93 protein-coding genes and 1 tRNA gene (1 of these 94 running past the window's edge) are annotated in these 115,343 nt (G+C 47.5%); 10 read left to right on the top strand and 84 right to left on the bottom strand.

Annotated features, from left to right (window positions below; all coding sequences use genetic code 11):
* The 22 genes from ACO5GU_RS02425 to lepA form a co-directional block, all read right to left on the bottom strand.
* Positions 1-271, bottom strand: partial view of a regulatory protein RecX gene (locus ACO5GU_RS02425; protein ID WP_484800495.1) — the beginning only. 404 nt of this gene lie to the left of the window's left edge; 271 of the gene's 675 nt are visible here — the first part of the coding sequence; the start codon lies at positions 269-271; its stop codon lies off the left edge, out of view.
* On the bottom strand, positions 271-1,359 hold the full coding sequence (gene recA, locus ACO5GU_RS02420; RefSeq protein ID WP_012808865.1) for a recombinase RecA: 1,089 nt from the start codon (positions 1,357-1,359) through the stop codon (positions 271-273). Before recA ends, ACO5GU_RS02425 begins: the two co-directional genes overlap by 1 nt.
* A 231-nt stretch (positions 1,360-1,590) precedes the next feature.
* Positions 1,591-2,088, bottom strand: a complete 498-nt coding sequence (locus ACO5GU_RS02415) for a CinA family protein (protein ID WP_314019454.1) — start codon at positions 2,086-2,088, stop codon at positions 1,591-1,593.
* Between the two features lie 93 nt (positions 2,089-2,181).
* Positions 2,182-2,787 carry a CDP-diacylglycerol--glycerol-3-phosphate 3-phosphatidyltransferase gene (pgsA, locus tag ACO5GU_RS02410; RefSeq protein WP_484929934.1) on the bottom strand — a complete coding sequence of 202 codons (606 nt, stop codon included), beginning with the start codon at positions 2,785-2,787 and terminating at the stop codon, positions 2,182-2,184.
* A 13-nt stretch (positions 2,788-2,800) separates the two neighbouring features.
* Positions 2,801-4,207: a 30S ribosomal protein S12 methylthiotransferase RimO gene (rimO, locus tag ACO5GU_RS02405; RefSeq protein ID WP_484929932.1), complete on the bottom strand. Its 1,407-nt coding sequence runs from the start codon at positions 4,205-4,207 to the stop codon at positions 2,801-2,803.
* Positions 4,173-4,670: a YajQ family cyclic di-GMP-binding protein gene (locus ACO5GU_RS02400; protein WP_012808870.1), complete on the bottom strand. Its 498-nt coding sequence runs from the start codon at positions 4,668-4,670 to the stop codon at positions 4,173-4,175. The genes rimO and ACO5GU_RS02400 overlap by 35 nt, the downstream gene beginning before the upstream one ends.
* A 48-nt stretch (positions 4,671-4,718) precedes the next feature.
* Positions 4,719-6,224 carry a RodZ domain-containing protein gene (locus tag ACO5GU_RS02395; RefSeq protein WP_484929930.1) on the bottom strand — a complete coding sequence of 502 codons (1,506 nt, stop codon included), beginning with the start codon at positions 6,222-6,224 and terminating at the stop codon, positions 4,719-4,721.
* Between the two features lie 2 nt (positions 6,225-6,226).
* Positions 6,227-8,719: an FtsK/SpoIIIE family DNA translocase gene (locus ACO5GU_RS02390; protein WP_484929929.1), complete on the bottom strand. Its 2,493-nt coding sequence runs from the start codon at positions 8,717-8,719 to the stop codon at positions 6,227-6,229.
* A 5-nt stretch (positions 8,720-8,724) separates the two neighbouring features.
* Complete coding sequence (locus ACO5GU_RS02385; RefSeq protein ID WP_484859425.1) at positions 8,725-10,389, bottom strand: ribonuclease J; 1,665 nt, start codon at positions 10,387-10,389, stop codon at positions 8,725-8,727.
* Positions 10,390-10,639: 250 nt separating this feature from the next.
* The gene (locus ACO5GU_RS02380; protein ID WP_484859427.1) at positions 10,640-12,838 is read right to left on the bottom strand and encodes a polyribonucleotide nucleotidyltransferase; all 2,199 of its coding nucleotides are present in this window, start codon (positions 12,836-12,838) and stop codon (positions 10,640-10,642) included.
* 84 nt (positions 12,839-12,922) lie between these two features.
* Complete coding sequence (gene rpsO, locus ACO5GU_RS02375) at positions 12,923-13,201, bottom strand: 30S ribosomal protein S15 (RefSeq protein ID WP_035427641.1); 279 nt, start codon at positions 13,199-13,201, stop codon at positions 12,923-12,925.
* A 135-nt stretch (positions 13,202-13,336) separates the two neighbouring features.
* On the bottom strand, positions 13,337-14,086 hold the full coding sequence (gene recO, locus ACO5GU_RS02370) for a DNA repair protein RecO (protein WP_484810395.1): 750 nt from the start codon (positions 14,084-14,086) through the stop codon (positions 13,337-13,339).
* 2 nt (positions 14,087-14,088) lie between these two features.
* Positions 14,089-15,027 carry a GTPase Era gene (era, locus tag ACO5GU_RS02365; protein WP_484929926.1) on the bottom strand — a complete coding sequence of 313 codons (939 nt, stop codon included), beginning with the start codon at positions 15,025-15,027 and terminating at the stop codon, positions 14,089-14,091.
* A 12-nt stretch (positions 15,028-15,039) separates the two neighbouring features.
* Entirely contained in the window at positions 15,040-15,417 is a 378-nt protein-coding gene (locus ACO5GU_RS02360) for a diacylglycerol kinase family protein (RefSeq protein ID WP_035437217.1), read from the bottom strand.
* Positions 15,417-15,926 carry an rRNA maturation RNase YbeY gene (ybeY, locus tag ACO5GU_RS02355; protein WP_484929924.1) on the bottom strand — a complete coding sequence of 170 codons (510 nt, stop codon included), beginning with the start codon at positions 15,924-15,926 and terminating at the stop codon, positions 15,417-15,419. Before ybeY ends, ACO5GU_RS02360 begins: the two co-directional genes overlap by 1 nt.
* Before the next feature lies 1 nt (position 15,927).
* Complete coding sequence (locus ACO5GU_RS02350) at positions 15,928-16,887, bottom strand: PhoH family protein (RefSeq protein WP_484848503.1); 960 nt, start codon at positions 16,885-16,887, stop codon at positions 15,928-15,930.
* A gap of 11 nt (positions 16,888-16,898) precedes the next feature.
* A complete protein-coding gene (locus ACO5GU_RS02345) occupies positions 16,899-18,170 on the bottom strand; it encodes a MiaB/RimO family radical SAM methylthiotransferase (protein ID WP_484913700.1) in 1,272 nt (423 codons plus the stop codon).
* Complete coding sequence (dnaJ, locus tag ACO5GU_RS02340) at positions 18,170-19,363, bottom strand: molecular chaperone DnaJ (RefSeq protein WP_484929922.1); 1,194 nt, start codon at positions 19,361-19,363, stop codon at positions 18,170-18,172. Before dnaJ ends, ACO5GU_RS02345 begins: the two co-directional genes overlap by 1 nt.
* A gap of 33 nt (positions 19,364-19,396) precedes the next feature.
* Positions 19,397-20,503 carry a DnaJ domain-containing protein gene (locus tag ACO5GU_RS02335; RefSeq protein ID WP_484929920.1) on the bottom strand — a complete coding sequence of 369 codons (1,107 nt, stop codon included), beginning with the start codon at positions 20,501-20,503 and terminating at the stop codon, positions 19,397-19,399.
* Positions 20,504-20,597: 94 nt separating this feature from the next.
* Entirely contained in the window at positions 20,598-21,848 is a 1,251-nt protein-coding gene (gene hemW / locus ACO5GU_RS02330) for a radical SAM family heme chaperone HemW (RefSeq protein ID WP_484929918.1), read from the bottom strand.
* Between the two features lie 9 nt (positions 21,849-21,857).
* Entirely contained in the window at positions 21,858-22,949 is a 1,092-nt protein-coding gene (gene dusB, locus ACO5GU_RS02325) for a tRNA dihydrouridine synthase DusB (protein ID WP_484929917.1), read from the bottom strand.
* 9 nt (positions 22,950-22,958) lie between these two features.
* Complete coding sequence (lepA, locus tag ACO5GU_RS02320) at positions 22,959-24,770, bottom strand: translation elongation factor 4 (protein WP_484929915.1); 1,812 nt, start codon at positions 24,768-24,770, stop codon at positions 22,959-22,961.
* Positions 24,771-24,878: 108 nt separating this feature from the next.
* On the opposite strand from lepA, the gene rpsT reads away from it, so the two are divergent.
* A complete protein-coding gene (rpsT, locus tag ACO5GU_RS02315) occupies positions 24,879-25,142 on the top strand; it encodes a 30S ribosomal protein S20 (RefSeq protein ID WP_012808888.1) in 264 nt (87 codons plus the stop codon).
* A gap of 72 nt (positions 25,143-25,214) precedes the next feature.
* On the opposite strand, the gene holA is transcribed toward rpsT, so the two are convergent.
* The 15 genes from holA to ACO5GU_RS02240 form a co-directional block, all read right to left on the bottom strand.
* Complete coding sequence (gene holA / locus ACO5GU_RS02310) at positions 25,215-26,186, bottom strand: DNA polymerase III subunit delta (RefSeq protein ID WP_484929914.1); 972 nt, start codon at positions 26,184-26,186, stop codon at positions 25,215-25,217.
* Entirely contained in the window at positions 26,170-28,413 is a 2,244-nt protein-coding gene (locus ACO5GU_RS02305; protein ID WP_484929912.1) for a ComEC/Rec2 family competence protein, read from the bottom strand. Before ACO5GU_RS02305 ends, holA begins: the two co-directional genes overlap by 17 nt.
* A 136-nt stretch (positions 28,414-28,549) precedes the next feature.
* Positions 28,550-29,302 (bottom strand): ComEA family DNA-binding protein, encoded by a 753-nt coding sequence (locus ACO5GU_RS02300; protein ID WP_484929910.1) that lies wholly within the window; start codon positions 29,300-29,302, stop codon positions 28,550-28,552.
* A gap of 264 nt (positions 29,303-29,566) precedes the next feature.
* A complete protein-coding gene (gene thiI / locus ACO5GU_RS02295; protein ID WP_314018671.1) occupies positions 29,567-30,811 on the bottom strand; it encodes a tRNA uracil 4-sulfurtransferase ThiI in 1,245 nt (414 codons plus the stop codon).
* 5 nt (positions 30,812-30,816) lie between these two features.
* Complete coding sequence (locus ACO5GU_RS02290) at positions 30,817-31,101, bottom strand: DNA-directed RNA polymerase subunit omega (RefSeq protein ID WP_012808893.1); 285 nt, start codon at positions 31,099-31,101, stop codon at positions 30,817-30,819.
* On the bottom strand, positions 31,101-31,679 hold the full coding sequence (gene gmk / locus ACO5GU_RS02285) for a guanylate kinase (protein ID WP_035427669.1): 579 nt from the start codon (positions 31,677-31,679) through the stop codon (positions 31,101-31,103). Before gmk ends, ACO5GU_RS02290 begins: the two co-directional genes overlap by 1 nt.
* Positions 31,679-31,987: an integration host factor, actinobacterial type gene (gene mihF / locus ACO5GU_RS02280; protein ID WP_012808895.1), complete on the bottom strand. Its 309-nt coding sequence runs from the start codon at positions 31,985-31,987 to the stop codon at positions 31,679-31,681. Before mihF ends, gmk begins: the two co-directional genes overlap by 1 nt.
* Positions 31,988-32,150: 163 nt before the next feature.
* Positions 32,151-32,882, bottom strand: coding sequence for an orotidine-5'-phosphate decarboxylase (gene pyrF / locus ACO5GU_RS02275; RefSeq protein ID WP_035427670.1), 732 nt, complete (start codon positions 32,880-32,882; stop codon positions 32,151-32,153).
* The gene (locus tag ACO5GU_RS02270) at positions 32,876-33,802 is read right to left on the bottom strand and encodes a dihydroorotate dehydrogenase (protein WP_484929908.1); all 927 of its coding nucleotides are present in this window, start codon (positions 33,800-33,802) and stop codon (positions 32,876-32,878) included. The genes pyrF and ACO5GU_RS02270 overlap by 7 nt, the downstream gene beginning before the upstream one ends.
* Positions 33,796-34,590, bottom strand: a complete 795-nt coding sequence (locus ACO5GU_RS02265; RefSeq protein WP_484929906.1) for a dihydroorotate dehydrogenase electron transfer subunit — start codon at positions 34,588-34,590, stop codon at positions 33,796-33,798. The genes ACO5GU_RS02270 and ACO5GU_RS02265 overlap by 7 nt, the downstream gene beginning before the upstream one ends.
* The gene (locus ACO5GU_RS02260) at positions 34,590-35,897 is read right to left on the bottom strand and encodes a dihydroorotase (RefSeq protein ID WP_484929904.1); all 1,308 of its coding nucleotides are present in this window, start codon (positions 35,895-35,897) and stop codon (positions 34,590-34,592) included. The genes ACO5GU_RS02265 and ACO5GU_RS02260 overlap by 1 nt, the downstream gene beginning before the upstream one ends.
* Positions 35,881-36,816 (bottom strand): aspartate carbamoyltransferase catalytic subunit, encoded by a 936-nt coding sequence (locus ACO5GU_RS02255; protein WP_484929902.1) that lies wholly within the window; start codon positions 36,814-36,816, stop codon positions 35,881-35,883. Before ACO5GU_RS02255 ends, ACO5GU_RS02260 begins: the two co-directional genes overlap by 17 nt.
* A complete protein-coding gene (pyrR, locus tag ACO5GU_RS02250) occupies positions 36,816-37,391 on the bottom strand; it encodes a bifunctional pyr operon transcriptional regulator/uracil phosphoribosyltransferase PyrR (protein WP_484812037.1) in 576 nt (191 codons plus the stop codon). Before pyrR ends, ACO5GU_RS02255 begins: the two co-directional genes overlap by 1 nt.
* Positions 37,392-37,544: 153 nt before the next feature.
* Complete coding sequence (locus ACO5GU_RS02245) at positions 37,545-38,648, bottom strand: ABC transporter ATP-binding protein (protein ID WP_353573412.1); 1,104 nt, start codon at positions 38,646-38,648, stop codon at positions 37,545-37,547.
* Positions 38,649-38,724: 76 nt separating this feature from the next.
* Complete coding sequence (locus ACO5GU_RS02240; RefSeq protein ID WP_484874558.1) at positions 38,725-39,753, bottom strand: LacI family DNA-binding transcriptional regulator; 1,029 nt, start codon at positions 39,751-39,753, stop codon at positions 38,725-38,727.
* 266 nt (positions 39,754-40,019) lie between these two features.
* Here ACO5GU_RS02240 and ACO5GU_RS02235 point away from each other — a divergent pair, with 266 nt between their 5' ends.
* From ACO5GU_RS02235 to ACO5GU_RS02225, 3 genes are read left to right on the top strand one after another with little or no spacing between them, the layout of a single operon-like run.
* Positions 40,020-41,078 (top strand): aldose epimerase family protein, encoded by a 1,059-nt coding sequence (locus ACO5GU_RS02235; protein ID WP_484929898.1) that lies wholly within the window; start codon positions 40,020-40,022, stop codon positions 41,076-41,078.
* A 38-nt stretch (positions 41,079-41,116) separates the two neighbouring features.
* Positions 41,117-42,328, top strand: a complete 1,212-nt coding sequence (locus ACO5GU_RS02230) for a galactokinase (protein ID WP_484929897.1) — start codon at positions 41,117-41,119, stop codon at positions 42,326-42,328.
* Positions 42,319-43,956, top strand: a complete 1,638-nt coding sequence (locus tag ACO5GU_RS02225; protein WP_484929896.1) for a UDP-glucose--hexose-1-phosphate uridylyltransferase — start codon at positions 42,319-42,321, stop codon at positions 43,954-43,956. Before ACO5GU_RS02230 ends, ACO5GU_RS02225 begins: the two co-directional genes overlap by 10 nt.
* Before the next feature lie 757 nt (positions 43,957-44,713).
* Here the strand turns inward: ACO5GU_RS02225 and ACO5GU_RS02220 are convergent.
* The 17 genes from ACO5GU_RS02220 to ACO5GU_RS02140 all read right to left on the bottom strand — a co-directional run bounded on the left by ACO5GU_RS02220 (position 44,714) and on the right by ACO5GU_RS02140 (position 68,567).
* Positions 44,714-46,369, bottom strand: a complete 1,656-nt coding sequence (locus tag ACO5GU_RS02220) for a galactose/methyl galactoside ABC transporter permease MglC (RefSeq protein WP_484845038.1) — start codon at positions 46,367-46,369, stop codon at positions 44,714-44,716.
* A 15-nt stretch (positions 46,370-46,384) separates the two neighbouring features.
* Positions 46,385-47,893: a sugar ABC transporter ATP-binding protein gene (locus tag ACO5GU_RS02215; RefSeq protein ID WP_313993211.1), complete on the bottom strand. Its 1,509-nt coding sequence runs from the start codon at positions 47,891-47,893 to the stop codon at positions 46,385-46,387.
* 104 nt (positions 47,894-47,997) lie between these two features.
* Positions 47,998-49,299: a substrate-binding domain-containing protein gene (locus tag ACO5GU_RS02210; RefSeq protein WP_484819888.1), complete on the bottom strand. Its 1,302-nt coding sequence runs from the start codon at positions 49,297-49,299 to the stop codon at positions 47,998-48,000.
* A gap of 295 nt (positions 49,300-49,594) precedes the next feature.
* Positions 49,595-49,669: transfer RNA gene (locus ACO5GU_RS02205), tRNA-Asn, on the bottom strand.
* A gap of 121 nt (positions 49,670-49,790) precedes the next feature.
* On the bottom strand, positions 49,791-51,158 hold the full coding sequence (gene rpoD, locus ACO5GU_RS02200; RefSeq protein ID WP_484800458.1) for an RNA polymerase sigma factor RpoD: 1,368 nt from the start codon (positions 51,156-51,158) through the stop codon (positions 49,791-49,793).
* A 120-nt stretch (positions 51,159-51,278) separates the two neighbouring features.
* Positions 51,279-53,261: a DNA primase gene (gene dnaG / locus ACO5GU_RS02195; protein ID WP_484929895.1), complete on the bottom strand. Its 1,983-nt coding sequence runs from the start codon at positions 53,259-53,261 to the stop codon at positions 51,279-51,281.
* On the bottom strand, positions 53,251-54,288 hold the full coding sequence (ribF, locus tag ACO5GU_RS02190; protein ID WP_484929893.1) for a riboflavin biosynthesis protein RibF: 1,038 nt from the start codon (positions 54,286-54,288) through the stop codon (positions 53,251-53,253). The genes dnaG and ribF overlap by 11 nt, the downstream gene beginning before the upstream one ends.
* A gap of 9 nt (positions 54,289-54,297) precedes the next feature.
* A complete protein-coding gene (gene truB, locus ACO5GU_RS02185; protein ID WP_484929891.1) occupies positions 54,298-55,239 on the bottom strand; it encodes a tRNA pseudouridine(55) synthase TruB in 942 nt (313 codons plus the stop codon).
* Positions 55,240-56,259: a DHH family phosphoesterase gene (locus tag ACO5GU_RS02180; RefSeq protein ID WP_484915849.1), complete on the bottom strand. Its 1,020-nt coding sequence runs from the start codon at positions 56,257-56,259 to the stop codon at positions 55,240-55,242.
* A 4-nt stretch (positions 56,260-56,263) separates the two neighbouring features.
* Complete coding sequence (gene rbfA / locus ACO5GU_RS02175; RefSeq protein WP_313993229.1) at positions 56,264-56,674, bottom strand: 30S ribosome-binding factor RbfA; 411 nt, start codon at positions 56,672-56,674, stop codon at positions 56,264-56,266.
* Positions 56,675-56,685: 11 nt separating this feature from the next.
* Complete coding sequence (gene infB / locus ACO5GU_RS02170) at positions 56,686-59,325, bottom strand: translation initiation factor IF-2 (protein ID WP_035437138.1); 2,640 nt, start codon at positions 59,323-59,325, stop codon at positions 56,686-56,688.
* Between the two features lie 43 nt (positions 59,326-59,368).
* Positions 59,369-60,610: a transcription termination factor NusA gene (gene nusA / locus ACO5GU_RS02165; protein WP_035427693.1), complete on the bottom strand. Its 1,242-nt coding sequence runs from the start codon at positions 60,608-60,610 to the stop codon at positions 59,369-59,371.
* A gap of 16 nt (positions 60,611-60,626) precedes the next feature.
* Positions 60,627-61,121, bottom strand: a complete 495-nt coding sequence (locus tag ACO5GU_RS02160) for a ribosome maturation factor RimP (RefSeq protein WP_035427694.1) — start codon at positions 61,119-61,121, stop codon at positions 60,627-60,629.
* Between the two features lie 124 nt (positions 61,122-61,245).
* Positions 61,246-63,819, bottom strand: coding sequence for a leucine--tRNA ligase (leuS, locus tag ACO5GU_RS02155; protein WP_484929888.1), 2,574 nt, complete (start codon positions 63,817-63,819; stop codon positions 61,246-61,248).
* A gap of 75 nt (positions 63,820-63,894) precedes the next feature.
* Positions 63,895-65,418, bottom strand: coding sequence for an IMP dehydrogenase (locus ACO5GU_RS02150; protein WP_484821285.1), 1,524 nt, complete (start codon positions 65,416-65,418; stop codon positions 63,895-63,897).
* A 75-nt stretch (positions 65,419-65,493) separates the two neighbouring features.
* Positions 65,494-66,801: a glycosyltransferase family 2 protein gene (locus tag ACO5GU_RS02145; protein WP_484858664.1), complete on the bottom strand. Its 1,308-nt coding sequence runs from the start codon at positions 66,799-66,801 to the stop codon at positions 65,494-65,496.
* A 116-nt stretch (positions 66,802-66,917) separates the two neighbouring features.
* Positions 66,918-68,567 (bottom strand): ABC transporter transmembrane domain-containing protein, encoded by a 1,650-nt coding sequence (locus ACO5GU_RS02140; protein ID WP_484929885.1) that lies wholly within the window; start codon positions 68,565-68,567, stop codon positions 66,918-66,920.
* Between the two features lie 96 nt (positions 68,568-68,663).
* Between ACO5GU_RS02140 and ACO5GU_RS02135 the strand changes: the two genes are divergently transcribed.
* On the top strand, positions 68,664-69,485 hold the full coding sequence (locus tag ACO5GU_RS02135) for an AraC family transcriptional regulator (protein ID WP_484800444.1): 822 nt from the start codon (positions 68,664-68,666) through the stop codon (positions 69,483-69,485).
* Positions 69,486-69,490: 5 nt separating this feature from the next.
* Here the strand turns inward: ACO5GU_RS02135 and ACO5GU_RS02130 are convergent, their stop codons facing one another.
* From ACO5GU_RS02130 to ileS, 3 genes are read right to left on the bottom strand one after another with little or no spacing between them, the layout of a single operon-like run.
* Entirely contained in the window at positions 69,491-70,501 is a 1,011-nt protein-coding gene (locus ACO5GU_RS02130; RefSeq protein ID WP_035428892.1) for an RluA family pseudouridine synthase, read from the bottom strand.
* Positions 70,494-71,012: a signal peptidase II gene (gene lspA, locus ACO5GU_RS02125; RefSeq protein WP_484853140.1), complete on the bottom strand. Its 519-nt coding sequence runs from the start codon at positions 71,010-71,012 to the stop codon at positions 70,494-70,496. Before lspA ends, ACO5GU_RS02130 begins: the two co-directional genes overlap by 8 nt.
* Positions 71,013-73,811 carry an isoleucine--tRNA ligase gene (gene ileS, locus ACO5GU_RS02120; RefSeq protein WP_484929883.1) on the bottom strand — a complete coding sequence of 933 codons (2,799 nt, stop codon included), beginning with the start codon at positions 73,809-73,811 and terminating at the stop codon, positions 71,013-71,015. It lies immediately after the preceding gene.
* 466 nt (positions 73,812-74,277) lie between these two features.
* Here ileS and ftsH point away from each other — a divergent pair, with 466 nt between their 5' ends.
* On the top strand, positions 74,278-76,209 hold the full coding sequence (gene ftsH, locus ACO5GU_RS02115; RefSeq protein WP_484929881.1) for an ATP-dependent zinc metalloprotease FtsH: 1,932 nt from the start codon (positions 74,278-74,280) through the stop codon (positions 76,207-76,209).
* 134 nt (positions 76,210-76,343) lie between these two features.
* Here the strand turns inward: ftsH and ACO5GU_RS02110 are convergent, their stop codons facing one another.
* Together ACO5GU_RS02110 and ACO5GU_RS02105 are read right to left on the bottom strand one after the other, a co-directional pair.
* Positions 76,344-77,177 carry a TrmH family RNA methyltransferase gene (locus ACO5GU_RS02110; RefSeq protein WP_484866916.1) on the bottom strand — a complete coding sequence of 278 codons (834 nt, stop codon included), beginning with the start codon at positions 77,175-77,177 and terminating at the stop codon, positions 76,344-76,346.
* A 77-nt stretch (positions 77,178-77,254) separates the two neighbouring features.
* Complete coding sequence (locus ACO5GU_RS02105) at positions 77,255-78,907, bottom strand: hypothetical protein (protein WP_484929879.1); 1,653 nt, start codon at positions 78,905-78,907, stop codon at positions 77,255-77,257.
* Between the two features lie 227 nt (positions 78,908-79,134).
* Here ACO5GU_RS02105 and ACO5GU_RS02100 point away from each other — a divergent pair, with 227 nt between their 5' ends.
* Positions 79,135-80,814 carry a L,D-transpeptidase gene (locus tag ACO5GU_RS02100; RefSeq protein ID WP_484929878.1) on the top strand — a complete coding sequence of 560 codons (1,680 nt, stop codon included), beginning with the start codon at positions 79,135-79,137 and terminating at the stop codon, positions 80,812-80,814.
* 63 nt (positions 80,815-80,877) lie between these two features.
* Here the strand turns inward: ACO5GU_RS02100 and ACO5GU_RS02095 are convergent, their stop codons facing one another.
* The 18 genes from ACO5GU_RS02095 to ACO5GU_RS02010 all read right to left on the bottom strand — a co-directional run bounded on the left by ACO5GU_RS02095 (position 80,878) and on the right by ACO5GU_RS02010 (position 100,076).
* Positions 80,878-81,531, bottom strand: coding sequence for a hypothetical protein (locus ACO5GU_RS02095; protein ID WP_484929876.1), 654 nt, complete (start codon positions 81,529-81,531; stop codon positions 80,878-80,880).
* 56 nt (positions 81,532-81,587) lie between these two features.
* The gene (locus ACO5GU_RS02090; protein ID WP_484929874.1) at positions 81,588-82,253 is read right to left on the bottom strand and encodes a hypothetical protein; all 666 of its coding nucleotides are present in this window, start codon (positions 82,251-82,253) and stop codon (positions 81,588-81,590) included.
* Positions 82,240-84,270 carry a hypothetical protein gene (locus ACO5GU_RS02085; RefSeq protein WP_484929873.1) on the bottom strand — a complete coding sequence of 677 codons (2,031 nt, stop codon included), beginning with the start codon at positions 84,268-84,270 and terminating at the stop codon, positions 82,240-82,242. Before ACO5GU_RS02085 ends, ACO5GU_RS02090 begins: the two co-directional genes overlap by 14 nt.
* A gap of 329 nt (positions 84,271-84,599) precedes the next feature.
* Complete coding sequence (locus ACO5GU_RS02080; RefSeq protein ID WP_484929871.1) at positions 84,600-84,980, bottom strand: YbaN family protein; 381 nt, start codon at positions 84,978-84,980, stop codon at positions 84,600-84,602.
* A 107-nt stretch (positions 84,981-85,087) separates the two neighbouring features.
* The gene (ffh, locus tag ACO5GU_RS02075; protein ID WP_484810229.1) at positions 85,088-86,467 is read right to left on the bottom strand and encodes a signal recognition particle protein; all 1,380 of its coding nucleotides are present in this window, start codon (positions 86,465-86,467) and stop codon (positions 85,088-85,090) included.
* Positions 86,467-87,372, bottom strand: coding sequence for a signal recognition particle-docking protein FtsY (gene ftsY / locus ACO5GU_RS02070; RefSeq protein ID WP_484929869.1), 906 nt, complete (start codon positions 87,370-87,372; stop codon positions 86,467-86,469). The genes ffh and ftsY overlap by 1 nt, the downstream gene beginning before the upstream one ends.
* A complete protein-coding gene (smc, locus tag ACO5GU_RS02065; RefSeq protein WP_484929867.1) occupies positions 87,372-90,914 on the bottom strand; it encodes a chromosome segregation protein SMC in 3,543 nt (1,180 codons plus the stop codon). Before smc ends, ftsY begins: the two co-directional genes overlap by 1 nt.
* Before the next feature lie 17 nt (positions 90,915-90,931).
* Positions 90,932-91,663, bottom strand: a complete 732-nt coding sequence (gene rnc, locus ACO5GU_RS02060) for a ribonuclease III (RefSeq protein WP_484905341.1) — start codon at positions 91,661-91,663, stop codon at positions 90,932-90,934.
* A gap of 13 nt (positions 91,664-91,676) precedes the next feature.
* On the bottom strand, positions 91,677-91,913 hold the full coding sequence (locus ACO5GU_RS02055) for a phosphopantetheine-binding protein (RefSeq protein WP_035427734.1): 237 nt from the start codon (positions 91,911-91,913) through the stop codon (positions 91,677-91,679).
* Positions 91,914-92,082: 169 nt separating this feature from the next.
* A complete protein-coding gene (gene plsX, locus ACO5GU_RS02050) occupies positions 92,083-93,066 on the bottom strand; it encodes a phosphate acyltransferase PlsX (RefSeq protein ID WP_484929865.1) in 984 nt (327 codons plus the stop codon).
* A 76-nt stretch (positions 93,067-93,142) separates the two neighbouring features.
* Complete coding sequence (gene rpmF, locus ACO5GU_RS02045) at positions 93,143-93,322, bottom strand: 50S ribosomal protein L32 (protein WP_012808941.1); 180 nt, start codon at positions 93,320-93,322, stop codon at positions 93,143-93,145.
* A gap of 147 nt (positions 93,323-93,469) precedes the next feature.
* Positions 93,470-94,039 carry a YceD family protein gene (locus ACO5GU_RS02040; RefSeq protein ID WP_484901544.1) on the bottom strand — a complete coding sequence of 190 codons (570 nt, stop codon included), beginning with the start codon at positions 94,037-94,039 and terminating at the stop codon, positions 93,470-93,472.
* Positions 94,040-94,044: 5 nt separating this feature from the next.
* Positions 94,045-94,542, bottom strand: a complete 498-nt coding sequence (locus ACO5GU_RS02035; RefSeq protein WP_035436359.1) for an SPFH domain-containing protein — start codon at positions 94,540-94,542, stop codon at positions 94,045-94,047.
* Positions 94,543-94,668: 126 nt separating this feature from the next.
* Positions 94,669-95,178: a pantetheine-phosphate adenylyltransferase gene (gene coaD / locus ACO5GU_RS02030; protein ID WP_484879763.1), complete on the bottom strand. Its 510-nt coding sequence runs from the start codon at positions 95,176-95,178 to the stop codon at positions 94,669-94,671.
* An 8-nt stretch (positions 95,179-95,186) separates the two neighbouring features.
* Positions 95,187-95,765 carry a 16S rRNA (guanine(966)-N(2))-methyltransferase RsmD gene (gene rsmD, locus ACO5GU_RS02025; RefSeq protein WP_484929863.1) on the bottom strand — a complete coding sequence of 193 codons (579 nt, stop codon included), beginning with the start codon at positions 95,763-95,765 and terminating at the stop codon, positions 95,187-95,189.
* A 50-nt stretch (positions 95,766-95,815) separates the two neighbouring features.
* A complete protein-coding gene (gene recG, locus ACO5GU_RS02020; protein ID WP_484929861.1) occupies positions 95,816-98,023 on the bottom strand; it encodes an ATP-dependent DNA helicase RecG in 2,208 nt (735 codons plus the stop codon).
* Between the two features lie 3 nt (positions 98,024-98,026).
* Positions 98,027-99,691 (bottom strand): DAK2 domain-containing protein, encoded by a 1,665-nt coding sequence (locus ACO5GU_RS02015; protein WP_484803181.1) that lies wholly within the window; start codon positions 99,689-99,691, stop codon positions 98,027-98,029.
* Between the two features lie 37 nt (positions 99,692-99,728).
* On the bottom strand, positions 99,729-100,076 hold the full coding sequence (locus ACO5GU_RS02010; protein WP_035427743.1) for an Asp23/Gls24 family envelope stress response protein: 348 nt from the start codon (positions 100,074-100,076) through the stop codon (positions 99,729-99,731).
* A gap of 294 nt (positions 100,077-100,370) precedes the next feature.
* Between ACO5GU_RS02010 and rpmB the strand changes: the two genes are divergently transcribed.
* Entirely contained in the window at positions 100,371-100,559 is a 189-nt protein-coding gene (rpmB, locus tag ACO5GU_RS02005; protein WP_012808949.1) for a 50S ribosomal protein L28, read from the top strand.
* Positions 100,560-100,724: 165 nt separating this feature from the next.
* On the opposite strand, the gene ACO5GU_RS02000 is transcribed toward rpmB, so the two are convergent.
* Positions 100,725-102,089, bottom strand: a complete 1,365-nt coding sequence (locus ACO5GU_RS02000; protein WP_484929859.1) for a thiamine diphosphokinase — start codon at positions 102,087-102,089, stop codon at positions 100,725-100,727.
* Between the two features lie 99 nt (positions 102,090-102,188).
* Between ACO5GU_RS02000 and ACO5GU_RS01995 the strand changes: the two genes are divergently transcribed.
* The gene (locus tag ACO5GU_RS01995) at positions 102,189-102,374 is read left to right on the top strand and encodes an FmdB family zinc ribbon protein (RefSeq protein ID WP_035427745.1); all 186 of its coding nucleotides are present in this window, start codon (positions 102,189-102,191) and stop codon (positions 102,372-102,374) included.
* 76 nt (positions 102,375-102,450) lie between these two features.
* On the opposite strand, the gene ACO5GU_RS01990 is transcribed toward ACO5GU_RS01995, so the two are convergent.
* Genes ACO5GU_RS01990 through ACO5GU_RS01965 form a run of 6 tightly spaced genes read right to left on the bottom strand, consistent with a single transcriptional unit; the run spans position 102,451 to position 114,309 of the window.
* Positions 102,451-103,842 carry an RsmB/NOP family class I SAM-dependent RNA methyltransferase gene (locus tag ACO5GU_RS01990; RefSeq protein WP_484929857.1) on the bottom strand — a complete coding sequence of 464 codons (1,392 nt, stop codon included), beginning with the start codon at positions 103,840-103,842 and terminating at the stop codon, positions 102,451-102,453.
* A complete protein-coding gene (fmt, locus tag ACO5GU_RS01985) occupies positions 103,842-104,765 on the bottom strand; it encodes a methionyl-tRNA formyltransferase (RefSeq protein ID WP_484929855.1) in 924 nt (307 codons plus the stop codon). The genes ACO5GU_RS01990 and fmt overlap by 1 nt, the downstream gene beginning before the upstream one ends.
* A gap of 8 nt (positions 104,766-104,773) precedes the next feature.
* A complete protein-coding gene (gene def, locus ACO5GU_RS01980; RefSeq protein WP_484803177.1) occupies positions 104,774-105,316 on the bottom strand; it encodes a peptide deformylase in 543 nt (180 codons plus the stop codon).
* Positions 105,317-105,324: 8 nt separating this feature from the next.
* Positions 105,325-107,637, bottom strand: coding sequence for a replication restart helicase PriA (priA, locus tag ACO5GU_RS01975; protein ID WP_484929853.1), 2,313 nt, complete (start codon positions 107,635-107,637; stop codon positions 105,325-105,327).
* 12 nt (positions 107,638-107,649) lie between these two features.
* On the bottom strand, positions 107,650-111,168 hold the full coding sequence (locus ACO5GU_RS01970) for a UvrD-helicase domain-containing protein (RefSeq protein ID WP_484929851.1): 3,519 nt from the start codon (positions 111,166-111,168) through the stop codon (positions 107,650-107,652).
* Positions 111,169-111,174: 6 nt separating this feature from the next.
* Entirely contained in the window at positions 111,175-114,309 is a 3,135-nt protein-coding gene (locus tag ACO5GU_RS01965) for a PD-(D/E)XK nuclease family protein (protein ID WP_484929849.1), read from the bottom strand.
* A gap of 107 nt (positions 114,310-114,416) precedes the next feature.
* Here ACO5GU_RS01965 and ACO5GU_RS01960 point away from each other — a divergent pair, with 107 nt between their 5' ends.
* Positions 114,417-115,259: a YaaA family protein gene (locus ACO5GU_RS01960; RefSeq protein WP_484929847.1), complete on the top strand. Its 843-nt coding sequence runs from the start codon at positions 114,417-114,419 to the stop codon at positions 115,257-115,259.
* Positions 115,260-115,343: the final 84 nt, after the last annotated feature.

Raw genomic sequence — 115,343 nt, 5'->3', positions numbered from 1 at the left:
AGTCCCTTTTTACGATCAAAGCCTCAATACGAGCTTTAATACACTGCGTTGAAATCTCTTTTAGCTCATATAAAAACTCATTACGAGAAGAAGGTGTAAAAACACCATCTTTCTCTTTGTTCTGAAGAGCACGAGCTACTGTTGGAGGGACAAAGAATTCCTCCGTCCCTCCAACTTCAGTTTCTAAAAGTATCTTCGCTTTAGGCTTTGCCTGACCTAGAACTGCCTGTTTCTTTTTTGGAAGTTCAATCGACCAAGAAATTTCTGACATTATTCAGCAGAATCTTCCGTTGCAACCGGAGTGCCAACTTCAGAATCTTCATCAAATACAAGGCCACAAGCAACTCGTACTTTGTGATCAATCTCTTCCATGAGATCTGGATTGGCAGTAAGGAAAGATTTAGCTGCTTCTCTACCCTGGCCAAGACGCTCGCCTTCATAGGTGAACCAAGCTCCAGACTTGTTGACAATCTCAAAATCAACAGCCATATCAAGAATGGAGCCTTCTTTGGAGATACCTTGACCGTACATAATGTCAAACTCAGCAACCTTAAAAGGCGGAGCAACCTTGTTCTTTACAACCTTAACGCGAACACGGTTGCCAACGTTTTCTCCGTTAACCTTAATGCTGTCAACGCGGCGAATATCCATACGGACAGTAGAGAAGAACTTAAGAGCCCTACCACCAGAAGTGGTCTCTGGGCTTCCAAACATAACGCCAATCTTCTCTCTTAGTTGGTTAATGAAAATACAGAGCGTATTAGATTTTGAAAGAGAGCCAGCTAACTTACGGAGAGCTTGACTCATGAGACGAGCCTGAAGACCAACGCTAGAATCGCCGATCTCTCCCTCAATCTCTGCACGAGGAACAAGAGCAGCAACAGAGTCAACAACTACAACATCAATGGCGCCTGAGCGAACAAGCATGTCACAAATTTCTAGAGCCTGCTCACCAGTATCTGGCTGAGAGATTAAAACATCGTCAATATCAACGCCAATACGAGCCGCATAGCCTGGGTCTAGTGCGTGCTCTGCGTCAATAAAGGCAACAACACCACCTAGCGCCTGAGCTTCTGCAAGAATTTCTAGTGAAAGTGTTGTCTTACCAGAGGACTCTGGGCCATAAATCTCTACGATACGACCGCGAGGAACGCCGCCAATACCCAATGCTGCATCAAGAGCAAGTGAGCCAGTTGGAATAGCCTGAATATCAAAGGCAGGACCACCCTCGCCTAAACGCATAATAGCGCCTGCACCAAATTTCTTCTCAATCTCTGCAGTGGTTGAAGAGATAACCTCATCTCTCTCATCACCAGTAGTACGAGCTTTAATCTCTTTTGAAACTGACTTTTTAGCCATGGATACTCCTTGCTCTTTTTGTTACTAGAATATTATAAGAACAGACGTTCTATGTCAACGTCAAACATATACTCTATAGAGGTAATTTGTCAGAATTCTTACCTCTCTTTTTCCGTTCTTGAGCAGCAAATTTCTTCTGAATTATCAATTTGTTTGTATAAGTCCTGCAAAGCCGCATAAAAAAGAAGTCCAAAACTGATTTGTTTTGGACTTCCCTATTAAAATCAGATTTTAAGCCTTCACAATTGCTTCATGAATTAGTTGTAAAGCTTGTAAAACTGCAGCTTCTCGCACCTGTTCTCTATTGCCAGAAAAATGTTTACAGACCGTATGGGTAAAGTTGTTACTGGTAATACCAAACCAAACCGTTCCAACTGGTTTACCAGGCTCTTCTCCTGTTGGACCAGCTATTCCTGTGACGGAAACCGCAATGTCTGAGCCAATAACTTCTCTAACACCCGAAGCCATCTGAGCAGCACAGGGTTCAGAAACAGCGCCAAGGGACGGCTCTTCAAAAATATCCTTTGAGACACCCAATACCTTCTGCTTAATCTCAATGGTGTAGCTCACAACAGAGCCTTTAAGCACGCTCGACGATCCAGAAATGGCAGTAAGAGCACCTGCAACAAGTCCTCCCGTACAAGACTCAGCAGATGCAACGGTAAGACCAGCCTCAAGAGCCTCTGAAACAACCTGTTGAGCTTCTGAAAGAACTTCAGATGAAAACATATGAATCACAACTTTTCGGTCCGCATGCAAACGTTTGGTATGAAAACATACCTATCGTATATACGTATGGCGCCTCAGAGAGACGCCATCTTGTTAAACTTCAGCAATGTATTGCCAAGACTTTACAAAGTAGTCAATTCCTGACCAGGCCGTAAGAACAACTGCAACCCACATAGATACGTTAAAGATAAAGAGCAAAACGTCCTGAATCATTCCGCCAGGGATGCTCGGCAAGAAAAGCAAGCCGCAAATAGCAACCATAGTTGTTGCAGTCTTCCATTTGCCCAAGTCAGATGCGGCAATAACAACACCCTTTGATGCGACAACCATTCTCAGACCCGACACCAAAAACTCTCGTGCAACAATCACTAAGAGTACCCAAGGTGAAACCATGTGCCACTCAAGGAGCACAAAAAGGGCCACAACAACAGCGAGTTTATCGGCAATTGGATCTAAGAACTTACCAAAGGTAGTAACTTCATTTCTACTGCGCGCAAGATAACCATCAAGCTTATCGGTCAAAGAAATGACAACATAGCCAACAAAGACAATAAAGGCTCCGAGGTTAAAACCAGGTGTTGCTAGAGAATCGGCCAGAGATACGCCTAAAAGCTGTGCAAGAAGAAGCCAAAAGGGTACCAGCACCACTCGAGCGCAGGTAACAATATTTGCAGGTGTCCAAATTGTCTTTGATGACATGACCTATCCCCAACTAAACGGTTTTCTCGCCAGACTGTGTGTCTGTAGCGTCTATAATCTCGCCAATCATTTCATAACAGAAAGAATCTACCAATTCACAAAGGACAATATCTCCAACCGCAGCCTCTCCCTCTGCAATGTGAACAGCGCCATCGCAGTCAGGAGCCTGGAACCACGTGTGGCCGATAAGCTCAGTACCCTCGTCGGATTCTTCAATTCCGTCAATAATGACCTCACAGCGCTCACCAACGTGACGGGCAGTTGCGGCAAAGCCAAGCTGCTCTACAAGGTCAAGCAGACGCTGCGTGCGCTCAATCTTTACCTCATCGGGGACCTGATCGGACATCTTTGCGCCTAGAGTTCCCTCTTCTGGTGAATAGGTAAAGACGGATGTGTAATCAAACTCCTGCTCCTGAATGAAGTCGTAGAGCTCATCTGATTCATCATCAGTCTCACCTGGGAAGCCGCACATTCCCGTAGTTCGAAGAACCATGCCAGGAATCTCTGTTCTGAGGCGATCAAAAAGCTCACGAAGCTCCTGCGTAGAGCCGGAGCGACCCATACGCTTAAGAATGCGCTCGTTGCAGTGCTGAATTGGAATATCAATGTAAGGCAGAACCTCAGGTGTATCGCGAATGGTGCTGATGAGCTCATCGGTCATACCTTCTGGCTGCAGATACAAAACGCGAATCCATCCCTTGTAAGGACGAACTACCTCAGCAACCTGCTGCATAAGCTTGGCAAGCGTTGGCGTCTGACCATCTGCTGTATCAGGCATATCCGAGCCCCAGATACCGGTGTCCTGGCCAATCAGAATGACCTCACGAACACCACCTTCCATCAGCTCATGTACCTCTTGAAGAATCTCTTCAGCAGGTCTTGAGTGATAGTGGCCACGAATGTATGGAATGGCGCAGAAAGCACAGAATCTATCACAGCCCTCGGAAATCTTTACAAATGCACTGGCGCCATCAATAGTACGCAGCATTCCATGGGCAGCAACAATAGACTGTGTAGGCTCAGGGATATTCAGAACGTCTGCAACAACGCTGACAATGCCATCTTCTTGATCTGCCGGAACAAACGCAGCAACTTCAGGAAGCTGCTCGTTAAGCTCTGCGCCGTACCTAGAAGGAACGCAGCCACACATAATAATGGGCAGCTTGCGCACTCCCTCGGAAGCGCCTTCGGCAATCTCAAGGGTAGTCTCAATAGACTCCTCTGTTGCTGAGGCCAAGAACGAGCAGGTGTTGATAATTGCAACGTCTGCTGACTCTGGATCTGCAACTTCGCCAAAACCAGAGGCCAAAAGACGCGCACGCATGCGGTCTGTATCAACCTCGTTTTTAGCGCATCCTAACGTGATGTATAGGACGTTGTAGCCCCTATCGATAGTTGTTGAACTGGAGGGGCTGGCCATAGTCTTTCTCCTTAAGGCTTGCAATCACAGACTGAAGAACATCGCGAGAAGCGCTAGAAACACGCAGCTTATCGCCCTCAACGGTTGCCTTAGCCTTAACTTTCATATCACGAATATCTTTAGCAATCTTCTTGGCGGTTTCCTGGTCAATACCAGAAACAATTGAGCCAATCTGACGCACGGTAGAGCCTGCCGCAGGAATGGGGTCTCCCCAACGAATAGCGGTAAGATCAATTCCACGCTTTACCAGCTTGGAGCCAAGAACATCCCTCACCTGAGATGCTACAAAGTCTGCAGGAGCCTCAATAGTGAACTTACCCTCTTTCTTTGAGAGCTCAAGTGTTGCACCAGAATCCTTAAGATCGTAGCGCTGAGTTAGCTCACGAGCTGCCTGCTGAAATGCATTATCAACTTCCATCATGTCTACTTCAGACACAACGTCAAAGCTTGATTCTTTAGCCATTTCCCCTCCGTATTACCTGGGCGAGAAGAACTTCTCGCCCTATGGCGTTTAGTTATTTGAATTGCTGTTGGAATTCTGGTTGTTAGTTGTACCAGTAGTTCCGCTAGTTGTACTTGTTGACGTGCTATTTGTTTGATTTCCTGAAGCGTTTGTACCGTTAGCGTCAGCAGGTTTAGTGCCCTGAATGGTCAAGGTGCCAATACCAGAAGCATTTGCGTCAAATGGCTTAGCAGTACCATTAACGGTTACCGCAACAGCACCAGGAGTACCTGCAAGAACAGTCATGGAGTCAGTGACGGTGTATGTCTGAGACCATGGGCCGGTAATAGCGTCAGCCTCAACACTCTTGCCATCAACCGTAATCTCAACCCAGCTGGTCTGACCATCTGCAACAGTAACCACTACGGTAGTCTGCTTAGGAGTCTCTTCCTTCTTTGGCTCAGTTGTAGTGGTGCTCTTAGAAGCATCAGCTGAATCCTTCTTAGAGGTGTCCGTGTTGCTGTTTGTAGTAGTGGAATTCTTAGAAGAATCAGTTGTTGAGTTGTTAACGCTTACCGTTTTAGTTGTAGTAGGCGTAGTGCGAGCTGTCATGCAGGAACGAACACTGAACAGCAAAACAGCGGTAATGATCACAACAACAAGAGCAAATACGGTAGCAATGGTGCGCCCTGTGTCAGAGAAATAATTCTGAAGTGCACCCATAACGCCTGGTCTTTGAGGAGCACGGCGCTGTTGGGCAGCGGCGCTAGATGGCTGGCGACGGCGAACATTAGGCCTATCTACCTGCGCAATATTTCTAGAGCCACGGCGACCGGAAATAGTAGATGCTCGCTCATAAGGATCAGTTACATTGTCATAGCGAAGGTCATCGGTGTAATCGCTTGGAGCAACAGTTCTTCTGGTTACATCGTCTTTATAAGCTGGCATGCTAACGCCCGCGATACCTACACGTCTGCGCTGAACGCCGCCACGTGTACGACTTGCCATGGTCTTCTGGCGAGAAGCCTCTTCAATACCGGCGTTATACGCATGACCTGTGGCGTAGCGAGAATATGAGTAGCCGCCAGCATCCTCCTCAGATGCCTGAGCGCCCAGAGGCACGCCAGTTTGTCTGGAGCGAACACCAGAGGTAGTTGCAAAAGCACCCATATCGCCAGCTGGTCCTCCCGATGTGGGGAGAAGACCGTGGTACTGTACGTATGCCTTTGGCCTGCTACCAGACTCGTTTACGACGTCATAACCAGCAATGCCACGGCCAGACTGGGTATCGCGCGTACGGCGGCGCAGCTCATGAGAATAGGTGCCGTTTTCAAACTCGTAGCTCTCTTCCTGGAAGAGGTCTACAATCTCGCGCGGATTAAGTCCTAGATAGCGAGCATACGAAGAAAGCATGCCCTGAGCATAACCACTCTGCGGCATGTTCTTAAAATCGCCTTCCTCAAAAGCAATAAGTGCCTGCTCTTTGAGGCGAAGAATCTTTGATGCTTGCGTGATAGAAAGTCCGAGTTGACGTCGACGTTCTACGAGCATCTCACTAAAACGAGGGCGTGGCATGCTTACTCTACCTCCCTATAGGCAGCGTCTTGAACTTTGAGCTCTTCAAGAGCTTCTTTATCAATAAGAACTTCTCGAGGCTTTGATCCGTTAGCAGGGCCAACAACACCTTTTGCCTCAAGCATATCCATAATTCTACCAGCACGAGCATACCCAACAGAGAGCGCTCTTTGCAAACTAGATGTAGAACCTAGCTGAGAATCCACAATAATGCGCGCAGCTTCCCAAATAAGTGGGTCATCTGCCTGCGCCATACCGCCAACTCCCCCAACGCCATCAGCCTGTGTTGGGGTTGCAACGGTCAAGATATTGTCGTGATATTCTGCGGTACGCTGAGTACGGATGTACTTAACGGTCTCCTCGATTTCCTCGTCAGAGACCCAGCAGCCCTGAGCACGATTTGGCTTCTTGCCACGAAGTTTAACCAGCATATCGCCTTTACCCAGCAGCTGCTCAGCGCCTTTTTGGTCCAGAATAATGCGGGAGTTCAAAGAGTTATCAACTGAGAGCGCAACACGGTTATCAATGTTTGCGCGGATCAAACCAGTTACGACGTCTGCAGAAGGACGCTGTGTAGCAACTATCAGGTGAATACCTGCAGCTCGGCCAAGCTGAGCAATACGGACAATGGAAGACTCAACGTCTTTGCCCGCAACCATCATAAGGTCAGCAAGCTCGTCGATGACAATAACAAAGTATGGCATGTGCTTTGGAGGGTTCTCCATGTCAGCGTACTTATCGCCATCAACATTTCTGTTGTACGTCTTAATGTCACGCACTTTGTAGTGCTCAAATACTTTAAGGCGACGCTCCATCTCGGTGACGCCCCACTGAAGCGCACTTGCCGCCTGTCTTGGCTCGGTAACAACTGGAACATACAGGTGAGGAAGACCAGCGTAACCCGTAAACTCAACGCGCTTTGGGTCAACCATAATAAGGCGGACCTGCTCAGGAGTTGCGCGCATGAGCATAGACATGACAATGGCGTTGAGCAGGACAGACTTACCAGAACCAGTGGTGCCTGCTACCAGCAAGTGAGGAAGGCTGGCAAGGTCAACAACAATTGGCTTACCCTCAGAATCGCGACCAAAGGCACACTCAAGAGGACCACCCTTTGCAAAAGGTAGAACGTCAGCCAAGTTGACTGCCTGGGCTTTCTCGTTAGGGATCTCAATACCAACCAGAGAAGTTCCAGGAATTGGTGCAAAAATACGAACAGACTTTGCCGCAAGTGAAAGCGCAATATCGTCCTCAAGATTGGTGATCTTGTTGACGCGCTCGCCCTCGCCCATCGAAATCTTAAACGTAGTAACAGAAGGACCGGCGGTCCAGCCTACTACCTGGCTGGAGAGGCCAAACTCTTCAAGCGTAGCCTGGAGTCTCTGAGCAGTAGCTTCAAGCTCATCATCGCTTACGGCAGAAGTGGCCGAGTTCTTGTTTGTCTTCAGAATGCTAAATGGTGGCAGCTCATACGACTCATCGTCGTCACCCGGCCTCTTGAGCTGGTCTGGTGTGGCGAGAAAATCGGGCGTCGTTTTAGCCTTGCTCTTAGGTTTAGCCTGTTTTGTAGTAGGAGCAACCTCGGCTACAGCACCATCGTTTTTCTCGACAACTGCATCATCTGTCTGGTCATTCTTCTTAGGACGGAGTTTGATCTTAGCCCTATCGATGAGCGTAGTAGGAGCATCTCCTGCGTCCTCTTGCGCCTCTTCTTCCTCATAAAGACGGGCGTCACGCTTAATGACAGAAGTCTTGCGATTGCCCAGATAGGTGGTCTCCCCTTCACCGGTCTCGTCAAAGAGAGAAGACTGGTTGTTTGCGCCACGTCTACCCTGCTTCTTTGCAGGCTGTGGAGCATTTGCAGCGTAGAGCGCCTCTTCTTTTGCAAGAGCACGCTCTTCTTTACGGTAGCGATGATTCTCGCGCGCTTCATCCAGGCGGAAGCTTACGCGCTCAACCATGTCAGAAATGGAGAAGCCGCAGATAACAACACCGGCAATAATAAAGCCAACCAAAAGGACATTGCCCACCACGCGGCCAACAAAGCGCAGCAAAACCCAAGCAATACCTCCACCCACATAACCACCAGCAGCCTCTAGGACTTTTGTGCCCAAAAGCATGTCAGGAGCAGCTTCAGCACCTGGGAAGTTAAGTGAAATAAGAGCAAGGGCAGCAAGAACGTCCAGCGTTAGACCAATAGCAATACGCGTAGAGATTCCCTGATCATCACGCATAAAGAAGGTCATAGCAAAGACAAATACTGCAATGGGAAAAAGTAGCGCTCCCGTACCAAAACAGAGCTTGAGCCCATGACCCATTGCGCTGGTAATAACAGCGTTAGAAGGGACAATAATGGACAAAAACAGAGCAATTGCAACCACTGCAAGAACAACACCAATGATGTCATTCTGCAGTGGGCTCAAGCCTACTGCCTGGGCAGAAGCGGCGTTTCTAGAATTTCTTTTTGCTGCGTTTGAGGTGCGTTTAGAGGGCATTGGGCTTATACCTCCATAATGACCGGAATAACCATTGGTCGAGTACGAGTTTTGCTCCAAAGGAAGTTAGAAAGGGCGTTACGAACGCTCTTTCTCATTGCTTCAATGTTTGCGCCTTCGGACTTAGAGGCCTTCTCGATTGAATTTCTCACAAGATTCTGCGCGTCATTCATAAGCTCGTCATCGTCGGCAAATGAAACACCACGGCCAGAAATCTCAACAACACCTGGCTTAAGGTTGCGACCAACAAGGGTTACTACAGCGGTAACAATGCCGTCCTGAGAAAGACGCTGACGGTCACGAAGAACAACAGGGTTAGCGTCGGTGACAGAGAGGCCATCAACGTACACTACGCCAGACTCAACCGTCTGACCACGGGTAACCTTGCCGTTTCTCATCTCAAGTGTGTCGCCGTTATCCAGAATGAAAATACGGTTAGCAGGAACACCCATCTGCTGAGCAAGCTCTGCATGAGCACGCAGGTGAACGGCCTCACCGTGGACTGGCATGAAGTTCTTTGGACGAGCCATACCAAGCATAAGCTTAAGCTCTTCCTGGCTACCATGGCCAGAAACATGGACAAGTGCCTTTGACTTGTCGTAAATCTCGCAACCAATCTTAGAAAGCGCGTTGATGATGGACTGAACGCTCTTCTCGTTACCTGGAACAGGAGTTGCAGAGATGATTACGGTGTCCTGAGGACGAATGGAAAGCGACTTGTGCTCTCCGTTTGCCATGCGTGCCAAAGCACTAAGAGGCTCTCCCTGGGAACCGGTGCAGAGAACAACAATGCGATCATCTGCGAGTTTATCAACATCGTACGCATCAATGATGTCTTTATCGGCAATGTTGAGGTAACCAAGCTCACGCGCAACCTTGGTGTTGGTAATCATAGAGCGACCAGTAACAACAACCTTACGCTTTACCGCAACAGAGGCATCGCACACCTGCTGTAGGCGGTGAATGTGGCTTGAGAATGACGCAACAAAGACGCGACCAGTTGCATTCTTGATGATGTGACGAAGCGCCGCACCAACAGAAGCCTCGGATGGAGTCATACCAGGACGATTAGCGTTGGTGGAGTCAGACAGCAGCAGGTCGAGGCCATCGGAGCCAAACTTGGTGATAGCCGCATAATTTGGACGCACACCATCAATTGGAGTCTGATCAAGCTTAAAGTCACCAGAGTGAATAAGCGTTCCTGCAGGAGTCTTCATGTGAATACCAAAAGCAGCAGGAATAGAGTGGGTCATCGAGAAGAACGTGATGTCAAAGGCGCCAAGCTGGACCTTTGAGCCATCAGTAACCTCACGAAGCTTGGTGCCCACAATCTTGTGCTCAGCAAGCTTGCCTTCAATAAAGCCAAGCGAAAGCTTACTGGAATAGATTGGCACCTTACGAGTAAGGTCCATAAGCAGGTACGGAAGAGCACCAATGTGATCCTCGTGACCGTGGGTAATCAAAATACCGCGAAGCTTATCTTCATTTTCAAGTACATAGGTGTAGTCTGGCAAAACTAGGTCAATACCAGGCTGTTCGTCATCTGGGAACATTAAACCAGCATCAACAAGCACCATATCATTACCGTATTCAAAAACGGTCATGTTCTTGCCAATGCCATCAAGTCCGCCCATAGGAATGACTTTAAGAGCTGGGTCTTTCTTAGGCATTAAAACGCTTTCCTTTCAAATAACTTTCTATAACAGACGCAACCCCAAAGGGCCGTCTCTAAGACTTTTTGCAAAATCTACATGTTGTTTAATTATATAAAAAATCTGCACGTATTACGCTATATATTCCCAAAGAATCAAAATCTCAACAGAATAACAAGAGAGCTCCGACATGCATCGAAGCTCTCTTCAATACCTCATGTTTTATAAGACCTCGCGTGGCGAGAAACCCATTGAGTTTGAGCGTGCCTTATGCGTCGTGGTGACGACGTGGCTGCCTGCGCTCAGAGTTGCCGTTGTCGTTCTGACGACGTGGACGGCGCTCCTCGCGGTCCTTCTTTGGAGCACCCTGTGGTGCCTCTGGCTTATCGAGACGGTCAAGAGAAATCTTGCCCTTCTCGTCTACCTCAAGGACCTGAACCTTAACCTCGTCACCAACAGCCAGGACATCCTCGATCTTCTCGACACGTCCCTGTGCAACGCGGGAAATATGAAGCAGACCGTCCTTGCCAGGAAGGAGCTCAACAAAAGCGCCGAATGGCTGAAGACCAACAACGCGACCAGTGTACTCCTCGCCTACCTCTGGAACCTTAACAATAGCCTTGATGCGCTCTGCAGCAGCCTCGGCAGCACCGTTAGTACCAGCGATAAAGACGGTGCCATCCTCCTGGATGTCAACGGTTGCGCCCGTATCCTCCTGGATACCGCGGATAACCTTGCCACCAGAGCCAATGACGTCGCGAATCTTATCGGTTGGAATGGAAAGCGAGATGATCTGTGGAGCGGTCTCTTTGGTCTCAGTACGAGGTGCAGGAATCTGCTCGAGCATCTTGTTCAGAATGAACATACGGCCCTCTTGAGCCTGGAGAAGTGCGCTGCGCAGAATCTCTGGAGTAAGACCAGTTGCCTTGTTGTCCATCTGCATTGCAGTAATACCCTTGGTGGTACCGCAGACCTTGAAGTCCATGTCACCAAGGAAGTCCTCTAGACCCTGGATATCGGTAAGAACAACAGTCTTGCCGTTCTCCTGGATAAGACCCATTGCGACACCAGAGACAGGACGCTTCAGAGGAACGCCTGCATCCATAAGGGAAAGCGTAGATCCGCAGGTAGAAGCCATGGAAGAAGAACCATTGGACTCCATTACCTCAGAAACAACGCGGATGGTGTAAGGGAACTCTTCCTCAGAAGGAATAACAGGCAGAAGTGCGCGCTCTGCAAGAGCTCCGTGACCAATCTCACGACGTTTAGGGCTACCCATACGGCCAGTCTCGCCGGTGCAGAATGGTGGGAAGTTGTAGTGGTGAATGTAGCGCTTGCCGTCCATTGGCTCAATGGTGTCAAGACGCTGCCACTCGTTGAGCATGCCAAGCGTACAAATGGAGAGAACCTGAGTCTGGCCACGCTGGAAAAGACCAGAACCGTGAACAAGTGGCAGGTAGTCAGGCTTAACCATGATTGGACGAATCTCGTTAGCTACACGGCCATCAACACGCTCACCGGTCTCAACAACCATGACGCGCATAGCGTGCTTCTCAAGACCCTTGAGCTCAACCGCAATAGCGCGGCTCCAAAGCTCCTGCTCCTCCTCGGTGAACTGAGCCTTAATCTCGTCCATCAGGTCAGCAACCTTCTGCATACGGGACTGCTTGTCAGCGTCCTTAAGAGCAGCACTCATCTGGTCATAGTAAGCAAAGATGCGGTCGTGGACCTCAGCAATTGGCTCGTCAAGGATGTACTCACGCTTAACGATAGGACCGTTAACCTCTTCCCACTTAGCAATAAACTTCTTCTGCTCCTCGCAAAATGCTGCAATTGCTTCCTGACCAAATGCCATAGCAGAGAGCATGTCCTCTTCGGAAATCTCATCTGCGCCAGCCTCAAGCATGGAAATAAAGGTGGAAGAACCGCCAAGCTCAAGGTCAAGGTCAGAATGATCGCGCTCTTCATAGGTTGGGTTAACCAGGAACTCGCCGGTATCGGCGTTGCGGCCAATACGAACGCACGCAAGTGGGCCCTCAAATGGAACGCCACCAACGGCCAGAGCAGCTGATGCACCCATGACAGAGATGGTATCAACAGCATTTACCTGATCGGCAACAAGAGAAGTTGCAACAATCTGAACCTCATTGCGGAAGCCATCTGGGAAGGATGGGCGCAGAGGACGGTCAATCATACGAGCAGTAAGGGTTGCCTTCTCGGATGGACGAGCCTCACGCTTGAGGTATCCACCAGGAACACGACCAACTGCGTACATTTTCTCAATAAAATCAACAGTCAGTGGGAAGAAGTCGTAATCTTTGCGCTCCTTGGAAACCACTGCAGTGAGAAGTACGGTGGAATCGCCGCACTTAACGATACAGGCACCTGTTGCCTGCTTTGCGAGCTCACCGGCCTCAAGGGTGTAGTGCTTACCATAGAGGTCAAATTCGTGAGTTACTTTAGTCATTTCTTTCCTCTTCTATCTCCGTTTGCCCCATTGCAAACGGGCCTCAAACATAAAGGGCGCCAGACGGCGCCCTAAAAAGCCAACTTACTGGATGTTGTCGCGGATACCCAGGGAAGCAATAAGAGTACGGTACTCTTCAATGTCGTTCGACTTGATGTAAGAAAGAAGACGACGACGCTTACCAACGAGCATCAGAAGACCACGACGAGTGTGGAAGTCCTTCTGGTGGGACTTCATGTGGTCGGTGAGCTGACGAATACGCTCAGTAAGAAGAGCAACCTGAACCTGTGCGGAACCGGAGTCCTTCTCGTCCTTGCCGTACTGCTTGATGAGCTCAGCCTTACGATCCTTAGTTACTGCCATAATAAACCGCCTTTCGCGTTGAATACTCCTTGTACTGAGAAGGTAGCCGGCAGTGACTAGCCCCTAAGAACAAGGAAATAACCTACAAGAGGATACCAGTTACTGGTGAACTTTGCTAGTAAAAATACACTTCAGCTAGATACTGAGCAAAAATTCAAATGCCTTCAGACGTGCTTCAAGGTGTGTAGCCGCCCAAATATGCGCACTGGTGAGCAAAAAGAGCGCAGTTTCTGGAGCAATTTCTGCAATAACAAGCTGGTCAAAGGTAAGTTTTAGAAGCGATGACAACCACGAGAGCTCAAGTGGAGTTACCTCAATGGCGCCCTCAATCTCATGCGCACAACTTCCACACAACGCACCACCAGCAGCTGGCGAGAAGTACGTCAGAGCTTCATCTCCACAGGCAATGCACGATTCCAGCTCTGGGCGCCAGCCTTCGTGTGCCAAGACCTTAAACACATAAGCAGCAACAACAAGATCTAAGTGTTTCTCGTCATCTACTTCTTCACAAGCTCTGAGAGCGCGAGAAAGCAGCGGATAGAGAAACGCGTCCTCAATGCCATCAATGCACGAAAGGCGTGCAACTTCGCAGATAGCTGACGCGGCTGCTACCTTAGAGAGATCTCCGCGAAGTGTGGCATGCGGCTCAAGCAAGGTTGCCTCGGACAGGATATCAAGCGAGCGACCTTCTGCCAGCAACACGTCTAGCTCGCAAAACAGTTCAACACGAGCAGCAAAGCGACCGCCTGGCTTTCTGGCACCCTTTGCGACAGCTCGTCGTTCTTCTCCCGAATCAGAAAGCATGGTTAAGATGAGGTCTTGCTCGGCAAGTTTTGTTCTATCAAGCACAATAGCTTTAAGACGCGTGGTCTTTCTACCAGGCACAACTAATCCTCAGTTGAGTAGCCTAAGCGCTTAATCTCGTTGGCATCACGCCTCCAGAGAGGCTGAACGCGAACCTGAAGGTCAAGGTAAACCTTGCGACCAAACAGTTTTTCCAGGTCTTTTCTAGCCTCGACGCCAACGCGCTTAATCATGGAACCACCCTGGCCGACAACAATACCCTTTTGTCCTTCTCGCTCAACCAAAATGGTGGCAGAAATGGATAAGTGACCGTCAGTTGCTACCTCATACGAATCGCAGACAACGGCAACAGAATGAGGAACTTCCTGACGAAGGCTGAGCAATAACTTCTCGCGGACAAACTCTGCCACCAGGTCTTCTGGCAAGGCATCAGTCTCCATATCCTCTGGAAACCACATAGGACCCTCGGGAAGATGCTCAGAAACAAGCGAAATAAATGCCTGAATATTAAAGTCTTCCGGAGCAGAAACAACAAGCACGTCATCAAAGTGAGCAAGAGCTTGTGCAGCCTCAAGCTGCTCCGACACCTGCTCTGGCGTTGCAATATCTGCCTTAGTAATAACCAGCAGCTTAAAGGCGGCGTGCGCCTGCTCAACATGATTGGCAACCCACTCATCACCACGGCCAACGGGCTTAGTGGCGTCAATCAAAAAAGCAATTACGTCAGCGTCGTTGAGTTCTCCCAGCGCGGCCTTATTGAGCTCTTTTCCAAGAGCATCTTTAGGCTTGTGAAGGCCTGGAGTATCTACAATGACAAGCTGGGAGTTATCTCCGTTTATCACTGCTCTAAAGCGACGACGCGTAGTCTGGGCAACAGGGCTTGCGATAGCCACTTTCTGGCCCATGCAAGCGTTTAACAGCGTGGACTTACCAACACTAGGACGACCAACTAAAGCAACAAAGCCGCTCCTAAAGGGAGTGGTCTCAGATGTAGTGTTTTCAGAAACTGAATTGGCGGTCATATGTCCTCCAACTTACCAATGAAAAATTGCACGCGAGAAGATCAAAAGTCCTATAAGGGCTGCGGTAATACTAATGCAGCATGATGCAGCTGCCGCAATATCTTTAGCTTTACCAGCCATGGGGTGAAACTCTGGAGAAACCAGATCTACCACGGTTTCTATTGCTGTATTGAGAAGTTCTGTGGTTAAAACCGCACCAATACAAGCAAGAACAAGTGCCCAGCTCACAGCATCTAAACCAACAAACAATCCCACCACCACGGTTACTGCAGCAGCAACGGCCATACGACGCAAGTTTGCTTCCTGAGCAAATGCTTGGCGAGCGCCCTGTAGTGCAAAGAGAAGGCCGCGCTTAAAGCTTGGATGTCTGCCTTTAGATCCCGGAATCATTACTCGTCAATCCCCTCACGGTGGCGAGTCAATACAACTGGCTCAATAGTCCTATCCGTTGAAAGCAGAGCAACAAGAGCGTCCTCACGAGCTTCCATAATCTCTGCCTCATCATCTTCAATATGGTCATATCCAAGCAGGTGAAGCATGGCATGAACAAGCATAAGCCTAAACTCGTCCGCCTCCGTAGTGCCATATTCTTTTGCCTGGCGAGCAATAAAATGAGGAGCCAGAATAATATCGCCCAACTCACACATCTCACCAGGAGCCAAATCTGGATCATCAGGGCGCTCTACCTCAAGTGAAATAACGTCAGTAGGTGCATTTTTTTCTCGCCACTCAAGGTTTACCTGCTGAATCTCTGCATCACTGACTACAGAAATGGACACGGCACAAGGGCGCTCTACACCCTCTTCAGAGAGTACGAGGTTGCAATCGGCTTCAATCTCTTCTACAGAAATTGGGCACTCGACGCCTTCTTCGATCACAATGTCGTACTCGTTATCCACGTTACTCCCCTAGCTGTTTCTTCTCATACGCAGTGTATGCATCAACTATCTTACCAACCAACGTGTGGCGAACAATATCATTTCTATCTAAATCAACAAAAGCAACGTCTTCCAGGTTACCCAACACCTGTCGAGCAACGTCCAGACCACTTCTTCCCACAAGGTCTCGCTGCGTTGCATCACCGGTAATAACAAATTTTGACGAGAAACCCAGGCGAGTCAGAAACATTTTCATCTGCTCAGGCGTGGTATTTTGTGCCTCATCCAAAATGACAAATGCATCGTTCATGGTACGACCACGCATAAATGCAAGCGGAGCAATCTCAACAATTCCCTGTTCAATAAGGTTATTTGCGTACTCCATGGAGGTCATATCAAAGAGTGCGTCGTAGAGTGGCCTAATGTAGGGATCAAGCTTTTCTTGAAGTGTTCCCGGGAGAAAACCAAGAGACTCTCCCGCCTCTACAACAGGTCTTACCAGCACAATTCTGCTGATTTGCTGAGATGTTAAAGCAGCAAGTGCCATAGCCACTGCCAGGTAGGTTTTACCAGTTCCCGCAGGACCAATACCAAAGGTAATAGAGTTGTTTGCTATTGCCTTTGTATACTCAATTTGACCTTGTGTTTTAGGCTGAATAGCTTTTCCCTTATGGGTTACAAACAGTGTTCGTGTGCCTGTTTGCTCTAAGCTGGCGTTTCTTTTTGTGCTATCAAGCAGAAGCTTTACATCTTCCAGCGTTGGCCTAGATCCTGATTCAACCATTTGAATCAGGTGAGAAAAAATGAGCGTTAATTGCTCAATTTCTTGAGAAGTTCCCGACAAAAAGATGGCTTTACCTCTGACTGAAATAAGAGCCGCACATGACGCTTCAATTTCTCTGAGCAAACTATCAGCAGGACCTGTCAGATACAGAGGGTCCACTGAATCAGGAATAGTTAAGCGAATCTGTGTTGGCTCCATGTTCCCCCAATTTATAAACGAGTAGCTTTTAGTGTTCCATTAGGTAAAACTTCATCAAAGCGCATAGCGATAAGTTCATCAAGTTCAATAGTAGGATCAACCTGGACATCAAAAAGACCGCCAGAAATTCCCCTACCAGGATACTGTACCACCACATTATCGCAGGTACCAACAAGCTTCTTAGCAGCATCAAAGCGCATAGCATTACCCAGATCACGCATTTTCTTGGCGCGTTCAGCCATCACCTTTGGATCTACCTGATTTGGAGCGGTAGCCGCAGGAGTTCCAGGTCGCTTGGAGTACCTAAATACGTGCATCTTTGAAAAGCCCATCTGACGACAAAACTCAAACGACTCTTCAAATTCTTTATCAGTTTCTCCAGGAAAACCAACGATAAGATCCGTTCCTAAAGCAATGGTTGGCAGTACCGAACGTGCTTCCTCAACAGCCTTGCGATAAAGCTCTGTCCTATACACCCTGCCCATACGAGCAAGCGTAGCGTCACATCCGGACTGAAGGCAGATGTGCAAGAAAGGTGCAATTCTTCCATTGGAGGCAGCAATTACCTCTACCAAACGAGCATTTACATCTGGTGGCTCAAGAGAAGAAAGCCTCAAGCGGCCAACCTCGGTTTTTTCAAGCACATACTCGAGAAGATCAGGAAGACGTAGAATTCTTCCACCTTCATCCTCAAGTTGAGCCTTATAACTGCCAAGGTTGATTCCCGTAAGAACAACCTCTTGAGCTCCTCTGCTCATAGCATCTTTTACCTGCAAAACAACTTCACGAGGATCAAGGGACTTACCTGCGCCACGTGCCTTCCACACAATGCAGAAGGTGCACCGATTATCGCAACCGTCTTGAATTTTGATGCCAGGACGCGTGCGGCCTGTTGGAGTAGGCTTGGAGATGACAAGTCCATCATCGCTCACGGATTCTGGTGCAAAACCTAGCTCTTCAAGAACCCTATCTGCAACTTTGTCCTTCTCGGCTTCTACAACAACATTAGGAGCAAGAGAGGCAAGTTCATCAGCAAAAAGACTTGCAACACAACCCGTTGCTACTACAAGAGGGGCTCCTGGCATAAGCGCTGCTTTACGCACAGCTTTTCTCGTCTTAGCTTCTGCTTCTGCGGTAACAGCGCATGTGTTGATAACAATTGCCTGAGCTTCATCTTCTTCAACAATGCGACATCCCATGCGAAGCAGAGAATCCGCCATTAAATCAAGCTCAACGCGATTTACCCTACATCCAAGATTTATGAGCGCAATACCATGAGCCATTAGCGCCTCTTCTTGGAAGTCTTTTTGGCGTTCTTATGTTTGTGATCTGAAGAATCTCTGCCTTCAGATTGAGCGGCGTGTGACTCATCTTGAGTGTCTTGAACACTACTTTGTTTACGCTCATCAATAAGTGAGGTGAGTGTGTCTAACTGATCTTTGGTCAGTCCTGTTGAAGTCTCAATGTGAACCAGAACGTAAAGGTTACCACGAGCCTTAGTATGTAAACGAGGCATGCCTTTACCAGCCACGCTTAGCTGCTGGCCATACTTACAACCTGCAGGTATAGAAATTTCAATAGTTTCATCTTTGATAATGCCGTCAATGGTAACGGTAGTACCAACAATTGCCTCAAGAGAATCTACACTAACTGAAGTAAAGAGATCGTCTCCCCTGCGCTCAAAGTCTTTATGCTGGGAAACCTCAATAGTTACGATGAGGTCACCAGAGGTATCACCCCTGACACCAGCCTCGCCCTTGCCGATAATAGAAATTGACTGGCCAGAATGAACGCCTGCAGGAATTTCAACAGAAACACGCTCATGGTCAGGAGTTCTTCCTTGGCCACCACAGGTCTCACAGGCATGTTCTACTTTTTTGCCTGTTCCTTGGCACTCTGGACATACTGTCTGAGACTGCATCTGACCAAAGACGGTATTTTGAACCTGAACTACCGTGCCCGTGCCATGACAACGTGGACAGTCTTCAATTTTTCCACCCTCACCAAGGCCGGTGCCATTACAGTCATCACAGGTAGAAAGTCTGTTATACGAGATAGTTTTTGTGACACCCGCAGCAGCCTCTTCCAAAGTGATAGAGAGTCTAATTCCCATATCACTACCACGAGTATGCTGAGCAGCGCCGCGACCACCATGGCCGCCGCCAAAGAAGGAGTCAAAGATATCTCCAAAGCCGCCAAAACCACCGCCAAAGATATCTGACATATCCACATAGCCGCCACCAAAACCGGATGGACCATTAGGATCACCATAACGGTCATAGTTGGCACGTTTTTGCTCATCTGACAGCACAGAATAAGCTTCGTTTACCTCTTTAAACTTCTCTTCTGCATGAGGATCATCAGAAACATCAGGGTGCAGCTTTCTTGCCAGCTTTAGAAAAGCTCGCTTGATTGTTTTTTGGTCTGCATCACGAGCAACACCTAAGAGCTCGTAGAAGTCTTTCTTCTCTGCCACGCTTACTAACTCTCCCCTTGTAAAACCTAAAACTTAAATTCCCATATAGCCGACATGGCCTAATCCGGCCGTACAAGCATACAAAGTCATAATAATAATTGAGTAGAAGGCACCGTTGATAATTCCCGAAACAAAGGCATTTGCAAAGCTTCTCCACCAGCCAGCATTCATCTTGACGCCATCTGCAAGAACATTTCTTATGCCAAATATCAAAAGCGGAATCAACACAATGGCAAATAGTGGTGAGCGTAAATTAAGCGCCACAAACACAAGAAGCATTGCAGTTATACCTGTGATACGAGCTCCCGCGCGTTGGCGGAACGTCAACTGCTCTGAAGGAACCTTAATATTTACGATAAAATCACCAGTTGCAGAACAATTAGTTCCTGCATTTCCCATTTTAGGTACTCTGATCTGGTCACCATCATGTGAATTAGCTGGTACATCAACCATAATTTCGCTTGCAGACAAAACACGTCCAGAACCACCACAAACGTCACAGGGGTCCTGTACAACGTGTCCAGCGCCTTCACACTCTGGACAGTCAACTCTAAACTTGCCTACTCCAAAAATGGAAGAAAGATCAATGTCAATATGGCCCGTTCCGTGGCAGGTAGGACAGGTAGTTGCCTCAGCTTTATGCTGAGATCCCTTACCAGCACAAGCATCACAAGTAACAAAGCGCTGATACGTAATGCCTTTCTTAACGCCATTTTTAGCGTCTGTATCATTCAGCGTTAAGTCGTAGACAATATCTGCACCAGTCTGAGGCTTGTATGCACGAGAGCGCTTTTGAGATCCAGTGGTCCAATTATTAAAGTTGATATCACCAAACGGGAAGCCACCCTCAAAAGGAGAACCTCCATAGGCAGATCCACCGGGATAACCAGAAGGACCATAGCCGCCGCCATAGAAAGAGCCACTTCTCATTGCGTCATAACGACGGCGTTTCTCGGCATCTGACAGAACAGCATATGCCTCAGAAACCTCTTTAAAACGCTCTTCAGCATCGGGCTCTTTATTGATGTCTGGATGAAGCTTACGAGCTTTAGTTTGAAAAGCTTTTCTAATTTCTTCAGCTGTCGCGGACTCAGAAACACCAAGGATGGCGTAGTAGTCCTTTTCGTTCATAGCAGCCATGAAATCTCTCCGATTCAACCCATATCAAAATCTGCATCACGAGAACGATTGAAAGTGTACCCACTTGTTTTGAACTTAATGCAGTACAAACGCGTTACAAACGTAAATCCCAAAGACGTCCATAGAGCTCGTTGCCAAGCAGCCAGCCCTTCTCGGTAGGCTTATATGAAGTTCCAGTCCTAGAATTTGCCGCATCAACGTGAACTAACAGCCCATCTCGCACACACGCATCAAACACATCATGTAGACGCGCTACGCCAAATACCTGCTCAGACTCATCCAAAAGTGCAGGCGAAATTGGCTCCATAAGACGAGCATGCAGCATCAAATCTTCTGCCACAGCTTCTTTTTGAGTCATAAATTCAACATCAAACTCTGTCGAGAAAAGCGATGCACCTTCGGCAATTTTTCTTGGAGCATCAAGGACCACCAGTCGCGCACGTACGGCATTTTGCGGACGCTTTGGCAAAGAGATGTTGACCTTGGCAAGTACATCATACTCAGCTGCAGTCAGCATGCTTGCAGCGCTCGTGCCAAGCCCAAGGTACGACTCGCCTGTCCAGTACATCTTATTGTGCTTACAGCTCTTCTGATTGCGAGCATAACTTGCTACCTCGTAGCGTTCAAACCCTGCCGCTTGAAGCGCCTTTGTGGCCGCCTGCATTCGATCTGCTTGCACGTCGTAGGTGTTCCATGGAGTATCTTTATCCTGGGTTTGCTTAGCCAGCGCCGTGCCTTCTTCAATAGTTAGCGGATAGATGCTCACATGATTTATGCCAAGCGAGATAAATCTTGAGAGCGAAAACTCCCAAGAACTCTCTGTTTGCTCAGGAATTGCACACATAAGATCAACCGACACGTCATAGTCATGCTCTTTTGCAGCAAGTACTCTGTCGTAAGCCAGGTCGGCCGAGTGAATTCTGCCCAGCTTCTTGAGCTCGTTATCGTTAAAACTTTGAACTCCCAAAGAAATTCGTGTTACCCCGCCCGTAGCAAGACTGGCGAGAAGATCGTCAGACAGTGAGTCTGGATTTGCTTCAATACTGAACTCAGTAGGCTGCGTAAGAGACAAGACGTGCTGCGCCAAATCCACTGCATCTTGACCAAGCAAGCTCGGCGTTCCACCGCCCATATAGACCGTTTTAGTAGCAGCTAACAACCCAAGCTGAGCGGCTTCATCTAGCTGATGTTTTAGTGCTTTTACGTAATCTTTCATGCGATTATCGTCTTGTCTTGTGGACCAAGAAGAAAAATCGCAATAGAAGCATTTTTGTGCGCAAAACGGAATATGCAGGTAAAGTGCAGGAGTGGCCGTTTGGTTGTATTTAGACTGCCAGGAATCCACAACAAATCACTAGCTCATAGGTAGATTATGCTCAGGAAATTCTTGCTCACCCTCAAGCCGCTTGACGGTTTCTTTAATCTCTAGTGCAAGATCAATAAAATCCTGGGCCGTAACGCACTTTACTGACTTTCCACGCCAATAGGCTGCGTTTGGAATACCTCTAAAATACCAGGTAGAAAGGCTTCTAGCGCGAGCAATATGAATATCCGCAGCGTCAAGCAACCTTACATGCATCATAAAAGATGCAAGCATTTGGTCAAGCGTTGGAACAAGCACAGGTTGACCCTCAACTAAAGCTTGAGTGTTTTTAAAAATCCACGGATTTCCGTACGTTCCGCGAGCAATCATTACAGCCGTTACACCTGTCTCTGTAAGAGCATGAGCTGCTGCTTCAGCAGAGAGCATATCGCCAGAACCTATGACCGGAATAGACACGGCGTCGCAAACCCTATTAACTGTCTCCCACTCTGCCTGACCTCGATACATCTGGGTAGCAAAGCGACCGTGGATAGCAACGGCAGATGCTCCAGCAGCCTCCATAGCGCGAGCAAACTCAGGTGCCACTTCCTCATCCTGACGTCTACCACGCCTAATCTTGACAGTAACAGGTACGTTAACCTCAGACAGACAAGCCTTAACCAAATCTGCAGCAAGCTCTGGGGTGTCCAGAAGGGCTGAACCCTCCCCTTTTTTAACCACCTTAGGAACAGGACAAGCCATATTGATATCGATAAGAGCCAGCTTATCCCCTAAACGCTCACTAATCTGAGCTGCTGCTTCTTTAAACTGATCTGGCTTTGAACCAAAGAGTTGAACAGCAATATCGGGCTCAGTTGCAAGAGGCTCTACAAGCTCCCAGGTTTTCTCGCCACCATAATGAATTCCTGCAACAGAAACCATTTCTGAATACGCAAGACCTGCTCCGCCAGCTCGAGCCATAGTGCGATACACACCATCGCTGACACCGGCCATAGGGGCCATAAGCACAGGATGAGCGGACAGGCGCTCCTTAAGTGAAGTACCTAACGCAAAAGGAATAATGCGAGAAGAAAGACCAGCTTCAGGGGCACAGGTTGCAATAATAGTTTGGAGCGATTCCACAGATACCTTCTACTCGTCATCAACCTTGAGAACAGCCAAGAATGCCTCTTGAGGTACTTCGACTGAGCCAATCTGCTTCATGCGCTTCTTACCCTCTTTTTGCTTTTCAAGCAGCTTGCGTTTTCTGGAAATGTCGCCGCCGTAGCACTTAGCTAAGACGTCCTTTCTACGTGCGCGAACGGTAGAACGAGAAATGATTTTATTGCCAATTGCACCCTGAATAGGAACCTCAAAAAGCTGCTGAGGAATAATGCCTTTAAGTCTGTCACATAGGCCACGAGCAAGATCGTATGCTTTGTCCTTGTGAACAATAAACGAGAGCGCATCAACAACGTCTCCAGCAAGCAAGATATCAAGCTTAACCAGGTCAGAAGTGCGATATGAATCAAACTCATAGTCGAGCGAAGCATATCCCTTAGTTCTACTCTTAAGCTGATCAAAGAAGTCCAAAATAAGTTCAGCCAAAGGGATACTAAAGATCATCTCAACGGATTTATCAGACAGATACACCATATCTTCAGATACACCGCGATGATCAACAACAAGCTGCATAACCGTACCAACAAACTCAGGAGGCACAATAATCTTTGCCTTTAGGTATGGCTCATCAATGCGGTCAATCTTAGTAACCTCTGGAAGATCTTGAGGACTGGTAATCTCAATCATAGTTCCATCGGTCTTGTACACGTGATAGTCAACAGAGGGACTGGTAGCAATCAAGTCCAGGTCAAACTCACGCTCAAGACGTTCTTTGACAACCTCCATGTGGAGAAGACCCAAAAAGCCTACTCTGAAGCCAAATCCCAAAGCAACAGACGTCTCTGGAGACCACGTAAGAGATGGATCATTGACGTGCAATTTATCAAGTGCGTCACGGAGATTTTCGTACTGTTTGTTATCAACCGGGAAAAGACCCGTAAATACCATTGGCTTTGCTTCGCGATACCCAGGCAATGGCTCTGTGCAGGGATTTTGCTTATAGGTAAGGGTATCGCCTACGCGAACTGCCTCAGGATCTTTGAGGCCGGTAACAACATAACCAACCTCGCCAACAGAAAGCTGTTCAACAGCCATCTCAAGAGGTCTCTTAGCGCCAACTTCTTCAACAAGAAAAGGCATAGATCCCTGCATCATAAGAAGCTGGTCACCAGCCTTGATTGAACCATCAAAAACACGCACTGTTGCAACGACGCCTCTGAACTGGTCAAAATACGAGTCAAGAATAAGCGCCTTAAGTGGAGCTGTAGGGTCTCCCTTTGGAGGAGAAACCAAATACACCAAAGCCTCAAGGAGCTCGTGAATACCCTCACCTGTTTTACCGGAGACACATACCGCATCATCAGCCGGGATAGCAAGAACATCTTCAATTTCTGCACGTACCTCTTCAGGTCGAGCAGATGGAAGGTCAATCTTATTGATTGCAGGAACAATATCCAGGTTAGCGTTCATGGCCAGCATGGCGTTTGAGACAGTCTGCGCCTCAACGCCTTGCGTTGCATCAACAACCAGCACTGCACCCTCACAAGCAGCCAAAGACCTTGAGACCTCATAGGTAAAGTCAACGTGGCCTGGGGTATCAATCAGGTTGAACTGATAGCGCTCTCCGTCATCTGCGTCATACATGACGCGGACTGCATTTGATTTAATGGTAATTCCACGCTCACGTTCAATGTCCATAGTGTCCAAGAGCTGTGACTCCATATCGCGTTCTTCAACGGTATGAGTAAGCTCCAAAATGCGGTCACTGATGGTAGATTTACCGTGATCGATGTGCGCAACAATAGAGAAGTTGCGAATATGTGAAGTATCCTGTGTATTCATAAGGAAAATAATAGCGTAAACTACCCCCTTCGTGCTATACTTCAACAGCTGCCTCAAACGTGTCTCAGCGAAGAGGCCTCACATAGTAAACACCGAAAGGAACCGCACGTGGCTAACATCAAGTCTCAGAAGAAGCGTATTCTCACCGCTGAGAAGGCACGCCAGCGCAACAAGGCTGTCCGTTCCGAGCTTAAGACTGCTATTAAGGCAGTTCGCACTGCTGTTGAGGCAGGCCAGCTTGAGGACGCACAGGTTGCAGCTAACAAGGCATCCCGCCTTCTTGACAAGGCTGCTTCTAAGGGCATCGTACACAAGAATCAGGCTGCTCAGCGTAAGAGCGGCGTTCAGAAGCTTGTTAACACCCTTAAGTAGTTCTTATCTACTTTTAAACTTTTTAAAACGGACTCCTTGGAGTCCGTTTTTTCTTACCTGAATTCTTTGAATCTACACATTTGCGACGCCGCACAGAGCAAAGATAAGCTTGGTCATTGTGGTTGTTTTATCTTCTCCACTCTTAAGACCACGTTCTGCATCTGCACAGAGGCCCAGAATATGTTCAAGCTCGCCATCTGCAAATTGACGCGCCCATCGTGCATAATTTCTTACTTGCCAGTCCTGCTTGCCCAAAACTGGAGCAATTTCCCGTTCTGTACCTCGCTTAACCATAAACCTGGCGCAAATAAGCTCTCTTACGCGTCCAGTCATAAGTGACAGATTTCCAATAGCTCCCGATTCATCCATCTGACTATAAAGCTCCAGAGCCTTTTGAGCATTTCTCGCTGATAAACTGTCGAGAAAATCCCACGGCTTGACCTCAACCACTCGTGCAACATGAGTTTCTACAAACTGAACGTCAATTGCACCAGGACGACCCAACAGAGCTGCTAGAGATTTAATCTGAGAATCGAGCATGGTGGTATTATCGCCAACACGACTTACAAGTTCATTAGCCACATTTGCTGGAATTTGTAGCCCATACTTTCTTCCAAGATCTCCTATATATTTAGGCAATTCACTTCTGGTCATTGCACCGCAATTAATAACTGCGAGCTTACCTAGGGCATCAACTGCTTTGTAGAGCCTTGTTGTTTTGGCAAGTTTACTTGCAGAAAGCATCAGCGTAGTAGTTGGATTGGGGTTCTTTAGATACCCAACAAGAGCCTCTGACACAGACTTAGGCAATTTACCTACATCATCAATGACAACAATTCGTCTAGAATCACCCATAGGTAGTGTTTGAGCGGATGACAGAACAGATTCTGGAGTCAGCTCAGCACTTACAGAAATATCATCAAGATTAAACGTAATAAAACTCTGGTTAAGACGGCTTTTAAGCTTGTCTATAGCCCTCGCACGCTTCATCTCGTCAGGGCCAACAGCCAAATATGCAGCTAGTAGCTTAGCCTGCTCCGCCATCTTTTTCCTCCTCTAAATCTGTATCTACTTTAGCATGTTGCACACTTACCCTAGGTCCATGTTCTCCGGGAAATACGGTGACGTCTCCATAATCTTTTGTGCAATAAAACCTTGCGCCAACACCCTCTAAGATATCCACCGCTTCCTGTTTAGGATGACCATAACGATTATTCTTTCCAGCACTTGCAATTGCTACCTCGGGTTTTAGCGCACGAGCAGTTTCTGGATAAAGCGACTTTGCTGCACCATGATGTCCAACTTTTAAGAAATCTATATCGCCTACATCGCCTGAATCTACCGTCTCTTTTGTCTGATCTCTTTCAGCGTCTCCCGTTAAAAGCGTAGTTAAGGTATTTTGCCCGTCGTTATATGTCACATAGAGCTCAACCGACGCATTATTAGCTTCTTTAGCTTTGTATCCCCTATGTGGCCATACAACGCGAATATGAAAGCGACCAACATCAAATTCATCACCATATAAAACTTCATAGGAGCTGCTGCCGGAAATCCTCTGAATAGCTCTCTGAAGCTCAGGTTTTTCTTGTTTTGTTATTCCTTCTCCAACTAATACCCGACCTGCCTTCACCGAACCAACCATATACCTCACGCCACCAGCATGATCCTCATCAAGGTGTGTGAGCAAAATAGCATCAAGATATGAGATATGTTGTCGCTCTAGAGCGTCATTAACCACATCTCCCACACTCGTGTCTACGAGCAGAGAATGCGCGCCGTCACTGAGCAATATGGCATCACCTTGGCCAATATCCATCACACAAATTCTTGTTGGCGAGAAAAACTTCCAGTAGATACTTAAACCCAAAATAAGCATAAACACCATCAAACAAATGCCAGATAAAACTACTCTTTTCCCTTTTGGCCAAAACACGTAAAGAGCCACCATTGCTGCAAACACAAGCAATGAAACTATCCAGCTCATGTCAGTTAACGACACGCTTGCAAAAGATCTTTCGGATAAAAAAGAAGTAAGAGTCTCTATAAACTGACCAAGAAAATCCACAAGGTAGAAAGCAACATCTTGAGCCGGTTTAAACCAACATAAAGCTATTGCTCCAATTCCAAATAAGCTCAGAAGAGAAAATAAACTTGTAATCAGTGCACTTGAAAGAGGAGCAAGTAAAGAAAAATGACCAAAGTACATGCAAGAAATTGGAAGGCACGAAAGCTGAGCAACGGTTGTGGCACACATAGTGTTTCGTACGTCAGAAAACGGTTTTCTAAGAATTTTCTGTATTGTTCCATATCCAGATATGTGCAAAGCAATTTTTGCATAGTACTGAGCAAGACCGCCGTAGATATTCATGCCAAAAATACATGCTAGTGACAAGGTAAAAGCAATGTTTACGCTCAGCTGTGGATCAACACAGAGCATAAATAGTGCAACGATAGAAACTGCTGAGAGCGTATGGTTTTTTCTTCCCACATAATGCATTACGTATTTTTGTTCAACAAGAAGTATTGCCCTCATTGCAGACGCAGGTAATCCACAGAAAAGCGCGTAGCTACTGAGTAAAAATAAATTCACTACCCCTCTTAAAAGAGGTTTTATCGTTAGCTTTTTAAGAAAAGCGTCAATAAAGGTAGAGAGAATTACCATGTGACAACTAGAAATTGCAATGAGATGCATTAGACCGCAACGCATAAATATTCTAGGAATGTTAAAGCTATACAAGCTAGGCCTATAGGCACAAAGACCGCATGCAACTAACGCTCGGCCAAAGCTCTGTTCTGGTTGGAGTTGAGAAATACAGTTTTCTCTAAATTGAGCAACTTCTCCAATAATTCCCTCTCCATAGGTTTTTGAATTCACCTTGGTTATCTGAATTGAACCAAGTACTCCTCTCTTAAATTGTTCTTCTGAAAACTCCTTATCTTTATAGTGTGAAAACCTACCTTCACAACAAAGATGAGTTTCTCGCATGAATGGTTCCTTGGCATGTAGCCCCACAGATCCAATGCATCTGCCCTGGTACATGACATTTGCCTGACCAGTCCATGTATGATTTTTATAAACTAAATCTCTTGATACGACTAATTCAAAATCGTGTATAGCAGTTGACTCTAAAAGATCTACCGATGCCATTTGACTGACATATATAAAGGAAGATCTGATTAGGATTATTACAAGTGAAAGTAAAACCACTCCAACAGTCATAAGGCTGGTATGCGCGTACTTTACATACCAAAGTCCTAATGCCGTCGCCATACAGCTTCCTAAAATCTGAAGCAACATAGTATCAAGCGTTACGTTTCTTGCGATAAAAACTTGTAGCCATACGCAAACAAATAGCAAGATACAAAGGCTATACGGAATAAAAGGCCTAGTGGGTTGTTCTATCACCTTAGACACGAATATTGTCCTTGAGCTGATCAAACTTTTTCTGGCCAATTCCAGAAACACGCATCAAATCTTCAGTTGTTTTAAAAGGTCCATTCTTTTGTCTGTCTGCAACAATTCGCTGGGCCAGTCCTTCTCCCACACCTTGAAGCTTAGTTAATTCTTCTACAGTTGCTCGATTAATATCTACAACCGTCTTTTTATCTCTCTTCGTATTTGTTTGCTTATTGCTTGTGGCTTTGTTTTGCTCTGGCTGTGGAATCTCTGGTGGCGGCTCTTCTCCCTTTTTAGGAATATATATTTTTTGACCATCTTCAACTGGAGCCGCTAGATTAATCCCTTGCCCGTTTGCATCTTCAGTTAAACCTCCTGCTATTTGAATAGCATCATTCACGCGTGGGTTTGCCATTTGTAAAGCGTAAAGTCCTGGCGACTTAACAGCTCCATCAACATGAACCATCATTTGAGGAGAAGCTTCTTTAATCTTATGATCAGTTCCTGGCTGATCTGTAGCATTATCTTCTTCCGTATGTTGTGGATTTTCTGTAACAGTCACTCCTTGCGTAGAGTCTGCTTGATTATGTGATCTATCAAAAGACTCTGATGTTCCAGCAGAAATTATTCCAATTAATACAACTGCTGACACAATAGCTAGGATAACCACAGCGGCAACAGCTATGAGTTGTTGCTGAGATAGATTAAACCTTCTCATCAATTTATTAATTATTTGAGTGCGGTTATTTGAAATCTGAGCCATACAATCACCTCAGATTTATATTCAACTATTAGGTTAATAAGAAGCGCTACTTTTAAAGATTCATCTAATAGCTTTGTCCAAAAACTGCCGGTAATCTGACACAGTTATCAACAATTGCCAGATATGTTGCACAAACTAACAAGAACAGAATTGCACTAAATAAGATTATCAAGCCACTCGCATAAAAAATCCGCCCTTTTACGGGGCGGATTCTAAAAATGCATCTGAGCAAAGCGATCAAAAGTTTTGAGCAGTGAGGATATCCTAGTCAGCAATAAACTCTGCTGGAGCAAGTTCTTTATGACGAGCAGCAAGCTTTTTAGGTGGCTTATATGAAGGACACTGACTAAAGTCAATATACTCAATATGCTGCATAAGGTCATCAATCATGGCTTCATGGTCAAAGGAATTCCATGCCTCAAGAACTTCTCGCATTCTTGCATGAGTCTCAGGACGGCGAGGCATAAACAATGTGCAGCAATCTGGAGCCGTCTGCGTTGAGATATCAAACGTGTTGATGTCTTGGGCGCGACGAATGATTTCTTGCTTGTCAGAGCCAATCAGAGGCCTCAAAACAGGTATGGTGACTGCTTCGTTGACAGCAGCAATGTTATCAAGCGTCTGAGAAGCAACTTGACCAAGTGACTCGCCAGTTACCAGGGCTTTAGCACCCTCAAGCTCTGCAATCTTCTGTGCAATGATGTACATCACACGACGATACATAATGACACGAAGAGCCTGTGGAACAGCAAGGGAAATCTCACGCTGGTGCTCGCCAAAGGGCACAACATACATTCTGCCAATAAGACCAGCAGGTTCAAGAGCCTCAATGATATCCTGGCACAGATATTCGCTGGTATCGGAAGTCATAGGGCGTCCAGAGAAGTGAACAGGAATAACCGTAGCTCCCCTACGACCAACCATCCATGTGGCAACAGGCGAATCAATACCGCTAGAAAGAAGCGACACAACCTTGCCCGCAGTACCAACAGGAAGACCGCCGACGCCGTGAATAGATGCAGCGTAAACGTATGCGTTACCCTGAACAACGTGTACATAGACCGTCATATCCGGATTATGCATCTGAACTTTTTTATCAGGGAAATTCTCGCAAAGGACTGCGCCTACAAGCTGGTTAATCTCAATGGAATGCTTTGGATAGACCGTTGAGGAACGACGAGCATGCACTTTAAACGTAGTAAAGTCACCGGACTCCCCCAGCGCCTTCACGGCGGCGTTACAAAACTCCTGCTCATCTAAGCCACAACGATACGCCAAAGAAGCACGTGCAACGCCAGGAACCTGGGCCACAGCATGTTGCAGCTCTTCAGTTGCTTGTTTATCAGTGGTTTCTACAAGAAGGTAGCCAGAAATGCGAGAAACCCCCGCCACTGGAAAGTGTCGGAGGGCTCGTCGCAAATTTGTTACCAACTGATTTTCAAAAGTTGATCGGTTCTTACCCTTTAAACCAATTTCGTGGTAGTGAACCAGACATACTCTTTCAGTCATAACTCTTAGTAAACGATGGTGTTCTCGCCCTTAATTGCCTCGTCAAAAGAATCTTTAACAAAGCCAAGGGTGCCGTCGTTAATCTCTTTCATAGCAATAGAGACAGAATCTTTACCACTTGCAACAGTAGTAATGTCATCAAAATCCTGAACAGCGGTTACACGCAGGTGCTGACCGTGAAGCATATTGTTAATATCGCAAGCACGCTTAGAAGCAAGTGAGCAAAGCAAGAATGGATTCTGCTCAGTCTTCTGAAGCAGGCTGTCAATCTCAGGCTTAATAACAGACATTAAAGCTGACCTCCGTCTGATTCATAGTCATCAAAAACTTCCTCGAGCTTGCTCAGAGCAGTCTCAAGGTTGTCGTTCACAATGCAAACAGTATAGTCGTTTGCATGCTCCATTTCACGCGAAGCATTAGAAAGTCTCGTAGAAATGGTCTTCTCGTCTTCTGTACCGCGACCTCTAAGACGCTGTTCAAGCTCTTCAAATGAAGGTGGCTTAATAAAGACGAGAATGGCGTTGGGATATTGTTTGTGGACCATAAGTCCACCCTGAACGTCAATCTCTAGAACAACAGACTGACCTGCAGAAATCAGGCGATCAACCTCGGATTTGAGCGTGCCATAGCAATGGCCATGAACATGAGCCCACTCAAGGAATTCACCAGCATCAACGCGCTTTTTAAATTCTTCATCGGAGAGAAAATAATACGCAACTCCATCGACTTCTCCTGGTCGTGGAGAGCGCGTAGTAGCCGAAACCGTCAGGCCTAGGTTTGGGCGCTTGTCCCTCAACAGAGAGACAAGCGTTCCTTTTCCTACACCTGACGGTCCAGATACTACAAAAAGTTTGGCTGAACGAGCCACTACTTGGTCAGTGCCTCGAGGAGCTGCTCACGCTGACGAGCGCCAAGGCCCTTAACGCGGCGAGTTGCGGAAATTCCGAGCTCGTCCATAATCTTTGCTGCCTTTGCCTTGCCATAGCCAGGAAGGGACTCGATAAGAGCGGAAACCTTCATACGCTCAGCAATAGGATCGGTAGAATCAAGGACCTCTTTAAGGGAGACCTTACCAGTCTTAACCTTCTCGCGAAGCTCTGCACGAGCGTGACGAGCCTGAGCCGCCTTCTCAAGTGCTGCCTTGCGCTGCTCATCGGTAAGTGTAGGTAGAGCCATTGTTCCTCCAAACATCGTTTTCGTACTTCATATACGAAACTCAATTTAATGTGCCTTTTGCACTTCAGCAAAATAGTTTGCCACATAACACGTTATTTACAAGGGGTTTTTTAATATTTCCGCATCAAAAACCACCTGTTCATCACAATTCCAACAACTTCCGTTAATTTTTGAGCTCTGAAATGATGGATTCAAATGCTTCGACTGGATCGTTTGCGCAGGTAATTGGCCTACCAACTACCAATTTGCTTGCTCCAGCCTTAATTGCAGCTGAAGGTGTGGAAATTCTGACCTGATCGCCCTTCTCGGCACCTTCTGGACGTACTCCAGGAGTTACGATGAGCGCATTTGGTCCCAAAAGCTCTCTCATTTCCTGTGCTTCCTGAGGTGAGCAGACAATTCCGTCAGCGCCAGCGTTATAAGAAAGAGACGCCAAACGAGCAACTTCATCCTTAATAGATCCGTCTACGCCAATGGAGTGGAGTGCGTCCTCATCCATGCTGGTAAGCACAGAAATAGCCACCAGTTTGGTACGGCCAGACTCATCAACGCCACGCTCTGCTGCAGCCTCTTCTGCACCCTCTCGACCAGCAGAGATCATCTGAGCGGTTCCCAGGCCATGGATAGATAAGATGTCTGCGCCTGAAAGCGATGCAGAGTGGACAGCACCTTTGACCTGGAATGGAATGTCATGCACCTTGAGATCAAGAAACACCTTGAAGCCACGTGCGTGCATCTCATCTACCATCGAGGGCCCGTAGCGATAAAAAAGCGTCATGCCAACCTTAACCCAGCGTGCATGTCCGGCGAGAAGATCGGTGAGCTCCAGAGCCCTTTCTCTTGTGCAATCAAGCGCAACAATAACGGCGTCGCGTGCCTGCTCGTCTGTTAGCATTCAACAGCTCCAATCAGCTCGTGGATGTCAGATACTCCCTGAGACTTTGCCCAGTCAGTAAGCTCGTTCAGAATACGTGGAGCACACATTGGGTCGTAAAGGTTTGCAGAACCCACCGAGACAGCCGTAGCGCCCGCAAGGATAAACTCTGCAGCATCTTCGCCCGTTTCTACGCCACCAACACCGCAAATAGGAATAGAAACTGCCTGAGCACACTCCCAGACCATACGGACAGCAGCGTTATGGCAGAGAGGGCCACTGAGGCCGCCAGTTGGCTTAGAGAGCCTGCTCTTTCTGGTGTGGACGTTAATTGACATACCAGGGATGGAGTTGATGAGCGTTAGACCATCTGCGCCTTCAGCCTCAAAAGCCTTACCAATCTCGGCAACATTGACGGGAGCCATCTTAACCAAGATAGGTAGCTTTGTCAGAGGACGTACTGCCTTCATAATCTCTGTGGCCTGCTCTGGAGTACCGCCCAGGGGCTTACCGCCCTTCTCGAGATTTGGACAACTCACGTTAAGTTCAATGGCTGAGATGTGCGGATTAAGCTCTTCAAGACGCTCGACAACGTCAATCATCTCTTGGACAGAATGTGCTGCCATCTGCATAATGACGCGCGTACCACGGCCTTCAAGATCTTTCATGTAGTCATCAGTGTGGGCGATAAAATCATCCACTCCAGGATTAGCAAGACCAACGCTGTTCATCATGCCGCCGTTGAGCTCGCACATACGAGGAGCTGGGTTTCCTTCCCAAGGAACGCGAGCAACACCTTTCATGGTAATGGCACCGAACAAGGAGACGTCGTAGAAGCCCTCAAACTGCCAACCGTAGCCAAAGGTACCCGCAGCGGTATTGATAGGGTTTTTCATCTGAATGCCGCCAAGATTGACGGCCATTTTTACCTGATCTACCATGCGATCTCCTTTGCCTCAAAGACAGGTCCAACCATGCAAGCAGACGCATAGCCGCCCTTAGCAAGTGGGACATTGCAGGTATTGCATGCACCAAAGGCGCAGCTCATCATACGCTCCATAGAAACCTGGCAAGCAACGTTGTTGGCAATTGCAAGCTTGGCCACGCTTCTCATCATAGGCTCTGGACCGCAGGTATACACAGCGTCCCAAACACCTTGACTTAGAGGTTCCTCCAAAGCTGCTGTTACAAAGCCCTTAGTACCCTTAGAACCGTCATCCGTTGTGACGTACACGTTCTGTGCGCCTAGTGCGAGAAGATCCTCTTCTCCAAAGAGTTTCTCGGCAGTTTGTGCGCCAATGACTGCGTCAAACTCAACATCCAGCTCGGTAAGCTTACGAGCTGCCGCGATAATTGGTGTGATACCCACACCTCCTGCTACCAGGACGCTTCTCTTGCTAGAGGCGTTAAGGCGCCAGGGGCGACCGCAAGGAGCAGTCATGTCGCTAGCGTCATCAGGCTTCATCTGAGAAAGCCTGCGTGTACCCTCGCCTACTGTTGCGTAGATAAGCTCCAGCGTATCGGTTGCTTTATCAGCTAGCGAGAAGGACAGTGGGATGCGAAGAATGTGACGCTTATCGCCTGGGACATTAACGTTTACAAACTGACCAGGCGCTAGAGACTTACAAAGACCTGGTACCTTGAGCTGGGCTCTATACAGATTCTGGGCAACCTGGGTATTACTCAAAACCGTAAAGTCAAATACCTGTACATTTCCACGTAGTGGCATTACTTTTCCCCTCCAGGAACAACTACTTCATTGGCAAGAACTCGCTTGCCATCAACAAACACATCTGTTGCAACACCATAGAGCTCAGCGCCAATGAAGGCGGAGTTCTTGGACTTACTCTCAAAATACTCTGTCGTAATCTGAACCTTCTTTTCTGGGTCAAAAAGGGTCAGGTCAGCCTTGTAACCTGCAGCAATCTTAACAGGCTCAAGACGCAGAATACGACGAGGATTAACGGCCATTGCGCGAACAAGACCAGTGTAAGAAAGCTTATTGGTGCGCACCATATTGGTGACCATCAAAGGCAGCGAGGTCTCAAGACCAATGCAGCCAAAGTAAGAGATTTCCCACTCACAGTCCTTCTCATGAGCTGCATGAGGCGCATGGTCAGTAACAATGCAATCAACTGTACCGTCTGCAACTGCTGCCTGAAGAGCAAGCGCATCCTCAGCAGTTCTGAGCGGTGGATTCATCTTAAGGTTGGTGTTATACGTATCAGTGATGTCATCCTCAGACAAGAAGAGATGGTGAGGGCAAACCTCAGCGGTAACAGGCAAACCTTCCTTCTTAGCTGCACGTACCAGTTCTGCTCCCCTGCCCGTTGAAATGTGGCAGATGTGCAGAGGACAGCCGGTAAGGCGGCAAAGATCAATGTCTCTGGAAATCTCCAGCTCCTCGCCAAGTGCTGGCCAGCCAAACATGCCAAGGCGCGTACTTGCGCGGCCCTCGTTAACAACACCACCAGCACTGATGGACTCAATCTCACAGTGAGCAGCAACAACGCGGTCAAACTGGGAGACATACTCCATTACCGTGCGCATCATACCTGCGCTTTGAACGCCGTGGCCGTCGTCAGAGAATGCGGAAGCACCCTCGTCAACCATGTTGCCAATCTCAGCAAGCTCTTGTCCCTTAGAACCCTTGGTAAGGGCTCCCATAGGACGGACGTGAATGAGACCAACCTCATTACCGCGATCAATCTGGAAGCGAACAGCAGGCCCGTTATCAGTAACAGGATTGGTGTTTGGCATAGTAGCAACATCAGTAAAGCCACCGTGAACCGCAGCCCTAGAGCCCGTCTCAATGGTCTCTTTATACTCAAAGCCTGGATCTCTGAAGTGAACATGCATATCAACAAGGCCAGGCGTCAGTACCTTACCCTTTGTATCAATAACAGTATCGCCCTCTTGAGGTGTAACGGTAGCTGCTACTTCAGCAATGGTTTCTCCGTCAATACGGACGTCCAGTACCGCGTCAAGATTAAGCTGCGGGTCTACAACACGCGCGCCCTTAAGCAGAAATGCCATCAGAGTCTCCTCCCAGAAGCAGATACATTGCGGCCATGCGCGTCAAAACGCCTGCATTGACCTGGTCAAGAATACGAGAGCGAGCGCAATCGGCCACCTCGCTGTTAATTTCCATACCACGGTTCATAGGACCTGGGTGGCAGATGATTGCCTCAGGCTTCATCAGCTTGCTGCGGCGCTCATCAAGGCCCCAAAGCCTGTTGTACTCACGGCGAGAAGGAATAGGAGCTCCTTCCATACGCTCCAGCTGCACGCGAAGCATGTACACGACGTCTACATCACCAATGACTTCATCAAAGTGTGAGGTCTGATAGCAGCCAAACCAGCTTGGATCGTCTACGTGGAATGTTGGAGGTCCAACGAGAACAACCTCTGCACCCATAGTCTTGAGTGCTGGCACCAAAGAACCAACAACGCGACTGTGAGAAAGATCGCCAACAATGGCAACTTTAAGGCAATCAAGATGCCCAAAGTTCTTGCGAATGGTATAGAGGTCAAGCATGGCCTGAGTGGGGTGCTGATGTTTGCCGTCACCAGCGTTGATGACAACGGCATCAGTGTGCTCAGTAATCTTCTGCGGTGTACCTGCAAGTTTTGCACGGCAGATAAACATATCAACATTCATAGCGTCAATAGTCTGAATGGTATCTGCCAAAGACTCACCCTTAACCACAGATGAGGTAGATCCTCCCATGTTTAAAGCGTCGGCAGAGAGGCGTTTCTCGGCAAGCTCAAATGAAGAGCGAGTCCTGGTAGAAGGCTCTAAGAACAGGTTAACAATGGTGCGCCCACGAAGAGCTGGTACCTTTTTAATGTCTCTATTGTTTACAGCCTCAAACGACTGAGCAGTATCAAGAATTTGCTGGATATCGTCACGCGTCAGACTGTTTGTATCAATCAAATGTTTAACTGAAAGCATTAGTTTCCTCCCTCAATAAAGGGGTCAGAATAGTCAGCTTCGTACAGCAATACGCAGTCCTGACCATCAATTTCTTTAACATTTAAGCTGACTACCTGGCTCTTTGAAGAAGGTACGTTTTTTCCTACATAGTCAGGTCTAATAGGAAGCTCACGATGACCACGGTCAACTACTACGGCCAATTGAACGCGCTCAGGACGACCATAGTCAATGAGCGCATCAAGTGCTGCTCTGATAGTTCTTCCCGTCTGAAGAACGTCATCTACCAGCACAACACTTGTGCCTGTAATGTCAAAATCGATATTAGTTGCGTGAAGCACCGGTGCGGTATTTCTTCTAAAATCATCGCGATAAAAGCTGATATCAAGTGAGCCAACTTTTGGCTTACATCCGGTAAAGCTCAAAATCTTTTCCGCAAGGCGAGAAGCCAAAACTTCTCCACGGCGAATAATGCCCACCAAAGCAACGTTTTCAATTGAATCGTTATTCTCGACAATTTCGTGAGCAATTCGTGTAAGCATGCGGTCAAGGGACTGCTCGTCCACAATGAGAGAGTGCGAACCTTCTTGAGCCATAGCGCCTCCAATAAAAAAGATACCTCACCTGACCAGGCACAAGGTATCCAAAAGGCAAAACTATAACTATGAGCCTTACGGGTATCTCGTACCACATTTAAAGACACACATATTGTACTCGTACAGAGCCTAACTTTTGGTTAGGAATTTTAATTATCTCTTAAGGTGCTCGTAAGCTTCACAAACTTCGTCTACTGGGCCAAGCATGCGCTGCTTTCCCTTCTCAATCCAAATGGCGCGGTCGCAAATGCGCTGGACCAGGTCAATGGAGTGAGAAACCAGAAGAACCGTAACATTATTAGAAGCGACCAGCTCTTTGATGCGATTCTCGCACTTTTGCTGAAAAAGGAAGTCTCCTACCGAAAGCGTCTCATCAACAATGAGCAGGTCAGGCTCTGTAACGGTTGCAATTGCAAAGGCAATACGTGCCACCATACCAGAGGAGTAGTTCTTGAGCGGCATGTCCATAAAGCCCTCAAGCTCAGCAAACTCTACGATCTGGTCAAAGTGCGAGTCAATAAACTCTTTCTTGTAACCAAGAAGAGCGCCATTGAGGTAGATGTTCTCTTTAGCGGTCAGTTCCATGTCAAAGCCAGCACCAAGCTCAATAAGAGGTGCAATAGTACCCTTGACCTCACAAGTTCCCTTAGAAGGCTCAAGAACGCCCGCAATGATTTTGAGCATGGTAGACTTGCCGGAACCGTTGGTGCCCACTAGGCCAAAAGCCTCGCCACGCTTTACCTCAAACGAGATATCATCAAGAGCCTTGAACTCCTTAAAAGCAACCTCGCCGCGTGCAAAGGCAATAAAGTACTCTTTCAGCGAGTTGAACTGCTCAGAGGCAATGTTAAAGATCTCTGAAACACCGTTTACTGCAACGACGGTCTCTGCGTCTTCAGATGGAAGAGGTGGACGCATAAAATCGTCATCGCCAGCAACAACTACCCAGGCAGTAACTGTCTGAGGGTTGTTGTGTGTGTCAAATGCGTCAATATAGAGATGATAGCGACCGGGCTCTGGGAAGGTATATGTCCACGACGTATTAGGAATTGAATCACCAAATTGATGCTCTGTGGTATCCCAAAAACCCTCATCCCAACGGTCGTTCAAACTCCACACATAGTGGAATTTAAAGCCCTCAGGGTCTGCACCAATAATCTTAGGAGTAGCAGTTACAGTCTCTCCTGCACGAATCTCGTGCGTATCCAAGGAAACCTGAACTGACCAGCCTAATTCTTTATTTGGTGACTCAGACATACAACTCCTCTAATCAACTATTGCCTGAACAGTATAGCTGATTATGGCGAGAAACCCGACTTTTTAAGAGACTTCTCTACTTCTGTGGTGCCGCTGTGGTGGTACGAACAATAAGCTTTGGAGCAATTCTAATTGCTTCAGGCTCATACCCCGCCTCAGATGCACGTATTGCATGCTCAAGTGCCACACGACCGCGCTCTAGGAGATTAAAGCGTACGGTGGTCAAAGAGAAGTTAGGCAGATAGTCTTCAAGAGAGTCGTCAACACCAACAACGCTCACGTCTTCCGGTACGCTCAGTCCCACTTCTTCAAATGCCGCAATGATACCTAGCGCCATCTGGTCGTTTGCTGCATACACCGCAGTAAAATCACGATTTTCTCGCAGTTTTTTACCAATTTCATAGCCACTATTGGCGGTCCAATCGCCAGCTAAAGGCTCAACAATTTCTAGCCCATACTCAGACATGGCATCTCGCCAGCCCTTCTCGCGAAATTGCGAGTCAATAGAGTATGAAGGGCCTGCCACAAAACGGATCTTGCGATGACCAAGCTCATAGAGGTGATCAATGACAAGCTTTGAGCAGCCGTACTGATCTGAGTCAACGGTTGTGCAGTAAGGGTGCTCATGCATGGTAAGAAGCACTGTTCCAAGACCTGGCTGCGGTACAAATGATTCAAAGTCTGATGCCATAAGGCTCATGCTGATAATCATGCCGTCAACAGGAAGATTAGACATACGATGAGAAATGTCCTGCAGGCAGAGGCCATCGTCAGAGCCTTTCTCAATCATCGTAATTGCATATTCATGCTCACGAGCAGCAGAGACAATGCCATCGAGGGTTGCCAAGTTACCAAACTCACGAATGTCGTACAGACAGAGTCCCACCGATTGATACGAACCAGACCTTAACGACCTGCCTGCAAAGCTTGGCCTAAAGCCCATGGACTCCATTGCAGCCTGGACTTTTTCTCGCGTTGCCTTGCTCACGTTTTGAGCACCATTAGCAACACGAGAAACGGTCTGCTGAGAAACACCAGCAGCTTGCGCAACATCAGCCATTGAAACAGAGCGCTTATTTGAGCTAGAACTATGCGAGCGAGTCACGAATTCCTCCGATTATCTGCCTGTTTACGTACTCATACTAACAGGCAGATTCACATAACGCGATAAAATTGCATATATAGCAGCAAATTAAACGCTCACGGTAAAAAAATTACCGTTCGGCGAGAAGGACTTTTGACCTGCGCTCTAACCGTTTGCCCCCGCAAAGATACCACTGACTGAAAACTTAATAATTTCCTGTTAGTTCGTTATGAGTACGTTAACATAGTATGTGTAATGCACTATGAGTAGTATCTCGGAGGTATCCGATGATTGATGTTCGACCCTTTGATAGCTTTGTTAACTCCCCTGCTGCGCTTACGTATACCATTCGCGGCGCCCATTCATCAATTAAATTAAGCAATTTTGGTGCCACCATTCTGGGCGTTTCGGTTCCAGATGTTTATGGGACGCAGGCAGATGTAGTTCTTGGATATAGCCTATTTGACCTGTATTTAGATAACCCCGCCTGCTTTGGTGCCTCCATTGGACCTTCTGCTAATCGCGCAGATAAAGCAGAGATTCCGCTTAATGGTGTTATCTATCATCTTCCTAAAAACAACGGTCCAGACAACCAAAATAACCTGCATACTGATTTGGTTGCTGGCATCCATAAGCGCATTTGGCAGGCAGAAATTGATGAAGCTCAAAATACGGTAACCTTCAGCATTGACTTGGTAGATGGAGAATATGGACTACCGGGAAACCGCCACATTACCGCAACCTATAAACTTGTTGAAGAGGGAACGCAGTCAACGGTAAATCTTACGTATACCTGCACAACCGATGCTGCAACATTTGTAAACATGACTACCCACGTATACTTCAACCTTAATGGTCATGATTCTGGAGATGTCTGCGGTCATAGTCTGACCATTCATGCAGATTCGTATCTGCCTCTACGAGAAGACTCGGTTTCCGCGGGAACCATCGATGCTGTTGCAGGAACTCCCTTTGATTTCCGCGCACCTAAGACCATTGGTAAAGATCTTGGTGTAGAAAACAAGCAGCTCAACACAGCTCGTGGCTATGATCACTGCTTTGCTATTAACAACTATGAAAACGGTCAGTTGCGCCCCGCCCTTCTCGCCACATCAGAAAGCGGACGCTCGCTTGAGATTCAAATTACCGCTCCAGGTGCTCATCTTTATACCGGCAACTGGCTTGATGAGGCACGTGCAAAAGACGGCGCTATTTACAAGCCTCAGGCTGGTTTTGCATTTGAGAGCGAGTTTTATCCAGATTGTGCTCACCATGCAGAGTGGCCTCAGCCCACATGCACGCCTGAGCAGCCATACAGCTCACAGATTGTTTATCGATTCTTTTAAGATACCTGGCTTCACAGCACTAAAGGGAAAGGAACACCATGGCTCACACGTTTGACGAGAAAACCACAGCTCAGCTCAATCGCGCAAAAGAGCACTTTGAGCAAATGTTCGGAAAAGCTGACCGCTATCTTGCAGTACACGCGCCTGGTCGCTCCGAGATTGCTGGTAATCACACTGATCACGAGGGTGGTCATGTTATTGCCGGGGCCCTAGATGTTGCTATTGACGCCATTTGCGCACCTAATAACCTGGGCGTTATTCGTGTTGCCAGCGTTGGATACGATCCTTTTGAGGTCAATTTCACAAATCTGGAACCTTCAGAGGATGAGTTCCTTACCACTAAGGCCATTGTTCGCGGCATGGCTGCAAACCTGGTCAAACTTAGCTTTGAGCCAACTGGTTTCGACATGGCAGTAGTAAGCGACGTACCTGGTGGCGGTGGACTTTCTTCCTCTGCTGCTTTTGAGGCTGCAGCAGGTCGCGCAATGGAAGCACTCTGGGAAGGTGGCAGCGAAATTTCTGCGGTTAAGCTCGCTCAGATGAGCCAGAACACTGAAAACGTTTACTTTGGTAAGCCTTGCGGCCTTATGGATCAGCTTGCTGTTTGCCTTGGCGGTCTTGCCTTCATGAACTTTGAGGATTCTGCAGAGCCCAAGGCAGAAAAGCTGGATCTTAACTTTGAGGATTACGGCTACGCCCTCTGCCTTGTTGATGTTGGCTGCGACCATGTTGCCTTCACAGATGAATACGCAGCGGTCCCTGTTGAGATGCAAAAAGTTGCAGCAGCCTTTGGCAAGACTCGCCTCTCTGAGGTTCCGGTTGAAGACTTCCAGGCTCGCGTTAATGAGCTGCGAGAAGAGCTTGGAGACCGCGCCCTTCTCCGTGCTATCCACTACTGGTACGAGAATGACCTGGTAGACAAGAGATGGGCAGACCTTCAGAATTCCGATATTGAGTCCTTTATTGCGCTCACCAACGCTTCTGGCGCAAGCTCCGGCATGTACCTGCAGAACGTTTCTACTTCTGGCTCATATCAGCCAGCTATGCTTGCCCTCGGTTTGGCCGAGAGCATCTTAAAAGGTTCTGGCGCCGTTCGCATTCACGGTGGCGGTTTTGGTGGCTCTATCCAGTGCTTTGTTCCTCTCGCCCTAGTCGAGACCTTCATTGCACAGATGAACCAGTGGTTTGGTGAAGGCGCCTGCCGCCACTACGCCATCTCTGACCAGGGAGCTTGTGCACAATGGCTGTAGCAGACAATGAAAGCGCGCTTTGCATTCAGCAGCTTGTCGTGTATGCATGCGAGCGCGGACTTATTCAAACTGAGGATTTGACCTGGTGCTATAACGCGCTGTTGGACATGCTTTCGTACGAGGGGCCCGCTCCCGTTAAGCCTTGGGAGAAAATTGACCTGGAGTCGTTTGATCTTGACCAGACACTTGCCGAGCTTGCTCGCTTAGCTGTTGCTCACGGTCTGGCCGAGAACACCCAGAGCGGCGAAGACTCTTTTGCCATGCGCGTCATGGGCCTTCTGCTGCCAAAGCCTTCCGAGGTGGCGCGCCATTTCAATGAGCTGTACGTTGCCGAGGGACCTCGCGCCGCAACTGACTGGTTCTACACGCTCTGCTGCGACGCAGGCTATGTCAGAAGAAGCGCCATTGCCAGGAATATCACGTGGACTACCCCAACTACCTGGGGAGACTTAGAGATTACCATCAACCTCTCCAAGCCAGAAAAAGACCCTCGCGAGATTGCCGCAGCTAAAACGGCTCAAAACACTTCTGGCGAGAAGTACCCCGCATGCCAGCTCTGCCTTGATAATGAGGGTTATTCTGGACGCGGCGCTTCGTCTGGTGCAGGCGCTCATCCTGCCAGGCAGAACCTGCGCATCATCCCCATTGAGCTCAACCAGCATCGTTGGGGATTCCAGTACAGTCCGTATGCGTATTTCAACGAGCACTGCATTGCCATGAACTCGGATCACGTTCCTATGCACATTGATCACGAGGCGCTGGTCAACCTCTTTGACTTTGTGGACAGGTTCCCCCACTACTTCATTGGTTCAAACGCTGACCTGCCCATTGTGGGCGGATCGATCCTCTCGCACGATCACTACCAGGGCGGACGTTACGAGTTCCCTATGATGCGCGCAGAAGTTGCGGAAGAGTTTGAGCTCAAGCAGTTCCCCGAGGTAGCGGGTGCAATTCTCAAGTGGCCACTCTCTGTTCTTCGCCTCTCCTCTACCAGTCGAGAAGAAGCACTCAAAGCTGCAGAGTTTATCATCACCGCATGGCGCAGCTATACCGACGAATCCGTCTCTGTTTATGCGGAAACTGACGGCGAGCTCCACAACACGGTTACCCCTGTTGTCCGCAAGCTTGAGAGCGGCAGCTACGAGGTCTTTCTTGCGCTGCGCTGCAACATTACTAGCGAAAAGCATCCGCTTGGCATCTTCCATCCACATGCCGAGTATCACCACATCAAGAAAGAGAATATCGGACTCATCGAGGTCATGGGACTTGCCGTACTTCCACCTCGCCTTGTGCCAGAGCTCAATAAAGTTCAGTCTGTTATGGAGCAGTGTCTGGCAAATGGCAAGAAAGCTAACGCAGTCTATGGACAGCTGACCACGGACTCTACCACCATCTCTCACGCCGATTGGGCTCGCCAGATCTACGCCAAGCTGCTTGAGCAGGGCGACGGTTCTAGCAAGGATGCTGCTTCGAAGAAGGACATCTCTTCTCTCTCATCCGAGAAGCTCAAGAAGTACATTTACGACGAAGTTGGCATTGTCTTCTCGCACGTCCTTGAGGACGCCGGCGTATTCAAGTGGGACGAAGAAGGACGAGCAGCACAGCATCGCTTCCTCGAGTCTCTGTAGCTGCTGCCGCCCGCAGGTTCGCGCGCAGCTCACGATGCTCCACGTGCAATAACGTATCTCGCAAGCGCAAAAATCACCCAGCAAGAGGGCCGAGAAAATCGGCTCTTTTGTTTTGTACCGCCTAACCGTCAGCCCACGACAGTTAAACAACGCGCAAGCACAGCAAAGTCAGATATTCTGTTGGATATGAGGTCTGATTTGACCCTTCTAACACACCTATGTCGGATAATCTGTCGCAGAAAACTCTGTTCAACGCTTCGAGCACATCTATGTCGGACATTCTGCAGGCTTTGAGAGGCCCGACCACATCTACGTCGGATAATCTGCACGTATCGAGCAGCCCGACCACAGTAAAGTCGGATAATCTGTCGATAGTTAACATATTTTTTGACATTGGTGTGTTATTTCCCTTTAAAACTGCAGAATATCAGCCATAGGTGTGCTTTCCGGGACAAAAATTGCAGATTATCTGACATAGGTGTGGTGCAAAAATTCTAAAAGGACATATGTCTAAATTGATACAGTGTTTTACCAGCTAGTTTTTAAATTTCCCGTAAAGTCACTTTTCATTAACGTGCAAGCGCTGTCTTTCGCCAAAAAAGAGGCGTCTACGTGAGTAGACGCCTCGAAACTTGCACGTAATAGCACGCTTTCCGCACTTGCGCTGCGTTTCCGCACTTGTGGCATTCAGCGCCGCTGCGTTTCCGCACTTGTGGCGCATGTCCGCGCTGTACGGCACGCAGCGCGGGAGCGCCAGCTACTTCTTCTGAACGTACTTCAAGCAGTCAAGGGTAACTGCGGTCAGAATAATGACGCCCGAGAAGACAAACTGAAGGTTGGTATCGATACCAAGAATAGTCAGTGCGTAAGTCAGTGCGGTGAAGATAAGAACACCCACGGTAACACCGGAGATCTTACCAATACCACCGGTGAACGAGACGCCACCAACAACGCAGGCTGCGATTGCGTCCATGTCCCAACCCTGGCCGTAAGCTGCGGAACCAGAGCCAACCATGCGCATGGCCTCAAGCCAAGAGCCAAATCCATACAGAATACCAGCCATGACAAAAGCGCCAACCATGACCCTAAAGACTGAAATACCAGAAACAGCTGCTGCCTCAGGGTTTCCGCCTACCGCATAGAGGTTCTTACCAAAGGTGGTCTTGTTCCAGATGAACCAAACAATAGCGATAGCTGCGATTGCCCACAAAATGATGGATGGGAATTTGCCGATTCGTGGAATAACCATATCTGGAATAGATGGCTCGATAGCGCCAAATGAAACACCCTTTGTTGCATAGGTAACAATACCAAAGATAATCAGCATGTTAGCCATGGTCGAGATGAATGGGTGCATCTTAAACTTAGCGGTAAAGAAGCCAGCGATACTGGTAAAGCAGGTGCACAGGACAATACAAGTAACCAGAGCCATGATGATTCTGACAGGAATTGGAACACCAGTAAAATCAAATGTGATACCAAAGACCTGGCCAGTATTGATGCCCTGGTGCATGATGATGGTTGAAGCGGTCATGCCCATACCAACCATACGACCAATAGACAGGTCAGTACCGGTAAGCAGAATCAATCCAGCTACACCAAGAGCCAGGAACATTCGAGGAGATGCCTGCTGAAGAATATTGATGACGTTGGAGTATGTCAGAAGCTGAGTACCCTTGACTGCTGGGGTGATGATACAAAGGGCAATAAATACCAGGAGAATAACAATGTACAGACCGTTCTGAAGCAAGAATGAACGGGTGTTAAAGGTGTACTTGTAGTTCTCCCACTTCTGAGCCTGAGACTCCAGTGGAGTGAACTTAGACATCCTGAGAAGGTCGATGAGGTGATACTCATGACTAAACGCATTGTGAGCGCGATCTTTGATGCGCTGAAGATCCTTCTGATAGTTGACCTTAGCATCAAACTGACGGTTCTTATAGACGTACTTCTCGTCCTTGATTTCCTGAGCATCAGAAGTCTTGCTGACAGCCTCTTCGTGCTCCTTCTTGAGGCGCTCAAGAGCAGCAGCGTAATTCTGCTTAGCCTGCTCCTTCTCAAGAGCACAGCTAGCCTTTACAGGCTCAAGATACTCGTTCTTGTAGTGCTCCTTGAGATACGCTTCAGCCTCTGCAATAAGCTTAGAGACCTGAGCGCTGTTCTCGGACTCAACCTTCTTTGCAAGCTCCAGCTCAGCCTTGTAGCCATCGATAAGCGTGTTGCGCTCTTCTGCAGAGATAGACTTATCGCGCTTTGCAGACTCAATAGCGCTCAGTGTTGAAATTACCTTGTTGGTACCATTTGCGCGAAGCTCATCAATCTGAGCCTGAATGGAACCAATCTTCTGATCAATAGGCTTTAGCAGCTCTTTTTCCTGCTCGGCCGTCAGAACAGATCCACCTGTTTTTGGCATTTGTATCATCCTCTCCTACAGGTACTTTGCGCTGAGGCGCAGGAGTTCTTCTTGATTTGTCTCGTTGGTATTTACGATGCCCGAGAGTCTACCGTTGGACATAACGCCAATTCGGTTGGTAATTCCCAGAATCTCTGGCATCTCCGAAGAGACTACGATAATAGTGGTACCGCTCTTAGCCATATCAATAATGAGCTGGTAGATCTCATATTTAGCACCAACATCAATACCACGAGTAGGCTCATCCATCAGGAAAACCTGTGGATAGCGCTCGAGCCATTTACCAAAAATGACCTTCTGCTGGTTGCCGCCAGAAAGACTTGAAATCAAATCTGATGGACCCTGAGCCTTGGTATTCATAACCTTGAGCTCGTTGACGGTAGCCTTAGTCATCTTAGGATCAGAAAGGATTGGACCAGCCTTGTACTGGTTCAAGTTTGCAATGGTTGTGTTAAACGTCAGGTCACCCTTAAGGAACAAGCCGTTTGCCTTGCGCTCCTCGGTAATCATGGCAAAACCATGATCCATTGCCTCTGCAGCTGTCGAGAAGTTCATAAGATGCTCGTTGACGTAGACACGACCTGCAGCTCTGGTTCTTACACCAAAAATTGTCTCAAGAAGCTCTGTTCTACCAGCACCGACAAGACCATACAGACCAAAGATCTCACCCTTCTTTACATCAAAGGTGACGTCCTGAAGGTATGGCTCATATTTAGTTGAAAGGTGCTGAATAGAAAGATATGTCTTACCAGGTGTGTTAGTAACATCTGGGAAGCGATTCTCAAGTGAGCGGCCGACCATTGCCGAGATTAGTTCATTCATGTTGGTCTCATTTGAGCGCTTGGTCATAACAAGCTTACCGTCACGAAGAACTGAAATGTCGTCGCAAATCTCAAAGATCTCATCCATCTTGTGAGAGATGTAGACCAAAGAAATTCCCTGCTCTTTGAGCATGTGAATCATCTCAAAGAGTTTCTCGACCTCTTGAGTCATAAGTGAAGAAGTAGGCTCATCAAGAACAATAATCTTAGCGTTGTAAGAAATTGCCTTTGCAATCTCGCACATCTGGCGCTGAGATACTGACATGTTCTTCATAGGCTGTGTCAGGTCTACGGTCATACCAAGACGCCTGAAGAGCTCGTTAGCCTCTTTTTTCATACGTCCCTCATCGACAACACCCATTGCATTAACGGGATAGCGACCAAGGAACAAGTTATCTACAACATTTCTATCAAGGCACTGGTTAAGCTCCTGGTGAACCATTGCGACGCCATTCTCAAGTGCGTCTTTTGGTCCAGAGAAATTAACCTCTTTGCCGTCAAGAAATATCTTGCCTTCATCTTTTTGATACGTACCAAACAGGCACTTCATCATGGTAGATTTGCCTGCGCCGTTCTCTCCCATAAGACCCATAACGGTTCCACGGCGTACGTTCATTGAAATGTGATCCAGAACGCGGTTACGTCCAAAGGACTTGCTCATTCCATCAATTGTTAGAACGATATCGTTTTCTGTATCTGCCATGTAATCACCCCTTATCTCGCTAAGTTATTGCGCTTATTCGCGAGAACACCGGAGGAGAGCAGGTGTCTCCCCTCCGGTATTGTTTCGTGCTATCGACTACTTAATTACTTAAGCAGCTGGGTATAGGAAGAACCGTTGTCGGTCTTAACCATGTTGAATGCAAATGCATCGTACTCGTCAGGGTTGCCAAGACGGTTGGTAATGTTGGACTCAGTCTGGCCATCGCCTGCGATGAACTCAACGTTGAGGTTGAGCAGTGGAGCATACTTCTTGAGCAGTGGTACATAGGTTGAACCAAGGAAGTTGTCGCCAGAGTTGTAGGTGTTGAGCCAAACCTTCTTCTCTGGGTGCTTGTCTGCGCTCAGCTGCTTAGAAGCCTCTGGATAGGTAGTGGTTGCGTCAAGGTTGTCCTTGTAGTTCTCAGCGGTAACTGCAAGGTTGAGAGCGTAGTAAGAACGCTGCTCTGCAACATACTTGTAGTCCTTGGAGTCAATCTTGTTGCCAGCATCGTCTGCGGACTCAATGCCGGTGTTGATATCAGCTCCGTCAAGAGCGTTGCGGAGCAGACGGAGAGTCAGGTAAGCCTGAACATCTGGGTGCTGGGAAATGGTGCCTGCATAGCCGTCAGCAATAGCTGCAACAGCGTCAGAGTTAGCGTCGTAACCAAAGGTTGGGACCTTCTGAGCCTTTGACCATGCGTTGAAGATGGACATGCCCATACCATCGTTGTTGGAAACAACAACATCAATCTGATCGCCGAAGGAAGAAGACCAAGCAGCAATTGCGTTACCAGCGGTTGCAGCATCCCATGTTGCACCAGCGGTGTTCTTCATCTCCTGAGAAGCAAGCTCACGGATGGTGTAGGACTTGCCGCCGACCTCAAGCTTGCCGTCCTGAACAACAGAAGCGGAGCCGTCAGTGTTGGTGCCTACTGGATCAGAAATAATCTTGCCGTCCTTCTCGATGCCAGTACCAAGTGCCTTACGGACACCACGAGTACGAGCGATAGAGTCGTTGTGACCGATGTCACCAATTGCAAGAACGTAACCAATGATGCCATCTTTGTTACGATCAAGCTCAGCTGCGTGAGCCTTGATGTAATCAAGAACCATCTGGCCCTGGAGCTCTGCGCCCTGAACTGCATCAAAGCCAACGTAATAGGTGTCCTTGTTGAAGTTAAGGGTGTTGGTATCAAGCTCACCGGTTGAGCTGTTAGAAGGCTGACGGTTGAAGAAGACAACAGGCTTATCCTTGTTCTCTACCTTTGCACCTTTAGCGCCTTCCTCTTTTTTCTCGCTAGGAGCGCAAGCTGCAAGAACGCTAGATCCACCAACGCTAAGAACGCCTAGACCACAGAACTTTAGAAAACTGCGACGAGACACATCCATAGTAGTGACCTTTCTCATTTGTTATGCCTTTTGCATAACACTGACCTTAATGAGTACGTTAACAAATCTCATCACAGCTCTTTGTGAGATGTCGCTCAACGGTTGTAGAAATACCGTAAGCGTTATGTTTTGTACCTTTTACGGTATCAATTTTGAAGTTTTTGAGGATAAATAAAGAAAAAGCGGTCAAATGGCCAAGTTATCGAGAAAATCGTCCGCTTCAAATCTGTGAATAAAAATCTGCCTAATGCGAGAAAAGCAGGACAGCTTTTCTTACAAAAAAAGACCAGGCATTGCCTGGTCTTGAAAATTCTGGCTCCCCGAGCAGGATTTGAACCTGCGACACGCTGATTAACAGTCAGCTGCGCTACCGCTGCGCCATCGGGGAATATGTGTGCTTCTCAGCGGTGTTTAAGTATAGAGAGACATTCCAAACCATGCAAGCATTTTTTAGAAAAAATTTAGTCAAATTCTTCTTGCACAATCTCCCACACAACTAAACCAAGAAGCTACTCCTCCATGTAGTCCTTAAGACGGCCGGACCTAGAAGGATGACGAAGCTTTGCCAAGGTCTTGGACTCAATCTGGCGAATACGCTCACGCGTAACTCCAAACTCCTTGCCCACCTCTTCAAGCGTGCGAGGGTGGCCATCCTCAAGACCAAAGCGGAACTTAATAACCTTACGCTCACGATCAGCAAGGCCGTCAAGAACCTGCTCAAGCTGCTCACGAAGCATTGAATCAGAAGCTGCATCTGGTGGAGCAACAGCTGAAGAGTCCTCAATAAAGTCTCCAAGCTGTGAATCTTCTTCTTCACCAATAGGCGTCTCAAGAGAGACAGGCTCCTGGCTAATCTTCTGAATCTCGCGAACGCGATCAGGAGACATGCCCATTTCTGCGCCAATCTCTTCTGGGGTAGGATCTCTACCAAGATCTTGCAGAAGCTGACGCTGAACACGGATGAGCTTGTTGATAGTCTCCACCATATGGACAGGAATACGAATGGTACGTGCCTGGTCTGCAATAGCGCGAGTAATTGCCTGACGAATCCACCAGGTAGCATACGTTGAGAACTTAAAGCCCTTGGTGTAATCGAACTTCTCGACAGCGCGAATAAGGCCTAGGTTACCTTCCTGGATAAGGTCAAGGAACAGCATACCGCGGCCAACATAGCGCTTTGCAATTGAGACAACAAGACGAAGGTTTGCCGAAATAAGCTGCTGCTTAGCATCAAGTCCTACAGACTCAATACGCATAAGGCGGCGCTGCTCTGCGCGGTTAAGCTCGATGAGACCATCCTCAAAATCCTCCAGCTTCTGAGAAGCTGCAGTACCTGCCTCAATCTTCATAGCAAGGTGAACCTCTTCTGATGCAGTAAGCAGGTCAACCTTACCAATCTCTTTAAGATACATGCGGACAGGATCGCCGGTAAGCATAACCGTAGTGGTATCTGAACGGCGAGCACGAGCGCGAGAAGAACGTTTTGGCTTGGAGACTTTTGCCTTAGAAACAGAGCGGAGAGCCTCTTTGACCTCGCGAGCCTCATTTACGGCATCAAAATCTTCATCATCTTCATCTTCAAAATCAGAAGAGTCATCCAAGTCATCATCGGATGAAAAATCGTCCTCTACGGCGTCATCTTCAATGGCGAAAGAAACGGTTGCTTCAGATGCGGTAGTAATCTCAACACCTTTAACGCGCAGCGAATCATACAGGTCAGAAAGCTCATCATCGTTAACGTCAACGTCACGAATGGCAACCTGAATATCGTCTTCGCTGATACTACCGTTAGACTTTGAAGAACTTACCAGATCATCAACAATTTTAGTAAGCTCATCTGAGAGTTTGACCTCGTCATTTGCCTTTTTTGCAGCCACAAATATCCTTTCGATAGATTAGCGCAAATCTTTATACCCAAAAGTTTCTCTACCTAATCAAACTACTCATTTTAATTTATAAAAAATTAGATGAGTAGCATCCTTATAAAATGAGTATTTTTATTGCCCTGAAGTAAGCCTCTTGCCTAACTCAAGCGCTCGTGTCTGAAGCTCCTGCGCAGCAGCAAGTTGCTCTTCGGCGAGTGTTCCACTTGAAGACTCCCCTGCATAAGAACTGGAGCGCAAATTTGATCGAATTTCTCGCAATTTACGCTGTACCGAGTAGTAGTCAACAGTGTCCACAATAAACTCAAGCGAGCGACGTGTATCGGAGTTGCCCTCAGATATCACGCGACCAGAAGAAAGAATAGCTGCCGCATTTGGCTCAACAGCCGCAGCTGCGGCAACAACCTGCGCTGGCGTAGCTCCCTCTGGAGTAGCAAGCATGGCCCACGCCATGGTTTGATGACGAGCATCGGCCCAGACAAAGTCTGCAATACGGTCTTGATACTCTCGCACTAAAGACAAGTTTGTTGCCATAGCACTTAAGAGCTCAAGCTCTGAGTTAACCTGCCTGCGATCTTCTGCGGAGAGACCCTGTGAGCCTCGTGGCTCATACATATCAGCAGAAACACTATACGATGAAGGATCGTCATATGGCGGAACCTCATCATACGGTGGAACATCATCGTATGAAGGACCCTCGACATAAGCTGGAGTTTTAGCAGCTGAGTTATATGAAGAGGTGTGGGCATTCTTCTGAGGCTGTTTGCGCACCATCTTTGAAGTGCGCGAATCTGCCACGTCATCTTGAATAGGCGCGACCTTAATTGCGCGCTTTGCTTCCTCGACATCAATATGAAGCAAATCGGACACACGAAGTGCATACTCGCTCAGCAGCACCGATGTCTTGAGCGGAGCCAACAGAGATGCTAAAGCCTCAAGCGCTTTGACTCGACCACCGGGTACAGATAAGTCAAACCGAGCTGTTGTGGCATCAAAGACAAAGTCCATAAGCGGACGAGCTGCATCTAAGATAGGACGTAGCTTATCTGCACCTGATTCGGCGAGAAACTCCATGGGGTCCTGATTATTTGGCAAAACAACACAGAGAAACGCAGCGGTTGTTTTATCGATAAATTTAATAGCACGTGCTGCGGCGTGTTGACCTGCGGCATCACCATCAAACATGCAAATAATTTTGCGAGCACGCTGGCGATCAATGAGTTTGACGTGCTCAGACGTAAATGCGGTGCCTAGAGCTGCCACAGTGTTGGTAAAACCAGCCTCGTGCATGGCTATAACGTCAGTGTAGCCCTCGCAAATAATGGCCTCGGACTGGGCAGCAATAGTCTCTTTTGCAACATCATAGGCAAAGAGGTGCTTACCTTTATTGAAGACAGAAGTGTCCCTGGTATTAAGGTACTTAGGAGCGTTTTCTACCTTTTTAGTAATTCGACCGCCAAAAGCAATAGTTCTTCCCTGCTCATCATGAATAGGAAACATCACACGATCATAGAACCAGTCGCTGATGCGACCATTACGCTCGACAGCAAGGTTTGCAGCAATCATCTCTTGCGTGGTGTAGCCACATTTACGCAAGTGTGCTACAAGCGCACCTCTGCCAGGAGCATATCCCAGCTTCCAGCGCTTGCAGACAGCCGCACCAAATCCGCGACCAGAGAGATATGCACGCGCCGCCTCAGGGCCTTCTCCCCTTCCGCGCATAAGCATGGAGTGGAAGTAATTCTCGGCTTCGGTAAGACACTCAATTAAGCGATTCTTGCGAGGACCCTTAGAAACATGGGCCTCTTCTGAAAGGGTAATTCCGGCTTTATCGGCAAGATATCTGATAGCGTCAGGAAAATCTAGATTTTCTCGCTTCATGACATAGCTAAAGACGTCTCCACCTTCGGAGCAAGCGCCAAAGCAGTGCCAGAGACCCGTAGAAGGATTTATCTTGAATGATGGGCTTTTTTCTTGGTGGAAAGGACAGCATCCCCAATAGTCCTGACCTCGGGGTTTTAGCTCAACTGTCTCGGAAACAAGCGTGACAAAATCTGTGGCTTGTCTTACGCGCTCTTTATCTTCGTCAGTTATCATCTTCCACCTCCCCGCTTCCTAAGTTATATGAAGTCGTACCCAGATTCTGGGCTACCCAATCTATATTTCCACGAACGGCACACTTGAGCTCTTCAAGTGAATCAAATTTTTTAGATTCCCTCAGTCTCTTCACAAATACCGTTTGAACCTGCGAATCATATAAGTTGCCACTAAAACCTAGGAGGTTAGCTTCAAGTAAAGGTCCTGTTTGAGACTGAAATGACGGAGCTTTTCCCACATTAACCGCAGCGGGCCATGCTGTTGCGCCATGAACCACATAGCACGCATACACACCATCTTGAGGAATGCAATCACGCAGGTCAAGCGAAACATTTGCAGTTGGAAAACCAAAACCAGTACCCTGGCCTCGGCCGTGTTTGACTACGCCACTCACAAAGTGCCAGCGGCCCAACAGGCTTGCTGCTTTCTCAACTTTACCCTGCTCGAGCAAGTCCCTAATGCGAGTTGCAGAGATTTTCTGTCCACCTGAGCAAAAGAGCTCATGGGCGTGAACTGCAAAGCCATGCTTATGCCCAAGTGAGGTTAGCAACGCGCTTCCTTCAGCTCCTTGTGCGCCCAAGCCAAAGTCAGAACCCACATGAACAGACACAGCCGAAACACTTGGAAGTAGCTTGTCCTCAACGTATTGCGTAGCGCTCAATGCCGCAAACTCGCGGGTAAAGTGATGCACCAGAATGCCATCCACTCCCCACGCGGCAAGCGCGCGAAGCCTATCTTCTCCCGAGAGCAAACGTCGAGGAGAGTCATCAAACAGCACCTCAACAGGATCGGGCAGAAATGTCACAGCAACAAGTGGCACATTGCGAGCCGCAGCGTCTTTCTTTGCACTGGCGAGAAGCCCTTGGTGGCCCTCATGAAGTCCGTCGAAGACACCAAGCACGCACACGCAAGGTTGCTTGTAGCAGTCAGAACGCAATGTATAGAAGTCGGCATCACCAAGCTCACGTGGAGCTGGCAAACGGCTTTCATACAAAACGGATTCTCTTATGCGTTTTACCTTGTTCAACGCGCGTCCTTACTTACACAAAATACCTTGAGAAAAGTTAGTCTGACAAACAAGACAAGAGCCCTGCCTTGACCAAATTCCTACAAGAGCTTCATTCCACACAAGGCTGACCAGCGAGTTATTGGAAATTTCAGAGAAATCTTCCGGAATACCAAAACGTTTTCCGACCTCAACACACTTGTATTCTGCTGCAGTCAACCTGTGCACAGGGTATCCCAGAACCTCAGTTGGATTGAGACGTTTAGCTTCAAGCATCTGAGCTGGGCTTTGTTCAAGCTCTTCTAATAAAGCGCAGCTACCAAGCGTGATTGGACCAGAGAAGGTCCTTCTCAGGCCACTAATATGAGCCTCTGTTCCAAGAGACTGACCAAGGTCTCGAGCAATACTTCTAATGTAGGTGCCTTTTGAAACGTCAAACGCAACCGTCCATACCAGTGATTCATCCGTAGTAGAAGGTTTGCGCACTGCCAAAAGCGTTGCGTCGTAAATAGAGACTCTACGAGCTGCAAGCTCTGGCGTCTTACCTTCACGAACAAGCTGATAGGCACGCTTGCCATCAACTGAGATTGCAGAAACTGCAGGTGGAAGCTGGTCTACCGTACCCACCAGCCTTGCGCATGCAGCGCGAGCAAACTCTTCATCGCACAGATTTTCTGGGACAGCAGCAGTGGCTACGACCTGACCGTCTGCATCATCGGTTGAGGTACGAGCCCCAAACGAAATGTCGGCTACATATCCCTTACGGTCAAGCGTCAGGAGGCCCAACAGCTTTGTAGCAAGTCCAATGCCCACTACCAACACGCCACTTGCATTAGGATCCAAAGTGCCTGCGTGTCCCACGCGTTTCTCGCCAAATGCACGGCGAACGCGAGAAACCACGTCATGGCTGGTCAGCCCAAGCGGTTTGTCAACAGCAATAAGTGCGTTAATTCCACTAGCTCCTCGCTTCACCTATGACTCCTTGTCAAGCGCGAGAAGATCGATGAGCAGAGGGACTATCTGGGTAAACACATCGTCAATGGTGCCTTCAGCGGTAAAGCCGGCAGCTGCAGTGTGTCCGCCGCCACCCATTTGACGAGCTACGCCAGAAATATCTAGCTGAGATTTGGAACGCAAGTTGCCGCGAACTTTTCCGCCAGCAACCTCTTTGAGGAAGAGAGCAATCTCTGTTCCCTCAACACAGCGCACAACATCTACCAGGCCATCCATCTCTGCTAGAGGAACACCTGATGCAGAAAGATCTGCGGTAGTAACGTAGCTATAGGCAACACGACCCTCACCAAAGGTGCGAATACGACCCATAACCTTTGCGGCAAGATGAAGATAGGCCAAGCGATCACTCTGGTAGACATGGAGCGCAATCTGAGATGGAGAAGCACCTGCTTCTACCAGCAAACTTGCTACCTCAAAAGCCTCGCCGTCAGCGTTTTGATACTGGAAACGACCAGTATCAGTTACCAGCGCACACATAAGGCATTGTGCCTCAGATGGAATAAGTTCTGCGCCTAAATGACAGGCAAACTCGGTGATAATGACGCCAGTTGCCGCCGCATCAGGACGCACGAGTCCTGCATTCCAATACACGTTGTTATAAGGGTGATGGTCAAGCACTGCTACCGTCTTGGAGCGCTCCATCAGCGCTTCTGCATCAGCCAAACGACCTGCAGTAGAAAGATCTACGCAGATAAAAAGATCTGGAGTTCCCTCGTACTTATTTGCAGGGACAAAGCTCTCAGTACCATCAAGAAACTTGTAAATGCGTGGTACTTCCCCATCAGCATCTGCCAAAAGATTGGTGACAGTTTTGCTAGGCCATCTTCTCTGAATAATGGAAGAAAGTGCTAATCCAGAGCCAATCGCATCTCCATCAGGAGAAGTATGTGCGCAAACAACGATTGACGAGGCCTGCTCAATCAGAGCTATAACCTCGTCAAACTCTGGACGACTGACTTTTGTATTCAGTGACGTCACTTACTTACGCCTCCTCGTCAGAATTCTCTTCATCAGAAGCTAGAGGGTATCCAAACTCGTCTTTCTCAACACCAAGCGTTGGTGGAACAACCTCAAGGGCTTGAGCAATACGCTCAGCCTCATCGGTAGTAGTATCAATTTTGAAATCAAGCTCAGGGGTTACACGCCAGTTCAGCGCGTGGCCCAAAAGCGAGCGAATCCTACCCTTAGCACGCTTAAGAGCTGCAAGGACCTTATCGTAGCGATCAGGCTCACAGCTTACATAGGCGCGCATAAAGGACTTATCAACCGAGACCTCGCAGCTTGTGATAGTCACAAGCTGGAGATCAGGGTCGGAAATTTCAAACAAAAGGATCCAGCTGAGCTTTTCTCGAGCAATCTCATTAGTACGACGAGAAAACTGATTCTGTTTCATGCTGTCCCTTCTTACTCGGTACGAGCCACCTGCTCAATGCGATAGCCCTCGAGCTGGTCTCCAGGCTTGATGTCCTGGAAGTTCTCAAGGCCAATACCGCATTCGTAGCCGGATTTAACGCTCTTAACGTCGTCTTTGAAGCGCCTGAGCGATGCAATCTTTCCATCGTAGACAACAAAGCCGTCACGGATGAGGCGGATGTTATCGTCGCGAGAAATCTCGCCCTCCGAAATCATGCAGCCGGCAGCAATACCAACCTTAGGTACCTTGAAGGTATCGCGAACTTCAGCAACGCCGGTCTGGACTTCCTGCTCAGTTGGCTTAAGCATACCAATACGAGCTGCGTCAATCTCTTCGATTGCCTTGTAGATAACGCTATACGTTCTAATCTCAACACCTACGCGCTCTGCAGCAAGCTTAGCCTTTGCATCTGGACGGACGCCAAAGCCAATGATAATTGCGTTGGATGCGTCAGCGAGAACAACGTCTGTCTCGGTAATGCCACCAACAGCAGAGTGGATGGTGCTGATACGAACCTCGGACTGATCCATCTTGTCCAGAGAATCCTGGAGAGCCTCGATGGAGCCCTGAACGTCAGCCTTGATGATGAGGTTGAGCTCCTTGACGTCACGGTCAGCCATGGTGTCAAAGAGGTTCTCGAGGGTGACGTGCTTAACACGGTTCTGCTCTTCAATACGAGCCTTAAGAGCACGCTGATCAGCAAGCTCACGAGCATCGCGCTCCTCCTGGAAGACGCGGAACTCATCGCCTGCGCCAGGAACGGTTTGCAGACCAAGAATCTCAACTGCATCAGAAGGACCAGCGGTAGTAACTGCGTTGCCCTTAGGATCAAGCATGGCACGGACGCGTCCAAATGCCATACCAGCAACAAGAGCGTCGCCGATGTGGAGCGTACCGCGTGTAACCAGAACAGTAGCAACAGAGCCGCGACCACGGTCAAGCTTAGCCTCAAGAACGTTACCAGATGCAAAGGTGTCTGGATTGGCCTTCAGCTCAAGGACATCTGCCTGCAAAAGAATGGTCTCGAGAAGATCATCGATGCCCAAATTCTGCTTAGCGGAAATGTCAACAAACATGTTCTGTCCGCCCCACTCCTCAGGAATAACACCGTACTCGGTGAGCTCCTGACGAACACGGGTAGGATCCGCACCTGGCTTATCAATCTTGTTAACAGCAACAACAATTGGAACGCCAGCAGCCTTTGCGTGGTTGATAGACTCAATGGTCTGAGGCATAACGCCGTCGTCTGCAGCAACAATCAAGATGACAATATCGGTAACCTTTGCACCACGAGCACGCATAGCGGTAAAGGTCTCGTGACCTGGGGTATCAATGAAGGTAATCTCACGGCCGTTAATGGTGACCTGAGAAGCACCGATTGCCTGTGTAATACCACCAGCCTCACCAGCTGCAACGCCGGTGTGACGGATTGCGTCCAGGAGTGATGTCTTACCGTGGTCAACGTGACCCATGACGGTAACTACTGGAGGACGTGGCTTCAAATCCTTAGGATCATCGTAGAAGGTGAAGGAATTCTCCTCCTCCTTGGACATGATCTTAATCTGGCGACCAAGGTCATCAGCAACAATCTCAATAAGCTCATCAGACATGGTCTCGGTGAGCGTCAGAGGATTGCCAAGCAGGAACAGGCGCTTAATGATGTCATTTGCAGGAACGCCAAGAAGTTCAGCAAGTTCAGAGACAGTAGAACCCTGAGGGACCTTTACAGTATCAAGCTGGGAAATATCCTGGTCGTTTGCAAGTGCTTCCTCAATACGCTGCTCCATAGCAGCCTCTGCAGCCTGCTTCTGACGACGCTCTTTGCGCTTTTTACGGCGACCAGTGGACTCACGGCTTGCCTCTTCAATAGCAACGCGAGCCTCATCTAAAACGCGGCTTCTGTTGTAAGCCTCAGCCTCACGCGCCATGCGGCTATAACGGTCTTCTCCGTCATCTCCACCGCGACGATTCTTCTTGCGCTTACCATTTGGACGCTCGTCAGACATGGAGGCGTCATCGCGCTCATTCTTGAAGTTATGACGAGAAGGAGCACCACTTGCCTCGCTTGCATTAGCGCGAGCGTGATTTCTTGGTCCCTTCTCGGCCTTCTTCTGAGCAGCGGACTCTGCAGCCTGCTGTTTCAAAACCTCTTCCTGCTGAGCAATCTGATCAAGCAGGTTATTGAAGGAAGGAGCAGCCTTAGGAGCAGTGTCTTTTACGCGATTACGCTCAGCCTCTTCGGCCTCAAGACGCTTCTTCTCCTCCTCAGCGCGGCGGCGCTCCTCTTCTTTCTTGCGAGCAGCCTCCTCTTTTGCGCGCTTCTTCTCTTCTTCAGCACGCTCAGCTTCACGCCTTGCCTCTGCAGCAAGTCGCTCAGCCTCTGCTGCCTCTGCAGCAGCCTTTGCCTCTTTGGCAGCAGCCTCTTCCTCAGCAGCCTTTTGAGCTGCGATTTCAGCGGCACGAGCCTCCATAATAGGCTGGAGTTTCTTACGAACAATAGAGATATATGCATCTTCAAGCGTAGAAGAAGCAGACTTTGCAGGAATCTTCATGTCCGCAAGGTGCTCGAGCAATTCCTTGCTCTGCATACCATATTCTTTGGCAAGGTCATGTACACGCATTTTTGCCATATATGAAAACCTTCCGGTTGACGGGATAGTTACAGGTAGTTGACTAGATCAGTGAGTCTGGATCAGAAGAAATCTCTGCATTCTCCATGTCATCATGAATGCCACAGAAATCAGAACCAGGTCTTGCCATATTGCGGCAAGGAGTTCCGTTAGGGCTCACATACTTGCAACGATGAGCAATCTCTTCCTCGTCAACAGTCTCTTCAACAACCTCAGGAAGGTTGTTCAGAATGCTTGCAGCAAGGGACTCGTTCTTGATGTCAATATGAAGACCAGTTAGGCGAGCAGCAAGGCGAGCATTCTGGCCCTCTTTACCAATTGCCAAAGACAGCTGATCATCAGGAACAATAACAGTTGCGTGTCCCGTAGCGCCATCAACAATAACGCGAGAAACACGTGCAGGTGAAAGTGCAGACGCAACGCAACGAGCGGCATCGTCAAACCAAGGCACAACGTCAACGCGCTCTCCACGGAGCTCAGAAACTACGGTGCGAACACGGCTGCCCTTAGGACCAACGCAAGCACCAACTGGATCAAGGCGCTCGTCAACGGAAGAAACAGCAATCTTGGAACGAACGCCAGCCTCACGAGCAATAGAGCGGATGCTTACAACACCGTCATAAACCTCTGGAACCTCAAGCTCAAAGAGACGACGGATAAGATCTGGATGGGTACGAGAAACAACAATTGGTGGACGCTGACGCTCACCACGAACTGCTGGCTGAGTTGCATTAGGATCGCGAACGTCTACGATAATTGCTTTAATGCGCTGGTTGTGAAGGTAACGCTCGCCTGCTGGACGCTCATCGCGCTCATCAGGGAAACGGCGCTGATCAAAGTGTGGAAGCTCTGCCTCAACACCCTCACGAATCTTAATGATGGTGAAATCAGGAGTGGACTGAAGAACAGTACCAGTGATGATGTCACCAATGCGGCCACGGAACTCATCATAAATCTGAGCACGGGCGGCATTGCGCACAAGGGTCTTAATCTCTGCCTTAGCATGCTGTGCAGCAATACGGCTGGTATCTGGAGGAGTTACGTCTACCTCGTCAAACTCAGTGTACTCACCAGTCTCCTCATCTGGCTCACCCTTAGGGACAAGCTCATAGACGTAGACACGACCAGTAGCCCTATCAATGGTGACACGGGCGCCAAAATCAAGATGGAGGACGTCAGCATAGCTTTTTGCCAGAGACTGCTCCAAACGATCCAGAAGATACAACTCATCGATGTGCTTCTCCTGGCAAAGCAACATCAAAGCTTCCATCATTTCAGATGCCATGAATAATCCTCTCTATCTACTTCTTGGCTGAGGCCGAGAAATCAAAAACTGGTTTAATAACGCACTTCTTTAACTCAGACAAATCAACAGTACAGACCTCATCTTCTGTCTGGATTGAGATAGTTGTACCCTCAATGCCCAAGAGTTTGCCGGTAAATTTACGGCGTCCCTCTGTGGCGGTAGTCTGAAGCTGAATCTCTTCTCCTGCAAAGCGCTCAAAGTCTTTTGCGCGGCGAAGCGGACGAGCCATTCCTGGAGAAGAAACCTCCAAGGTAAATGATGCTGGGAATGGATCAAGCTCATCTATGGTCTCTGAGATCCATGATGTTTCTTGAGCAACTTCATCAAGAGAAATGGTCTCTGCTGTCTCATCATCATGGTCAATTCTTACTCTGACCACAGGATTCTTAGAAGAACCAACAATCTCAACATCAACAATATCAATGTGGTGATTGAGTGCAGCCTGCTCTAGTGCGGACAAGATTTTCTGTGTTGCACCTTCGTTTTGCATTTGACCTCCTCATCTACATACAGAAAGGAAGCGGGGTCAAAACTCAACCCCACTTCCAACTAATAACAACTACGTTTAGAGATATCTTACGAGATAAAGGACTTCTCGTCAAGTGTTTTTGCTGTTAGGCAACGATATTCACAAGTCGACCCTTAACAACAATGACTTTTCTAATCTCTTTACCCTCAAGCTGATCAGCAATTGCCTCAGTTGCGGCTGCAGTGAGCTCTTCCTCAGAAGCATCGGCAGAGACCTCAATGCGAGCGCGGACCTTACCCTTAAGCTGAACAGCAATTTCAACGGTATTGCTCTTTGCCTGCTCTGGGTCAAACTCTGGCCAAGGCTGGTGATAGACAGGTGTGTCTTTACCCAGAGCCTCGTGGCTGAGCTCCTCAGCCCAGTGAGGAATAATTGGAGCCAGCATGGCAACAACATCATTTGCAACCTTATAGCAAAGTGCAGCATCTCTAGACTCTGCAGGAACCTCGTTGATATAGGCGCTTGCTGCATTAACCAGCTCCATGACTGCAGAAATAGCAGTGTTGAACTGGCCCTTGTCAAACTCAGTGGTGCAGCGGATTCCCATAGCGTTGAGGACGCGATTAAGCTCAAGTGACTTTGCGTCCAAAGTGGTGTGGTCGAGTACGGCAGAAGTATCAGCGGTGCGAGAGAGTTCCCAAACCACACGCCACGCACGCTTGATAAAGCGGTTTGCACCTGCAACGACCTTCTCGTCCCAGTCAAAATCCTTCTCTGGTGGAGCAACAAAGAGAATGGCAAGACGCATCGTATCTGCACCATAAGGCTCAATGACAGAGCTTGGAGGCACAACGTTACCCTTTGACTTTGACATGGTGTCGCCGTGCTCATCCTTGACCATGCCCTGGGTCATCAGGTTCTTAAATGGCTCGTCAATAGCAATCATGCCCAGGTCACGAAGGACTTTAGTAAAGAAACGAGAATACAGAAGGTGCAGAATTGCGTGCTCAATGCCACCAATGTAGTTATCTACCGGCATCCAGCGATCCACTGATTCTTTAGAGAAAGGAAGTTCGGTGTTGTGTGGATCGCAGTAGCGCAGATAATACCAGCTAGAGCAGGTGAAAGTGTCCATGGTATCAGTGATACGCTTGGCGGGCTTGCCGCACTTTGGACAGGTGGTCTCTACAAACTCCTTGCACTCTGCAAGAGTGTCGCCTGCTGCCAGGTCAAGATTGTCTGGAAGCGTAACAGGGAGCTGATCATAAGGAACTGGGACGTCACCGCAGCAATCGCAGTGAATCATTGGAATTGGATTGCCCCAATAACGCTGCCTTGAGATGAGCCAGTCACGAAGGCGGAACTGAACAGTTCTACGTCCAACGTTGTGCTCAGTCAGATAGGCAACAACAGCCTCTTCTGCCTCGGAATGCTTACCACCACGAAGTCCAGTGAAAGGACCGGACTGGACAAGAATACCAACGGTATCCATTGGACCGTCCCAGTCAACGGAGGTTACCTTGTACTCGGAAACTCCCTTGAGCTCCTCGTAGATATCAGTTCCCTCTTCGCAAATGATAGGAACAATAGGCAGGTCATACTTCTTAGCAAAGTCAAAGTCGCGCTTATCGCCTGATGGAACACCCATAACGGCGCCAGTACCATAGTCGAGAAGGACGTAGTCAGCAACCCAAATTGGTACGGTCTGACCGGTGACTGGGTTAATTGCGTAACGGCCTGTGAATACACCGTGTTTCTCGCGGTCTGTTCCCTGGCGATCAATGGAAGAAACCTTTACAGCCTCCTCGTGAAGGGCGTCAAAGGCAGCCTTGTACTCTGAATCCTCTACCAGCTCAGCAGCAAGCTTGGACTCTGGTGGAAGCAGCATGAAGGTGCAGCCGTAGATGGTGTCTGCACGAGTGGTAAAGACAGTCATCTTAGTATCGGTTGGTGTGACACCATCGGTATCTGCCAGGGTAAAGTCAATTTCTGCGCCTTCGGAGCGTCCAATCCAGTTAGCCTGCATAGCACGAACACGCTCTGGCCAGCCCTCAAGCTGGTCAAGGTCATCAAGAAGCTCCTGCGCGTAATCAGTGATGCGCAGGTACCACTGAGAGAGCTCACGCTTCTCTGGAACCGCACCACAGCGCCAGCACTTACCGTTAACTACCTGCTCGTTTGCAAGAACAGTTTTATCGTTAGGACACCAGTTAACTGGGCTTGTTGCACGATATACCAGGCCCTTCTCAAGCATCTTGAGGAAGATCCACTGACCCCATTTGTAGTACTCAGGGTCGCAGGTGTTAAACATGCGGTCTTTGTCGTAAGCAAAGCCCATGCGGAACATGGTCTTTACAGCCTGGTCAATATTTTTATGAGTCCACACAGAAGGCTGAGTATTGTGCTTAATAGCAGCGTTTTCTGCAGGAAGACCAAAAGCGTCAAAGCCCATTGGATGCAAAACGTCAAAGCCACGCATACGAGCCTGACGAGCCATAGCATCGCCAATGGTGTAGTTACGAGCGTGACCCATGTGAAGATCGCCCGAAGGATAAGGGAACATCTCTAGAACGTATTTTTTAGGCCTTGAGCTGTCTTCTTCTGTCTTGTAAAGGTTCTGCTCTTCCCAGACACGCTGCCACTTAGTTTCAATAGCCTCAGCATCGTAAGCAGGAAAATCACCTGTATCGGATACGTTCTGTACTTCCTCGTTTTCCACGAGTTCCCCTTTCTTATAGCGATGCGTCACCAAGCAAAATACTTGGTGACGCTCGTAGTCCATACATCCTGTGAGTTATGAACGGAAATTGTAGCTGACCTGCTGGTTTGAATCTTTCAGCAAGACGTCGTGTGCGCCGCCCTCAACAATTGAAGTTGAAGAGACAAGTGTAATCTTTGCCTTATCGCGAAGCTCAGGAATATCAAGAGCACCGCAGTTGCACATGGTGGACTTGACCTTCAAAAGCGATGCATCAACGCCATCCTTCAAAGGACCCGCGTATGGAACGTAAGAATCAACGCCCTCAACAAAGGAAAGACCGCGCTTGTTGCCGCCAAGGTCGTAGCGTTGCCAGTTACGAGCACGCGCAGAACCCTCGCCCCAGTATTCCTTCATGTAAGAGCCGTTAACAATAACGCGGTCAGAAGGACTCTCATCAAAGCGAGCAAAGTAACGACCAAGCATCATGAAGTCAGAACCCATAGCAAGAGCCAAAGTCATGTGATAGTCGTAGACAATTCCACCGTCAGAGCAGATTGGAATATAGATGCCAGTCTCCTCAAAGTACTCATCACGAGCACGAGCAACATCAATGACAGAGGTTGCCTGACCACGACCAATGCCCTTCTGCTCACGAGTGATGCAGATAGAACCGCCGCCGATACCAATCTTGATAAAGTCAGCGCCAGCCTCTGCCAAGAAGCGGAAGCCCTCAGCATCTACAACGTTACCTGCGCCAATCTTGACGGAATCACCGTAAGTTGCACGAACCCACTCAAGCGTGCGCTTCTGCCACTCGGAATAACCCTCAGAAGAGTCAATGCATAAAACATCAGCGCCTGCATCAACAAGCAGAGGTACGCGGGTCTCATAGTCACGAGTATTAATACCAGCGCCAACCATGTAGCGCTTAGAGTCGTCAAGAAGCTCATCTGGAGCAGACTTGTGGGAATCATAATCCTTGCGGAATACAAGGCTGACCAGGTGACCGTTCTTATCGACAATAGGAAGGGTGTTGAGCTTATTGTCCCAAATAAGGTCATTTGCCTCTTTAAGGGTGGTATCCTCAGCTGCGGTAATAAGCTTATCAGCTGGGGTCATAAACTCAGAAACCAGCTTAGAGCGATCATCGCGAGAAGGACGATAGTCACGAGAGGTAACAATACCTACGAGCTTACCGCGAGAAGTGCCGTCATCAGTGACAGGCATGGTGGAGTGACCAGTCTTCTCTTTAAGATCAAGCACGTCACCAAGGGTCATCTCTGGAGTAAGGGTTGAGTCAGAAACAACAAAGCCTGCCTTGTAGCTCTTTACTTCGCGAACCATCTGAGCCTCATCCTCAGCGGACTGAGAACCATAAATAAAGGCAATGCCGCCCTGCTGGGCTAAGGCAATTGCCAGACGAGGACCAGAAACTGACTGCATTACTGCAGACACCATAGGAATGTTGAGCTCAATTGCGCTTTTCTCGCCACGTTTAAACTTAACAAGAGGAGTCTTCAAAGAAACATTTGCAGGGATATTCTCAGCTGATGAATAGCCAGGAACCAAAAGGTACTCAGAAAATGTGTGTGATTCGCCTTCGAAGAACTTTGCCATTGTTTTTGGCTCCCTCCTGACCTACCGGTCATGCTCAACGTGTTTTGGCATTGTACCACCAGTGGAGTTAATTATTTAATTTGAACTCCCACTTGAAGCAATAACATCCTCAAAGTTAACAGCAATGTCATGTTTTGTAGGAACCCACTCAACCTTTTTGAACAAAGCCGCAACGGTAATAGGGATATACGTCATCATAAAAATAGGGAACGTGAAGAGATTGGTAAAAATACGCCATTTCTTCTTTACATGGAAATGCTTGTACTCCGAGATGGTGGTAATAAGCGCCAGAATAAAGAAGACCACATACATCGAGAAGACCGTCATGACCAAAGATCCCACACTCATAGCAATCTCTGCGTCAGTAGCAACGAAGCCGTGGCTCAAATAGCCAACTAGCATGTAAGTACCATTAATAAAGGCTGAAAGCAGTGTCAAAATCATGCCTGGCGCAATAGTCATGAGCATATCGTATGAAGCAAACTGACCCTTAAAAATACCCTTAATAAGATCAAAACCATACGAGAAGAACACCTGGTAAAAGCCTTTTGTCCAACGCATACGCTGTGTCCACGATGCCTTGAAGGTCAAAGGCTGCTCATCAAAGAATTCTGCAGGTGCATAGCCAATTTGAATATTGTGAGCGCTGCAGAAGGTGGAGAATTGAATATCCTCGGTGAGGGTGTGGAAATCCCATCCATGCATACCTTTAATAATGCGAGAAGAAACCATCCAGCCGGAACCAGAAACAGCGCAGCTAGTGCCCATCATCATACGAGCGTTATTCAAGAACTTTGCCTCGCGCATAAACCAGGTTGCGTATGCAGAGCTTACCCAGCTGGAATCAAAATTCTTTGAGTTTCTGTAGCTGGTACAGACAAGATATCCTGCATCAAAAGCCTGATTCATAATTTTTAAGTAGCTTGGAGAAACCAGGTTATCGGCGTCCATAATAATGAATGCCTCGTATTTGTCGCCGTACTCATTAAGGATGCGATCAAAGCCGTAATCCATAACCCAGCTCTTACCTTTACGAGCAAGGTCATTACGCTCCCATGTAATTGCTCCAGCTTTTCTCGCCTCTTCAGCTGTTTTATCGGTACAAGCATCTGCAACAACAAAGACATCCATCAGCTCTCGAGGATAATCCTGAGAAAGAATGGACCTGACAAGGTTGCCAATAACTGGCTCTTCATTGTGGGCAGCAATAAAGAAAGCATAGCGGTGCTGCTTTTTTGCCTTTGGAAGCTTTACCTCACCCTTAACTAAGACGCGAAGGATATACACAATCTGATAAAAATATGCGAGTGTAAAGAAAAGCCAGATAATAAAGTTAAAAACAACGATTGGAGTGATACCGAGTCTGTTAAATTGCAATGGCATATATCCCTACGCTCCAAACTCAAGGCAAATATGTTTTATCAGCCAAAACCTCTCGATAAACAATTACCTTACAATCTTAGCGCAACGAAAGGGTCAAAGCGCCCGTGCCTTTGAATCTATTTTTCTCCCACATCAACACACATACAATTGACACCATCTTGGATATCGAGAAGAACGTCTGCTTCTTGATCTAGTTCATCGGAGTGCATAATCACCACGACAGTCCGCCTACCTTTGAGGTTTGCGAGATATCTACAAAGCCTCTGAGCTGTTGGCGCATCTAAATTCTGTAGAGGTTCATCCAAAACAAGTGCCCCTTGTTTTCTGGATAGAGCTCTCAAAAGACCAATTTTTTGTCGCTCACCCAAAGAAACGGACTCCTCTTTTCCGTCAAAAGCATGCGTCTCAAGAGAGGAAAAATCGAGCAAGTTGTAAACCGCACGATCAATCTTTTCTCCAAACATATTGTCAGCAAGGCTTCCTTCTACAAGAGGTACCGGACGAGCAAAACGAGAACAGTCTTTAAGATCATCCGAAAGCTCTAAATCACCACTGAATAGCGATGGATCAGAGCAGCCTGCCAAAAGATCCACGAAAGAAGACTTACCTGAACCATTGGAACCTCTTACCACCACGAGAGATCCTTGTGGAATGCTGAGAGCTTGTGTATGGAAAAGTTCTGGTCCTTCTGGAGTAGCTAAAAGAGTCCCCTCTCCTATCTTTACAGCTGGTTTAAGTGAAGGGTTCCAAAGCTTCTCATAACCTGAAGGCTCTTGGGATTCTTTCTCGTGCTCAAGATAAACATCAATATCCGCTTTTGCAGCAAGATATGAGCTTTTAACAGAACAAACCGTATCAAGCGGTTCGCTCAATACTGACAAAATCAGATAGGCGGCTAAAATCTCTCCAACACTCATCTGACCTATAGAAAGCAGCATAACACCTGTAATTATGGCTACGACTTGCGTGAAATTTGAAAGCGCTGATGGAAGGCTCTTTGATAAAGCGCTGAAAAAACTACTTCTTTTTACATAGAGGAAATACTCATCATTAGCCGCCTCATAAGCATTTTCAAAATAGTTCTCTGCTCGTAGCATATTAATCGAGAACTTTTCCTCAATTATGCGCCTACCGATATCCAGCCAACCTTCTCGTTTTTTCATTGACTCGGTCAAAATCTCATTTGTTTTCTTGCTCGGATAATCAATAATCACCAAGTAAAAAGGGATATATAGCAAGACAAGCAAACCAATCCATAGATTTACCGTAAATGCCACAATTGCCAAAACAATAACTGCTAAAAGACCACCTAAAAATTCAACACTTACTGCAATTTGAACACCACTGAAGACAAAGGCTGCCATAGTGACTACATTGAGATAGTGTCCGGTTTTATTTTTTGAAAAAACACGAAGAGACATCTTTAAGAATTCCGATATCGCCACCTCAGAACTAGCAACCGCAGCTTCTAAATTGAGCTTTTGTGGAATCCAAACAGTGAGAAAAAAGCTTAAGCAAAGCGTTACAAGCGAAAGGAGCAACAACAGCCCTAGCTTTTGCCAAACACCGTCAACAACTTGCACATTAAGCATACTATCAATTAAATCGCCTGTAAAAATACCCAGCATCGCAACAGCAATATATCCAATTGCCAAACCAAGGGCAGATAGAAGCATATGTTTTCGTATAACAAATAAGTGAGAGAGACGTTTATTCATACTCATCATCTCCAAAACATTAATTACCTGCACTTGTAAAATAAACACTTAATGGACTCTTTAAGGTTAAAAGCGAATTTCTCGTATAAAATTGCGTTATCACCCTATAATTTGACGCAGGAAAATACCGTTGAAAGGCTGATTATGAGCGAAAAGCGACTAACTCAAGCACTTCAAAATATACTTGCCAATGGGAATTCTCTTGCTCAAGGTGACGCTTCAAATGTCATTTTGAGTGCACACTACGAAACAGAAGAGTCTGCTAACCCTCATATCAGAGGATTTTTTACACTCACTTCTGCTTTTGATTTAGCAAATTTAGGCCAATTTTCTACAAAACCTTATGGAGACGACATTGTGAGTCTCTCAATACTTGCTCGTAAAAACTATTTTGGAAGTTTTCTTTTCTTTCTAATGCCTTCATCAGAAGATTTCTTTACTTTTACTACAAACCTTATATCAAATAAAAATACACTGCCGCAAAATATTCATCCAGCTGATATTGAACAAATCTATACACTTTATACTCAAATAATCATTACCTATTCCGAGAGAAAACCAAATTGGGAAGCTATTGTTACTTCCTTGCTTATAACGCTTATTACCTGCCTTTCTCCTGATGCTCACTATACATTCACTCCAGGTAACACTAATGAGACGGTCGCTCTTATCCTTAATGAAATTACTGCTCATTCAGAAAGTATTACACTTGCTAAACTTTCAGAAAAATACTCATATACACCAACTTATCTCTCTGAACTTCTCAGACAAAAATGTGGCAAAACTTTTTCTGAACTTGTATTAGAACAAAGAATGGAACGAGCAAAAACGCTGTTAATTCATACCAAATTGCCTGTCTCTACTATTTCTTCAATGATTGGCTATGGTGGAACAACAGAGTTTTATAGGAAATTTAAAGATTACTTTTCTCTTACACCACGTGAAATGAGAAGCGAAACTTTTTAGTCATATTACAGCTGTGGACAAATCTCATCTCCTACAGAAGTCCTTCCCATAGACATAGTGCTTTGAGAAAGTAGGGCTTCTTGCAGGTCTTTTGGTAGTGTGTCTGCTACCACGATATTCTCGCCCGTAAAGGGGTGTTCAAACTGAACATGCCAGGAGTGTAAAAACTGCCTGTTAAGGCCAAGGTTAAGGCTTGTATCTTTTTTACCGTAGAGCTGATCGCCGACAACAGGATGGCCAATGTGGCGCATGTGAACTCTAATCTGGTGTGTGCGACCTGTATAGAGATGGCACTCAAGAAGCGAGTAACCCTCGCCTTTTCTACCCGCTTCAAAGCGCTCAAGCGTTCTAAAGGTGGTAATGGCCTCTCGTGCGCCAGGCGCGTCTGATACGGTCATTTTGAGACGGTCTCGCGTTGAGCGAGCAATGCCCGTTTCAATGGTGCCAGAATCGTGGGCAACATAGCCTTGTACCAGCACAATGTAGCGTCGGTCAAGCACGCGCAGCCTAATGAGGTCTTGAAGAGCCTTTTGCGCCTCGTCTGACTTTGCTGCCAGCATAAGACCAGACGTATCCATATCAAGACGATGCACAATACCAGGACGTTCTTCTCCCTGAAGCATTCCTAGGTGCTCGTAGCCACAGTGGGCTACCAGGGCATTTGCCAGGGTGTCATCAACGTGGCCAGGCGATGGATGGCAAACAAGGCCGATCTGCTTGGAGAGCACTATGAGGTACTGGTCCTCAAAGCGAATATCAAGGGGAATGTCTGGGTTTGGACGTAAAAGTCCCGTTTGAGGCTGTGCGTCTGGAAGAGACACTAAGAGTCTATCACCCAACATAAGTTTTTCTGACTTGGAGGTCGCCAGCGTAGCGTTGATGGTTACTCTTCCCTCTTCTACCAGCTTTGCACAGGCACTTCTTGAGGGAAGTGTATCTTGAGCAGAAAGGAACGCATCTAATCTGACGCCGTCCCCTTCTGGTCCAACTAGTATGTCAACGATACGCTCATTCATTGCCACTACCCTGCTGTTGCTTTTTGTCCCAGATTATCCAGTACACAAAAGCAAGAAGGATGCCACAGGTCACAAAGATATCCGCCACATTAAACACGGCAAAATTAACAAACGTTGTAGCAAAGAAATCAGTAACCTGACCATACAAAACACGGTCTATAGCGTTACCAATTCCGCCACCTGCGACGCCTCCCAAAAGCGCAATAAGCGGCAGCGGGAGGTTCTTCTCGCGAACTACAAAGCCCACAAGAGCGGCGATAACCACGGCAGTGAGAGCCACAAAAAAGAGAGCATTTCCAGAGCCCACAGAAAACGCTGCGCCGGTGTTACTTACGTGGAAGAACTCCATAACACCTGGGATAAAAGGTACTGCGGTTCCCTCTGGAATTGAGGTTCGTACCCAGAGCTTGGTTACCTGGTCAAGCACACAGGCAACAGCGCCCGCCCCGCAGAGAACTGCAAGGCGGGTCACTAGTGTGTGAGTTGTATGTTGCTGCTGGTCAGTGTTCATTTACGCAACAACGTCGTGGCAGCGGTGGCAAAGGTGATCCTCACCAAGCTCGCGATAGTTCCAGCAACGGTCGCAACGATCGCCGTTTGCAGGATAGACGCTTACGCTCAGCTCAGAACCTTCGGAGACGGTAACCTCAGAGCAGACAAATGCCTCAGCAAAGTCAAGGCCAGCGTGAGAAATGGATGCAGCCTGTTCAGCGGTAAGGGTAACCTCTGCACGAGTAGCCTGCGTGGTCTTCTCGGTAACAACACCTGCCTCAAGAGCGGTCTCGTATGCCTTAGTGTATGCGGCGCGAGCATCAACCAGTACCTGATATGCAGGAAGCAGGGCAGTGTACTCGTCAGCGCTCATAGGAGCCTTATACCAGTCGAGAAGGGCTGCGTACTTCTGACCGTCACGCATAGACTCTGGCAGGAACTGCATAGCCTCGTCGGTGGTGTAAACAAGAATTGGCTGCAGGTCATGAACAAGCATGGAGAGAATCTCTGCCCAAACAGTCTGAGCGCTTCTGCGTGTTGCAGAATCTGCAGCATCGCAGTACATACGGTCCTTAGTTGCGTTCAAATAACCGTTGGAAAGCTCAATGATGTAATCGTAGAGGGTACGGAAGACATTGTTGAAGCGATATCCCTCGTAAGCCTCAGTGACTGCAGCATGAACCTCGCACATACGTGCAAGAACAAGACGGTCGTACTCTTCAAGGTCCGCTACAGCAACTGCATCGGTAGCAGGATCAAACTGGCCCTCAAGCTCGCCAAGAAGGAAGCGCAGGGTGTTTCTGAACCTACGGTATGCATCGCCTACCTGGGAAAGAATGGCGTCATCGCAAGGAACGTCAGTTGAAGTGTCAACAGAAGCAACCCAAAGGCGTAGGACGTCTGCGCCACGCTCATCACAAACGGCATTTGGATCAATGACATTGCCCAGAGACTTACTCATCTTGCGTCCCTGGCCATCAAGCGTAAAGCCCTGTGAGACAACAGACTTGTAAGGAGCAACTCCGTAGGCTCCAACAGAAGTCATGAGAGAACTCATGAACCAACCACGGTGCTGGTCGGAGCCCTCAAGATACATATCAGCTGGGAACTTAAGGTTTGGACGGTGTTTGCAAACAGCAGTGTGAGAAACACCAGAATCCCACCAAACGTCCAAAATATCCTTGTTTGCCTTGAGATTGTGGCCGCCACACTTAGGACAGACGCAAGCGTCGCCTAAATAGGTCTTAGGATCGTCGGTAAACCAAGCATCAGAGCCCTTCTCTCGGAAAAGCGTGATGACAGCGTCAAGTGTCTGGTCATTGATAACGGTCTCGCCACAATCCTCGCAAGTGAAAGCAGGGATTGGAACACCCCAGTTGCGCTGCCTGGAAATGCACCAGTCAGGACGGCCTTCAACCATAGAACCAATACGCTTTACCGCGTTTGCAGGATAGAACTTAACCTTTGTAAGCTCCTCTGCTGCCTGCTGACGCAGACCAGTCTTATCCATGGAGACAAACCACTGGCTTGTTGCACGGAAGATAACAGGCTCTTTACAACGCCAGCAGTGTGGATAGCTGTGGGTAATCTCTTCTGCAAGAATGAGCGTTCCACGGTCTTTGAGCCACTGAACAATGACAGGATTAGCCTCATTGACCTCCATACCAGAGAAGGGGCCACCAGTGCCCTGACCGTCACCTTTGAAGAAGTGACCGTCATCATCAACAGGCATAGTCTGTGGAATATCAAAGCGAACACCAGCGTTATAGTCGTCTACACCGTGACCAGGCGCAGAGTGAACAACACCAGTACCGTCGTCAAGGGTGACGTACTCTGCATAGATAAACTTACCGGTGTTACCAAGATCGCCAAAGATTGGCTGCTTGTACTCATTGCCTGCAAGCTCAACGCCAGTCTTCTTCCAAGTATTACCTTCTGCGTCCTGAGCAAGCTTCCAATCGGTATAACCAAACTTGGCAGCAGCTTTCTCTGCAAGAGCCTCAGCAACAATCTCTACGTGTCCATCGGGAAGTTCAAGAGCAACATAGTTAGCCTCAGGGTGCAGAATAACTGCCTCATCAGCAGGCATTGTCCATGGAGTTGTAGTCCAGATGTCTACCCAAGTCTTACCTGCATAAGCCTCAAGACCCTCAGGAACAGTGGTTAGCTCAAAGCGAACAAAGATTGCAGTAGAGGTGACATCGTGATACTCAATCTCAGCCTCAGAGAGAGCAGTGTGGTCATGAGTACACCAGTGAACAGGCTTGGTACCTCTATACACAGAGCCCTTGTCGTAGATTGCCTTGAAGATCTCAACATCAGTTGCGTCGTAATCGTTGACGTAAGTGAGATAAGGGTTATCCCACTCGCCCAAAACACCAAGGCGCTTAAAGCCCTGACGCTGGGTATCTACCTGCTCAACTGCCATCTTGCGGCAAAGCTCACGGATCTTCTCGGTAGATAACTGATTGAACTTCTCAGTGCCAAGCATCTGCTCAACCTTGTGCTCGATTGGCTGACCATGGCAGTCCCAACCAGGAACATAAGGAGTCTGGAAGCCCTGCATAGCCTTATAGCGGTTGATGATGTCCTTGGAAATCTTATTCTGTGCGTGACCCAGGTGAATTGGACCGTTTGCATAAGGAGGTCCATCATGAAGGACAAACTTGTCATGTCCCTCATTCTTCTTCATCAGGAGTTCATAGACGTTGTTTTGGTCCCAATCAGCCAAACGCTGAGGCTCGTTCTGCGCAAGTGATGCGCGCATAGGAAAGCCTGTGTTTGGCAGGTTGGTGGTCTTTTTGTACTCGTTTGCCATCAAGCACAACCTTTCTGGGCACAAATAAAGCGCCCGTCCCTCACAGCTGGGACGAAGCGCCACAATACACTTCGTTGTAACCACCCAGCGACGGATTTGTCCGTTTACTCGGCTGGCCTGTCACGGCGACCATTTCCGGCAGCATCTACTAGTACAAAACCCTGTACGTTTGAACTGCAGCTCCGAGGTGATGTTCACACGGACGCAAATGCGGACTTCCACCAACTCCGCTCGCTTGAGATTTGCGCTACCCAGCTACTGTCCTCATCACAGCTTGTGTAAGTAATACTACCACGTCTTGCACTCATTGAACTAAGTAATACACACGCTTAAACCGTTTTTAACAAATTATGCGGAATCCAAATTTTAAATTTTTATAGAAATAAAAAAAGAAGAGTGGGTACAACAAACCTGATATCTAAGTGAGCTCATATCATATTTGAGCCAAACAGGTAAAGGGACGTGTATGGCAGATAACAATAACAAGCACCGTAGATCTATGTCGATGCTACTCTATATTGCAGTAGCCATCTTTGTATATCTCCTGCTTAGCAACACATTATTACCAGGGCTTTTGCGTCAACAGGTACAAACTGTCTCGTACAGTGAGTTCCTTAACAAGATTGACAACAATGAAGTTACCAAGGTAGACCTTAATACGGGCAGCAGAAACATTAGGTTCACAACTGGCTCTGGAGATTCCGAGAAGGTCTTTGAGACTACGCAGTTCCCTAATGATTCAACGCTAGTTCAGACACTTAGAGACCACAAAGTTGATTTCTCGGCTTCTATTCCTGACAACTCTACAAATATGCTGCTCTATGCCCTTATTCAGTATGGAATTCCTCTTGTCATCTTCTTGGGCATTGGCTACTTTATCAACCGATCCCTTAAACGCGCCATGGGTGACGATGGTCCTTCCATGAACTTTGGTGGCGGCTTTGGAGGTCTTGGCGGCAATCTTGGTCGCTCAAGTGCTAAAGAAATTAAGGGAGAAGACACAGGCATTACGTTTAAAGACGTTGCTGGCCAAGAAGAAGCTAAAGAGTCTATGCAAGAGATTGTTAGCTTCCTTAAGACTCCCGATAAGTACAAAGAGATTGGCGCTCGTTGCCCTCGTGGTGCCCTGCTTGTAGGCCCTCCAGGTACTGGTAAGACCCTCATTGCTAAGGCAGTTGCTGGTGAGGCAGGCGTTCCTTTCTTCCAGATTGCCGGCTCTGAGTTTGTTGAGATGTTTGTTGGACGCGGTGCTGCAAAAGTCCGTGACCTCTTCAAGCAAGCAAATGAAAAGGCTCCTTGCATCATCTTTATTGACGAGATTGATGCTGTTGGTAAGCGCCGTGATGCTTCTCTCAACTCCAACGATGAGCGTGAGCAAACCTTAAACCAACTGCTCTCTGAGATGGACGGCTTTGATAACCACAAGGGCATTGTTGTTCTTGCAGCAACCAACCGCCCTGAGACCTTGGACAAGGCACTTCTGCGTCCTGGCCGTTTTGACCGCCGTATTCCTGTTGAGCTTCCAGACCTTAAGGGTCGTGAGGCAGTTCTTCAGATTCACGCCAATGATGTAAAGATGGAGCCAGGCGTTGACCTCTCTATTATTGCTAAGTCCACACCAGGCGCATCCGGTGCAGACCTTGCAAACATCATCAACGAGGCAGCTCTTCGTGCTGTCCGCTTTGGTCGTCGTCGTGTTACCACTGAAGACCTTGCTGAGTCCGTTGACGTTGTTATTGCCGGCGCAAAGAAGAAGAACACTGTTCTTTCTGAGCACGAGAAGGACGTTGTGGCTTATCACGAGACCGGCCATGCAATTGTTGGTGCCATCCAGAAAAACGATGCTCCTGTTACCAAGATCACCATTGTTCCTCGTACTGGCGGAGCTCTTGGCTTTACCATGCAGGTTGAGGATGATGAGCGTTATCTGATGAGCAAGAGCCAAGCTATGGATGAGATTGCTGTTCTCTGTGGTGGACGCGCAGCTGAAGAACTTATCTTTGGCGAGATGACCAATGGCGCTTCCAACGATATTGAGCGTGCAACAGCAATTGCCCGCGCTATGGTTACGCAGTACGGCATGTCTGACAAACTTGGCATGGTTACCCTCAGCCAGCAGCAAAGCCGTTATCTTGGTGGTGGCTCTTCCCTCACCTGCTCTGAGGCAACCGCTGAAGAGATCGATGCTGAAGTTAGACGCATTGTTGAAGAGGGCCACCAGCGTGCACTCCAGACGCTTAAAGAGAACCGCTTCAAGCTGCATGAGATTGCTCACTACCTGCAGAAGAAGGAAACTATCACCGGCGAGGAGTTCATGAACATCCTTAAACGTGAGAATACCTTTGCACCAGTAGTTGAGAACACCAATGAGGAAGGCTCCTCTTCTTCAGCAGAGTAACTTTGTCTCATAAGTAAAATTAAACGGCCGCCTATTCTGAACTGCCTCCTATTTCTCGTGTCCAAGAAATGGGAGGCAGTTCACTCTCGTAGGTGGCCGTTTTTTGTGCCGTATGTAAAGGTTTCCTGCTCAAGTTATCGAGCAAAAAGTTCCCAAAATGCCACGGCAGATGACGCAGCAACATTAAGCGAGTCCACCTGATGAGACATGGGAATGATGGTGATAATGTCACAAGCCTCAATGGTTTTCTTATCAAGACCATAGCCTTCACTACCAAAGAATAGTGCAGCTTTTTTACCTTTTACCAGCTCTTTATTAAGAGGTACTGCAGAATCTGTGAGTGCAAGTGCACACGTAGTAAAAGAATGAGCTTTAAGCTTTTCAATAAGGTCCAGTGAAGTTATCTCTTCATCCAAACGAGTCCAAGGCACATTAAGAACCGTTCCCATAGAAACGCGCAGGACACGCCTTGAGAGGTTGTCGGCGCACTTAGCAGTCAAGATAACAGCATCTACATTGAGGGCCGCAGCTGACCTAAAGACAGCACCAACGTTGTTAACGTCTACTAAATCTTCTAGTACGGCAATATGCTTTGACGTGCTTAGAATCTCTTCTAGCGATGCACCTTGAGGTCTCCTCATGGCACAGAGCGCTCCTCTATTCATTTTGTAGCCAATAAGCTGTGTAAGCTGCTCATCTGGAAGAATGAAAATAGGAACGTCATCTGACAAAGGGTGGAACTTCTCGACAATTTGCAAAATATTATCTGTATGAGAAGTATTTGCAAGAAACGAGAGTGGCCTACAACCTGCAGATAGCGCAGTCTCAATCACAAAATGTGACTCGCAAATCATGACGCCGCGAGTTGGGTCAAGACGATTACGAAGCTGGTTATCAGTCAATCGAGCATACATATCAAGACGACTGTCGTCAGCTGAATCTAACTGAATAACCGGATATGTAGCCATAAATAACGTACCTCTCGCCTCTTGTTAGACAGTATTCTCTCACTCTTGAGGCAAGAGTAACGTCATGTATTCCTAGATTACTTCTCTAGCAGCTTTCTCTTGAGGAAGAAGCTTAGAGAAACCAGTGAGACAGAGGAGCAGACAAGTGTGCCCTGAAGCGCAACCTGAGAATAATCTGCAGTATCAGGAAGCTGTGACTTCTTCTGAGGTTGCTGAGGCTCCTCAGGAGTATGCGTCTCAGGTGTTTCTGGCGTAGTCTCAGGCTGCTTCACGTATACGTGAGTCCAATTTGCAGTAATGGCTGGCTGAGAAGTATCACTTGTTCCAATAACAAGATTGACTTTTAAATGCTGGTACGAATCAAAGTTATCTGGATCTGCAGATGTTGGGGTAAGCAGATATTCAATTCGATACTGACCAACAGGCAAGGTGTCATCTTGATATGAAGAATAAACAACATCCTTAAAGTGATTAGAGAAATAAATAGCATTGCCGTCGGCATCAACGACACGAGGTGTGCCATCTGGCATATAAGTCATATCGATAGTAAATTGACCATTCTCAAACAACTGAACATCGTAGGTATCATATCCAGGAGTCCTACTGATAACAATATCGCCATTGTGCGTAGCGGCACTAACAGGAAAAAGCTGTGTAATATCTTGCGATTGGATCTCAGTCATAAGACGAGCTGTTACGGCATCAATATCCAATACTCGCCTTGTACCTGCGTCAACCGTGTGATCATAGTTGTAAGAAGAGATGGTAGCAGGAGCATTCTGAAGACCAGCGTCAATAGGTTTTAAGGTAGTTCCAGTATCAGAGACATATGCGGTGTGCGCGAGAGTGTAGTAATACGTAATATGCGTCACATACGTAGTTGGACGCGCAACATTACCATCACCATCATAACCAGCAGAAATCGTATAAGAATCCACTTCTTTATGGTCAAGAATGTCATTACCTACTACCTCTGGAGCCTGGAATAGACCTTGCTTTTCAGTCTTATTTCCGTTGCTATCAACAAACGTTGTGAGATTACGATCAATATCAGATATACCCACGTGCATGGTATAGATGTAATAGAAGCCATGCTCTTGATCATACGAAAGCGTTTTTTCCAGCTTATACTGACCCATAGGCAAACTGGTATCAATAACAGCGGTATTATCTTGACCAACCGACCCTTGTGCCAGCTGACCATTAGCAATGTAAGAATTAACTCTGTCTCTGTGAGTCTGAATATCATTGTCTGAATCAAATTCAAACACCGGAAGCAAAATTCTACGATCAGTCACACCAGCAAGCTCTGGATGAGTCTGAATGTATGCATCTACAGCTGCATCATCTGTTGTATAGCTCAGTGAATCATCTGGCGAGAAAAGCGACAAGTTAAACTGATCTCTATCTAAATAAACAAAATCGCTTACCTTGCTATAGTTTGGATGAGAATCAGTGTTAACTGCCTCATAAGGCTTAACTTGCTCAAGAGTATCAAACGATGTTGAATCATTGCCAACAAGCGAAGCAAAATCAGAAGGAAGAAGCTCATACGATTTGACATCAGTATGCAGTAACAACTGATTAGTAGAATGAGAATTTGATTGGCTAGTTGAAGCAGTAGCTACAGCAATTTTAGGAAAAGCTGAAATGCATAAAAGAAGTACGGCAAGAGCAGTACAAACACATCTAATATTTTGCGTAGTACTATTGACTCTAGTTGATGACATACGCTATTACTCCCCCTGCAATTGAAAAATAATTATTTCTAAATGTCGTATATATTACTCCAGTTTTGTTCATCTCCTATAGAAAATAATTCCACGTAAGTTCCATAAAATATGTGGTGAATATGCACTACACTAAATGAATGTGTCTTTGACTCATTTGCTGAAAGTCTGTTTGTCAAAACACGCTGATTTTTGCTATGTAACTTCGTTTTTATAAGGAGTGCTCCTTGGCTAAGCACTTTGCAAAAAGCTCTGCTTCTCATACCGCTAACCTACAACCTCTTTCTTCAGAGGAAGCTACAGAGAAAGCGCCTTCTCTTAAAGACTCAGTACCAAGCCTTGGCGATACTGATATGTACGTTGCTCTCAATGAAGAGCAGGTAAAAGCCAATCAGCTTAATGATTCTTCACAATCAGCGGAAGCGCCAGAAGAGCGGGCAGATGATTTAACTGTCATTGCTCCCCTTGATAGCGCAGAGCTTGGAGAAAAAGAAGAGGCTCCCGTTGTTCACAAGAAACATCAGTGGTGGAAGATACCTGCTGCGCTCGTTGGTATTCTCGCTCTTGTGTATGTGGGTGGAGCAATCTTCTTTAACTTCTTCTTTATGCCTCAAACCAGCATTTATGGTAAGGACTACTCCTTAAAACCTGCTTCAGATTTACAAGCTTCTAGAGCAAACGAGGCCTCAAATTACTCCGTCCAAGTCTCTGGAAACGGCGTAGATTTAACCATCAAGGCATCTGACATTGATTTAACGTACGACGCAGCTGGATATGCTCATGATGCTATTAGCCAGCAGAATCCTTGGATGTGGCCACTGGAGATTACTCGTAGCAGGTCCCTAAGCCCACATGCAACCGCTTCGTATGATACAAGCAAGGCAGACGCACTCTTTAATCAAAGAATTGAGCAGGCAAAAGAATCTGCTCAAACTCTAGAGAACAATGGTATTACCTACGATAGCTCGGCTAAAAAGTTTATTTTTGCTGACGACGCTATTGCTACAAGGCTATCTCTTGAGGGTGTCCATAAAGATTTACAAACCGCTTTTGATAATCTGAGCACTACCGTACAGCTTGGCCCAGAAAGCCTCATGAGCGCAGAAGACCTTGATACTGCCTTGAAGACTGCTAATTCATATGTTGCTTCTGCGGTTGATTTGATGCTAGGAGATTCTGCTGCATATCAGCTTGATCAAGACACCATTGCTAGCTGGATTAAGTTTGATGAGAATCTCTCTATTTCATTTGATACAGACGCCATTACCAAATGGGTCAACGAGACACTTGCTCCTGCAGTAGATACTCGTGGAACTTCAAGAACATATAAGCGCTGGGATGGGAAAGAATTCACCACAAAGGCCGCTGGTGCATACGGTTGGGTTATTGATAATGACGCTGCTGTAAAAGCCATCTCTGACGGCCTGTCCGCTGGTCAGGCAACAAAGATTGAACTGCCTACAAAACAGTCGGCCGGTACATTTACTAAACAGGGCGAGCAGGACTGGGGCGGTCGTTATATTGACGTTGACCTTACCACTCAGCATGCTGTTCTTTATGGTGATGATGGCACAATTCTTTGGGAAGCTGACGTAGTAACTGGTATCCCAGACGGACATCACAACACTCCAGAAGGAGTCTGGTATATTACCAGCCACATTCGAGACGCTCGTCTTCTTGGTCCAAATGACGAGAATGGCAAACCAGGTTGGGATGCACACGTTGATTTCTGGCTTGGCGTAAAGGGTCAAGAAGTCGGCTTCCACAATGCTCCATGGAGAAGTGCGTTTGGTGGAAACATCTACAGAACTGGCGGCAGTCATGGCTGTATTAACCTAAGCTATGAAAATGCTCAAAAACTCTTTGATATTGCCAAAGACGGAGATCCAATTATCATCCACTACTAGGTTTTTCTTAGAGAATAATCACGCGCGCTTTAGAAAACAATTCTGAAGCGCGCATTTTTTGCCTTACAAAAGATCTACGACACGCTCTTTATTTGCCATAAAATCAAGATACTCTGAACCTAAGCGAGAAGTGATCAATGAACTGGCAGAAGGAAATTTGCTGGCTGCTTTATCAAAACCATAGTCTCCTGTGCCGTAATTAAATGTTGCAAGTATATTATCAGACAGAAAGGTTCCTCCACCTTCTGTATTGTATTCATAGTAGGAGACGGCAGGTAATTTGCGACTGCTCATAGCTTGTAGAATATAAGCAGTCCCATAAAGAATATATTGATCAAAATCTTGTGATGAGAGAGAAATTGAATATAAAGCGGCATCTTGCTCGATTGTTCCAATGATTTCTCCATTAACACTTACAACCCACAAAATACCACCGTCTAATAATTCATTGTTTTTCTCTACAATTGATAAAATTGGACCAGATATATACACGTCGTTTATATTGCAGGTATGAGTCCTATATTCTCCAGACTCAAACTTTTCATATGAGAAAATATTATCAGCTGATTGCTCCCTTATAAATTCCACAGCTTGATGTTTTAAAAAATCGAGGTTTCGCTCCCTAACCGCTTCGGGTCTAAACCAACTACATATGAATACACATGCCACAATCACTGCGCTGATAGTTATATACAATTTTTTCTTACCATGGGACATGTCTTATCGCCTCACTTGTATTGAATGTAAACCGAAAACGTGCTCTTAGGAAAATCCTATAAAAGATCTACAACACGCTCTTTGTTTGCCATAAAATCAAGATACTCTGAACCTAAGCGAGAAGTGATCAATGAACTGGCAGAAGGAAAATCAGAATCACTTTGCCTAATACCAATATTAGTAATATTGTTATATGCATGTGAACCTAACAACCCGTCTGATAGGTACATTTCTCCACCACTTGCATTTTGAACACTCCACTTTATGACGGGTAATCCTCGTGTATGCATTTCTTCGAGTAAAGGAATGTTCATTTGATACATGCTTTGATTGATAGAAAATCCAAAATTTGAAAGTATAGATAATGCATATATATCCTGATCAACAACTGCTACCAACTTGTTATTCCTACTGATAACCCACAAGAGTCCTGTTGTTGCAATATCTCCATTTTCCATTTTTGTAGCACATAAAATAGGACCTGATATCTCAAGATCTTCGATGCTATCTATCTTCAAATAGTTATACTCTGGCCCCAGTTCTTCACTGTAATCATTAAATGTGTTGAGCTGACTAGCAACACATTGTGCAGCCGATTTTTTTAAATTTGTTATTTGAAGTGGTGATACATTTTTTGGTTTATAGAACACTATTAGACCTATTATCAGCCCAGCTGACAACAATACTATGCCTACAATAATTCTTTTCCTACGCTGCATCATCTGTCACCTCACTTAAGTCTGTAGTTGGTACTGACACGGGAACAATATTTGGATTTAAGACTTTTCTTGCAATGCCTTTTTGATCAAATTCATACACAACACCGTCTATCCTTGCCTTTTGTCCAACTACCATTGAACCCTTAGGTCCACCGAAAGGAACATTTTTCTCAGTTCTAAAGAAAAACTTGCCTTCAAGCGTTGCAAACCATCCAATTTGCATAGCGCCAGAAGATTCATCTAAATGGAATATATAACCACCGTCTATAAGCCTACCTAGATGCATTGTGCCTGTATAATTGAAGTAATACCATTCTCCCTTTATATATTGCCATCCTGTTTGTATAACGCCGTTAGAATCTGCATAATACCAAGGGTAGCCTACTCTAAACCAGCCAAGAGCCATAGAGCCGTTATCAGCAAAATAATATTTGTATCCATTTATTGTTTGAAAACCGGTAAGCATCTTTCCTGAGGAATCAAGATAAAACCAATAACCTCTATCATTAACCCAGCCTGTTTGCATTTTTGCAGAGTCATTAAAGAAATAATAGCTACCTTCTATTTCTTTCCAACCTGTTTGAGCAGATCCATCGCTATTAAGGTAATACCAAACACCATTCCATTTAAACCATTGAGAGTAAGCCATAAGGCCATTGTCTTGAAGGAAATACCATTTTCCATCAACAAATACCCAGCCTTTTTGCATGGCTCCAGTAGATCCTAGATAATACCAGCCTTCTGATTCATGAAGCCAACCTCTTTGAAGATGACTGCTCGAGTCAAAGAAATAATAATTACCTTCATAGCTTTTCCAGCCTGAGCATCGTGTTACCGAGTCTGAATCGATGTAATACCACGTATTACCGCCATCGTTACTTTGAAGTCCTGTTGGATAAACAAAACCGGTTAAATCCCTTGGCCCATCGTTAAATTCAGAGTATCTAAAAACACCTACAGGGCCTGGTCTTAATACATTTATCCTGTTAAAGGCAGAATCTTGGACAAAAATTTCTTCTAAGTAGTTTGAATACAGGTAACCGCAGGCCGCGACCGTATGTCCAATAGAATTCTCTTTTACTCCAAACTGTAGTTCGGGTATTGAAGGCACGGATAATCTAACTAGGAAAGGAATCCCCAAATCCAATAAACTCATAAAATATGCATTTGAAAATTTTTTCTCATAAATTCCGTTCACATAAAAATTAGTCTCAGAATATTTGAAGAAATGTAGGGCATTAATTTCGTCCGACGGATATCCCGTTGCATCATCTTTACCAGTTAGCTTAATTACTATTTCAGTCGGGGAAAGAGAATTATCTTTTGTCAAATACGAACCCGTAGACCAAGCAGCAGCTGCCCAGCAAATATTTTTATTTCCCTGATAATAGCGAGGCAAATCAAACAGAACTCTTTTCAGATTTGCGTCTTCAATATTTTGTACAGATTGTCTGCCGCTTCCACCCTCTATCATAAGATTGTTCATATCTAAAGCAGCGATTAGCTGACTGATGTTCTTCCAATACTCAGGACTATCGTCTTCGATTTTAAAGATTTCTCCTGAAATTACAGAAATAAAGGTAATTCCATCAGTTAAATAACAGTCGTCTTCTGTACGAAATACAATTCCGGCCTTAAAATATTTTTGGGAAATTTCAAATATATTGACATAGTTGATAGAGGCACTATAAGCAAATCCCTCTGAATTATTTTCTCCAATACCAGTAAGTATTGCGACAATATTTTTATCAATATATATCGGATAATGATATACTGGAAGCGGTTTAAGGACATTACCCTCTAATATATATTCTGGTATATAATTTTTTAGGTTAAATTCTTTTGAATCGCATTCAACATGGTTAGCTTCCAATAAGGGAAGGATCATTTCCGATACTGCTTCTCTTACCTCTAATATAGGAATCTCTGACGCATTACATTTTAAGCAGTGTAGTTGAGAAGAAAGAATAACAAGCATGAAGCTAATTACGAACCAGACAACCTTAAAGAAGTGCCGCATAAGTACCTCCTCAACGTATGATCTTTTCAGAAATGATTAATTAAATCTCTACATGATAAAAGTACTTATCGGTAAATGGTAGTTATTTAAACCATAGACGTTATATAACATTCTTTGCTACCTATGAAATTTATAAAGTTTCTTAAAAAATAAAGTCATCCCATTTCCGTTCTAAATATGACATTAAGGAAATGAATTAATTTCTGAAATAAAAATTCAGGAAGACTTATAGACTATTGATAATATCTCTGTCTTCATGTTAAATAAATAAATCAAACATTCCCGTAAGAACGTTTTATACTTCTTAAGTTATTCCAAATATTCTTTGTTTACTCTTTAATCGTTTTAACTTTAAAACCAAAATAGTAAATGTGTCCTAACCAAACAATAACAAGGACAATACTGCCAACAATAACGCCTTTCATAAGCATGGCAATCAGACCTACGGCCATAATCAAGGTTACTGTAACAAGGATGCGTGTTTTAGTCTTAACAGTCATCCCTTTTCCAGCTTTAAAATCAGCAAGATTATTTTGGTAAAACTTTGTATTAATAAGCCAATTATTGAGTCGGTCGGATGATTTTGCAAAGCAAAATGCAGCAAGTGCCAAAAATGGAACAGTTGGCAAAATGGGAAGCACTACACCAAGCACAGCAAGTGCCAAGCTTATACAACCTAGTGCCATAAAGGCAACGCGTTTAACTGACATAAATACTCCCCACTGCTTTTTGAGAGAGTTTACCATGTTTAACAAAATGCAGTAGAGATATTGCTCGACATGAGCAATTCTTATATAAATTTATTTACTAGTAACGCCTAGAAACGTGGCATTTGACCTCCGCCAAAGCCCATATTCTTCATCATGGACTCCATGGCACGACGACCTTTCTTTGCATTGCCGCCCTGAGTCATAGCCTTCATCTTGCCCATCATCTTATTCATCTCTCCCCACTGGCGAATAAGCTGATTGACTTCCTGAACACTACGACCAGAACCCATGGAAATACGACGACGACGCTGACCGTTAATAATCTTTGGACGTGCACGCTCTTCCTTGGTCATGGAATGGATAATGGCTTCAATCTTTCCCATAGAGCTATCATCCACACCACCCTGCTGGGCCATCATGCGGTCACCACCAGGTAAAGCACCAATAAGCTTTGCAAGACCACCCATCTTGCGGATCTGATTCATCTGATTAAGCAGGTCATCCATAGTAAAGCCTTCACGCAACATGCGCTCAGCATCTTCAACTTGCTTCTCGTCTGCTGCCTGCTGGGCCTTCTCGACAATAGAGATAACATCGCCCATGCCAAGGATGCGCTTGGCCATACGGTCTGGGTGGAAAACCTCAAGTGAATCGGGTTTCTCGCCCATGGAAACAAACTTGATAGGCTTACCGGTAACCTCACGTACGGAAAGTGCGCCACCACCACGAGCATCGCCATCAAGCTTGGACATGATAACGCCATCAAAGTCTACGCGCTCAGCGAAGGTGCTGACAACATTGACGATATCCTGGCCGGTCATGGCGTCGACAACCATAAGAATCTGATCTGGCTTGACGGCACGCTTGATAGCAACGGCCTCTTCCATCATTTCTTCGTCAATTTGAAGACGGCCAGCGGTATCGACAATTACCAGGTCGTTGAGGTGGTCAACAGCTTCCTGGATAGCCTGAGACGCAATAGCAACGGCATCTTTGCCATCTCCACGATAGACTGGCACACCGATCTCAGAGCCAAGCGTTTCAAGCTGATCTGCTGCTGCGGGACGGTGAACGTCGCAGGCGGCAAGCAGAGGATTCTTTCCCTGGGACTTAAGCAGGTAGGCAAGCTTTGCAGCTGCGGTTGTCTTGCCTGAGCCCTGAAGACCAACGAGCATAATGACGTTTGGAATGCGGTTCTGCGCCAGCGTAAGCTTGGACTCAGTTGAACCAAGCAGTGCCGTGAGCTCATCCAGAACAATGCGGACAACATTTTGGGCTGGAGACAAAGACTCTAGCACGTCAGCGGTCATGCACTGCTCTTTACAGCGACCAACAAACTCTTTAACTACCTTGTAGTTAACGTCAGCCTCGAGAAGAGCCATGCGAATTTCTCGCATTGCTGAATTGATATCGTCCTCAGTGAGACGGCCCTTTCCGCGCAGAGCGGAAAATGTATTTTGCAGTCTATCTTGCAGGCTGTTAAACATTACTGAACTCCCTCACCAACAAGTGCTTCACAGAATGAACGAGCGTCAAATGTCTGAAGATCATCAATTGACTCGCCCACACCAATACGATAAATAGGCAGGTTAAGCTGGTTGGAAATTGCCAGAGCAATCCCTCCCTTTGCGGTGCCATCAAGCTTGGTGACAATAAGACCGTCCAAAGACAGTGCGTCGTTAAACTCTTTTGCCTGGTTAAGGCCATTTTGACCAGTAGTTGCATCAATAACCAAGACAACACTCACAGGAATAGCTCCTGCGCGCTTTCTAGTTACCGAGACAACCTTAGCAAGCTCACGCATAAGATCGGATGAAGTATGCAGACGTCCAGCAGTATCAATAAGTACCAGCTCAGTGCCTTGTTTTTCTGCTGTTTCAACAACTTCAAAACAAACGCTTGCAGGATCAGCGCCACGGTCTTTTGTTACTACCTCAATACCAGAACGCTCTCCCCATACCTGCAGCTGCTCAATTGCAGCCGCACGGAAGGTGTCAGCACCGCCAATCAAAGTCTTGACGCCACTAGCGTGTGCGCGACCAGCAATTTTGCCAACGGTGGTAGTTTTACCAGCACCGTTAATGCCTACGAACAAGACAATAGAGGGCGTATCCGTAAAAGGATCTCTTTCTGCAACAGGAAACTCTGACGTAAGTCGCTCAACAAGGGCACGGCGAAGCTGATCGGAGCGCATAAGATTTTCTCGCGCTGCACGTTCACGCAGATCATCGGTGACGCGCATTGCCACCTCAGCGCCCATGTCTCCCATAACAAGCGTGTCCTCAAGGTCATCCCAAAAGTCTTCGGTGACCTCTCCACCCATATAAAAGATTTCGCTTAAAGTCTCACGAGAGCGTTCAAGACCGCGGCGAAGATTGTCCATAAAGCCCATTAGATATCAACTACCTTTCCGGTTGTCTTATCAAGCCTCTGAGAGACAACGTGGCTGACACCATCTGCCTGCATGGATACACCATACAGTACATCTGCCTGCTCCATGGTGCGCCTCTGGTGAGAAATTACAATCAGCTGAGTGGTCTCTTTGAGCTGTTCAATGGCATCAAGCAGCTTGGAGAGGTTGGCGTCGTCGAGCGCGGCCTCAACCTCATCAAAAACGTAGAACGGAACAGTGCGCGTCCTATACACAGCAAAGAGCAATGCCAGGGCAGTGAGGCTCTTCTCGCCACCTGACATGAGCATCATCTTGGTAATGCGCTTACCGCGCGGTTGAGCCACAATCTCAATGCCTGTCTCGGAGAGATGGTCAGGGTCAGTAAGCTCAATGTGGGCGTGGCCTCCAGGGAACAGCATCGAGAAGATCTCGGAGAAGTTCTGGTTAACGCGGTCAAAGACAACAAGGAAGCGGCTACGCATCTTGCGGTCAATGGCCGAGATAATCTTCTTCAGTGAGGTTCGAGCAGCCTCTAAGTCAGCTACCTGCTCATTAATGTAGTCAGCACGCTCTTTGAGTCGCTCATACTCATCCATAGCTACAGCGTTTACAGGACCCAGCGCCTCAAGCTGACTCTTGAGCGATGCAGCAAGACGTTCTGCCTGCTCTCTATCTTCTGGCTCAGGAAGCGTCAAAGCCTCGTCCAATGAGGCGCCCGTAGCAAGAATGGCCTCGATGGCGTTTTGAACCTGAACCTCAAGCTTGCCAATCTCAACGCTAATCTGGTTAGCGGCGTCTTTCTCTTTTTCTACCGTAAGCGCAGCTTCAGAAGCAGCGTCTTTTGCCTCAGAGATGGTCTCTCGCAGCGTCTCGGAGTCTGCCTCCGCCAACGACGCGCGATCCTTGAGCCTAGACGCCCACTCGAGCGCCTTCTGGTGCAGAGCATCGTAGCGCTTGTACAGCGGGTCTACGCGAAGCCTGATTACCTCAAGCGCGTGCGTTGCCTGTTTAGCAGCAGCAAGCTGCTCATCCAGCTGAGACAGACGCCTCTCAAGCTCTGCCTGGCGAGAAGCCATGCTCGTTGCGCGCTCTTTTGCAACAGTGAGGTCCGTTTTTGCATCCGAAAGCTCTCGGTTGGCCCTACCCTGAGCGCGAATGGCATCCTCATGCTGGTCCTGCAGCTCTTTGAGCTCCGAAGCTAGCGACTCCATGCGAGTCTTAGCCTCTTCAGCCGCACGCTTGTGCTCATCAATATGCGCACGAGCCTCTTGAGCGCGCTCTTTGGCTTGCTCTCGAGAAGTGCTCACCTGCTTCAACTCAGCCTGAGAAGACGCAACCTGTCCCTCAAGACGGCCTCGCTCCGCAGCAATAGAGGTAAGCTCACCGTTGAGGCGAGCAACCTCACCCTTGGACTGCGCGCTTTTCTCGCGAACTGAAGCCAGTTCATTCTCGCAGTTGGTAACTGCGGAGCGAGCAGCCTCCAGATGGCGTTTGAGGGAAGGAAGCGCGCCCTCAAGCTCACGGATGCGACGCTTACGCTCAAGAGAGCCGTCCTCAGCCTGAGATGCGTGCCCTAGGACCAGACGACCGTCTGGATAGAGCAACGTGCCGTCAGGGAGCGCATAAAACCCGCGAGGCTCAACTTTGCGAGCAGCGTAGGCGTCATCAAGACTCTGAGCAACAAAAACGTGACCAAAAAGCGTCCGCACAAGAGCTTCGGCGCCCTTCTGCGCAGATACGTGCTCAAGTAGAGGCGTTGTATGAGCGGGAGCGGCAAGAGCTGGAGTTGCTTCAGAGAGGAGTGCAACCAACGTAGCCTTACCGTCCTCAGAAAGCGTCTGAACGCGCTCAAAGAGCGTCTGAATGTTTTGCTGCTTGTCTACAACAAGCGCGGAAAGATCTTCTCCCAAAAGCTGCTCAACAAGAGCTTCAAACTCTGGCTGAACCTCAAGGTAATCGGCAAGTCTGCCAGAAACAAGAGAAGCGGTTGCCGTATCAGAGACAAGCTTTTCTGCCAGAGGGCTTCCCTTTTGAACTTCCACATCAAGCGCACGAAGCGCCTCGAGTGTAGCTTCACTGCTTGAAAGCTCCTGACGAGCAGCCTGCTCTGCCTCACGAGCCGCCTCAAGTGCAGAAGCGCGCTCAGAAATCTCAGCGACAAAAGCTTCGGACTCCTGACGAGCCGTCTCAAGAGCTGCAGTAAGCTCTGCTTCTTTAGCGCCACTATCTTCCAAGGCAGCTTGAGCAATCTCAAGGGCCTCGGTAATCTGAGACAACCTTGACTCAAACATCTGGTCTTCTACCTGCGCATGAGCAATCTGCTCTTCAAGCTTTACGTACGCAAGCGTCTCTTTATCAGCGGTATTGCGCGCACTACGCTCAGACGCAGTGCAATCAGAAATCTTTACATCCAGAGCACGGCGCTCGGCAATTGCCTGGTTAGCCGCCTCTTGCAGAGTATTCACACTCTCAGTCAGATCCGCAACCTTTGCACGAATTGTTGCTAGCTGACCAGAAAGCTCTTCATTCTCTTTTGCCGCATCTGCCTTCTGCTTGTCCATCACAGAAAGCTGCATACGCGTATCAGAAAGGCGAGAAACCATGTTCTTGCCCTTCTCCTCCAAAAGACGCATGTCAGAGCCCATACGGCCAAGAATCTCTTGCATGCGACGACGTTGCTCGCCCAAGTCTCCAACAAAAAGACCCTTTTGCTCAAGAAGCGACTGAAGCTTTTCAAGCTCACGGTTTTTCTCGCCCGCGCGATACTGCGCAAGCTCAATGGCAGCCTCTGCCTCTTTAGCGTGAGCCTCCAGTTTGCCGTGCGTAAACTGCAGCTGACGAAGGTCATCCACTGCAAGCTGAACCGTCAAATCTTTGAGCTGAGCGGACAGATCTTTAGCGCGAGAAGCCTTGTCTACCTGCCTTTCAAGCGGTTTAAGCTGGCGGGTAATCTCGCGAGAAACCACTTTGGCTCGCGTGAGATTCTCATCCATAGAAGAGATTTTGCGTTCCGCACGCTCTTTGCGGCGGCGATGCTTAGAGATATCTGCTGCCTCTTCAATGAGCTCACGACGCTGCTCAGGGCGGCTAGACAGAATAGAGTCAAGCTTGCCCTGGGAAATAATGGAGTGAGTATCTTTGCCCAGACCGGAGTCATGCAAAATGTCCTGGATATCCATGAGTCTTGAAGGAGCACCGTTAATCAGGTACTCAGACTCTCCAGAGCGATACATGCGCCTGGTAATACCAATTTCAGAGAAATCAATAGGAATGGTGTGGTCGGAGTTATCCAGAACCAGCGTTACCTCGGCAACACCCACCGCTCCCCTTGCTGATGAGCCAGAGAAGATGACGTCTTCCATGGCTTGGCCACGGAGCATCTTTGCGCTCTGCTCGCCCAATACCCAGAGAATTGCGTCAGAGACATTGGACTTACCCGAGCCGTTAGGACCAACGACAACGGTAAGACCGGGGTCAAAAACCATCTGAGTTTTATCAGCGAATGACTTAAAACCCTTAAGTGTCAGCGATTTTAGATACACGGGTACAGGGTACCTTTCTACCTTAGGTGCATTTCTGCATCAGCATCAAGCGGAGCATCATCCACACCAAGACGTACCAACGCGTCTTGAGCGGCTTCTGACTCTGCAGCTTTCTTTGATGGTCCCTGTCCACGACCCACCTTAAGGCCGTCGACAAATACCACAGCGGTAAACGTTGGCGTATGAGCAGGTCCGCTCTCGCCAATAAGCTTGTACTCTGGGGTAGCTTTACCTTTAGCTTGTACCGCTTCTTGCAAACGAGATTTAGGACTTACCGAACGAACTGCCAGCGCTGGAGAAATGTGAGGTCCAAGCGTACGAATAACAAACTCGTGCGTTGGATCAAAGCCCGCATCAAGGTAGAGCGCGCCAACAATGGACTCGTAGACGTTCTCCAGAGCAGACTTCATGCCACGCTTTCCCGTGCCCTTCTCGGAAATTCCCATAACAATTAAGGGAGAAATTCCTAGAGTATCAGAGACAATGGAGAGCGTATGGCCGGATACCAGAGAGATTTTCAACCTAGTAAGCTGGCCTTCATCCATATCTGGATAACGCTCAAACAGCTCTGTTGCAATAATGGCACCAAGAATTGAGTCACCCAGAAACTCCAGGCGCTCATACGAAGCAGAAACAGGCTTGCCCTCCACCGCCGAAGGGTGTGTGAGGGCAGCCTCGATAAGGTCTTTATTGGTAAATGTGTGACCGCAAATAGCTTCTGCAGCAGCTACTCGTTCGTGCAATTTCACGTATAAAACCTACTTAAGCAGCAAGAATAGCGTCTACTGCGTCACCAACGGTAGCAATCTCATCGATGTTCTCTGCATCAAAGGTCATATCAAACTCTTGCTCAAGGTCTGTGACAAGCTGCAAAAGATCAAATGAGTCTGCACCAAGATCCTTAAATGAGGTGCCCTCTGTGAGCTCAACGGAATCGTCAAGGTCAAGAGTCTCTCTAACAACGTCAATTACCTTTTCAAGTGTTTCTGTGCGATCCATACATCCTCCTTGCACACAACAATGACGCTAGTAATTTTACCCCGTGATGGGCATCTGTATGATGACATTACTAAAGCTGAAACAAACAATCTTAAAAAAGTAAAGCCCACAGAATTGTCCATGGGCTCCACCATACCTTATAAAAAGTTTTATGCTACAGGCGCTTTTATTACAGCTGAATTGAAGAAGAGATTTTCTCAATTAGATTGGCGCGTACTGCATTGGCTGCAGAGAGTGTTCCTGCGCACACTGCAGAAGAGCTAGTAGCACCATGTCCTTTAAGTACAGGTGCAGAAACACCTAGCAAGAAGGCACCACCAACAGAATCTCCTGAAAGTTCTGCTGCCGTAGCCTTAAGAGCGTCTTTCAAAAGGAGTGCACCAAACGCAGCCTTCTTGGAAGAATTAATTGCGTCTTTGAGGCTAGACATAATAAATTTGCCCGTGCTCTCAATGGATTTCAAAGCTACATTTCCAGTAAAGCCGTCTGTCACAATGACATCAAAGCGGCTTCCTAAAATATCAGTTCCTTCAGCGTTTCCACCAAAATTAATAGCCGCCTCTGCAAGAGCTGCATGATATGAGAGAGCAAGCTCAGAACCCTTGGTCTCTTCAGATCCATTGCAGAGAAGGCCTACGGTTGGATTTTCAATTCCAAGCGAAGCGTTGGCAAAAGCCTTGCCCATTTGCGCAAATTGCACCAAAACTTCTGGACGCACATCAGCGTTAGCACCAGTATCCAAAAAGACAGTTTTATGACCACCAAGTCCAGGAAGAATCAGGGTGAGCGCTGGGCGCTTTACGCCCTTGATGCGACCAATACCAAAGGTAGCAGCGGTAAGCACTGCTCCTGTAGAGCCTGCCGAGAAAAGACCGTCAGCCTCTCCTGCCTTGACTGCCTGAGCAGCCCTTACAATACTGGCGTCTTTTTTCTGTCTAACCGCATTAGCGGGATGCTCGCTCATGGCAATAACTTCAGTGGTTACCAAAGCCTTTGCACGATTGTGCTTGTTTGCAAAAGGAGTAACAAACTCATCAGCTCCGGCGAGAAGAACCTCTAGCTCTTTATCCTTCTCGAGAGCCATACGAACTCCCTCAAGAACAACCTCAGGGCTTTGGTCAGATCCCATAACGTCTACACAAATAACGGGCATGATAACTCCTTAGTGCTATAAAAAAGAAGGCCGGCCCCTAAAGAACCGGCCTTCTTGGCCATACAATGTATGAGTGTTACTCAGTAACAACAACCTCACGGTCCTTGTAGAAGCCACAGTTAGGGCATACGTGGTGAGGAAGCTTTGGAGCGCCGCACTGTGGGCATACAGAGCGAGCTGCTGCGTTAAGCTTGCTGTTTGCCGAACGACGGGTGTGGGTTGCGCCGCGGCCCTTCTTTTGTTTAGGTACTGCCATCTTAAACCTCTTTTGCTCTTGCTAGCGCCCCTAAAACACATGAGGGCGCGACCCATTCACATAATGCGTTGGATACTATACCACGTACTGACACATTTTGTACGTAGATACAGCATTTCTTCACCATTTAGGAGAAGAAATTTTATTTTACTCTTCCGAATCCGGCTCAATCACAAGATTTTTGAGAGCCGCAAACGGGTTTGAAGCAAGCTTTTCTTCTTCTCGCTTCTGCTCAATCTGAGCTGCGTGACCGCAATCTTCTTCGTTCAGATTGCAACCGCATACTGGGCAAAGTCCCTTGCAGTCGGACTTGCACAGTACAACATAAGGCGTCTCCATAACAAGCGAAGGCAAAAGAGCCTCTGCAAGATCGATGGTTTTATCGGCATTTACTAAAACGTAATCTGCCTCATCTTCATCATCTGCAGAAATTACAGGCTCTTCAAAGAGATAATACTCATCTACCTCTGCGTTTAAAGAGAGATGTGCGTCCTCAAGACAACGGTCACACGTACCAATTGCGTCAGCACGAAGCATTCCGGTAACCAAAATGCCTTCACCCGCGTTGGTAAGCACTAGATCAAAATCAATTCCCATAGGAAGAGAAAATTCATGCTCCCCTAGCTCATACGAGTCTTCATTAAGATGGCCCGCATAAGAAACAGTATCGCCTGCATTTGCAAGACGATCATCTAGTGCATAAAGAACTGGTTGCATTGGAATTACCAGGCAACGTTATTGCTGGTGTTACGAGGACCAGAGTTTTCATCAAGTGTCTGACGAACACGAGAGACAGAATTTGTCAGGCTCTTAAGGTTCTCCTCAAGGTGAGCAAGAACGGTATCTGCGTACTCCTCAGCGTTGTAGCGAGTATCACGCTCGTACTGCTCTGCCTGATCACGAATGGCGTCTGCCTGCTGCTGAGCAAGGCGAACAACTTCCTGGTCACCAGCAAGAATCATAGCCTGCTGCTGTGCGTCAGCAATGATGGACTCTGCCTGAGCACGTGCGCGCTCAAGGGTCTCATCCTCTTCCTTGATGATGCGACGAGCGGTTGCAAACTCCTCTGGGAAAACACGACGAATCTCGTCAAGCAGCTCATAGAAGTCCTGGGCATCAATAATCTTCTTGTTACCGCCATCCATAAAAGGTGACTTAGCCTCAGTTACTATCTGCTCAATCTCAGATACAAGGCTCTCAATTTCCTCGCCTGGCTGCATCCAGGGCTCCTTTCAGTCCAATACATAAGCCGTGTTATATGCACTTATAACCCTTATGAGCACGACGCATAAAACACCTTTTTAAGAATGTTAGCAGAATATAATGAAAATGCAGGGCAAATATACTTAATTACCGCAATTATGCAGAGCTTCAAGCTTTTTAATGACGTTCTTTGGTACCAAAAATGATACGTCTGCGCCCATGGCTGAGATTTCTCTGACAATTGAAGAAGAAATGTAACCGTACTCTGGGCTGGACATAACAAAGACGCTCTCCAGCTCAGGAGCCATATGAGCGTTAAGGTCTGCCTGTTGCAGCTCATACTCAAAGTCTGTCATAGCCCTCAGGCCCTTAACAACACCACCTGCGCCGCGAGCATTGCAGAAATCAACGAGAAGACCTTCCATAGGCTCTACAGAAACGTCCACAAGTCCTTCATCTACCAGAGCGTCTTTGAGCATCTGTACGCGCTCTTCAAGAGAAAACGTAGTTCCTGTGCCGTGCTTGCGCTTTGAAGCCGCAACAGCTACCGTAACATTTTCAAAAAGGCGAGAAGCTCGTCTAATTACATCAAGGTGTCCGTTTGTGACGGGATCAAAAGTACCTGGTACAACTACGTGAGTGATGCTATTCAACGTATCTCCTATCCCTCACAACGAACAAGTAAATCAACCTGAGCAATACCATAGCGCTTACTCTTAGAAAGCTCAAAGTTGTCGAGAGAAACTGAATCTGATTTGTGGCTATGCTCGTACACTACCACAGCATCTTCTGTCAGACTTCCCTGCTGGATTAAATCTCTAAGCAGCTTGGACACTACTTCAGCCTCAACGGCATAAGGCGGGTCCAAAAATACCACGTCAAAAGGAGCTCCAAATAACTGGGATGACTCAGCAAGACGGGCAGTATCACCACAGATAACACTCATCTCAGAGGTAGCTACACCAAGTGACTTAGCCGTCCGCTTAATGCGCTCACACGTCTTTCTGTCTTTATCAACAAACGTAGCGTACAGCGCTCCTCTGGAAAGAAGCTCAAAGCCCATGGCACCCGAGCCTGCAAAAGCATCAAGCACTCTAGACTCACTGAGGTCAAGACCGCGAGAAGCCAAGATGGAGCTTGCAATAGCCTCGCGCGTACGATCAGTGGTTGGCCGCGTAGTCCCCTTACCATCAGGGGCCTCAATTGCACAACCTTTCCATTTTCCGCCAACAATCCTCATGGGTTTCTCGCCACCAAACCTATCTTGTACTGTAGTTTATCTGCAGGTTATTACTTATAGCCAAGCTCTTCAAAGTAGATGCCAAAGCGGTCTTTTGCCTCAATTCCCAAGGTAGCATAGGCATCGCTCGTAAGTTTTGGATCCTGTGCCGTAATTGCCAGAGCGTCCATGTGAGCTGCCTCAATAAGATCTGCGTCTGCATAGAGGTCAGAAATCTTGAGCGTAGTGCCGCCGGACTGACGGTACCCCAAAGTTTCTCCCTCGTGTCTAAGTTCCAGGTCAAGCTCTGCCAGGCGCGCGCCATCAGAGGTTTGCTCAAGGGCGGCCAAGCGCTTTCTTGCGGTAGAGCCTCGCTTGGCGTTACTGGCAAGATAGACAGTTCCTGGGAAGTCTCCTCGACCAACACGGCCTCTGAGCTGGTGCAGCGTGGCCAAACCAAAACGGTCAGCATTAAAGACAATCATGACCGTAGCATTAGGAACATCAACACCAACCTCAATGACGGTTGTGGAGACCAAAATCTGCGTCTTATTTGCGCGGAACTTTTCCATAACCTGATCTTTTTGTGCCTCAGGCAATCTACCCGTCAAAAGATCGCAGGTAAAGTCTTTAAAAACGGTCTTTGAGAGCTCCTCATATACACGAGTTGCACTGTAGAGCTTGCCATTTGTACGAGCGGCCTCAGGAACATCTTCAAGCTCTTCTTCAGAATCACTTGGGTCAATCAACGGACAAACCAAATATGCCTGATGACCAGCCTGAACAGCTTCGGAAATGGCAGCATATGCCTGGTCAAGATTTTCTGGCACACACAACTTAGTAGTAACGCCTGCTCCCGCCTTTGGCCTCTTGGTAATGCGAGACGTATCAACGTCTCCGTACAAAGAAAGCGCCAACGTACGCGGAATAGGCGTTGCACTCATAGCGAGAAGATCTACACCCTGTCCTTTTTTGCGCAACGCTGTTCTTTGATCAACGCCAAAACGATGCTGCTCGTCAACAACGGCAAGGGTGAGCTGCTTAAATACCACACGGTCAGAAAGAAGCGCAGTGGTGCCAAAGACAATGGACAAAGAACCGTCGGCTAGACAAAGTTCAATCTGATGCCTCTCTTCTTCTGAGGTAGAGCCCGTAATAAGAGCCCAGGTAATTCCCGCAAGTGAGAGCAAAGGACCAATCTTTTGAGCGTACTGCTGAGCAAGAACTGAGGTAGGAGCCATCACAGCTGCCTGAGTTAAAGAATCTGCTGCTGCAGCCAAGGCAACGGCAGCAACGGCTGTTTTACCAGTGCCAACATCACCCAAAAGCAAGCGATTCATAATGCGTGGTGCAGCCATGTCAGCAAGAATATCTTGAGCAGCATGGTTCTGCTCGTCAGTTAGAGCAAAGGGTAAAGCCTCAATCAGAGCCTTAACTTTAGGTCCATTTATAATGTGCTCAAAAGGCTTATGACCTGCAAGTTCAAGGTTTCTCCTGGCCAGAAGGGCAAGCTGTAGGCTAAGGAGCTCATCAAAAGCTAGTCGACGACGAGCCTGTTCAGCTGCGTCCAAACTGGAGGGAAAATGAACCTCGCGAAGCGCCGATGAAAGCGACATGAGGCGGTGCTTGGAGACAAGCTCTGAGGGCAGCCAATCACACACGCTTCCCGTATCCGCCAGAGCTGCTGACATAATGCGACGCATCCATGCGGGGCTCACGCCCTCGGTAGCTGGGTGAACAGGAAGAATTGCTGCCTTTGAAGGAGCTTCTTTGGAGTGAGCCTCTTTGGAGCGTGCTTCATCGTTTGAGTCAGACTTTGCCGTGCTAAGCACCTCGTAGAACGGCGACTTCATCTGACGATAACCGTAGGCAAAAAGCACCTTGCCGCTCAGCGCCACTTCATCGTCAACGTGAATTTGCTCAGCTATCCAAGGCTGCCTAAAAAACGAAGCTGTAAGCACGCCCGTATCATCCACAACCTCAATCTCAACAATAACCATTTTAGGACGTGGGCGCTTAGTCTTTACCGAAGCAACGCGGCCCGTAATGGTAGCGTCCTCACCTATCTGCGCAAAAGCAATCTGCACGCGGTGAGAAAAATCGAGGTAGCGGTGAGGAACATTGAGCAAAAGGTCTCGAACACGCAGAATGCCGAGACGCTCAAGCGCCTCGGCACGATTTGCATTGACATACCTTAACCTGGTCACGCTATCAACAAGCGAGCAGGTATGAGCCACTCGCTCTGATGCGGGAGCGATGCTTACCTTGGAATCAGACATTTCCTACTCAATAGAGAAGATGACTGGATAGAGTGGCTGCTCGCCGCGCTGAGCGTCAACCTCAAGGTCTGGATAGGCGTCCTCAACTCTGCTGGCGAGAAGATCGAGCTGCTCGTCAGAGAAGTCCTCACCTGCAAGAATGGTGAGGTTGTCGCCCTCTTCCTCCTCTTGCATCTTAGCAATAAGGTCAAGCGTGACCTTCATGACATCAGAGCCGACAACATCAATGGAGCCGCCCTGGATGCCCATGACATCGCCATCGTGGATAGGAGTGCCGTCAGCAGCGGAAGAATCGCGGACTGCGGTAGTTACCTCACCATAACGAACGCCAGAGATAGCGTCAGTCATCTCTTCTACCAGCTCTTCAAATGGAACGCCATCTGCAACAACAAACATTGCAGCAAATGCCTGAAGAACAGACTTAGTTGGAATAACAGCAACCTTAACATCCTCACATGCGCTTGCAGCAGCCTCTGCTGCCATACGAATGTTGGAGTTATTTGGCATGACAATAACCTGGTCTGCATTGGCCTCTTCAATTGCAGCAAGAATGTCTGCAGTTGAAGGGTTCATGGTCTGACCACCAGAAACAACAACGTCAACACCAAGAGACTTCAAGATTGATTCAGCGCCAGAACCAGCAGTTACTGCAACAAAGCCAAGCTCTTTTCTAGGTGCAGCTGCAGCCTTCTTATCTTCAGCGATCTTCTCGGTACGCTCCTTAGCCTCAAGGTCCATGTTGTGAATGAAGACCTCAAAAATCTGACCGTACTGAAGCATGTACTCAAGAACCTTGTTAGGAGTATTTGAGTGAACGTGAATCTTATAGTCTGGGTTTGCGCCAACAAGAAGCTCGCAATCACCCATAGTTGCCAGGAAGTTCAGAGCTGCTTCCTCGTCAAAGTCTGGGCTATCTGCCTTGAAGAGGAACTCGTTGCAGTAACGGTACTCAGAACCCTCCCAGTCATCGTTGAGTTCAATCTCAACCTTTGCACTGGTAGCAGCCTTAGCGTCAGAAACAGAAACGGTAGTCTGGAAGTCAGTTGTTTCAGTCTTGCCGGTAACAGCGTTTACAAAGCCCTCAAGGAAGGTTGCAAAACCAAATGCACCAGAGTCAACAACGCCGTTCTCTTTAAGGACAGGAAGAAGCTCAGGAGTACGAGCAACAGACTCATATGCCTCAACAACCAGAGCATCCAAAACCTCAACTGGGGTGAGCTGAGACTTCTCAAGGGAGTCTGCTTTAGCGGAAACGTCCTTCAAAACGGTAAGAATAGTGCCCTCGACAGGCTTTCTAACAGCCTTAAAAGCAACCTCTTTACCGCGACGGAATGCATGCGCAATATCCTTTGGAGTTACTGCCTCAGGGTTCTTAACGTCGCACAGACCCTCGGCAATACCACGAAGAATCTGAGACGTAATAACACCAGAATTACCACGAGCGCCCATCAGAGAACCGTGAGTAATTGCCTTTGCAATATCCTGCATGCTTGCATCTTGAGGAAGATCTTGAACCTCACGAACAACGGTGCCCAGGGTAAGGGACATGTTAGTGCCGGTGTCTCCATCTGGTACAGGAAAAACATTGAGCTTGTTGATCTCTTCTGCTTTGTCTGCAACGGCAAGGGCTGCTACAGGGAAGCATGTACGAATGACATTTGAAATCACGTTAGACCTCAGTTCCTACTCATTTGAAGCAAAAAGCTTAGCGAGAATTACGCATGGCCTCGATATGTACAGTTACATCAACACATGAAAGCTCTGCAATTTGCTTAAGCAAAAACTTTACTGAGCTCTCAAGATTGTCGACAACAGACGCCATGTTAACGCCCTGCTCAACAACAATGTGAAGGTCAACCTGAACTCCCTTAGGAGTTGGGGTCACATCAATACCCTTACGAAGTCGGTAGGTTGGAAGAAGACGAGCAACACCTGCTGCCTCATCAATCTCTGCCATGCCAACAACGCCATAACATTCCATAGCTGCATAGCCCGCCAGGTCAGCAAGGCAATCATTAGAAACTCTTAGTGTTCCAGGAACAGCGGTAGTCATTACATAACTCCTCTCGCAAGAACCAGGGTTAGTCATTGTTATTTAGTATACCGCAGGACACATTTATTATTAAAGCGGCTTATACATACAAGTTGATAACCTTGCAATTGACAAATCTTTTTCTTGTTATTTAATCTTGGTGTAATAAATGAAAAACATTCAAAAGCTGTCTAAAAGCTATCTAATTGTGAATGTTATATTCATGCTTTGACAACACAATATATTGTGCTATATTAATTCGGCTATTTGGAAATTTTAGGCGCAGAGGGCGCCTATCCTATGGAGGTCTTACTCATGTCGAAGGTCTGTGATTTCTGCGGTAAGCACGCCGTTGCCGGTCGCTCCATCTCCCACTCTCACCGTACTGTGGCCCGCACCTTTAAGCCAAACATCCAGCGTGTTACTGTCGTTGTCGATGGCCAGCGCAAGAAGATGAATGTTTGCTCCCGTTGCCTCAAGTCCGGCAAGATTGCTCGCAACTAAGCAACTCAAGCTCGTCTTACCTCAAATTTAAAAAGGTCGCTACGGCGACCTTTTTTCTTAGCTCGATTATCTGTCGGTAATCCCAAACATAGCCCACTGGAGCTTATCGTCACATGTTGGGGCTTTGTAACTCAAACGCAGTCCCAACACAGTCCCCTCAGTACCTTAGTTCCAAAGCTGCACCAAAAGGCAACCCTTATTACACGTCACACAAGCATCGTCGGCTTCAACAATATTTGAAATACCATCGTCTCCAAGCAGTGTGAATTTCTCGTGATTAAGATTCCACCTCATGCCAGCCTCAGAAACCTCGCACTCCTCTGACAGAGCTACAAGAGAAATCTTTTTACCCGCATCAGTTGCACTCAGCTGCCACGAATCAACTTGGCCCGCAGCTAAAAAGCGCATTTCAAAGTCATTCTCGACAACTCGAACCGCCGCCTTGCCCGTCTTTGCCCACGTGGCGAGAAGACCGAGTACTACAAGCTGGTGATCCAAGTGGCCTCCGGACGTTGAGACAACCGTAAGCGAGAGCTTACTGTCTCTACGAATTGTCTCATATTCGGCGGACTTCAGGGCAAGAGCAAGGTCAGTATCGTACTTGTCGGCATTAAACTTCATGCAAGGTACCTGCTGCTCTTTGAGCCAGGACAGCGTTTTGGCAGAAGCTGAGTCAAAGTCTCCAAGCGCAAGCTGTGGAACCACACCGGCGGCAAGGCACGCATCGGCGCCGTGGTCAACTGCTATCAGGTAGTCAGCGCTTTGGGCGCAGGTAGAGAGCGTCGTGTTCGAGACAGCCTCTGGGGATCCGCCCACAATAAGGACCTCAAGGGGTTTCTCGCTAGAAGGAGTAGCAGCTAGAGGGCGCTCGTAGTCACGAAGACGCAGAAGCGACAGCTCGCCGTAGGTGTGGGCAAAGATGTTTGAGTGCTCGCGCATAAAGACGGGGTCTCGGCCATCGTGGTCGTTGTAGAGCGCCACCACAGGAAAGCCTGCATTTTGAGCCGTCTGAGCGCCAAATGGAGCGTCCTCAAAAACCCAGGTAGTTGCTTTATCAGTGCCAAGGCGGCGAAGGGCCTCAAGGTATACATCAGGCTCAACCTTGTCCACTCCCCCCACATCTTCTGTAGAAACTACCGTTTTAAAGAGGTGCTCAATACCTTGAGCCGCGAGAGCCGCGCGCACTTCTCGCACGGGAGTTGACGATGCAACAGCCATAGGAATACCCGCATCGTAAAGCTCCTGCAAGAACTCCTTTGCACCAGAAATAATAGAGACGTGATGCTGATATTGCTCTGTTACATACGCACAGAATTCTTCGTACAAAGTTTCTGCAGTGACAGGCAAATCTAGATAATCAACACAAATTTTGCAGCCATCCATAAGCGAAACAGCCTCAACGCGCTCAAAAAATTCTGAGTCAACGGTCTTGCCGTATTTAGGAAGAACAGCGCCAAAAACGTTGTGCCAAACGCGCATTGAATCAACAAGGGTTCCATCGCAATCAAAAATTGCACCGGTTACCTGCATAATGCCTCCGTAAACAAACTTATTAGTTGCAATCGTGAAATATCTACTCTAAGTAGGGTAAAGTATCTCACGTTTATAAATTGTTTTCATGGAGGAAGCATGGCACGTTATAGCTATCACTGCACACACTGCGACAATACCTTTGAAATTGAACGCCCTATGAGCCTGAAGATTGAAGCTCCTCAGTGCCCAAAATGTGGACATGAGACCGAGCGCGTGTACAACACCTCAACCATCGTCTTTAAGGGTAGCGGCTTTTACAACACCGATAGCAAAGGCAAGTAATCCTGCGCTTTGAGCCTGAAGTCGCTCTTTAAACGTCACGTATGAAGCTCTTGTTGGACAACACAACAAGAGCTTTTTATTTGCGTTTGAGCACCGCCATAAAGTGGGCATCACAATCGGCGGAAGCAAAAGCCGTCTGCAAAAATCCCTCTGGCGTAATGCACGTATCGAGAAACTCTTGCGCTTCTGGTGTTAAACGTGCACGCGCGGGACACTCAAAAAGGCTTTGCACCTCAAAATGAGAGCCCTCTGAGCTTGCAAGAAAATCATCTACAACCTGCTGATTCTCTGAATTTGAGAGTGAGCACGTTGCATAGACTAAAAAGCCGCCCACCTCTACACGACTACTGCAGCTTTGCAAAAGTTTGGTCTGTAAGACGGTAAGCTCTCCTCCGTCATACAGGCTTTCTGGTGACAGGTTCCATGCAATCTCTGGGTGACGACGAAGCGTACCCAAACCAGAGCATGGAGCATCAATAAACACCACGTCAAAGCTCTGATTAAGCTCCTCTGGAACCTCTGGTGATACAAACTGTGTGGCGTCAAACGTGAGTGAAGTGACCTGATCTGAAAGTCCGGCGATCTTCAACCTTCTTTTTGAAACGTGAGACTTTCCCTTTACAAGCTCAACAGCAGTAATGTGGGTATTCTCTTTATCAAGCACCTCAAATGCGTGAGAGAGCAACAAGGATTTGGTTCCTCTACCCTGTCCAACCTCAAGCATATCTTGGTCTACATACGATGTCGCGAGAAGTGCCACAAGTTGAGAAGCTAAATCTGCAGGGACTAGCTGGACTTTCTTCACATACGCATCAACGTTAAGTTGCGCGGGATTTTTTACCTCATATACATCTGGAAGAACTGTTTGCTGTAGCTCTAAAGAACTATTCTGCAATTGTTGTTCTGATACGTTTCTCTGTAAAACATACACAGGAGCTGGGTTCTTTAAATTAAGAATAAGCTTTTGAGCAGCAGATTCTCCAAGCGATTCAATAATCTCCAAGCAAATCCACTCAGGAATACCTGACGCCCAAGAAAGCTCTGAAGGTGTTTTTGGGTTCTTTGCACGCGTCAGCTGAGCTTCATCTTCAGAAATTTTTCTGAGCACCGCATTTGCAAGGCCAGAAGATCGCTTTGAGATAGACTTTACCAGCTCAACACCTTGGCTGATGGCAGCATCGCGTCTTGTCTCTAAATATAAAACCTCAAATACAGCTATACGAAGAGCGTCCTGTACCTTTGGTTCTAGGTGAATACCCGACTTAAGATGATTCTTTAGAGCCTCATCAAGCTTGCCTTTGGTAAGCGTTGCTCCCAGTGCAAGACGAGTAGCAAAAGCTTTATCTTGAATAGAAAGCTCCGAGAAGTCTTTTGACTCTCGTAGGTAATCGCGAATGCGTAAATTGTTGCGTCTGCACTCTAAAAATGCCTGATAAGCCACTCTTCGAGCGGGAGTAAGCGTAGCCATTATTGCAGCTTCTGCCAGGTCATCTGAGACTTCTGAAGTCCTGCCGCAAATGATTTAGCATCCATAGAACGCTTACCATCTGGGCGCACCTCAAGAAGCTCAAGGGCTCCTTCAGCACAGCCGAGGAACAACCTGTGATCTTGAACTGCAACCTGACCTTGAGCAACAGAAACTTCACTTGGTGCCAGTTGAGCGGACAAAGTGCGAAGAGACCTGCCTCCAACAGATACACGAGCCGGAGCGGTATCAGAGGAAGCCTGAACCCTCAGGGCGTTTACCTGAGCGGAATCTTCTGGAGCAAGCTTCATTTCTTGCTTGGTAACTTTAGGAGCAAACGTTACTTCTCGCTCATCTTGTACCTGCCACTCAAGAGAACCTTCCTTGAGCTCAGAAAGAGCCTGTGACAGAGCATCAGCACCTAGCTGTGCTAGTGCGTCAGTGAGCTGCTCGGTATTTTTGGAGCCAACCTCACACGATGCTTGCTTGCACCAATCTCCTGCGTCAAGTTCTTGAGCAATTTTCATGATAGAAACGCCAGCAACCGCATCACCCGCGAGGATGGCGCGCTGAATTGGAGCAGCTCCTCGCCAGCGAGGCAGCAGTGATGCGTGAACGTTCAAAGCACCGTAAGGCGCAAGAGAGATTACCTCATCTGGCAAAATGCAGCCAAAAGCAACTACACAGAGCGCTTCTGGTTGTGCTTCACGCATAGCAGAAATTACTTCTGGAGTCATGCGATTTGCCTCAAGAACAGGCAAACCAAGTTCTTGTGCGCGTTCTTTTACAGGAGACGGCTCAAGCGTCTTGCCACGACCACGAACGGCATCTGGCCTTGTAATAACCAAAGCTACCTGGTGATCTTGGGCAAGTTTTTTGAGCGACGGAACAGCAAAGTCTGGAGTTCCCATAAAGACTACGCGCATGTCAACTCCTAATAGTCTGTTTGACCAGGACGGGCACCAGAAGCCAGAGCCTCTTTGTACTCCTGCAGCGTCTCCATACGAGCACCTGGTCCCAGGTGGTCAGGCATGGTTACGCCGTTAATGTGGTCAATCTCATGCTGCAAACAAACGGCGAGAAGATCTCCCTCTGCTTCATAACGCATAAGATCACCATCGAGGTTATATGCGTGAACGACAACGTGGCTTGGGCGCGTAACAGGAACGGTAATGCCTGGGAACGAAAGGCAGCCCTCTTCATATACACGAGGCTCACCATCTGCGACTTTAATCTCTGGATTAATGAGCACAAAAGGGTTCTCTTGGCCGTTAGGGTAATCAACATCGATGACTACCATACGCTTCATGTAGCCAACCTGAGGGCCCGCAAGACCAACGCCGTCGGTGGCATACATAACCTTGAGCATATGCTCGGCCATCTTACGGACGTCGTCATTAATATCGTCAATTTCTTCGCACTTTTGGCTCAGACGAGGGTCTGGCCAAAGCACCATATCATCAACTTCAGAACTCATAACTTTCCTTACATCATGTCGTAAGCATCAACATCTAATGTCATGTTGATACCCACTCTTTTATCAAGTGAAGCAGCACACTCAGAAAGAATTTCTCCTACCTGAGCATCTACGGGAGATTTTACTAAAATGTGTCTGCGATACTTATCTTTTACCTTTGCTTTTACACAATCAGCGGGGCCCAAAATCTCCCATCCGGATTGAGCATCTAGCTTTGCGTGCAGCGCCTCCGCCATCTGATCTGCTACGCGGCGAACTTCTTTTTCTGAAGCACCCCAGAAAAGCACGTTAGACAAGCGCGAGAAGGGCGGATAAGCTCCTTCCTTTCTTTCTTTAAGCTCAGCATCAAGAAACGGACGCCTGTCATGGGTCACAACAGAAGCAATAGCAGGATGTGTTGACCAGTATGACTGGATGATGACTTTACCTGGTTTTTCTCCCCTGCCCGCACGACCAGCAACCTGCTCCAGCAAGTCAAAGGTTCTCTCAGCTGCTCTAAAATCTGGCAGCTTAAGCATGGTATCGGCGTTAATAACACCAACCAAGGTTACGTCTGGAAAATCCAGTCCTTTTGCAATCATCTGCGTGCCGATGAGCACCGCTCCGGGAGTTGCATCAAAAAGCTCAAGGAGTCGCTGGTGCTCGCCCTTTTTAGCTGTGGTATCAGCGTCCATACGAATAATTGGTGCATCGGCGCCAAGCAGCAGCTTGAGCTCATCTTCTACACGCTGCGTTCCCACGCCATATGCCCCCATGTAACGACTTCCGCAGTTTGGGCATTTACTGGAAGGGTTAGGATACGCGTGCTGGGACCATTGCCTACCGCAACTGTGACAGACCAGAGAATGCGTGCGCTCATGGTACGTGAGAGACGTCGAGCAATGCGGACACTCGGGCACACAGCCACACTCGCGACACATCAAAAAGTTTGCAAAACCGCGGCGATTAAGGAGTAGAACGCTTTTCTCGCCACGCTCTGTTGTTTCTTGCAGTGCAAGAGCAAGAGCTGCCGAGAAGACCGATCTGCCTCCGTTTTTGAACTGGGAAGCCATATCAACTACCTGGACCTGCGGGAGCACCGCCACACCAGGACGCTCGGTCATGGCGACGCGCGTCCAGTTAGCGCCACGCCAGCTTCCTTGAGCTGTTCGGTAGAGGCTCTCGAGCGATGGTGTTGCAGAGCCAAGCACCAGCGCGGCTCCGCGCAGACGAGCCATCTGAGCAGCAACTTCTCTTGCGTGATAGCGTGGGAGCGAATCTTGCTTGTATGAAGCCTCGTGTTCCTCGTCAATAATGTACAGTCCAGGGTTTTGGATGGGCGCAAACAGGGCAGATCGAGCACCTACTACCACGCGAGCCCTACCTTGCCTAATCAAATCCCACTGGTCAAAACGCTCACCGAGGGAAAGCTTTGAGTGGAGAACGGCCACCTGCTCGCCAAAACGCGAGCGGAACCGGCCGACTGTTTGTGCCGTAAGAGAAATTTCTGGGACAAGTACTACAGCACCCTTGCCCGCCGCTAAAGTATTCTCAATAGCAGAGAGATATACCTCAGTTTTACCTGAGCCCGTTACGCCATCAATAAGCACAACATCGCCCTGAGCAACAGCTTGTGCAGCCTCGATTGCAGCAAGAGCAGACACTTGGCCCTCGGTAAGCTGTTGAGGACGAGGTGCTACGCCACTTGAAAGCGTGGTTCCCAGACCCTCCTGACTTCCACGAATTTGTCGCTGAGTGCGGACCTCGACAATACCTTTTTTCTGCAGTGCAGTAACCGCGCTTCGAGCTCCTGGAATGGTAGCTGAGAGTTCGGATAACCTCATAGCACCTTGTGCCAGGGCCTCAAGCACCGAACGTTGCTTGCTTGCATTTGCCGAAGGCGTAAAGTCAGCCGCCTTTTCTGTCAGCTCAACCCAGCGCTCATCAACAGGACCGGACTTCTCGCAAACAAGCTGCCAGGGAGAATCTGCATCTTTTCTGGTAACTTTAACCTTTTGACCAGGTGCTAAAAACGGATGTAAGGCGTCTGCATAGCTGCAGGCATACTCTTTACTCATCCATTCTGCCACCTGCGCAGATTGCTCATCAAACGCTGAATCTGCTAGAACTTGTGTTATCGGAAGAACGCGCGATACATCCAAACCTGAAGACACACGGTCTGAGACACCCACAACGTAGCCAACGACTTGCCTGTGAGAAAACGGCACCAAGACCGTTGTTCCCACAACCGCAGTCTCTTCCAAGGCTTCTGGAACAGCGTAGTCAAACGTGCCAGAGAGAGCACGAGTTGGTATGTCTAAAACAACATGTGCAAAAGGCACGTTCTTGCCTCCTTAAAGCCGTGGTTGATGGTTTGCATCAAATGTGTAACGGGCAACGTGTGGCTGGCCAGCTTCTTCGACCTCAACACAGATAAACGCACACTCAACCCTAGTAAATCCACGTTGCATCAAAACGTAGGCATAGAAGTTTGCCTGCATTTGATGATGCTCGTAAATCTGAGCGGCACTGAGGCCCTTATCGCCCGTTTTATAGTCAACTACCAGCGCATCTTTGCTTCCCTTATTATAGGCGAGAAGATCGATGGCTCCTTCTACATAGTTCCCATATTCAGAATCAACCTGCAGGGTAAAAGGAGACTCCGCAATAACCACATCATGAGCAAGGGCTTCCTGTCTTATCTCAGAGTTGCTCCACAACTCAAGTGCTTGTTTGACTCGTGATACCGCACGCTGAGGAACGCTATTCTTCAAACACAATCTATCAATCGTGCTGTCATCAACCTTAGACTGAGTCTCAACCATAATCTGAGCAAGCTCGTGGAAAGCTGAGCCCAAACTGGTTGGATCAACTCCATCATCAGCTAAAACGTCAGGCAACACAACGGAAGTCTCAGCCGATGGCTGAAGGTTATCCGCCTCATGCTCCTGACTTACTACCTGAAGCTCTTCCTCAAGCGCCTTGTTATTCTCGCCCTTGAAGTTCTCTGCCATTTGTTGGTGAGCGGAAGAATAACTAAAGAAGCCTTTTCGCTGGTCATATGTAGCTTCTGGTACGACGCTCAGCTCAACCTTCTCATAGAGGTCAAACGTTTCTTCAGCTTGAGGGTTTTTCTCTTCACTTGGGTTGCTATCAGAAGGTTCAGGCTTACCGCCAAAAGGTTCAACCAACTCTAAACCTTCAACCTGAATCGGCTCATCCTTCTTGCCAGAGCCTTGAACCACACGCATACAACCAGCAAGATCTCCGCCATATTCAAACTGATGCTCACCAGCAGAGAGTGGCGGCTCTTCAAACAAGGCATCTGTAATCTTGCGTGTATAACGAGGACTAATTCCTTCTTTAGTAAGGTCGATGGTTGAAGTCAGAATTACTGCTTCGCGAGCTCGCGTCAAAGCAACATACAGACGGCGATTCTGTTCCTGCTCTTCAAACTCATTCTCTTGTGTTTCTAGGAACATTCTCCACTCAAGAAGGTTCTTACACTCATCAAGGCTTGTAGGAACCTCATGACAGCCGTCATACAATTCATTAAGTTTTTTAGAACTGCTTGAGAATGCAATCTGGTATGAATCGTCTTTTCTAACATGCAGAAATGGTTCACCACCAGCGCCTGCCTTAGGGCCAGATACAGCTCCTACAACAGCAACAACAGGAAATTCCAATCCCTTAGAAGCATGAATAGTCATAAAGGTAACTGCATTTTGAGTGCTGCAATGAAGCACTTTTGGAGATTCCTTGGCAGTGCTACACCACTGACTAAATGCTCTTGCAACAGAAGCAACGCCAACGCTCAGGTCTGTTTGCAAACTATCAATCTGCTCGAGAGCCGCAAAGATATTTGCAATCTTTGACTGTCCCTCATTTCCCATCTTTTGAAGGCGAGAAATCCATCCGGCATCAAGAACTACCTTTTTAATTACGTCTGAAACTCTCTTGTTTGAAAGTGAGCTACGAGCATTACCCAACACCTCTAAAGCATTTTTAAGCTTTGGACTTATCTCAAAAGGTGGATTACATACGTCATTTACCACTGACTCTGCAATATCTCTATTGGTAATCCTCTGACCATTTTCTCCAAAATTAGTGCCCAAGAGAAGCAGGTCAGATGCATCAAGACTAAAAATCTCACTCGAGAGTACAGGAAACAGTCCCTCGTATGAATCGTACATATTTGCGAGTGCCTGTAAAAGACTACCAATCAGCTGAACCTCAGGCTGCTCACCAAACGTTGAAGCTCCAGAAACCACGCTTTCAATTCCAAAGGTACGAAGTGCCTCAATATAGGGCTGTGCCTTTTTAACTGATTTCATCAAAATTGCAACATCTTTTGCTTGGATCTTCTCATCCTGCATAAGCGTGTTGATTCTGTCCGCAAGTTGATACGCAACAAGCTGGCTTCTTGTGACGTCATCGCCTGGCATAGATCTGCCTGACTTTTCAAATTTTGTGACTTCAAAATACACGCGTGGCGAATGAGCAAGGAACGGAGTTGCAGGTTCTTCTCGCCCAGCGGACAGATCCATAAAGTTAGGTATCATGCCGTCAGCGCTGCAAACCTTTGCAACAAATCGCAAAATTTCGTTGTGACTGCGGAAATTATCTACAAGACGGGGTTGCAAATCTTCTGAAACCTCTGCTTGACGTCTAAAGAACACATCAACATCAGCACCGCGGAATCGATAGATTGACTGCTGCGCATCACCAACTGTGGTGAGATATTGAGCATCTTTACCTGAGAGACTCTTAATCATCTGCACCTGTTGCTGGTCCGTATCTTGGAACTCGTCAACCATTACAAGCTTGAATTTATCCGTGTAAACAGCTGCAATCTCTGGATGCTCTTCGAACACCTTTGCCGTTAGATGCAAAAGATCATCGTTATCAAGGCCGCCAACAGCACGTTTCTTCTGTTTAAAGAGCTTGTAGACCTGCTCAGTAACATCTTTCAGACACTGACCCTCAAACGTGTCCTGAATAAGGCCAAATAAAGAGCTGCAAACTTTAAGCTGGTACGTAGCTTCATCTTTTACAATTTTTATTTCTTTTGAGGAACGACCGATCTTGAGTGCTTTTTGCAACGTATCCCAAAACGCCTGGTCAAAATCAGTGAGCGAGAGAACCAAGTGTTGCTGCAATTTACTTGAAAGCTCAGATTGAACATTTTGTAGCTGTTCTGCTTCATCTGGTTTTGTGGCAGCAATTGCAGCCCTTAGCGCTTCGAGTGCACCGCAGAGACTCTCAAGCTCCGCTTTTAGAACTTCCAGGTCAGAGCTATCCCCTACAAACGAAATAGCATCCATTCCTACAGGAGATGACTGAGCGTACGAAATCAGCGTTTCAATACGAGACTTCAGTGCATCTCTGTTCCCTGCATAGGTTGAGAGAAACTCTGCATAGCTTTCATCTTGCGAAAGCTCTCTGAGTACTTCTTCAATAGATATATTGACCAGCTGATTTCTGGTCATGTCGTCAATGATTTCAAACTCAGGATCAAGACCTAAATCAAGTGCATGAATCTTTAAGATTCTGCTACACATACCGTGGATAGTACTAATCCATGCATCATCGACCTGCAACGCAGCGCTATGAAGACCTTCTTTTTCTAGAGCTTCCCTAACGCGCTCCTTAATTTCTGTAGCTGCAGCATTGGTAAACGTAATAATCAATGCCTGGTCAAGGCTGTTCAGATGCGGCTTTCCGTCAGCTCCCGAGCCTTCTTTTAAAGCCCACACAATTCTCTGTGTAAGCGTAAAAGTTTTTCCTGAGCCAGCACCTGCTGCAACAAAAAGAGGCTTATCAAGCGTCTTGATGGTCTTCTCTTGACCGGGCGTATAACGTGTATCAGCCATAGTAGCTTACCTCCTCTTGTCACACAGTTTTACTGGACAATACTTACATGCATCCTTATCACAAGGATTAGCTCGGACATCTCCAGAAAGCATGGCTTGAACCTTCTGCGCAATCAAATTCTCCCAAGCGTCCAAGTAGTCTGCAAACTCTGCTGAGTTTTGAGACACAACCATAACTGCCTGGTCCCTAACCTTTTTATCTTCCGGATGTATGTTCCAAATATGTTCCGTTGCCGCTTCTGTTGCCATGCCCGCAAGAGCAAATGAAGGCTTATCTTTTTGCTCTTTGGTGCCCAAATAAATTGCAGCAACTGGCTCAAGCTCATACTTAGTGAGCTGTTTTCTCATAATCTGAGCATATATTGCAGACTGTACATGCCTTGGCAGAATCTCTTTTGAGAGTTCACTGTCCAGACTTAACTTTGCTGAATAAGCCTTCAGATCATTTGTGTTCTTGTGCTTATAGTCAATAATAAGTGCCTGACCATGAGCATTTACATCTACACGGTCAATCGAACCTGTGAACTGAGCACCTGCATACTCAACAACGTTTTCTTCTCTACCAAAACGAAGCTCAAAGAATCTAGGTTGATAGCCAATAAAATGCGAAGCTTCAAACTCGAGAAGATTCTTGAGCTCTTTTCGAATGTTCTCAACCTGTTTTCTTTCTTGAATACTGTGCGGGATAAGCTCATTTGAAGATGCTCGATTAATGTTGTTGAACTGTTCATCCCACACCTGGGCAAAACAGGTATCTAGTACCTGCTTTGCGTGGTCTAAGGTATCAGATGTAATCCTAGAGCCAGCAATGTCTTGCAAAAGTACGGGTTCAACCGCTAAATCAACTTCAGAAACATCACAACCAAGTGCTTCTGCTAAAAGTGTTGCGTGTGTTAGCTCTAGTACACGATGGATAAAGGTTCCCATCTGCATTGGAGCAAACTCAGTGTCTACCTGAGAAATCTTGATACGGCGTTGTGTGAACCATTTGTAGGGACACTCAAGATACGTCTCAATCTGAGAAGCGGAAAGAAGTGGTAGCCCTTCTCGCGAGACCTCTATAAGACCCTGTAATTCCTGCTCAAGAGTCTCCCTAGTCAAATGACGCGGGAGTACCACAATGTTTTTGAGCTTAGAGTCAATCTCGCCAGACTCAATTGTTGGGAGTTCTGCAACACGTTCTGGATCAGTAGCTTGAGGCAACAGGTTTACCAGTACCTCTTCTTCTCCGCGTGCAATCCCTGTCTTCTTTGCATAGTCTTTGGGATAGCAAGCTTTGACTTCACTGAGAGCCACCGCATTAAAGACATCTTTTTGCTCTACTTTTTCAAATGCAACGCTGGTAGAAGCGGTTATAAGTGCCGCATAGAAATCTCTTTGATACCGTGCAAACTCTGACACTTTAGGCGTTTTACTCGCATGGCGAATAAACTCCTGCAGTGCACCGTCGGATGCTTTAACACCAAAATTCAGCGTATCCATACCCTGGAAAATGACGGTATCAAACATATGTGGCTCAAAAGAATGAGCTTGGATTACAGGAGCAATCAACACCTGAATATCAGACTCAATACCATTAGAAACAGGCATCATGACCGACTGATCTTTGCAAAGGTCAATAAATGATTTAAGTGTCTGAGGAGTGAGTTTTAATCCTGCCTCATGGAGCTCCTGTGCAGAAGAAACAATCTTGCTCATTACCTTAAGCGACTCTTGGTTTTGAAGAAGCGCCTCCTCAGACTGAGCCGCCTCTGACTGCTCATCGGATACTTCTGCAGAAAGGTATTCGATTATGCGCTGAGCTGCAGAACCAATTCTGCCCAGCTCAAGACTCTTGATGGTCTCTGCACACAGGCGCGAGCTCATAGCTGCCTTAGAAAGCGTCTCAAGCACTCTGGTGGCATATAGCGTTCTGTTGCCACGCCAACTCTTATCCAGCATCCATGCGCGCTCAACACCTATGCCTGAAATAGGAGAAATCAAATAGTCCGTAAGAGTACGTGGAGGCCACCACGACATATCCCCCATCTGATGGTCAGATGCCTGATAGTCAATGTTTTTCTCGAGCTCTGCACGTTCATTGAGCGTGACGTACGCATCAATCAAGCTGGCAAACGCACGTCCTGCAAGCGAGTCCTGAATGCGCACCGAACGCTTGTAGTGAGCAGCAATCCCCTTAGCCGCAAGCTTCTGCGAAAGCGCGTCCCAAACCTTTTGCGGATTTGAGGTGTATACCACAAAGCTCTTGCTACCAGACTCTACGCACTGAGAGATATACCTGCTAATAGACTCAGCCTCGGCAAGCTGGCCCAGCGGCGACAAAAACGTTACTGCACCGCTTGGCGTAACCTCATTGCCCTCCGTAGCCCTAAACACCATGGCGAGAAGATCGTTGAGCTCCTGACTTTTTGAGGCTGGCGCCGGCTCCGCATTCACACGACAATCGCATCCCGGGCCGCCGACCAACTCCAGCTGCTGCTCTGCCGCATAACCTGCAGGTCCTTCGGGCACGTAGAGAGAAAACGACACCTCACGCTTCTGCGACAGCTTGCGCACAAACTTAAGACGCGCCTCCGAAAGATCTTCAACTCGCGAGAAAACAAGTGCAGGTCCATGCGTTGGGGTAGACTGCAGCAGATAATCCAGACACTGACACACCTCAACGTAAGACTTTTCTTCAAGCAGCATCTTGTAATGCTCTAACACCTTACAAGCACTCATCTGACCAGCAGAAAGTTGACCAGAGACCACAATCTGATCAAGCTCTGTCAGATACTCTGTAGCAAGCTTAGAAAGAAGCTCCACAGTACCCTTGCTCGTAGTTAAAGTGCCTAGCTCATCAGCAGACATTCCATCCAGAATCTGCTGGAAAAATACCTTGCGAAGTGTATTTGAAAGCAGACGATCTGAGCTTCCATACAGCTTCCATTGATCGCGCATCCACTCATCAAAAGTTGAAACATTCACGCCAACAGAGAGCTCTTGGATGGCTCCAAGCTGCCTCTTAACCAACAGCACAGTATCGGAAGAAGGCACAATAAGCTGAGCAGAGCCCCACCTCTCAAGCGAAGCCTCTAGCTGCTCTTTAACAGAGTTTGATAAGAAAGCACCTGTTTGTTGTTTGTACAGAAGCAAGCCCATACGTCACCTCTCCGATTTTTCTTACTTCTTAAGTTACCACGCACACCGGACATAAATTAGAATCAAACTAAACAACAACTAAAAAATCCCGCATCAAAAGGATTTTCATGATTATTTTGCTTCCACCATCATCAGGAAAAACCGCTCCCACCTCTGGACCTTCTCTTGCCCTCTCATCGCTTTTGTTTGGCTCTAAGCTAAGCAGCTGTCGAGAAGAACTTATCAAAGACCTACAGCAGGTTTGTTCTCATGCAGACGCAGCTCAGGTGCTTAAAATTGGTCCGAACACCGTCGGAGACATAGCCGACAACCTGGACGTCTATGAAGCTCCAACCACAACCGCACTCAACCTCTATACCGGCGTGCTGTTTGAAGCTGCAAAATTCAACCAGACACTTGAAAACGTCACGTTAGAAAACACACAGAAAACAGTCACATTACCAGCAGATATCCTCAACTCAGAAATCATGATTTTCTCTGGTCTCTGGGGCGTTGTGAGGCCACACGATCTTCTCCCCAACTATAGACTTTCTGCATCAATCAAGCTTCCTAACATAGGTACCGTTGCAACTTACTGGAAAAAGCAGCTCAATTACCTGCTGAACGTCGCTCTAAAAGATCAGATAGTTGTGGATTGCCGCTCAGGAGAATACAGAAAGATGTGGACGCCTTCCGCAAAGCACCCTTGTGAGCTGCTGCAAGTTGTTGTACAGCGAGAAGATCCTGGTACGGGAAAGCGTAGCGTTGTATCGCATAATGCAAAACATATGCGTGGCGTTCTAGCAGGCGCCCTCTTTGAGCAGCGAGCAAGCGGGAAACTTTCCGAAGAGGTCAGCGTGTCTCAAATTGTAGAAATTGCAAGCAATCTACCAGGCGTAATTGATGTTGACGTGAGCGCGGCAAATGCTTCTGGAGAAGCAACGCTTACGTTAGTCACTGGTCAAAACTAAGCCAAAACCTTCAATATGGACCTGCATAATTGAACTGCCTCCCATTTCTTGGACACGAGAAATAGGAGGCAGTTCAAAACACAC

This window comes from Lancefieldella sp. (assembly GCF_057237245.1).
This window is presented reverse-complemented; position numbering and strand designations above follow the sequence as displayed.

Coding starts and splice junctions, on each gene's coding strand:
- recA (WP_012808865.1), bottom strand. CDS start 1,359: ATGGCTAAAAAGTCAGTTTCAAAAGAGATTAAAGCTCGTACTACTGGT.
- ACO5GU_RS02415 (WP_314019454.1), bottom strand. CDS start 2,088: ATGTTTTCATCTGAAGTTCTTTCAGAAGCTCAACAGGTTGTTTCAGAG.
- pgsA (WP_484929934.1), bottom strand. CDS start 2,787: ATGTCATCAAAGACAATTTGGACACCTGCAAATATTGTTACCTGCGCT.
- rimO (WP_484929932.1), bottom strand. CDS start 4,207: ATGGCCAGCCCCTCCAGTTCAACAACTATCGATAGGGGCTACAACGTC.
- ACO5GU_RS02400 (WP_012808870.1), bottom strand. CDS start 4,670: ATGGCTAAAGAATCAAGCTTTGACGTTGTGTCTGAAGTAGACATGATG.
- ACO5GU_RS02395 (WP_484929930.1), bottom strand. CDS start 6,224: ATGCCACGCCCTCGTTTTAGTGAGATGCTCGTAGAACGTCGACGTCAA.
- ACO5GU_RS02390 (WP_484929929.1), bottom strand. CDS start 8,719: ATGCCCTCTAAACGCACCTCAAACGCAGCAAAAAGAAATTCTAGAAAC.
- ACO5GU_RS02385 (WP_484859425.1), bottom strand. CDS start 10,389: ATGCCTAAGAAAGACCCAGCTCTTAAAGTCATTCCTATGGGCGGACTT.
- ACO5GU_RS02380 (WP_484859427.1), bottom strand. CDS start 12,838: ATGACTAAAGTAACTCACGAATTTGACCTCTATGGTAAGCACTACACC.
- rpsO (WP_035427641.1), bottom strand. CDS start 13,201: ATGGCAGTAACTAAGGATCGTAAGGCTGAGCTCATCAAGCAGTACGGC.
- era (WP_484929926.1), bottom strand. CDS start 15,027: ATGACCGCCAATTCAGTTTCTGAAAACACTACATCTGAGACCACTCCC.
- ACO5GU_RS02360 (WP_035437217.1), bottom strand. CDS start 15,417: ATGATTCCGGGATCTAAAGGCAGACATCCAAGCTTTAAGCGCGGCCTT.
- ACO5GU_RS02350 (WP_484848503.1), bottom strand. CDS start 16,887: ATGGAGCCAACACAGATTCGCTTAACTATTCCTGATTCAGTGGACCCT.
- ACO5GU_RS02345 (WP_484913700.1), bottom strand. CDS start 18,170: ATGGCTCATGGTATTGCGCTCATAAATCTTGGATGTAGGGTAAATCGC.
- ACO5GU_RS02335 (WP_484929920.1), bottom strand. CDS start 20,503: ATGGCTGCTATGAACGAAAAGGACTACTACGCCATCCTTGGTGTTTCT.
- lepA (WP_484929915.1), bottom strand. CDS start 24,770: ATGAATACACAGGATACTTCACATATTCGCAACTTCTCTATTGTTGCG.
- holA (WP_484929914.1), bottom strand. CDS start 26,186: ATGGCGGAGCAGGCTAAGCTACTAGCTGCATATTTGGCTGTTGGCCCT.
- ACO5GU_RS02305 (WP_484929912.1), bottom strand. CDS start 28,413: ATGGCGACGGCATTAGGACTTTGGTATGTAAAGTACGCGCATACCAGC.
- ACO5GU_RS02300 (WP_484929910.1), bottom strand. CDS start 29,302: ATGGCTCAGATTTCAAATAACCGCACTCAAATAATTAATAAATTGATG.
- thiI (WP_314018671.1), bottom strand. CDS start 30,811: ATGACTGAAAGAGTATGTCTGGTTCACTACCACGAAATTGGTTTAAAG.
- ACO5GU_RS02290 (WP_012808893.1), bottom strand. CDS start 31,101: ATGTCTGTTATTAAGCCTGAGATTGACAGCCTGCTTCAGAAGACTGAG.
- mihF (WP_012808895.1), bottom strand. CDS start 31,987: ATGGCTCTACCTACACTTACCGATGAGCAGCGCAAGGCAGCACTTGAG.
- pyrF (WP_035427670.1), bottom strand. CDS start 32,882: ATGCTAACAGACGAGCAGGCACGCGACGCCGTTATTGTTGCGCTTGAT.
- ACO5GU_RS02270 (WP_484929908.1), bottom strand. CDS start 33,802: ATGGTAGATCAGGTAAAAATGGCCGTCAATCTTGGCGGCATTCAGATG.
- ACO5GU_RS02265 (WP_484929906.1), bottom strand. CDS start 34,590: ATGCCACTACGTGGAAATGTACAGGTATTTGACTTTACGGTTTTGAGT.
- ACO5GU_RS02260 (WP_484929904.1), bottom strand. CDS start 35,897: ATGGCATTTCTGCTTAAGGGCGCGCGTGTTGTAGACCCGCAGCTTAAT.
- ACO5GU_RS02255 (WP_484929902.1), bottom strand. CDS start 36,816: ATGCTTTCAGTTAAACATTTGATTGATACAAACAGTCTGACGCGTGAC.
- pyrR (WP_484812037.1), bottom strand. CDS start 37,391: ATGGCTCAAGAAGGTTCGCACTCTCTCATTGTGGACGAGCAGTCCCTT.
- ACO5GU_RS02245 (WP_353573412.1), bottom strand. CDS start 38,648: ATGTCTGAGTCACCAAATAAAGAATTAGGCTGGTCAGTTCAGGTTTCC.
- ACO5GU_RS02235 (WP_484929898.1), top strand. CDS start 40,020: ATGATTGATGTTCGACCCTTTGATAGCTTTGTTAACTCCCCTGCTGCG.
- ACO5GU_RS02230 (WP_484929897.1), top strand. CDS start 41,117: ATGGCTCACACGTTTGACGAGAAAACCACAGCTCAGCTCAATCGCGCA.
- ACO5GU_RS02225 (WP_484929896.1), top strand. CDS start 42,319: ATGGCTGTAGCAGACAATGAAAGCGCGCTTTGCATTCAGCAGCTTGTC.
- ACO5GU_RS02220 (WP_484845038.1), bottom strand. CDS start 46,369: ATGCCAAAAACAGGTGGATCTGTTCTGACGGCCGAGCAGGAAAAAGAG.
- ACO5GU_RS02215 (WP_313993211.1), bottom strand. CDS start 47,893: ATGGCAGATACAGAAAACGATATCGTTCTAACAATTGATGGAATGAGC.
- ACO5GU_RS02210 (WP_484819888.1), bottom strand. CDS start 49,299: ATGAGAAAGGTCACTACTATGGATGTGTCTCGTCGCAGTTTTCTAAAG.
- dnaG (WP_484929895.1), bottom strand. CDS start 53,261: ATGATAACTGACGAAGATAAAGAGCGCGTAAGACAAGCCACAGATTTT.
- rbfA (WP_313993229.1), bottom strand. CDS start 56,674: ATGAAACAGAATCAGTTTTCTCGTCGTACTAATGAGATTGCTCGAGAA.
- infB (WP_035437138.1), bottom strand. CDS start 59,325: ATGGCAAAAATGCGTGTACATGACCTTGCCAAAGAATATGGTATGCAG.
- nusA (WP_035427693.1), bottom strand. CDS start 60,610: ATGGCATCTGAAATGATGGAAGCTTTGATGTTGCTTTGCCAGGAGAAG.
- ACO5GU_RS02160 (WP_035427694.1), bottom strand. CDS start 61,121: ATGCAAAACGAAGGTGCAACACAGAAAATCTTGTCCGCACTAGAGCAG.
- ACO5GU_RS02150 (WP_484821285.1), bottom strand. CDS start 65,418: ATGGCAAAGTTCTTCGAAGGCGAATCACACACATTTTCTGAGTACCTT.
- ACO5GU_RS02145 (WP_484858664.1), bottom strand. CDS start 66,801: ATGCCATTGCAATTTAACAGACTCGGTATCACTCCAATCGTTGTTTTT.
- ACO5GU_RS02135 (WP_484800444.1), top strand. CDS start 68,664: ATGAGCGAAAAGCGACTAACTCAAGCACTTCAAAATATACTTGCCAAT.
- ACO5GU_RS02130 (WP_035428892.1), bottom strand. CDS start 70,501: ATGAATGAGCGTATCGTTGACATACTAGTTGGACCAGAAGGGGACGGC.
- lspA (WP_484853140.1), bottom strand. CDS start 71,012: ATGAACACTGACCAGCAGCAACATACAACTCACACACTAGTGACCCGC.
- ileS (WP_484929883.1), bottom strand. CDS start 73,811: ATGGCAAACGAGTACAAAAAGACCACCAACCTGCCAAACACAGGCTTT.
- ftsH (WP_484929881.1), top strand. CDS start 74,278: ATGGCAGATAACAATAACAAGCACCGTAGATCTATGTCGATGCTACTC.
- ACO5GU_RS02110 (WP_484866916.1), bottom strand. CDS start 77,177: ATGGCTACATATCCGGTTATTCAGTTAGATTCAGCTGACGACAGTCGT.
- ACO5GU_RS02105 (WP_484929879.1), bottom strand. CDS start 78,907: ATGTCATCAACTAGAGTCAATAGTACTACGCAAAATATTAGATGTGTT.
- ACO5GU_RS02095 (WP_484929876.1), bottom strand. CDS start 81,531: ATGTCCCATGGTAAGAAAAAATTGTATATAACTATCAGCGCAGTGATT.
- ACO5GU_RS02090 (WP_484929874.1), bottom strand. CDS start 82,253: ATGATGCAGCGTAGGAAAAGAATTATTGTAGGCATAGTATTGTTGTCA.
- ACO5GU_RS02085 (WP_484929873.1), bottom strand. CDS start 84,270: ATGCGGCACTTCTTTAAGGTTGTCTGGTTCGTAATTAGCTTCATGCTT.
- ACO5GU_RS02080 (WP_484929871.1), bottom strand. CDS start 84,980: ATGTCAGTTAAACGCGTTGCCTTTATGGCACTAGGTTGTATAAGCTTG.
- ffh (WP_484810229.1), bottom strand. CDS start 86,467: ATGTTTAACAGCCTGCAAGATAGACTGCAAAATACATTTTCCGCTCTG.
- ftsY (WP_484929869.1), bottom strand. CDS start 87,372: ATGGGCTTTATGGACAATCTTCGCCGCGGTCTTGAACGCTCTCGTGAG.
- ACO5GU_RS02055 (WP_035427734.1), bottom strand. CDS start 91,913: ATGGATCGCACAGAAACACTTGAAAAGGTAATTGACGTTGTTAGAGAG.
- plsX (WP_484929865.1), bottom strand. CDS start 93,066: ATGCCCGTTATTTGTGTAGACGTTATGGGATCTGACCAAAGCCCTGAG.
- rpmF (WP_012808941.1), bottom strand. CDS start 93,322: ATGGCAGTACCTAAACAAAAGAAGGGCCGCGGCGCAACCCACACCCGT.
- ACO5GU_RS02040 (WP_484901544.1), bottom strand. CDS start 94,039: ATGCAACCAGTTCTTTATGCACTAGATGATCGTCTTGCAAATGCAGGC.
- ACO5GU_RS02035 (WP_035436359.1), bottom strand. CDS start 94,542: ATGCAGCCAGGCGAGGAAATTGAGAGCCTTGTATCTGAGATTGAGCAG.
- rsmD (WP_484929863.1), bottom strand. CDS start 95,765: ATGAGGATTGTTGGCGGAAAATGGAAAGGTTGTGCAATTGAGGCCCCT.
- recG (WP_484929861.1), bottom strand. CDS start 98,023: ATGTCTGATTCCAAGGTAAGCATCGCTCCCGCATCAGAGCGAGTGGCT.
- ACO5GU_RS02010 (WP_035427743.1), bottom strand. CDS start 100,076: ATGACTACCGCTGTTCCTGGAACACTAAGAGTTTCTAATGATTGCCTT.
- rpmB (WP_012808949.1), top strand. CDS start 100,371: ATGTCGAAGGTCTGTGATTTCTGCGGTAAGCACGCCGTTGCCGGTCGC.
- ACO5GU_RS02000 (WP_484929859.1), bottom strand. CDS start 102,089: ATGCAGGTAACCGGTGCAATTTTTGATTGCGATGGAACCCTTGTTGAT.
- ACO5GU_RS01995 (WP_035427745.1), top strand. CDS start 102,189: ATGGCACGTTATAGCTATCACTGCACACACTGCGACAATACCTTTGAA.
- ACO5GU_RS01990 (WP_484929857.1), bottom strand. CDS start 103,842: ATGGCTACGCTTACTCCCGCTCGAAGAGTGGCTTATCAGGCATTTTTA.
- fmt (WP_484929855.1), bottom strand. CDS start 104,765: ATGCGCGTAGTCTTTATGGGAACTCCAGACTTTGCTGTTCCGTCGCTC.
- def (WP_484803177.1), bottom strand. CDS start 105,316: ATGAGTTCTGAAGTTGATGATATGGTGCTTTGGCCAGACCCTCGTCTG.
- ACO5GU_RS01970 (WP_484929851.1), bottom strand. CDS start 111,168: ATGGCTGATACACGTTATACGCCCGGTCAAGAGAAGACCATCAAGACG.
- ACO5GU_RS01965 (WP_484929849.1), bottom strand. CDS start 114,309: ATGGGCTTGCTTCTGTACAAACAACAAACAGGTGCTTTCTTATCAAAC.
- ACO5GU_RS01960 (WP_484929847.1), top strand. CDS start 114,417: ATGATTATTTTGCTTCCACCATCATCAGGAAAAACCGCTCCCACCTCT.